Genomic DNA, 112908 nt, shown 5'->3' on the forward strand with positions numbered 1-112908 from the left:
CTCGACACCGGGATCACCGCCTGTGTGGTCGCCGTGGTGCTGCCGGTGCTCCTGGCCCGTGACCGGTGGCGGGCTCTCGCCGTCTCGGTGGCGTTGTCGTGGGCGGCGCTGGGGTGCTTGAAGCTGGTGACGCTCGCGACCGGGCTGTGATCAGCCAGCCGGCGGACAATGACCGGGTGTCCCCAGCCGACGGCCCACCTCGCTCCCCCGCCCGTCTCCGCCTGCTCGGGCAGGTCGCCGACGCCGTTCCCGTGCCCGTGCCGCCCGCGACGCTGCGGGTGGCCGTCGACGGTGTCGACGGGTCGGGCAAGACGGTGTTCGCCGACGAGCTCGCGCACGTGCTCCGCGAACGCGGCCACGAGGTCGTGCGGGCCTCGGTGGACGACTTCCACCAGGTCCGCGCGCTGCGATACGCGCGGGGCAGCACGTCGGCGGAGGGTTTCTGGCTGGACTCCTACGACTACGACCGGTTCCGGGCGGAGCTGCTGGAGCCGTTCGGCAAGGGGCCCGGTCACCGCTTCCGCCGCGCGATCCACGACGTGGAAACCGACGAGCTGGTCGACGCGCCGCCCGAGGACGTCCCGGCGGGCGCGATCCTGCTCGTGGACGGCATCTTCCTGCACCGCGACGAGGTCGTGCACCAGTGGGACTTCTCGGTCTTCCTCTCCGTCGGCTTCGACGTGTCGGTGCCGCGGATGGCGGTCAGGGACGGCGGGTCACCGGACCCCGGCCACGAACGCAACCGCCGGTACGTCGGCGGGCAGCGCCTCTACCTGCGGACGTGCGACCCGGCCGGGCGGGCGGACCTCGTCGTCGACAACAACGACCTGGACGCACCCGTGCTGAGCGCGGTCAGGACAGTGGATGTCCGCATTCGGTGACATCGTCCCGCGCATGATCGGACGCTGGCACGGACTCGTGATCGACTGCCCCGACCCGCGCGGCCTCGCGGGGTTCTACGAAGCACTGCTCGGCATGGTCCGGGTGCAGGACGACGACGGCAGGTTCGTCGTCATCGGGGACACCCCCGACCGGCCCGGACTGGCGTTCGCGCTGGTCGAGGACTGGACGCCGCCGCAGTGGCCGCGGGAGTCCGCGCATCAGCACCTCGACGTGCGGGTGGACGACCTGGCGGCGGCGGGCGCGGAGGTGCTCGCGCTGGGCGCTCGGCGGCTGGACGGGGGTGGCGAGCGGTTCGACGTCTACGCCGATCCCGCCGGCCACCCCTTCTGCCTCGTCAGCTGGTGACGGGGCACGAGAACCCGTCGCGCGGCAGGGCGAGCGACGTCAGGTAGGCGTCGGAAACCTCGATGGTGCAGTCACTGCGGTCGTAGGTGCCGTGTCCCGCGCCTTCGTAGGTGACCAGCACGGTCGCGTGAGGTTGCTGGCGCCGAACGGAAACGGCCCACTCGTGCGGCGTCGACGGGTCGTACCTGTTGTTGAGCAGGAGGACCGGCACGGAGGTGCGCATGACGCCCGGACGTTGCGGGGTGCGCGCCTCCGGACTGCCGAGGCACCCGGTGATCGCGTTGTTCCCGCGCGCGGAACCGGCCGTGCGCGGGGAGATCCGCCTTTCCAGCCGGGTCAGGGCGTCGTACTCGGCATACGTCCGGACGCGGAAGTCCCTGTCGGCACAGGTGATCGACCGCATCGGGGACGGGAACAACGACTCCGGCCCGTCCGCACTCTTGGTGGCGGCGGAAGAGGAGACGGTCTCGCGCAACGACAGCACCCACGTGCTGAGCTCGGCCCAGTCCGGCAGGTAGGCGATGGTGGTGAGGGTGTTGCCGAGGTCGTGCACGGTGAGCAGGGTCGCCGGGTCGTCCGGTGTGGCCAGTTCACCGCGCGCAGCCTTGGCCATCAGGTCGTCCCACAGCGCCACGACGTCCTGCCCGTGCAAGGGGGACGACGGCGTGAGTTCGTTCCAGCGCCGCCATTCCTCGAACGAGTCGGCGGCGGCACGGGCGGCGGAGGCGACGTACTCGCGGGCGTTCACGCCTCGGTCCACCACCGAGTCGAGGACCATCGCGCGCACGGTGCCGCCGTGCAGCTCCGCGAGGCGCTGGCCGATGACGGTGCCGTAGGACAGGCCGTAGTAGCTGATCCGGGACTCGCCGAGGGCGCGGCGCAACGCGTCGACGTCCGCCACGACGTCGTCGGTGGACAGGTGGTCGATGATCGGGCCGGTGTGCCGGGCGCAGTCCTGGTGCAGGCGCTCGCCGTGCTCGCGGAGCCGCTCGAACCCGGCCGCGTCGCCGGGGTGCGAACCGGGGCCGCCGAACACCAGGCCGGTCGAGCACCGCACCGGCTGGCTGCGCCCGATGCCGCGCGGGTCGAAACCGACGACGTCGAACCGCGCCAGCACCTCGGGGCTGAACGTCCACCGGGCACCGAACGTGAAGCTCACACCGGACTCGCCGGGCCCGCCGGGGTTGACCACCAGCACGCCGATGCGGCGGGCGGGGTCGGTCGCGCGGTGGCGGGCCACGGCCATCTCGAACGTGCCGAGCCGCGGATCGCCGCGGTCGATCGGCAAAGTCAGTGTGCCGCAGTCGAAACCGGGCCTGTCCTCACAGGACGTCCACTTCAGCGGCGAGGGCGACGCGGTCGCCGGTGAGCCGGCGGTCAGGGACACGGCGGCGATGGTCGCAGCGGCCCATCTGAGCGCCGTGGCACGCGGGGTTCTCATGTGCCCGAACGATTCCGGCGGGGTGTTAAAGAGCCGGGTGGATGATGTTCAGGTTTCTTCTCGGGTCCGGGAACCCGCGTGCCGGGCTGGCATCATGCGCCCATGTGCGCTCATGTCCTCGTCGTGGAAGACGAGCCGAGGCAGGCGGAGCTCATCGGGCGGTACCTCGCCCGGGAGGGGCATTCGTTCGTGCTGGCCGGTGACGGCCGCACCGCGCTCGACCAGGTGCGCACGCGGCTGCCCGACCTCGTGGTCCTCGACCTGATGCTGCCGGGGGTGGACGGCTGGGACGTGTGCCGGGCGGTGCGCGCCGACCACCAGGACCTGCCGGTGCTGATGATCAGCGCGCGGGCGGCGGCCGACGACAAGCTGCTCGGGTTCGACCTCGGCGCGGACGACTACCTGGCCAAGCCCTACGACCCGCGCGAGCTGATGGCACGGGTGCGGGTCCTGCTGCGCAGGGCGGGCGGCGGGCCGGTGAGCAGGGTGCTGCGGGTCGGTGAGCTGGAGCTGGACCCGATGCGGCACGAGGTGCGGGTGCGCGGCCGGTCGGTGCCGTGCACCCCGGCCGAGTTCCGCATCCTGGCCACGCTCGCCGCGCAGCCGGGCCGGGTGTTCAGCCGTGCGCAGGTGCTGGAGGGCGCCTACGGCCTCGACGGGTTCATCTCGGAGCGCACGGTCGACGTCCACGTGCGCAACCTGCGCCGCAAGCTGGAGGAGGACCCGGCGGCGCCCGCGTACCTGGTGACCGTCTACGGCGTCGGCTACAAGCTGTCGGACGGCGGCGGTGAGGCGTAGGCCGCGCGGCCTGCTGGTCCTGCTGCTCATCGGGACGGTCCTGGTGTCCGCGTGCGCCATCGCCGCGACCGCGTGGCTGTCCGTGCAGAGCACCACCCAGACGCTGCGCGACGAGCAGGGACGCGACCACGAGGGCCTGGCCCGCTTCTACGACGCCCTGCTCGGCTTCGGCGCCACCCACCCGAGCTGGTCCGGTGTCGTGCCGCTGCTGGAGGAGCTGAGCGAGCAGACCGGTCTGCGAATCCGGCTCACCACGCCGGACCGGGTGCTGATCGGCGGTGTGTTCGACTCCGGCGACCCCCGGTTCCCCGAGCAGCCCGCCGCCGTCATCGACCCGCTGAACGTCGACGTGTCGCTGCGGCCGGGAAGCCCGCAGGACCGGATCGACCCGCGCGCGGCCGGGCCGCTCCGACTGCAGGACGCCGAACGCGCGGTCACCCGTGCCAACGCGGAGGCGGACGTCGCGTGCGCCCGCGAGAAGGGCGAGGCCGCGGAGATCCGCACCACCGAGCCGGGCCGGTCGTACGCGTGGCCGGTCGTGGAGGGGTGCTGGGCCTCCGACCGCACCACGGCCGCGGAGGACCAGGCCACCGGCCTGCTCAACAGCTATCTGGAGCGATGCCAGGACGAGACCGGCGCACCCCGCCGTCCGGTGACCCTCAGCCGTGACGGCGAGTTCGACTTCCTCGTGGTCGAGAGCGGCGTCGAAGCCATGCGGAAGTGCGTAGCGGTGGCGCGGCGCGCGCTGCTCAGCCCGTACGTCGCGCCGGCCGCGCTGCTGTTCGTGGCGGAGGACCCGGCGCCGTCGCGGACCGTCGTGGGCCTGCCCGCGGCGGGGGCCGCGCGGATCGCCCTGGCCGCGGCGCTGGTCCTGGTGCTCGCGGGACTCGTCAGCTACCTGCTGGCGGGGCGGGTGCTGCGGCCGCTGGCGGTGCTCACCTCGGCGTCGCAGCGGATGCGCGCGGGCGACCTGTCCGCGCGGGCCGAGGTGCGGGCCCGGTGGGAGGTCGCCGAGCTGGCCGCCGCGTTCAACGACATGGCGGCGCACCTGGCGAGCGAGGAGGCGGTGCGCAAGAACCTCGTGAACGACGTCTCGCACGAGCTGCGCACCCCGCTCGCCACGATCCGCGGGTGGCTGGTCGCCGCCCAGGGCGGTGTCGCCGACCTCGACGACGAGCTGCTCCAGCTCCTGCTGGACGAGACGCTCGTGCTGCAACAGCTCGTGGACGACCTCCAGGAGCTCGCGGCGGCGGACGCGGGTGAGCTGCGGCTGCGGCCGGAGGTCGTGGACGTCGCGGAGCTGGTGAGCCAGGTGGCCGCGGCGCACCGGGCCGAGGCCGAGGTGCCCGGCGACGGCCTGCTGACGGTCGTGGACCCGTTGCGGCTGCGGCAGGTCATCCGCAACCTCGTGGTGAACGCCGTGCAGCACACCCCGGAGGACGGCCGCGTCGTGGTGCGGGCGAGACGATCGGGGGACGAGGTCGTGATCGAGGTGGCCGACACCGGGCACGGCATCTCCGCCGAGGACCTGCCGCACGTGTTCGACAGGTTCTGGCGCGCCGACCGCTCCCGCACCCGTGCCACCGGCGGACGAGGGCTGGGCCTCGCGATCGTGAAGCACTACGTGGTCGCGCACGGCGGCACGGTCGACGTGTCCAGCGAGGTCGGCGCCGGCACCACCTTCGTCGTGCGGCTGCCGGCCAAGGAACCTGAATGACGTCTACTCAGGTCCTTCACATCCTTCGGGAAGTCTTGCCGCCATGAGACTTCGGCACATCGCCCTGCTGCTGGCCGCGGTCGCGGTCGTCGCGGGATGCACCACCCGGCAGGAAGCACCGCCCAAGGTGGCGACGCTGGAGACCGGCCAGGCAGGCGCGCCCTCCGCGGCGGCCGAGTCGGCGAAGCAGACCTCCCGGCCGCGGTTCCGCCTCGACATGACCCCCGAGGAGCAGGACCGGCTGTCCCATGCCTACGACAGCTGCCTGAACGAGCACATCGGGTTCACCTCACCGCCGCCGGGCAGCTCCTCCGACATGGCGCCCGCGCCGATGAGCGCAGAGGAGCAGCGCAAGTACGACGAGGTCGAGTCCTCCGGCGTCTGCCTCGACAAGAAGCCGTTGCCCGCCTGGGAGTACGACGTCGCCAACCCCGAGGCCGTCGACTTCGCGCAGAAGGTCGTCCGCTGCCTGCGCGACAAGGGCGTGCGGTACGTGGAGGTCGCGCCGGCCGCTCCTGGCGAGGACCGGGTGTCGCTCTCGCTGGGCGGTGAGCAGAACGACTCCGCGTCGATCTCCGAGGGCATGCGCCTGATCCCCCAGTGCGAGAAGGAACTCGCCGCGGGCGGCAGCCGATGAGAGCACGCCGGCCGTGGCTCGTCACGGGCGCGGTGCTGGTCGTGGCGGGGGTGGTGGCGGTGGCCGGGCTGGTCCTCTCCCGCCAGCGCCCCGCCGACCCTCCCCCTGCCACCGTCGCCGCGCCGGAGCTGACCGAGCTGGTGCGCACCGACCTCACCAACAGCCTGACGTTGCAGGGGGTCGTCGGGCACGGGGCCAAGACCACGTTCACCGGCCGCAAGGAGGGCACCGTCACCGCGCTGCCCGCGGCCGGGGCGACCGTGAGCCCCGGCGAGGCGCTGTACTCGGTGAACGCGAAGCCCGTGCCGCTGATGAAGGGCAAGCTGCCGCTCTACCGCAAGCTCGACCCCTCGGTCCCGCCCGGCCCGGACGTCGCGCAGCTCAACGACGCCCTGCGGGCGCTGGGGTACGTGACCGGCCGTGGCGAGAAGTACGGCACCGAGACCGAGGCCGCGGTGAAGCGCTGGCAGAAGAAGCACGGCCTGGAGCAGACCGGTGCGCTCGACGTCGGTGACGTCGTGTTCCTCCCGGACGCCGTGCGCATCGCCGCCGTCACCGGGCAGGTCGGCGGCTCCGCGACGACGGCGCTGTTCTCCTACACCTCGACCGCCCGCGGCATCACCGCCGAGATCGACCCCGCGAAGGTCGACGTGGCGACGCTGAAGCCCGGTGCCGCCGCGACCGTGCGGCTCCCCGGTGGCCGTGAGGTGCCCGGCACGCTCGGCGAGCTGACCACCACCGGCGAGGAGGGCAAGGAGACGCAGGCGGTCAGCGTCGTCGTCGAGCAGCTCGACGGCGTCGACAGCGGCCCCGTCGTGGTCCGGGTGGTCACCGAGAGCCGCACCGGCGTGCTCGCGGTGCCGGTGACGGCGCTGCTCGCGCTGAGCGAAGGCGGCTACGCGCTGGAGGTGGCGGACCCGGCGGGCACGACGCGGCTGGTGCCGGTGCGCACCGGGCTGTTCGCGGGTGAGCTCGTCGAGATCACCGGTGACGGCCTGGAAGCGGGCATGAAGGTGGTGCGGGCGGCATGACCGAGGTCCTGGTGCTGACCGATGTCAGCAAGGTCCACCCCGGTGGCGTCACCGCGCTCGACTCGGTGTCCCTGCGGGTCCGGCGCGGCGAGATGCTCGCCGTCGTCGGCCCGTCGGGGTCGGGCAAGTCGACGATGCTGCACGTCATGGGGACGCTCGACCGCCCGTCGTCCGGCGACGTCGAGGTGGACGGACGGCGTATCGCCGACCTGCCGGACCGGGCGCTCTGCGCGTTGCGGGCACGGCGGATCGGGTTCGTGTTCCAGCAGTTCCACCTCACCGAAGGCGTGACGGCGCAGGAGAACGTGGCCACCGCGTTGCTCTACGCGGGGCTGCCACCGGCCCTCCGGCGCACCCGCGCGCTGGAGGCGCTCGACCGCGTGGGTCTCGGCCACCGCGCACACCACCACCCGCACCAGCTCTCCGGTGGTGAACGGCAACGGGTAGCCATCGCGCGGGCCATCGCCGGTGACCCCGCGATCGTCCTGGCCGACGAGCCGACCGGCGCGCTCGACACCGCGAACGGCCAGGGCGTGGTCGAGCTGCTGCGGGACCTCAACCGCGACGGCGCGACCATCGCCGTCATCACCCACGACCGCGACCTCGCCGCCTCGCTGCCCCGCCGCGTGGAGCTGCGGGACGGCCGGATCGTGGCGGACGTGCGCGCCGCGGAGCAGACCGTGCGGCTGGGGGTCGCGCGATGAGCGACGACCTGACCAGGCCCGTCCGGCTGCGCCCGCTCGACCTGCTCCGGCTCGGCGCGGGCGGGCTGCGCACCCGGCCGTTGCGGGCTTTCCTGTCCGCGCTCGGCATCGCGGTCGGCATCGCCACGATGGTGGTGGTCGTCGGCATCCCCGCGTCCGGGCGGCTCGCCCTGGACCGCGAGCTGTCCGCCCTGGGCGTGAACCTGCTGCTGGCCCAGGCGAAGTTCGACGAACGCACGCAGCGGCTCCCGCCAGTGCCGGAGGAGGCCGACGCGATGGTCGCCCGGATCGGCCCGGTGACCGCCGCGGCGGCGGTGGCGAACACCTCCGCCTCGATCCGGCGGACCGACGCCGTGCCGCCCGAACGCGGGTCCGGCATCACGGTGCTCGCCGCGCGTCCCGGCCTGATGCCGGTCATCGGCGCGGGCGTCGCCTCCGGGGAGTTCCTGACCGAGACGTCGTCCGCGCTGCCCGTCGTGGTGCTCGGCGACAAGGCCGCGACCCTGCTCGGCATCACCGACGTCTCCCGGCAACGGCCGGTGGTGTGGATCAACGACCGCTGGTTCACCGTGACCGGGGTCCTCGCCCCCGCGCCGCTCGCCCCGGAGGTCGAACGGGCCGCGCTCGTCGGCTGGCAGGCCGCCAAGACGTGGCTGGGCTTCACCGGGCACCCCACGACCGTCTACGTCCGTGCCGCGGAGAGCCAGGTCGAGCAGGTGCGGAAGGTCCTGGCGGCCACGGTGTTCGCCGAGAGGCCCAGCTCGGTCGTGGTGAGCAGGCCCTCGGACGCGCTGGCGGCCAAGCGGATCACCGACACCGCGTTCTCCGGCCTGTTCCTCGGCCTCGCCGGGGTCGCGCTGCTCGTCGGCGGGGTGGGCGTGGCGAACACGATGGTCGTGTCGGTGCTCGAACGCCGCCGGGAAATCGGCCTGCGCCGTGCCCTCGGCAGCACCAGGGGCCAGGTGCGCGGGCAGTTCCTGACCGAGTCGGCGCTGCTGTGCCTGGGCGGCGGGCTGGCGGGAGTGCTGCTCGGGACGCTCGGCACCGTCGGCTACGCGCTGTCGCGCGGCTGGCCCGCCGACATCCCGCCCGCCGCGCTCGGGCTGGGTGTCGGGGGCGCGTTGCTGATCGGCGTGCTCGCGGGGCTCTACCCGGCGGTGCGCGCGTCGCTCCTCACCCCGACGGAGGCGCTCGCGACGCCGTGAGCCGTCACCAGTCGCTGCCGGGTGGCCGCAGGTCCGAGAAGCGGACGGCACCGCGGATCACGGCTTCTCCCGTTTCCAGCGAGTAGTAGCCCTCGTGCTCCGCCTTCTTGACCAGCTTGCCGATCTCGCGGTCGGACAGCTCCAGCGCGTCCTCCTCGCGCAGCCGGTCGAGCTGGTCGTTGGTCGCCGCGACGATGGCGGTGCCCAGCAGACCGCCGATCATCGTGCCGGACCGCGTCGCGCGGCGTCCGCCGGAGACGACGAGGTCGCCGAAACCCAGCTGCCGCAACCGGTCCGCCTCGCGCTGACCGGCGCGGGCGCCCTTGTACGCCACCAGTGCGAGGGCGCCCGCGGCGGCGGTGCCCGCGACGACCGCCGCCTTCTTCAGACGCGCCTTGCGCACCGCCTGCCTGCCCGGCGCGTAGATGACGGCGGGGTTGCGCAGACCCGGCAGGTCGACGGTGAACAGCGGGACCACGTCCGCAGAGGACAGATCGAGCTCTCCGTCCGCGGGCACCGCCACCGTGTAGTAGGCGCCGATGTCGTCGTCACGCGACACCTGGTGGCCGGAGCCGGACTTCTCCAGTCTGAGCAGGAACTCTCTCATCCCATTGTCCACGATCGCCTCCCGCGGCTCTAGAAGTTCGAGTCGAAGCCGAGTCCTGAAGGGTCTTGCGCGTCTCCGCCCACCGGAGAACCGTCCACGTACGCGTCGTAGATCCGGGTGATGTCGGCCGGGAGGTGCCCGGCTCCGCCGACACCCTGCAGCCACTCCTCCAGCGGACGGCCGCTGCTCGCGTGGTCGGTCGCGATGTGCCGGTAGAACGCGTACGCGAGACTCCCGACGACCACACCGCCGACACCCGCGGCGGCTGTCTCCACCCGGCGCCACCGCCATTCCCGTTCGATGTCGCGCCACCAGTCGTGCGAGTACCACCCGCGTGGCACCAGCCGGCCGCGGACCTGCCCTCCCGGGAAGTGGTGCGGCGTCTCCTCGGACGCCGTCGGCGACGCGACCAGCCTCCGTCCGCCGTCGAGCGCCTCGATGCGGTGCTCGATGCGGCCTGCCAGGTTCCGGTAGGACATCCCCGGAGGTTCCTCGGCGGTGACGCCACCGAGCTCGTTGGCCGCGTGGATCTGGTTCCTCGCGAGGAACAGCTCTTCCCGCACGACCTCGTCGGCACGCTCACCCGCCGGGTTCTGGTCCACGACCTCCTCGGCGATGCGAAGGGCCTCGCGCACGTCGTCGAGAACCGTTTCCCTGATCCCGCGGTGGCCGCCTTCGGACAACGCGGCCTCGGCGGCGTCGAGCTGCTTCTGCAGCTGGGCGAGGCGGCGCAAGGTCTCCTCGTTCTTCGGTGAAGAGGAATCGATCATCGCGGAACCTCCTCGTGCGCCAACGGTTTCAGGCTACGCGGGTGGTACGGGGACAGCAGGTCATGATCGGGTCGTGGCATTCGGAATCCTGATGCGGTCCCTCTCACCTGAGAAGTTCGGGAAGAGGGCGCAACCTTCCGTCCGGGACAGGGCGTTACCTCCCCGTGAATGCCCGTGGGAAACGGACCCAGGACGAACGCGAGGACCGGTTCGCGGCGTACTTCGCCGCCAGATCCGGTGCGATGCGGGCCACCGCGTACCTGCTGTGCGGTGACTGGCACCGCGCGGAGGACCTCGTCCAGACGACGTTCGTGAAGCTGTACGTGGTGTGGCACCGCGTCGGTGAGGAGGAGCGGCTCGACGCCTACACGCGCCAGATCCTCGTGCGGACGTTCCTGGACGAGACGCGGCGCGGGTTCTTCCGGCGCGAGCGGCCCGTCGCCGACTTCGCGGACCGTCCGCTGCCGGCGCCGGGCGACCACGTCGAGGACAGGATGCTGCTGGTGCAGGCGCTCGCCGCGGTGGCGCCGCGGCAACGGGCGGCTCTGGTGCTGCGGGTCTGGGCGGACCTGTCCGTCGAGGAGACCGCGAAGGCGATGGGCTGCGGCACCGGCAACGTCAAGAGCCAGCTCGCGCGCGGTCTCGCCGCGATGCGCGCACTGGCGCCGTCCGTCAATGCGTGACCGGAGAGGGGTGCGGGGAGTGGACGAACGCGAGCTGCGGACGGCGATGGACCGCGTCGTGGCGGTGGAGCCGCCACCGATGGAGGAGGAACCCGTGCTGAGCGCGGGGCGGCGGGCTTTGCGACGGCGGCGCGCGGCGCGGGCGAGCGGCTGGAGCGCGGCGGCGGCCCTGGTGGTGACGGCCGGGGTGACGACGCTCGTCCCGTGGCAGGCCCAGGAAGACCTGGCGCAGCTCGCGGTGGCACCCGCGGACAAGGGCGTGGCGCTGGCGGAGGCACTGGACGCACTGGCACCGGCCGGGTACGGGACACCGGGCGACCTCACGGGAACCGGTGACTTCGCCGGCCGCACCCTGAAGAGCCACAAGACCATTCCCGTCGCGGAGACCGGCGGCAGGTACCACGCCGCGGGCACCCCGCTGACCAAGGACGGCGCCGTCGGGGAGCTCCTCGCCGCGGTCTACTCGCCGGGGTGGGCGACCGGCGACGGCTGCGCGATGACGGGCGTGGTGTGGGACTCCACGACCGCCCGGTGCACCGAGGTGGAGGTCGACGGGAAGAAGGTCGCGGTCGCGGACGTCACCCCGCCGCCGGAGGACCTCCTGCCGCCCTCGCAGTGGGCGGGCTACCGGCACCCGGACGGCACCGCGGTGTTCGTCATGCAGAGCCCCGGTGCCGCCCGGTCGGGACGTCCCGCCCTCGGTGGGATGCCGATGACCGCCGAGCAGCTGGCCGCCGCGGCGGTCGACCCTCGGCTCAAGGTCGAGTGAGGCGGGCGCGCAACACGTGCGCGTCCAACGGCAACGCGTGCGTCTCGACCAGCTCGAACCCCGCTTCCGCCAGCAAGGCGCGGTAGTGCGACTCGGAACGCTCGCGTCCACCGGTGTTGCACAGCATGTGGATGTCCCACGGGACCGCGAGGGAGTCGGTGCCACCGGTCTCCGGCAGCAGCCGTTCGACCACCAGCAGTTCGGCGTGCGCGGGCATGTCGCGCGCGCACGTCGACAAGATCCTGCGGCACTCGTCATCTTCCCAGTCGTGCAGCACGCGCGACAACAGGTAGATGTCGCCGTCACCGGGGACCGACCTGGTGAAGTCACCGGGGAGCAGCTGGACGCGGCCCGCGAAGGCGGCGAGCCGTGACCGTGCGGCGACGAGCGCGTTCGGCAGGTCCAGCAGGACGCCGCGCAGCGACGGGGTGGCCTCCAGGACGTGGGCCAGCAGCTCGCCGTTGCCACCGGCCACGTCGACGACCGTGCGCGCACGGGAGAAGTCGACGGCCTTCGTGACGCCGGTGAACATGGCGTTGCTCGCCGCCATCGCCCCGTGGAACAGCTCCGCAAGCGCGGAATTCGCTGCCAGGTGGGCGAAGTGGTGCAGGCCGAATGCCCTCGCGTACGACTCCTCGCCGGTGCGGACCGCCTCGGCCAGCCAGGCGAAGGAGCGGTAGAACGGGCCGCCGTACATCAACGCGAGCGGCCTCATCGAGCCCGTGACGTCCGAGCGCAGCAGCTCCCCCAGCTCGGTCAGCACGTGCCCGCCACCTGACTCCCGCACCAGGCCGAGCGAGGCGAGGTAGCGCAGCAACCGGGCCAGGCTCCGCGGGTCGGTGCTCGTCCTGGCCGCCAGCGACACCAGGTCGGACGCGACCGCGAGGTGGTCGAACAGGCACAGCTCGGCCGCGGTGGCGATGGCCTGCGTCGCCCACGCGCCGGTCATCAGGCGCAGCACCGAGGTGCCCGCGCACGACTCGCGCTGGTGGGTGGCCTGCAGCTGCGGGAACCGGCCCGTGGCGACGAGCTCCAGGCGGCGGAACGCGGGATCGGCGCCGTGCTCGTCGCGGAAGTACAGCACCGTGCTGTCCGCGTACTGGTTGTAGCCGCCGCCGTCTGGACGCATCGTGCCGGTGACCATCGTGCGCAACCCGCGCAGCACCACGGGATCCGGCCGGTGCACGGCCAGTGCGACGTGGTTCTCCCGCCCGTGCCGGCGTTCGTGCTCCGCGATGTGCGCCAGCGACGGCGGCGTCACCATCACGAAGATCTCCAGCTCGCACGTCCTGCCGTCGCGGGCGGTGACGGGCGCGCGCACGATGCCGACCCGCAGGTCGGCGACGGGCACGGAGTACCGGTCGCTCAGCCGTTCGCGGACGACGACGCTGGGCGTCATCGCGCCCGCCTCGACTCCGAGCGAGGAGAGCTCGTCCGCCAGGCCGGTCACGGTCTCCGGGAAGATCAGCAACGCGACGTGGTCGAGCGTGGCGTGCCGGGACACGGCCGCACGCTCCTCCGGGGTCAGCGACGGCATGGCGGCCGTCAGCGCCGAGTCGGTGTCGTGCGCGCCGATGAGCGCCATCGCCGCGGTGAGGCGAGCGGCGTCGGCGGCGGCGAGGACGGGGGTGCGGGTGGAGATCATGGTGAGTGTTCCCTGGTCTCAGATTCCGACGTAGTGCTCGGCGAAGAAGTTCTGGTGGGCGCGGCAGTCGCGCAGGCTGTGCAGCCGCGCACGGCGCAGGGCGCGCTGGAAGTCGTCCCCGTGCGGGTGCAGGAGGTCGATCATCCAGCGGGAGAACTCCTGGGCCCGCCACACGCGGGGCAGGCAGGTGCGCGAGTAGGCGGCCAGCGGTCTTTCGTCACCCCTCAGCGCGGCGGTGAACGCGGTGGCGAGCACCTCGGCCTCCAGGATCGCGAGGTTGGCGCCCTTGGCGGCGGACGGGCTGATCAGGCTCGCCGCGTCGCCCGCGAGGAAGAGCCGGTCGTGCTGGAAGGTCTCCCCCACCTCGGACCGCAGCCGCACGATCCGCCGTTCGAGCACCGGTCCCCGCTTGAGCTGCCCGAACGCGCCGGTGCGCAGGCGGTCGTCGAGCGCCGCCCAGATCCGGTCGTCCGGCCACCGCCCCGGCTCGTCGCCGGGAGGGACCTGGAGGTAGTAGCGGGTGACCTCGGGGCTGCGCGCCATGTGGCCCGCGAACCCGTCGTCGTGCACGGCGTAGGTCACGGCCGCCATGCTCTGCGGTGCTCCCACGAGCACGGCCAGCCAGCTCACGCCGTGGTCCTGCCGGAGCCGCCGGGCCGGAACCGCGTGGCGCGTCACGCCGTTGCTCCCGTCGCACCCGGCGAGGAACCGGCCGGTGGCGACGCCCTCGCCCCGTTCGTCGCGGTAGCGGACCGTGGCGGTGTGCGGGTCGACGCCGGTGATGGTGGCGCCGAACCGGATGTCGCCACCGCGGGCGAGGTACTCGGCGACCAGATCCGTGACGAGGTCCTGCTGCGGGTACACGGTGTGCACCTCGCCCGTGCCAAGCCGTGAGTAGTCGAGCTCGAACTCGCCGTCCTCGCCGCGGAACGCGCAGACGCCGTGCGACCATCCTTTGTGGAGCATCCCGGCGCCGAGGCCGTGCTCGGTCAGCACGCGTGCGCTGTTCGGTCCGAGGAACCCGGCCCTGGCCCTGGTCTGCACCTGCTCACGGGTCGCACGTTCGACGACGAGTGTGTCGATTCCCTGTGCGCGCAACAGGTTCGCCAAGACGAGTCCTGCCGGCCCCGCTCCGGCGATGAGCACGGTGGTGTGGTCGACCACGCCTTCCGGTCCTCTCTGCCGATCGTGTGACAGAACTGGACAACACCCGCCGGGGCCGAGGCGAGCGGCTCGCCGGGGGCCAAGATCACGATCACTCCATCGTGTCGCGAGGCATCCGTCCGAAACCCGCCGGACTCCCGCCCGTCCTCCGGCCAGAGTGGACGGCATGGGATCACTCGAGGGGAAGACGGCTCTGGTCACCGGCGGCAGCCGGGGCATCGGAGCCGCGGTGGCCGCGAAGCTCGCCGTGCTCGGCGCACGGGTCGCGGTCACGTACCAGAACACCAAACCCGAAGGCGTCACGGCGATCCGGGCCGACAGCGCCGACCCGGACGCCGTGGTCGCGGCCGTCGAGGAGGCCGCGGCCGGGTTCGGCCGGCTCGACGTGCTGGTGAACAACGCGGGCGCGTTCCGGGTCGGGCCGCTGGAGGAGCTCGGCCGGGAGGAGTTCGACCACACGATGGCGGTGAACGTCCGTGCTCCCTTCCTCGCCGCACGGGCCGCCGTGAAGCACATGCGGGAGGGAGGGCGGATCATCAGCATCGGCAGCAACGTCGCGGTGTACGCGCCGTTCCCCGGCTTCGCGCTCTACTCCGCCAGCAAGACGGCGCTGATCGGCATGACGAAGGGGCTGGCCCGCGAGCTGGGCCCGCTGGGGATCACCGCGAACGTCGTGAACCCCGGTCCCACCGACACCGACGCGAACCCGGCGGACGGGCCGATGGCGGACACGATCCGCGGCCTGACGGCACTGGGGCGGTTCGCGGCCCCGGAAGAGATCGCGGAGGTCGTGGCGGCGCTGGCGGGAAGCGCCGGTGCGTACGTCACCGGCGCGAGCATCAACGCCGACGGTGGTTTCACCGTCTGAGTCCCGCTACTCCCAGGTGACGGGAAGGGCGTGGACCCCGTAGATGTTCATGTCCGTGCGGAGCCTGACCTCCCGTGCCGGGACGGCCAGCCGCAGCGAGGGGAAGCGCCGCAGCAGCCCCTCGAACCCGGCCCGCATCTCGACGCGGGCCAACTGCTGGCCGAGGCACTGGTGCACGCCGTGCCCGAACGCGAGGTGCCCGCGGGCGTTGCGGTGGACGTCGAGCGAGTCGGCGTCCCCGTACCGCTCCGGGTCGTGGTTGCCGGCGAGCAGCGACAGCACGACGGTCGAGCCGGCGCGGATCGTCTCGCCGTGGAACTCGATGTCCTCCACCGCGTAGCGGAAGAAGATGTCGACGACGGTCAGGTAGCGCAGCAGCTCCTCGACGGCGTCGGGCACCAGTTCCGGCGCCGTCCGCAGCGCCTCCGCCTGACCGGGGTGCTCCAGCAGCGCGAACGTGCCGAGCGCCAGCATGTTCGCGGTCGTCTCGTGCCCGGCGAGCAGCAGCAGGAACGCCATGCCGGTCAGTTCCTCGACGCTGAGGTCCTCGTCGCGGGCGAGGTCGGACAGCAGGTCGTCGGCGGGTTCGGCGCGCTTGTCCGCGACGAGCTGGGCGAGGTACGTGCTCAGCGCCACGTACGCCGCCATCTTGTCCTCCAGGGCGATGTCCCGCTCCATGAACCGGGACGAGTTCGTCTGGAACGTGTCGCGGTCGGCGTAGGGGACGCCGAGCATCTCGCAGATCACCAGTGACGGCACCGGAAGCGCGAACTCGCGCACCAGGTCGACCGGCGGGGTGAGCCCCGCCAGGTGGTCGAGCCGCCGTTCGACGATCTCGGCGATGCCCTCCTCCAGCGCCTTCATCCGCCGCACGGTGAACGCGCCGGTGAGCTTGCGCCGCAACCGGGTGTGGTCCGGCGGGTCCATGCTGATGAACAGCCCCGGCTCCTGCGGGGACGGTTCGGTGGCGGGCGGCATCCCCGGCGTCGGGAACGGCATGTGCAGGGGGCCGATGTCCTGGCGCGAGCTGAACCGGGTGTCCGCCAGCGCCTGTCTGACCGCCTCGTAGCCGGTTATCAGCCAGCCCTCGTGACCGTCGGGGAAGAGCATCGGGCTGACCGGGTGGGTCGCGCGCAGCGCCGTGATCGCGCCGGGCGGGTCGAACGGTGTGACATCGCGGTCCGTGGGAAGTCCGTGCAGCACGACAAATCTCCTTCAACGGGTGGGATTCACGGTGGAAGAGCTTCTTGGACCACAGGTGGCCGTGACCGCGTTCACGGGGCCCGCCGGACGGTGATGTCGCCGAAGGACGTGTGGGCCATGACCTTGACCGTCTCGGCGGAGTCACCGGGACCGTCGCTGCTCTCCAGGGAGCTGGTGACGCGGCCGAAGCCGGTGTGGACCTCCAGCCAGGCCGCCGACCCGTCGGCGATCCCGACCTCGATGCCGCCCATCGCGGTGTTCAGCGTGGCGGTGTCGCGCACGACCTGACCGACGGTGATGGCGCCCATCGCGCTCTTGGCCTCCAGCGCTCCCTCCGCCCGTTCGACGGTGATGTCACCGCTGGCCGCGCGGACCCGCAGCTCGCCGCCGACCGTGCCGACCTCGGTGTTGCCGTTGGAGTTCTTCACGGTGAGGCAGCCGGTGACCGCGCCGACGCGCAGCGACCCGCTCCCGGTCTTGACCTTGGCGTCGCCGGTGACGGCCCCGACGTCGACCTGACCGGCCCCGGTGTGGACCCGCAGCGGGCCGGTGCGGTCGACGTGGACGTGCCCCGCCGACATGTCGATGTCGGTCTCCCCCAGCACACCGCTGGTGCGGGTGCTGCCCGCCGTCACGTCGGCGTCCACTTTGGACCCGGTGGGCAGCTCGACGACCACGTCGACCGAGCGGGTCTTCTTGGAGAAGTCGAACGTCCGCTTCGGGCCGCGGACGGTCAGCACGCCGTCGGCGTAGTCGACCCTGGTCTTCTGCGCGGCCTCGACGTCGGAGCTGTCGGCCGGGTCGGACGGCCGGACGTCGACGACGGTGTCGGTGCGGTTGCTCGCGACGATCTGCACGAAGCCCGCGTAGAGGTCCAGGAGCACGGAAATCGGTTGTGGCGTCTCGAATTTTGGCATGGCTGTCCCCTCAGAAGGTGTAAGAGCGACGTCTCCGCAGGTGGGAGAGGCGAGGTGGAGGAACGGGGTCAGCGGACCCAGCCGACGAACCGCTGTGTCGCGGGCAGGCCGCCCGTGCGCGGTTCGAAGCCGTCCTTCCGCGCGTTCAGCTGGGCGGAGGCGGCCCGCACGAGCCAGGCGTTGACCGACCGGCCCTCCTTGGCCGCGGCCTCGTCCACGGCGGCCTTGAGCGCCTCGGGCAGGCGGACGTTGATGCGCACGGTGGCGCCGTCCTCGAAGCCGGCGGCGTCCTCGGCGGGCGCGGGCTCCGGCGCGGCCTCCGCCCGCGTCTCGGGCGCCCGGCGCGTCACGACGAACTCGGGGTCACGGCCCCGCAGCAGCACCTGCACCGAGTCCGGCGCGAGGTCCGCGGTGATCTCGTCGGCGGCGGCCGACAGCGCTTCGAGCAGCGCCAGCCGGATCGCCGACTCCATCGTCACGGTCAGCCGCTCGACCAGCGCGCTCGCCTCGTCACCGCCGGTCTCCACGGCGGCCACCAGTTCGCGTCCGAGCGAAGCCACGTACGGGGTCAGATCCATGACGCCACTATGGCACGGCGTGGCATCACCGGCAAGCATTTCTGGCTCAGCTTGGCATCATTTTGGCTCAGTGCAGGTCAGAGGCTTGTCTCGAAGGCTCCGGTGAACGCGGCCAGCGTCGGCGTGCCCTTCTGGCGGTCGAGAACCGCGAAGACGACGTGCTCGAGGTAGCGGTTGTCGCGCAACGCGATCCGGAACGCCTCGGCGACCACGGCCGGGTCGTTCGCGAACACCCCGCAGCCCCACGCGCCGAGCACGAGCCGCCGATGACCATGCGACGCGGCGACGTGCAGCACGCGGATGGCCCGCCGCAACACCAGGACGGGGATGTCCGCGGCACGTTCGGGCTGGCTGCGCAGCACGGCGCCGCGGTTGGGCGCCGCCGCCGTCAGGAAAGACACCTCGTACGGCCGTTCCAGCAGGTTTCCCTTGTCGTCGCGGAACACCGGCACGCGCGGCGAGTAGATCACCCGGTCGCTGTAGGTGAGGTCTTCGTGCGCGCGGTGGTAGCCGTAGAAGTCGGCGGCGGCGCGCAGGCACGGGTAGAGCGCCGACGACCGGGCGAGGCTCTCCTCCTGGGCCTGTGCGCCGTTGAGGAACCCGCCACCGGCGTTGCGGGCGGAGGCGAAGTTCAGCGCGGCCACATCGCCACCGAGACGATGCGCGGCCACCAGGGTGGACTCGCCGGTGACCTCGATCCGCGTGCCCGGCACCTCCGCGGGCAACGTCAGCACCTCGTCGGGGAGGTGGAGCCGGGTCCCCGAGACCGCGGCGGCGACGTCGATGACGACCTCGCCGGCGTCACTGGAGTAAGAACCGCGTTCCGCGATCTCGACGGTCTCGCGGGCGATCGCACGCAACCTGCTGCTCATGATCCGACGAGTGTGGCGGGCGGCGACAAACGCGCCAAGCGGTTAAATCCGCGCGTAGACCTCGGCCACGGCGCCGAACGCGGCCTTGGGCTCCCAAGTGCCGTCCTCGAACACCTTCACGACACCGACGCTGGCCATGTCGAGGTCACGGCCGGGGTCGCCGGGCCGGTGCGGGTAGTTGGCGAGCGCGAACAGGTAGACGAACGCGCCGTCGACCCCCTCCGCCTCGAAGGTCTCCAGCACCTCACGCAGGTACGTGGCCTGCTCGGCCTCGTCGCGGACGTAGCCGTCCTTCACCCGCACCGGCCGCCCGGTCTCGTCGTGCTCGACGATCTCCATGCTGCGCGGCGCCATCGCCCCCGACCCGCGCCACGGCGCCGTGCCGAAGCCGGTGATGGCGACCGGTTTCCCTTGCGCCACCACGTTCCTGATGCTCGCGGCGTACACGTCGGCCACCTCGGCCGACCGGATCAGCTCGAACGACTTGATGTCGAACAGCGTCCAGTCGGGGTTCTCGAACGGGATGCACGCGTACGTCAGCTTGCCGCCGAAGTGTTGCCGCACAACGGTCACGGCCTCGGCGAGGAACGCGTTGAGCCGTTCCGCCGCTTCCCGCATCCGTTCGGGCCGCCCCAGCGTCCGGCCGAGGCGGTCGCCGACGTCGTCGCCGGGCAGGAAGCCGGAGTTCATGATGCTGAGCTCGACGCCGGTCACGAACACGACCTCGGCGCCGGTGCTCCTGACCCGTTCGGCCCGGCGAGCGCAGTCCGCGAAGAGGCCGAGGATCTCGTCCGGCGCCAGCTCCAGCGGGTAGGGCGAGAACCAGACCTCCAGGCCCAGCTCGGCGGCGGTCTCCGCGGCCCGTTCGAGCCGCTCCGGATCACCCCCGACGAGGTGGACGGCGGTGCAGTGCAGGTCGTCCCGGATGGCGGTGAGGTCGCGGCGGACCGCGCCGAGGTCGAAGTCGGGCAGGGAGATCTCTCCGTGGCGCACGAAACCGGTGTCGTACGCGATGCCTTTGGCTCGCATGGCCCAAAGCTACGCGAGAAAAGTGCGTGCACGCAAGTTTTCTTGTACGCAGTTATGTTGGCCAGACGAGCAGCACCGGGCAGGGTGCGTGGTCGACGACGAACCGCGTCGCCGGACCGAGGCTGCGCGGACCGACATGGCCGACGTCCCGGCACACAACCAGCAACGACGCGTTCGTGGCCGCTTCGACGACTTCGTGCTCGACCCTGCCGACACGGGCCTCTTTCGCGCAGGGCCGTCCCAGCCGCTCGGCGGCCGCGTCGAGCAGGCTCTCCGCGTGGTCGGCGGCGAGGCCGTCCAGGCGGGTGCCGGGGTCGCGTTCGGGATGACCGCGGCCGAGGAGCCCGGCGAACGCCCCGTGCGCCGCACCGGGCACGTCGTGGTCGCTGACGTGCAACAGCAGGACGTCCCCCGAGCAGCCGCGGGCCGCGTCGACGCAGTCCTGCCAGGTGTCGTCGGCGACCCACACGACCACCGTCATGCCGTCATCCTCCGATCAGGTGCAGGGACGCCCACAGTGCCACGACCGCGCCGACGAGCGTGGCAGGCACGGCGAGCAGGCCGAGCCTCGTGAACTCCCCGAGGTTCACCTCGGTGTCGTGGTCGTGCACGATCCGCCGCCACAGCAACGTCGCCAGCGACCCGGCGTAGGTGAGGTTCGGTCCCAGGTTCACGCCCAGCAGCACCGCGAGCACCACCCCCGGCCCGGACGGCGCGACCAGCGGCAGCAGCACGAGCACCGCGGGCAGGTTGTTGATCACGTTGGCCAGCACGGCGGCGACCGCCGCGACACCGAGCAGCGCGAGCAGCCCGTGACCGTCCGGGACCAGGTGCGCGAGCAGGTCGTCGAGGCCGTTGTCCACCACCGCCCGCACCACCAGCCCGAGTCCGAGCACGAACGCGAGGAACGGCAGCGAGGCCGCCCGCACGAGCTTGCGCGGGGTCGTGCGCCTCCTCGCCAGCGCCCGCACCGCCAGCGCCACCGCGCCCGCGCACGCCGCCCACGCCGGGTCGATCCCGGTGGCCGACGCGACGACGAACCCCACCAGCGTCAGCCCGACCGTCGCCAGCGCGAACACCGGCAGCTCCGGCGCGGGAACGGTCTCCGGCGGGTGCACCGGAGCGTCCAGGTCGCTGCGGAAGAACCTCCGGAACACCAAGTACTCGGCCGCGATGGCGACCAGCCACGGCAACGCCATCAGCGCCGCGAACCGGGTGAAGCTCAGCCCGCTGGACGCGAACGCCAGCAGGTTCGTCAGGTTCGACACGGGCAGCAGCAACGACGCGCTGTTGGACAGGTGCGTGCACGCGTAGACGTGCGGCTTCGGCCTGATTCCGAGCTGTGCGGCCGTCGCGAACACGACCGGCGTCAGCAGCACGACCGTCGCGTCGAGGCTGAGCACCGCCGTCGTCACCGACGCCGTGACGAACACGCCGCCCAGCAACGTCCGCGGTCTGCCACCGGAGGCCCGTGCCATCCAGGTGCCGCAGGCGTGGAAGAGCCCTTCGTCGTCGCAGAGCTGCGCCAGCACGAGGATCGCGGCCAGGAACCCGATCACCGGCCCCAGCCGCACCGCCTCGTCCACGGCGTGCTCGACGGGCAACGCCCCCACCAGCACGACCAGGACCGCCGCGGGCACGGCCACGGCCGCCTCCGGCCAGCCCCACGGTCTGACGACCGCGCACACGAGCACAGCGACGAGCAGCAGCACGGACAGCGCCAGCACGGTTCCTCCTGCGCCGGCACCGCCCCGGCTGGCTCCCACGTCTCTACCACCGCAGAGGTTAAGACCTGCGCAGGGCCGTCCGCCGATCGAGTGCGCGCCCGATCGGATGATCTCCGTAACACCTCTTCACCAGGGACGATTCGCCGTACATGAGACGATTAGCCGCACTGCTGCTCGCCCTCGCCCTGGCCTCCCCCGTCCCGGCCCTCGCCGCGGACGCCCCCGTGGCGACGATCCTCTCGCCGACCGCCGACGCCTCCGTCCCGCTGAACGAGCCGCTGCTCGTGGTCGGCGGCGCCGTCAACGGCGAGTCCGGCGGTATCACCGGCGTGTCCTTCTCCACCGACAGCGGCACCAACTGGAGCCCAGCCACCACTCAGGGCGAACGGTGGTCGGTCACGCTGTGGCCGTCCGTCCCGGGCCCGCTGACGATCCTCGCCCGCGCCCACACGGCGTCCACGACAGGCCCGGCCACCGCGTCGCGCACCCTGCACGTGGGCGGCACGACCGTGCCACCGCTGTCCGGCGAGACCCCGCTCTTCCTGCACGAGACGCCCAGCACGTCGATCGACGACGCCGACACCGAGGCCGTCGAGCTCGGCGTGCGCACCACCGTCGACCGTCCCGGCTCGCTCACCGGCGTGGTCATCCGGCGTGGCACCTACACCGGTCCCGTGACGGCACACGTCTGGTCGTCCAACGGCACGCTGCTGGCCGCACAGGAAGCTCCCGGCGCCGCGCACAGCCAACGGATCGACTTCACCACACCGGTTCCCGTCGCGCCGGGCGCCGAGTACGTCGTCTCCTACTACACGCCGTCAGGTGGTTACCGGGCAACGGAGAACTACTTCACCGGCAACGTCGTGCAGACCCCGTTCACCTTGCCCCCGAACGCGGGCGTGTACCGCTACGGCGGCGGCTTCCCGTCGGACACGTGGTTCGGCAGCAACTACTGGGTGCAGCCGGTCTTCACGCCATAGGCACGCGGCGCCGCCGCACGTTCTCCGCGCCGCCGGTCGCCTCGATCAACCGGACCAGCGCGCGTTTCACGGCGTCGTCACCGTGCATCGCCGCAGCCGGCGGCTGTCCTCGACCAGCCGTCGGCTCGCCGCTGTTCGGCAGGCCGTTCCCCTGGACGGCCCTGTTCCGAAAGGACTGAGCGGACACCCGTGTCCGGCAGGCGGAATCCGCCAGCCCCGCCACCTGCGAAAGTAGGGACATCCCCCTGCTCCAGTAGGTGATCGGGACCACACCGGCGCCAGTATCGTCACCCGCGTGACGCGGGCGGAGGACCTGGGGCCGGTGCTGCTCGTGGCAGCACTGGAGAGCTGGCGCGACCTGCCGCTCTGGCCCTTCGCGGTCGCGGCCCTCACCGCCCTCTACCTCCACACCCGCCACCGCCTGGCAAGAGCGAGAGCCGAGCAGGAAGAACGCGAACGAGACCTCCGCGCCGAACGCGCCCGCACCGAGGAACGCACCCGGCTCGCCTCCGAGCTGCACGACGTCGTCACCTATCGCCTCAACCTGATGGTGCTGCACGCCGGCGCGTTGCGAATGGCCGCGAAGGACACCCAGGTCCGCGACGCCTCCGAAGAGCTGCGCACAACGGGCCGCCAAGCGCTGGCCGAGATGCGCGACCTGATCAGCGTCCTGCGCTCCGGCCGCACCACCCGCATCCCGGACGTCCTGCCCGACCGCCTCTCCAGCCTGGTCGCCGACTCCGGCCTGGAGATCACCCTCGTCGAGCACGGCAACACCGACATCATCTCCCCCGCCGTGCGCCGCACGATGTACCGCGTGGTCCAGGAATCCCTGACCAATGTGCACAAACACGCACCAGGCGCCCAAACCGAGATCACGGTCCACTGTGGACCGAACGTCGTCCGCGCCGTCATCCGCAACACCGCCCCGCCATCAGCCCCGGACACCAGACCGGCCCCCGGCACGGGCCTGCTGGGCCTGCGCGGCCGCGTCGAGGTGGTCGGCGGCACCCTCACCGCGGGCCCGACCGACGACGGCGGCTTCGAGGTGAACGCGACCCTCCCCGCGTCCGTCCCGACCTAACCCACCGCGAGCGCGATCCGCCGCCGCGCCAGCAACCGCGTCTGGTGCACGTCCGCCCCCACCCCGAGCCCAGGCCGCCGCTCGAACCGGTCGTAACTGCGGCTGAGCAGCCAATGCGCGGCCTCCGGCGTGATCGGCTCCAGCCGCACCTGCTCCCGCAACCGCCCCAGCGCCCCCTCCACCTGCCGGGTGAGGAACGCGTTGCGCGTCAGACTGCCGCTGATCTCGTCGACCATGAACACCATCGCGTGCCGCGCGTCCCCGTACGCGTACCCGCACAACAACGTCAGGTACCCCGCGTCGATCGACCGGTCCCCGATCCAGCACTCCCCGAACCGCAACGCCCCCAGGTCCCACCGCGGCGCCCCCTGCAGACAAGCCGCCTCCCGGGCCCACCGCCCAGGCCGCCCCGGCAACAGGTGCCCGAGTGCCGTCAGCAACGCCGCACTGCGCCGGCTCGGCACTTCCCGCAGGTGCGCCACGACGCCCTCCCACAGCTCCTCGTCCCCGGCGAACGGCCCCGCGAACGCGCTGACCAGCAACTCCACCTCGAGCGGATCGGTGAGCTGCGGCAACGGACGCCCGGCGTCGACCACCGCCTGCTGCATGGGGGTCAGCCTCGTCCGCATGCCGCGACATTAGGCCGATCAGCCCAAAGAGACGCCGTCTTGGATCTTCCCCGAGTCGCGGTTCACCACATCAGGTCACCACCGCGCACCCCCGGCACCGATCACTCAGCTCCCCCACTTTCGCCCACGAAACTCGTTTGGGTATAACTTGATCGAGTGACCGTGGTCACGCTGAGCAACAGTGGGGGACTGGTGCCATTAGTACAGGACAAAGCCGCACATCTCTTGCAGGAGTCGCGGCAGAACACGCTGCACTCGCGGCTGGGCAAGGCTTACTCCGCCACCCACTTCAAGGCGTTCAGCGCGGCCGAGTACCGGTCGTGGCAGCACAGTCTCAAGGCACTGCTGGAAGTGTTGGACGAGGCGGGGCTGCACGAGAGCCACGTGCTCCTGGAACATTCGCTACCACGCTCGTCACTGCGGGTCGACGCCATAGTGTGCGGGCTCCGGCCGGACACCGGTCGCCCCTCCTACGTGTTCGTCGAACTGAAGCAGTGGAGTCGTGTGCACTCGGTCGAGGGATGTCTCGTCCGGCAGCACGAGAACGACGAACCCAGGCTCCACCCAGCGGACCAGGTACGGGACTACTGCCGCTATGTCGCCCATTCACTCCAGTTCGTCGCGGAAGAGAAGGAACTGGTCAACGGCCTCGCGTACCTGCACAACGCGAACCGGCGGGACATCAGGGCGCTGGAGCGCCACACCGCGGACCGGTGGGGCCGGATGTACACGAAGGACGACCGCTCCGAACTGGTGCGGGACTTGACCCTGCTGCTCGACGGCGAGCGTCGTCACGAGGAGAACCGCGCCGCCGCGGAGCGGTTCCTCAAGTACCCGGCACGCCCTTCCGCGCAGTTCGTCGAGATCGCCAAGAACGCCGTCGGACAGCGCGAGCTGCTGCCGCTCGTGGACCAGCAGATGACCGCCTACCAACTGGTGAAGACCGCACTGACCAACGCGAACGAGGGCTCCCGGAAGAAGGTCGTGATCGTCGTGGGTGGTCCCGGCTCCGGCAAGAGCGCGATCGCCGTGAGCCTGCTGGGCAGCCTCGAGGAACTGGACCTGCGCGGCTACCACGCCACCGGCTCCAAGTCGTTCACCGAGACCCTGCGCACCCACCTGGATCCGCGACGTCGCACCGGTGTGTGGCACCTCTTCAAGTACAACAACGACTTCCGCGAGAACCGCAACCACGGGGTCGACGTCATCGTCAGCGACGAGGCGCATCGGCTGCGCCGGTCGAGCACCTCTCCGGGGACGAGGAGGAGTGACGAGAACGCGGTGCCGCAGATCGCGGAGCTGATCACAGCGGCGCGCGTGCCCGTCTTCCTGCTCGACGACAACCAGCGGGTGCGGGCCGACGAGGTCGGCTCGGTCGCCGAGATCACCAGGATCGCCCACGAGCTCGGCTGCGAGGTCGAGAAGATCAACCTGCGCGGTCAGTTCCGCTGCGGGGGCAGCGCCACGTTCGACCACTGGGTCGACCGCCTGCTCGGGATCGTCGACGAGCCGCCCGTCGTCTGGTCCGATCTCGTTCAGGACGACCGGTTCGAGGTGCACGTCGGCGACAGCCCGCGCGACATGGAGAACTGGTTCCGGGCTCGCCGGACGCAGGAGCAGACGGCGCGGATGACGGCCGGCTTCTGCTGGGACTGGCCTTACGACCACCGGTCGAAGACCCCGGACATCGTCATCGGTGACTGGCGGCGGTGGTGGAACCTGCGCAAGGAGGCCGCCGACGGTCCCGCGTCCACGTTCTGGGCGACGGACCCCAGGGGCGCCCGGCAGGTCGGGTGCGTCTACACCGCACAGGGTTTCGAGTACGACTGGGCGGGGGTGATCTTCGGGCCTGACCTGGTGTGGCGCGAGGGCGGGTGGGTGGCCCGCCGGGACAGGTCCCGCGACGGCAAGGCCAAGGCCGATCCCGCCCTGTTCCCCGAGCTGGTGCGCAACGCGTATCGCGTGCTGCTGACCAGGGGCATGCGCGGCGTCACCATGTTCTCCGTCGACCCCCGGACACAGGAACACCTTCGGACGATGGTCGGCCCGCAGCGCACGTGATCGGCTAGCCTCGGGTCGCGGCCCGCCAGGCACCGGATCCCGTAGCTGCCTCCACCCGCATGTGGATCACGCATGCCCAGGTGGGGGAACCAAGAGTGGCTCTCGTTCGCAAAAGCGCCCAGTCGCTGCTCGAAGACGCACTGGCGGACCGGCTGCACACGCTGCTGGAGGACCAGGCACGGATCCAGTTCGAAGCGGGCGTGGGCAAGGGCGAGGTCCGGTCGTGGCGGAACAGCCTGCCGACGTTCCTCAACGACCTCGTCGACGCCGGTCTCGGCCACGTCGAGGTGCTGCTGGAACACAAGCTGCCGCACAGCCCGAAGCGCGTGGACGTGGTGCTGTGCGGGCGGAACCCCCGGACCGGCCGCCCCTCCTACGTGCTCGTCGAGCTGAAGCAGTGGTCCAAGGCCGAGCCGTACGCCGACGACCTCGTCAAGGTCGAGTTCTACCCGCAGCCCGTGCTGCACCCGCTGGAACAGGTGCGCCGGTACTGCGAGTACCTCGTGGACTCGACTCCCGCTCTCGCCGAGCGGCCGGACTCCGTGCACGGGGTGGCCTACCTGCACAACGCCCGCAAGGCCGGCGTCTGGAACATCACGCGCTACGGCGTGGACGACTTCGGCGAGCTGTACACGCTCGACAACAAGGGCGAGCTGGTCAACCGGCTGCGCACGTTGCTGGATCCCGACGCCGCGACTCGTGACCACGCCCGCGACGCCGCCGACGAGTTCCTCGGCATGCGGCACGCACCGTCGAAGCCGCTGCTCACCCTGGCGGCGAAGGAGATCCAGGAGCGTGAGCAGTTCGTGCTGCTGGACGAGCAGCGGGTCGCCTACAGCCTGGTCCGCAGGGCCGTGGAGAAGGCACGCGCCTCGCGCACGCAGACCGTCGTCATCGTGCTGGGCGGCCCCGGTTCCGGCAAGAGCGTCATCGCGTTGAGCCTGCTCGGCGAGCTGGCCCGTCAGGGCAGGGCGGTCCTGCACGCCACGGGTTCGTCGTCGTTCACCAGCACGATGCGCAAGCACGCGGGCAGCCGGAACAAGCGCGTGCAGGCGATGTTCAAGTACTTCAACAACTTCATCGACGCCGAGCCGCGTGACCTGGACGTGCTGATCTGCGACGAGGCCCACCGCGTCCGCGAGACCAGCCTCAACCGCTACACGAAGCGGGAGGTCCGGGAGAAGGCACGCCGGCAGATCGAGGAGCTGATCGACGCCGCCAGGGTGCCGGTCTTCCTGCTGGACGAGAACCAGACGGTGCGTCCCGGCGAGATGGGCTCGCGGGTGGAGATCGAGGCTGCGGCCGAGGCCGCGGGCTGTGACGTGCAGGTGGTGGAGCTGGGCGGGCAGTTCCGCTGCGGCGGCTCCGAGTTCTTCGACTCGTGGGTCGCCAGGCTGCTCGGCGTCAAGGGCACGCCCGTGCAGTGGTCGGACCTGGTCACGCGCACCGATGACGAGTTCGTCGTGCGCAGCGCGGAGTCGCCGCGCGAGATGGAGTCCTGGCTCCTGGACCAGCGCGAGAAGGAGGGCGGCACCGCGCGGATCGCGGCCGGCTACTGCTGGAGGTGGAGCGACCCGATCACCGAGGACGGGACGAAGGTGCTGGTGCCCGACGTGCGGATCGGCGACTGGCACCGGCCGTGGAACGCCAAGCCGGAACAGCGCGTCCCCGGTGTGCCGGCATCGCACTTCTGGGCCAGCGACGAACGCGGGTTCGGCCAGGTCGGCTGCATCTACACCGCCCAGGGTTTCGAGTACGACTGGGCCGGCGTCATCTTCGGCGAGGACTTCGTCTGGCGCGGCGACCACTGGGAGGCACGGCGCGAACACTCCCACGATCCCGCTGTGAAGAAGGCGGACGAGCTCCACTTCGCCCGGTTGATCCGCAACACGTACAAAGTGCTGCTCACCAGGGGTATGCGAGGTGTCTGCGTCTACTCCGAGGACGAGGAGACCCAGAACCACCTCCGGAGCTTGGCGAGGTAGTGCCGTGCCACTCTGACGGCGTAAAGGCACCAGCTACGGTGACACAGGTGACGACGTTCCCACCGGTGCCCGCGGACCTGTTCCGCTTCACCACGACCGATCACGCGGAGCTGCACACAGCGGTGCTGCGCGTGTTCGGGCTGGCGAACGAGCGCCTGGAGACCGCCCTCACCGTCGACGACGTGCAGCAACGTCTCAAAGAGGCCGGTTGGCGCGAGCAGCTGACCGACGGGGAGCTGACGACGTCGCTCACGGCCCTGCGGCAGTGGGGCCTGCTCGACGCGGCCCAGCAGCGCTACCACCTCACCCGGCTCGGTGAGGCCGCGTACGCGGGGGTCCGGCGGGCGCTGGAAGCGCTGAGCGGCAGCGGTTCGTTGCAGACCGCCGTGCTCGACGCCATCGTGGACCGGCTGGACGAGCTGCAGAACGTGCGGGACGACCGTCGTGTGTTCACGGCGTTGATGGAGCTGGAAGGTCACCTCGACGCGCTGCGGAGCAACACGACGCGGTTCAACGCGGACTTGCAGCGGCTCCTCAAGGACGAGGAGACCGACCTCGCCACGTTCCAAGAGGTCAAGCGCACCACGATCACCTATCTGCGTGACTTCATCGGTGACCTTGACGCGCGCAAGCAGCAGATCCGCGACAAGATCGACGCCATCGATCCCGTGACACTCCACGAACGCGCGCGCAACGGTGCTGACCTCTACCAGGACGACGAGTTGTGGTTGCGTCAGCGCGCGACGCAGTGGAAGAGCTTGAAGACGTGGTTTGCCACCGTTGACGAACTGCAGGACGTGGCACGCAAAGCGATCGTGCAGCTGCTGCGCGTGCTCGACCGTATTAGCGAGCAGCGTCGCCGTCCGACGAACACCGCGTCCGACTTCCGTGCGCTTGCGCGGTGGTTTGCGCGGACGGAGACCGAGGACGAGGCTCACGAGCTGTTCAACGCGGCGTTCGGGTTGTGGCCGGCACGGCACGCACACCTCGCACACGCCGACGGTGAGCTGTTGCCGAGTGGTGAGCCGTGGCGCAACACGCCCGCGGTGCCGGTGTCGCCGCAGCTGCGCGCGCTCGGTGGGCAGGAGGTCGGCGGTGGCGCGGGCAAGGTCCGCAACGTCGACGAGGTCCGCCGCAACCGCCGCGAGCAGGCCGAGAAGGAGCGCCGGGAGCTCGAACACGCCTGGGCGCAGATCCAGACCGACGGCGCGGTCCGGATCTCCACGCTCACCAACCTCGACCACGACACGTTCCACCGGCTGATCGACCTGGTCGGCCGGGCGCTCGGCAGCGACCCGGACAGCACCGGCACGCGCACGGCCGGCACCACGGACGGCAGGATGCAGATCAACCTGCGCAACGCCCGCGGGTGGGCGACGATCACCACCCAGAAGGGCACGCTGAGCGGACCCGACTACGTGATCGACGTGCAGAGCCGATGAGCAGGACCGGGAACCAGCTGGCTCGGCTGGAGAGCGAGGAGGTGGCGCGTGGCGTGCGGTTGCTGCTCGCGCGTCCGCTGCTCACGGCCGTGTTCGACCACGACGGCTTCGACCTCGTGCGACGGCGCCGCGAACCCATCGTGAAGTGGTTCGACTACTACTGCGGCTGGCGCGTGCACGTCGAGCCACGTGCCGGATACGCGCGTCTGTTCAAGACGACGCAACGGCCCGACCGCACGCGTAAGTTGTTCGACCGGCGGCGGTACATGTTGCTGTGTCTGGTGTGTGCGGAGTTGCTGGCCACTCCGACGACGACGGTGGACGCACTGACGATGAACGTGCGTCTGGCTGCCGCGGCCGAGGGGTTGCCGCCGTTCAACCTGGACCGGCGCAGCGACAGGTCCGCGCTGGCGAGCGTGCTGCGGTTCTTGGAGGAGCACGGCGCCATCGAGAGCGACGAGGTGCAGGTGCGCGCGGATCCGACGCTGATCACCCGCCTGCTCGCCGCGCCGAACCCGCCGTCCACGGTGGACGGCATCGGCGAGCTGACCCACGAGTCGCGTTACGAGAACGCGCACCGCAGCTTGTGGCAACGGCACTCCGTGATGCGCAGGCTGATCGACGACCCGGTCGTCTACAAGGACGAGCTGTCCGCGAGCCAGCTCGCGTTCCTGACGTCCCCGACCGGCCGCAAGGTGGTGCGGACGGGCATCGGGCTCGCCGGGTGCACGCTGGAGGAACGCGCCGAGGGGTACCTCGTCGTCGATCCCGAGAGCATCGCCACGGACACCCGGTTCCCGGACGACGACAGCAGTGCGAAAGTGGCCGCGTTGTTGTTGCTCGACCGCCTGGCACAGGGTCCCGCACGGTTCGACGAACTGGTCGAAGAAGCACGCGAGCTGCTCACCGAGTTCCGCAACTGGGCGAAGGAGTACCAGTCGGACGGTGGGGCTGGCAGGCTGACGGCGGACGCGCTCGCGCTGCTCGAGGCGTTCGGGCTCGCACGCACGGAGAACGGCACCGTTCGCAGGCTGCCCGCGGCAGCCAGGTACGCGGTCGAGGAGCTCAATGACTGACCGGTGGCAACCCAGCCGCGCCGGCATCACCAACGTCTGGCGCTACTACGACGAGATCTTCTCGTTCTACCAGGGCAGACTGCTGCTCAGGGGCCCCAACGGCACGGGCAAGTCGAAGGCGCTCGAACTGCTGCTGCCGTTCCTCTTCGACGCGAACCTGCGTCCGCACCGGCTGTCGACGTTCGGCAGCGCGGACCGGACCATGCACTGGAACCTCATGGGTGAGGGCGCCCAGGGCAGCAGCACGCGCGTGGGTTACGTGTGGCTGGAGTTCCAGCAGGGTGACGACGAGTGGTTCACCTGCGGTGCCCGGCTCGAAGCCACGACGAACACCACCAACGTGCAGGCGTCGTACTTCACGACGTCGCTGCGGATCGGCGACCTGTTGCTGGTCAACGAGTCCGGGCGGCCGTTGACCAAGGCGGAGCTCATCGCGGCGATGGGTGACCACGGGGTCATGCACGCGACACCGGCCGACTACCGGCACACGGTGCGCACGACGTTGTTCCCCGGTGTCACGGAGCAGCGGTACGACTCGCTGATCACGGCGCTGCTACAGCTGCGCACGCCGAAGCTGTCCGAGCGGCTCGACCCCGGCGTGCTGTCGTCGTTGCTGTCGAAGGCCCTTCCGCCGCTGGACCAGTCGGACCTGACGGAGATCGCCGAGGGGTTCGAGCGGCTCGACCGCCAGCGCGAGGAGCTGCGGCGGCTCGACGAGGAGATCGTCACCGCCGGAAAGCTCGCGGACGTGCAGCGCACCTATGCGCAGCGGGTGCTGGGCGCGGCGGCGTTCACGCTGTCGACCGCCACCGAGAACCTCGAGGACATGACGCGCGCCGCGCGGATGAGCGAACGGCGGTTCCAGCGCCAGGTCACCCTGACCGACGAGGCGTTCGAGCAGCTCGCCGCGCTGGGCCGGGAGGCGAGAGCGGTCGACGCCGAGATCGCCGGCATCTCCGACCTGCCCGCGTACCAGGAGGGCAAGCAGCTCGACCTGTTGCGGCAGCAGCACTCCGGCGCGGCCCTGCGTGCCTCGGAGGCCGCGGCGCACGCCGCGAAGCTGCGTGCACGGGCCGTTGCGGACGAGGAGCACGCGGCTCAGGCGAAGGCCGAAGCGGCCGCCCGTGCCGACGCACTGCGGCGCTCCGCCGCGGAGGCCCGTGCGGCGGCCGAACTGGCTGGCATGCCGTCGGTGTTCGAGGAGATCGACGCGGGCACGGACGCCCGTGCGGGCCGTGAGCTGCTCACGGCGACGGTGGACGCGCGTCTGGCCGAGATCAGCACGCTGCAGAACGCCGTCGTCGAGCACGAGAAGGCCGTAGACGCACGGGAGACCGCACGGCAGCGGCTGGAGGAGACGCGGGAGGAGCTGGAGCTCGCCACCGAGGCCGAGATCGCCGCGCAGTACACGTTCGAGCAAGCGTTTGCGAAGTTCGGCGCGGACTTCGAGACCTGGACTCGCGGGTGCTCTGAACTGCGCGTCTCCGACCAGAGCGAGATCGTCGAAGCCGCCGCGCTGGCCCGCGAGGAGTTCAGCGCGATCGAGGCACGGCTGCACGAGACGCGCAGCGCGTTGAACAACCAGCTCTCGCAGTACAGGTCCATCCGCGAGAAGCTGGCGAACCAGGCCGACGTACCGCCGCCCGCGCCGTACACGCGTGACGCCGAGTACCGCACGTACGCCGCGGGAGCCCCTCTGTGGCGACTGGTCGACTTCCGCGAGGGCACGCCACCGGAGGTGCGCGGAGCGGTCGAGGCGGCGCTGGAAGCGTCGGGCCTGCTGGACGCGTGGCTCACGCCGGAGAACTCGTTCGGCGTCTCCGACCAGGACCGCTTCACCGAACCGCTGCTCGTCGCCCCCGCCCCCGGCAGCTCCCTGCTGGAGGTGCTCGTCACCGAGGACGAGCGCTGCTACCAGTTCCTGGAGGGCGTCGCGTTCGGCGCGACCGCCACCGGGCACGTCACCGCGATCGGTGCGGACGGGACGTGGCGGGTGGGCAACCTCCACGGCCGCTGGGTCAAGGAGGCTCCCGCCTACATCGGCCAGAAGGCGCGCCACCGCGCCCGCGCGGGCCGGATCGCCGAGCTGACCGGCCTGATCGAGCAGCTGGCGACCGACCTGTCCGGTGTGGACGCGGCGCTGTCCCAGATCGCGGTGCGCCGGGCGACCCTGGCGGGCGAGCTGGCGCGGCAGCCCTCGACTGACCCGATCGAGGTAGCCGAGGAGCAGCGCACCAAGGCCCAGCTGCGGTGCGCGGCGCGCAAGGACGCCGTCGCGGCCGCCTCCCGCCGGGTGGCGGAGGCAGAGGCCGCGGTCTCCGCCCTCACCGTCACGGACGTGCCGGACAAGGACGCCGTGTCCGCGTTCCTCGCCGCGGGCCACCGCTGGCTGGACGACCGCCACGACGCGTTGGCGGCCGAAGCCCTGTCGGTCGAGGCGGGCAACCGTGCGTCCGTGAGCGGCTCTCTGGCCGACGAAGCCGAGGAGATCGCCGCCGCACGTCAGCAGGAAGCAGCGGACCTCGCCATCACGCTGGAGACAGTCGAACGCGCGGCAGGCGCCGAGTTCCACGCCTTGGACCAGCAGCTCATCACGTTGCGCGCCAAGGCACTCGCGCTGGCCGAAGAACGCGAACTGCTGCAAGACAAGCAAACGGGCCTGGCGCGCACCCTCGGTACGTTGGAGGAGAAGCGCAAGACCGACAACGCACGCGCCGCGGAAGCCACCGTCGCGTTCGAGCTGGCCGACACCCGCTACCGCCATCTGACGGCGGCCCACCTCCCCGAGGACGCCGGCGAGGTGCCGGACGGCCCCGTCGACCCGCGCCTCATCCGCGACGCCGAGTCCCGCCTGAGCCTGGCCGTGCACGCGGCGCAGCACGAACTCGCGGGCCGGATCGACCTGTCCCTGGACCCCGACGACGACGTCACCGTGCTCACCGCGACGGTGGACGGCACGCGCATGGGCGCACACGCCCTGCTGCACGTCCTGCAAGCCGAACGCGACCGCGTGCGCACCCACATCACCGACGCCGAACGCGACCTGTTCGACCAGACCCTCACCGGCCACACCCGGCGCCACCTGGCCCAACGCATCCAGGGCGCCGCCGAGCTGGTCGACGCCATGAACCAGCACCTGGCCCGCGTCAAGACCGCGTCGGGCATCCGCGTGCAGCTCGACTGGCAGGTGGACCCCCAACTGCCGCCGGGCACCCGAGAAGCCCGCGACCTGCTGCTCCGCACAGACCTGGACGCGTCAGAACGCGCGATGCTCCACCAGTTCTTCCGCGAGCGCGTAGAAGAAGCACGCGCCCACGACACAGCAACGGGCTGGGAACAACAACTGGCCCAGGTGCTCGACTACACGACATGGCACCAGTTCGTCGTGAAGGTCGACCGCGGCGAAGGCTGGGTGCCCGTCACCAAACGCGTCCACGGCGCCCTCTCCGGCGGAGAGAAGGCCATCGTGCTGCACCTCCCCCTCTTCGCCGCAGCAGCAGCTCACTACCACGCCACCCCCACGGCACCCCGCCTGATCCTGCTCGACGAGGTCTTCGTGGGTGTCGACGCCACCAACCGCGGCCAACTGCTGGAGCTGCTGGTCAACTTCGACCTGGACCTCGTCCTCACTTCGGACCACGAGTGGTGCGACTACCAGGAGCTGACCGGCATCGCGATCCACCAGCTCACCACGGGCACCGATGGCGACGACGCGGTGACGACGGTGCGCTTCACGTGGGACGGACACCGCCTTCAAGCCGACGACTAGCACCAAGCAACGCCAGCAGTTCCCGTTGCTCGCCGGTCAACGGAAACGCGTCACGAGGCCGCGGATAGATCTCCGCGGCCTAGCTCCACGCCGAAGACCTGCGCGGCGATCCACCGGCCGAGGTGTCCGGTCAGCGCGGGCCGTCCGATGATCGCGGACAGCTCGGCGTCGATGCGGTTGCGTTCGCGGAGGAGCTGAGCCACCCGCTTCACCTCGTTCACGCCACGTGCCCTTCCCGCCGCCAGCGCAGTCCCGGATGCCCGGCCATGGCCTCCGTCATGGCCCGAAGCCACTGCGGTGGAAGGACATCAGGCTCGCCCACGTCGTCCCTCAGGTACGCACGCCGTTCCAGCGCGACGGCGGTCTCCTGCCACCGCCGCAGCGTCCACCGCACCAACCGGCACGTCAGTAGCAAGCCCGCCGCCGCACCGGGATCGAACGGTGGTGGCGCGAGATGCGCGTACTGGTGCATCTCCTCCTCCGTACCCGGCAACGCATCGGGAAGGTCGACCCGCCACTCCAACGACACGATCGCAGCGTTGTCCGCACGCCGCTCCTCGACCCGCTTCTCACAGGCGGCCCGGATCTCCGCGATCTCCGCCACCGCGTCGGGAACCGACAGCGCGACCCATCGCCGTGGCGTGCTCCCGGCAACCGCTTCGAGCCTCCGCACGAGGTCGAACGACGGCTCCCAGCCGACGAGCAGCCGGTCAGCGCAGAGGCCGACCAGACGCCGGGCGGCCTCGGGATCGGTGAACGCCTCCGCCGACGGCACGATCCACGCGCCCGTGTTCGTCCCGTCGACGCTCACGTGCCACACCGCGACCACGTCTTCGTCGTCCGTGACGACGTGCCGCAGCACGACGTGCCCGATCACCGCACACCGGCCATGAGCTCGCTGAGCATTCCGGCGAACGACTCCTCCGACACGATCGGAATGCCGTACCTGCGCGCCTTGTCCGCTTTGCCCGACAACGAGTCCGGGTCCGCCGCGATCACCAGCGCGGTCCGTTTGGTGACGCCGCCCTTCACGGTGAGCCCCGCCGACGACGCCCGGCTCTCCCACACGTCCCGCGGCTCGCGCATCTCACCAGTGAAGACGACGAGGTCCCCCGGTGACAGCCGGACCGGTTCGCTTCTCAACGCCTCGGTCGCGTCCACGCCGAGCAGCGACGCGACCAGCCGGAGGTCGGCCTCCTCGTCCGCCGTCAGCCGTCCGTCCTCCCACGCGACGTCGGCCAGCGCCGAGAGGTAGCCGCGGTGCAGCTCCATCACCTCGGCCATGCCCAGGTCGAGAGCCCGGGCCACCGAGAGCAGCTCTTCCTGCTCGTCCTGCGAGAGGTGGCGGTCGAGCAGCGCGCGGTCGAGCACGTCGAGGTACTCGTCACCGGACAGCGTGGTCGCGCGCGGCAGCAGCTCGACGAGCTTCGCCAGGAAGTGCTGTTCGGCGCCGTGTGCGCGTGCGCGCTGCACCGCGTACGTGTTCCCGGTCCGCGGCACCGCGAGCCGTGCGGGCTCGACGTGCCCGATGCGGTGAAGGCACCGCACCAGCAAACCGGCGCACGCGCGTGCGTCGTGCAAAGCCGAATGTGCCGTACCCATCGGTACATCGGCGGCTTCACAAGACGCGGCGAGCGAACGTGACGACGCACCCAGGTACCGGCCCGCCAGCTCCATCGTGCACAACCCGGCACCCACGTGGAGCTCGTGTCCCAGCCGCGCGTACTCGGCTTGGAGGAACCGCAGGTCGAACGACAGGTTGTGCGCGACGAGCACCCTGCCGGACAGCCGTGCCGCGAGCTCCCCCGCGATGCCGGCGAAGTCGGGCGCCCGCCTGACCTCGGCCGCGCTGATGCCGTGGACGTGCTGAGGTCCGAGATCCCGGCGCGGGTTCACCAGCGTGCACCACTCGTCCGTGCGGCGACCGGACCCGTCCACGTGCACCACGGCGACCTCGATCACCCGGTGGTGATGACCAGGTGAGATCCCGGTGGTCTCGACGTCGACGACCGCGTACCCGTTGCCCATGCCGGGGCTGTCGTCCGGGCCCGTGGCTTCCGTTAACAGCCGCGGACGACGTCATCCGTAAGGACTAACCGTCCCATCAGGAGAGTCGGCCGGACCCCTCCCGCTCGTGCTCGCCGCTGAGCCCGAGTGGAGGGAGTCGCTCATCCGAGGCTCGGCGACATTTCTCGTGCGGCCGAAGCCTTGATGGCGGCGCGGGCCGCCGACAGGTCGTCGACGGCGTAGATCTCCGGGCAGGAAGCGATCACGAGGTCCTTGTCCGACGCGACGGTCAGCAGTGAGACTTTCTCCGGCAACGAGGTCGCTTGCCGGACAACTCCCTTCGCGTCGACGCGGATCAACGTGACCCACGTCTCCGACCAGGGAAAGTCCGCGACGGCGCTGGATTTGCGCAGCCCTTCCACATCGAACTCGGCGAATCTGGGCATGACACCAAGATAACGAGTCGAGGTGTCGGAAAGGCAAAGATCACCCTTTCACCGCAATGCAGCCAGCAGATGAGACAGGTTGACACCGACGGCGTCGGCCAACCGGCGCACGACTTCTGGAGCGGGTGCCAGCGGATGCGTCTCCCGGGTGAACGGCAGACCTTCACCGCCCGAGAACTTCGACTGCGGCGTCACCGGCGCGAGAATCGGGTAGACCCGCCAGCGCGGCACCTTCGAGTCCGCCATGGCGAGCGTGTTCTCGTGCCACAGCATCACAGCGGACGAACGGATGTTGCGCGCGAGGACGCATCCGTAGCCCGTCAGCGTGATGGCGCGCGCAGCCGCACGCACGGGGTTGCGGAAATCGCCGTCGACGACCCACACACCGTTCATGACCTCCGCGGAGAGCCCTTCGGCCTCCAGCGCCGCGAGGGTTTCGGCGTGCTGGTCGTCAGCGGCCGCGGTGGCCAGTTCGACGACCTCCTGGACCTCCGACGCCGTCACGACCCGCGCACCGGCCTCAGTGGACGCGTGCAAGAGCCGTTCGACGTAACGGTCTTCGGCATAAGCCGCCCATTCCTGGGCCTTCTCCCACGCCGAACGTGCGATGACGTCAGCCTCGGAACCGCCGCGCAGCCGTGCGTCCTGCAACAGCTGTGCGAGCACTACGGCGATGACGGAACTCAGCAGCGCGTCATCGTGTGACTCGTCATCCCCCGGTACGAGAGAGACGACCAGGTCACGCAGATCCGCACGCCAGCTCTCGTCACCTGCCCACACGCCGATGGCGAGCAAGTTCAGGTAGTGGTCCGCGAGGGCCATCCGCACGAGCAACGGCTGACCGGCCGCCTCTCTGGCATCACGCCGCGCGGTCGCCTTGATCTGCTGCCGTTCCGCGGGATCCACGACGCTGACGCGGATCTTGTCGAGTTCGTCGAGGAAGTCGTCCCACCGGTCATCCGAAAACCGGGCGAAGACGTCGTCCACCTGATACCTCCAGCTCACAGTCGAGCGACGGACTCGAGTACTCGTCTGGTGCGCGCCACCTCGTGCGCGCGGAAGACCGCGGCGCCCGCCAACGCCGCGATCGCAGTCGCGACGAGGGTTCCCTCGACGCGTTCGTGCAGTTCCACGCCGAGGGTCTCCCCGACGAAGTCCTTGTTGGACAACGCCATCAGCACCGGCCACCCGGTCGCCACCAGCTCGTCCGTGTGCCGCACCAGCGCGAGGCTGTGCCAGGTGTTCTTGCCGAAGTCGTGGGTGGGGTCGATCAGCACGCTCTTGCGCGGCACCCCGAGCGCGACGACCTTCTCGGCGCGCGCCGTCGTCTCGGCGACGACGTCCCGCACGAGAGTCGGGTAGCTGACCCTGTGGGGCCGCGTGCGGGGCGGCACGCCTCCTGTGTGCGAGCAGACGTACCCGGCTCCGTACTCGGCGGCCACCTCCGCCAGCTTCGGGTCCGCGCCCGCCCACGTGTCGTTCAGCAGGTCGGCACCGGCCTCGCAGGCGAGCCGGCCGACGTCCGCGCGCCACGTGTCGCTGCTGATGATCAGGTCCGGATACGCGTCGCGGACCCTCTCGATGAACGGCACGACCCTGCGCACTTCCTCGCCGGAGTCGACCAGGTCACCGGGTCCCGCCTTCACGCCGCCGATGTCCACGATGTCCGCCCCCTCGTCCACAACCCGGTGGACGGCCTCCATCGCGACGTCCTCGGCGTAGGTGGCGCCCCTGTCGTAGAACGAGTCGGGGGTGCGGTTGATGATCGCCATCACCAGCGCGTGGTCGCGGACGACGGTCCGGCCGCGGAACTGGAGCTCGATCACATCCCGTGTCTACCAGGTGGTCCCCGGCTCGTGCACATGGCGGACGTCTCATACTGCCTCGCGTGGAACTGGTGAAAGCGGTCGACGGGCTCTGGCAGCGCGGCTGGCTGCCGTACGACGTTCGCGAGATCGTGTCTCGCTCCCTCGGCGAGTCGGCCACCTCGCTGGCCGTGGACGTGATCGCTTTGTCCTGTTCATCCCATCCCGAGTCGACCGTGCACCCGCGCTGGCGCCGTCAGCTCGAGGAGATCGGCGCCTCCGTGTGGTGGGAGGGGCCGCTGCTGGAGGCGTGGGCGACCCGCCACATCGAGACCCCCGCGTACGCCGCCCGCACCGCCGATGACCTGCTGAAGTTCCTCGGACGGCTGCCGACGCTGCCGCGCATCCTGCCGCTGCCGGGCGACCGGCTGATGTCCGCCGTCCGCGCGGGCCTCGACCCGAAGGTGCTCAACCGGGTGCGGGGCCTGCTCGCGAAAGCGGAGTCGACGTCGTTCCCCGAGGAGGCCGAGGCGCTGTCGGCCAAGGCCCAGGAGCTCATGAACCGGCACGCGCTGGAACGGGCGGTGCTCGACGCGGACCAGCCGGCGACGGCGACCTCGCGGCGGGTGTGGCTCGACAAGAGCTACTTCAAGGAGAAGTCGCAGCTGGTGCACGTGGTCGCGTCCGCGTTCCGGTCACGTGCGGTCGCCTACGACGGCTTCGGGTTCGTCGCGCTCGTGGGCGACGAGGTGGACCTGGAAAGCATCGAACTGCTGTCGACGTCGCTGCTCGTCCAGGCGACCCGCGCGATGGTGGCCGTCGGCGGACGTGCGGGCAAGGGCAGCGAGGCGCGCTCACGGCCGTTCCGCAAGTCGTTCCTGGTGGCCTTCGCGTCACGGATCGGCGAGCGCCTGGAGCCCACGCCCGACACCGCTCCCGACATCCCGGACGAACGCCTCCTGCCCGTCCTGGCGGAGCGCAAGAAGGCCGTGGACACGCTGTTCGAGGAGATGTTCACGCACACCCGCACCTCACGCGTGACGGTCCGCTCGGCCGCAGGCTGGGGCGCCGGCCGGGCGGCAGCGGACGCCGCGGACATCGGAACCGGCCGGAACTCCGTGACCTCCGGCTGACCCGCCACCCCTCCGGGTGAACTCCCACCGCCAAAAAGCCCTCCGGGCCCCGCACCGCGAAAAAACGTCAGACCCCGTTCCTAACGTCGTCCCCATGACATCCACGTTTTACAACGAGATCAAGCTCGGCGAGGTCACCTACCGCCTGAGCGCGACGACCGACTCCGCGGAGTCCCTGGTGCTCGACCTGTCCGGCGCGCTCGACTCCGGCGAGGCCGTCGCCGAAGGCCGCCTGCGCATGCCCGTCGAGGGCAGCGCCACCGTGGGCAAGCTCCTGACCCGCGTCCTCACGGCCCACAGCCGCCTGCGCCCCCGCCCGTCCCGCCACGCCAACGCCAACCAGCCCTGGACCGAAGCCCTCGACACCCAGCTCCGCACCACCTGGCTCACCCCGACCACCGACACCGCCCCCACCCTCGTCAAGTCCCTGGCCGAGACCCTGCAACGCTCCGGCACCGCCATCAGGGCCCGCCTGGCGAAGGTGGGCTGCGACCCGGACGTCCCCGGCCGCGAGCTCTCGGCCACCGGCGCCGCCCTGCTGGGGAGGAGCCCGGGGACAGCGGAAGCCAAGACCTGACCCGACCCGCACGGGCCTCGGGCTGAGGGTTCGCAGACCGGACCGGACGCGTGTCGGGGTGGACGCGTACCGGGGTGGAGGCATGCCGGGGTGGACGCGCATCAGCAGCGGCCTCGGCTCTGTCCGTGACCTCCGCACCGAGCCGGAGCACGCCAGGACCAACGTGTCCGCAGTCCAAGAGCGCCACTCCGGCCTCCGCCACGCCGCCAGCCCTCAGCCCTCAGCCCTCAGCCCTCAGCCCTCAGCCCTCAGCCCTCAGCCCTCAGCCTTGAGCGCGCCACTCTCAAAGCCCAGCCACAAGCAGCATCCCCGCCCGTTCCGGCCGCTCCCCTCTCGATCACTCCACTTCAACCACTTCCAGCACGAGTGCCGCACCCGATGCGCGGTCTCCACCCCGTCCCTCTCCCCGAAGAAAGGAGGCATCCCAACAACTTCATAGCTCCCGCAGCCTGATGGCACCCGCCCCCACACCCGCACGCACACCGAGAGGAAGCCAGCTGGGCACCCCTGTTCACCGAACTCCAAACGCCGGGCAGCCCACCTACGCCGTCGGTTCGTCCTCAGGTCCGCGCAACGCCAGGTAGGCGGGGCGCAGCAGGTCGACGAGGGACTCCTGTCCCACGGTGATCGGCACGGCGTCGAGCTGGTCCAAGACGGCGTCCGCCCGCACCTGCGCGGTCGGGTCGCCGAGGGTGAGGCTGGTCGCGGTCTGCTTCTGCCAGAACGTGTCGAGGCACCGGGTCAGCGGCGGCGCCTCCTCCCTGGCCACCGCGGTCCGGGTGGTGCCGCGCAGCGTGCGGAGGCGTTCGAGCAGGTCCTCGCGGCTGCGGCCGCGCCAGGCGAGGATCTCGAACGGGTCGTTGTCGAACGACTCGGCGAGCAGGTAGCAGGCGGCGGCGAGGTGCTTGCACGGGACTTCCCAGTCCGGGCAAGAGCAGTCCATCGTCAGCTCGCGCTGCGTGGCGGGGAAGAGCTGCAGGCCCAGCGAGGCGAACAGGGTCTCGATGTCGCCCGGCATCTCGCCCGCCAGGAGCTTGGCCGCGTACAGGGCCTTGCCCGCCAAGGCGTGCTCGATGCGCTGCCACTCCGGGTTGGTGAACGCCTTGATCGCGATCCGCGCCTTGTACGGCGTGGGGCGTGAGCCTTGCACTAGGGCGATGACCATGCTCGTGGACAGCGTGAGCGACAGCACCTGGCCTTGGCGCGCGTAGTTGCGGCCGCGGGTCAGGCGGCCGCCCATGCCGAACGACTCGAGCACCTCGATGAAGCGGCGCGACCACCAGGTGGCGCCGATGTCGCCGCGCTTGCTCTTGGCCTTGATGCCGTTGTCGGTCTTGATGGTCTTGCCGTAGCGGGGGCGTTCGCCGGACCAGTGCTCACTCACCGACGGCCTCCCCGGACAGCGTCAGCAGGTCGCGCAGCTGCGCGGTGGACAGGTCGGTGAGCCAGTTCTCGCCGGCGCCGACGACGAGCTGGGCCAGGGCGCGCTTCTCCTCGATCATCGCGTCGATGCGCTCTTCGAGCGTGCCGATGCAGACGAACTTGCGCACCTGCACGTTGCGGCGCTGGCCGATGCGGAACGCGCGGTCGGTGGCCTGGTCCTCGACGGCCGGGTTCCACCAGCGATCGAGGTGGATGACGTGGTTGGCGGCGGTCAGGTTGAGGCCGGTGCCGCCGGCCTTCAGCGAGAGGAGGAACAGCGACGGGCCCTTGGCGTCCTGGAAGCGTTCGACCATGCGGTCGCGCGCGGCCTTGTTCGTGCCGCCGTGCAGGAACATGACCTCGGTGTCGAAGCGGGCGGCGAGGTAGGGCACGAGCATGCTGCCGAACTCGGTGAACTGCGTGAAGCACAACGCCTTGTCGCCCTCGGCGAGCACTTCCTCCAGCACCTCCTCCAGCCGCGCGAGCTTGCCGGAGCGGCCGGCGACGCGGGAGCCGTCGCCGAGGAAGTGCGCCGGGTGGTTGCAGACCTGCTTGAGCTTCGACATGGTCGCGAGCACCAGGCCCTTGCGGCCGATGCCCTCGGCTTCCTCGATCTTCTCCAGCATGTCGTTGACGACGGCCTGGTAGAGCGATGCCTGCTCGGTGGTGAGGTTGCAGAGCTGGCGCATCTCGACCTTGTCCGGCAGGTCGCTGATGATGCGCGGGTCGGTCTTCACGCGGCGCAGCACGAACGGGTTCGTGATCTTGCGCAGGCGGGCGGCGGCGTCCTGGTCGTTGTGGCGTTCGACGGGGACGGCGAAGCGGGCGCGGAAGGTGTTGATCGTGCCGAGCACGCCGGGGTTGGCGAAGTCCATGATCGACCACAGCTCGGCCAGCCGGTTCTCGACCGGTGTGCCCGTGAGGGCGACGCGGTGGCGTGCCTTGAGCTGCCGCACGGCCTGGGACTGGCGGGTGGCGCTGTTCTTGATGTTCTGCGCCTCGTCGAGCACGACGCGGTCCCAGGTGAGGTCGCTCAACGCGTCGGCGTCGCGGCCCGCCAGCGCGTAGGTGGTGAGCACGAGGTCGTGGCTCTCGACGGCCTCGCGCAGCGCGTCGCCGTCGAGGCGGCCGGTGCCGTGGTGGACGTGCACGGACAGTTCCGGGGTGAAGCGGGCGGCTTCGCGCTGCCAGTTGCCGACGACCGACATCGGGCAGATCAGCAACGTCGGCGGCCGCTTGCCGTGAGCGCGGTTCAGTGCTTCGAGCGCGAGCAGCTGGACGGTCTTGCCGAGGCCCATGTCGTCGGCGAGGCAGGCGCCCAGGCCGATCTTGTCGAGGAACGCGAGCCACGCCAGTCCGCGTCGCTGGTACGGGCGCAGCTGGGCGCCGAAGTTCGGTGGCGGCTCGACGGGTTCGAGCTGTTCGTCGGCCTTGCCGGACAACAGGTCGCCGAGCCAGCCATCGGCCTCCACAGCGGTCAGCGGGAGCGGGAGGCTTTCGTCCTCCTCGGTCAGTCCACTGTGGAGCATCACTTCGGCGGCGGTCATCTGGCCGCCGCCGCGTTTGAGGAACGCGAGACCGGCGGCGAGGCGTTTCTGGTCGACCTGCACCCACTGGCCGCGCACCTTCACCAGCGGGACCTTCGCCCTCGCCAGCTCGGCCAGCTCCGCGTCGGTGAGCGCGTCCTCACCGAGGGCGAGCTCCCACTTGTAGTCCACGATGGACTTGAGGCCGATCTCGCTCTCCTTGGCGACGGTGCCGGCCGTGCCGCGGCTCTTCGTCGTGAGCTTCAGCCCCAGCTTCGTGCGCTGCTGCCACCACGACGGCAGCAGCACGCCGAACCCGGCCTGCGCCAGCACGGGCGCCGCCGTCAGGAACCGGTACGCGCCCTCCGCGCCGACCTCCAGCTCGGACGGGTGCCGGCCGCGCAACGCCTCGTCGAGGTCCGGGTGCAGCTTGCCCGCCCGGCCCAGGTCGGCCAGCAGGTGCTCCTGAGGCGCGGGGATCCAGCGGCGCAGCACGCCGTCGTCGGCGAACCACACCTGGTGCGCGGGCACCAGGACGCTCGGCTCGTCGACGGCCTGCAGCAGGAACTCCACCGCCCACTCGTCCTCGTCGCGCTGCTCCGGCGACCGCAGCCGGAAGCAGGTGCGCACCGGGCTCTCGTTGCCCGCGCTGTCGCGCCACCGGTCGAGCTGCTCGCGCAGTTCGTAGAGCTCCACCGGGTCGGCGTCGAACGCGGGTTCACCGGTCAGGGCGGCGAGCCACGCCTCGGCCGTCGTGCCGCGGCCACGTCGTCTCGGTGCCAGGTCGGTGCCGGTCAACCGGCCGCGCACCTGCTCGTCGACCGCGGTCGTCAAGGCGGCGCGCACCAGCTCGGCCGGGTCACCGGCGATCTCCTCGCACCGGCACGCGGGCGGCATCGCGGCCTGCAGCGCCGCGAACCGCGCCGAGTCCGTGCCCGACAGCACCGGCACCCACCGCGCGACGGCCCGGTCCGGCGCGACCGACGGCAGCACGCGGCCGCGTCCGACGAGATCGGCGGCGAACCCCAGGACGTCGAACACGAACCGCGCGGAGTCGCTCAACCGCACCTCGGCGCCGCGCTCCACCGGGCCGTCGAGGCGCATCGTGGGAACACCCCACTGCCTCAGCTGCACCTTTCCGCGCTGAGCCCGTCCCGCTGTCAACGGGTCGCGCACCAGCTCAGGCGACGCCATCGGCCCCGACGAGTACGAGGGCAACAACAACATGCGTGTGGTCGTCTCGACACTGTCCCGCCCCAACGCTTCAGCCAGCGACTCGGTGGTCGCGGCGAACGGGTGCGGTGCGTCCCGACGCGTGCTCTCGCTCCGTGCGGGCAGTCTGGCGTCCTCGGCCCACAGCTCGAGAACGCCGTCGGTCGTGCACAGGCCATGCAGTACGAGCACCTCTGAACCCTATGTGCTCACATTGGCGTCATGGTCGATGACTCCCCCGTCGTGCTGGACGGCCGTTCGCTCGGCGCCGACGACGTGGTGCGCGTGGCCAGGTACCACGCCCCGGTGTCCCTGCACGCGGACGGACTCGCCCGCCTCGACGCGTCGTGGCACGCCAGCCAGCGCCTGGTGGTGCGACGACAGGTCTACGGGCGCACGACCGGCGTCGGCGCGAACCGCGACGAGATCGTCAGCACCGAGGGCTGGGCCGAGCACGGCCTGCGCCTGCTGCGCAGCCACGCGGGCGGCCTCGGCGGCATGCTCCCCGAAGAACAGGTGCGCGCCATGATGGTCGTGCGCCTCAACCAGCTGCTGGCGGGCGGCGCGGGAGTGCGCCCGGCCGTCGCCGACGCGCTGCTCGCCGCCCTGAACAGCAGCTGCTATCCCGGCGTGCACGAGTACGGCGCCATCGGCACCGGCGACCTGACCGCACTGGCCGAGACGGGCCTGACCCTGATCGGCGAACGCTACTGGCTCGGTTCGACCCAGACCCCCGACCCGATCGACCTCGACTCGGGCGACGCGCTGGCGTTGATCAGCAGCAACGCCCTCACGATCGGCATGGCGGGCCTGGCCTGGCAGGACGCCCACCAGCTGCTGAAGGCCACCCACGTCGTCGCCGCGCTGTCGTTCCTGGCGGTCGACGGCGCGGTGGAGGCGTACGACGAACGCGTGCACCTCGGCCGCCCACACCCCGGCCAGGTGGCGGTGGCCGCGGAGATGCGCCGCCTGCTGGCCGAGCCGGCACGCCCGCAGGCCCGCATCCAGGACCCGTTCGGCTACCGCTGCTTCCCGCAGATCCACGGCCCGGCGGTGGACGCCGCCACCGACCTGGGCCGGGTGCTGGACGTCGAGTTCAACGCCGCCGCCGAGAACCCGCTGATCGTCGCCGACCACTTCGGCCCGTCCGACGACGCCGCCTACCACCACGGCGCCTTCCACAGCGCGTACCTCGGCCAGGCCCTGGACCGGCTGCGCCTGTCGCTGCTGCACACCGGCCACCTGTCGACGGCCAGGCTGGCCACCCTGGTCGAGCCGAACTTCACGGGCCTGCGCCCGTTCCTGGCCGAGGGCGTGCGCGGCAGCTCGGGCGTGATGATCCTCGAGTACAGCGCCAACTCCGCCCTGGCCGAGGTCCGCACCCTGGCCGAACCCGCGAGCCTCGGCAACGCCGTGGTGTCACGCGGGCAGGAGGAGCACTCGAGCTTCGCGTTCCAGTCGGCGTCGCAGGCGCTGCGGTCGCTGAGCGCGTTCCGGCTGGTGCTGGCCTGCGAGGTGGTGGCGGCGGTGAGGGCGCTGCGCCTGCGCGGGGTGGCACCGGAGACGCCCGCGCTGCGAGCGGCCTTCGAGACGGCGGAGTCGAAGCTGAACCCGGACATGACGGACCGCCAGCTCAGCCCCGACGTGGAGGTGGCGTCGGGCCTGCTCGACGACTTCGCGTCTTGCTGATGTCGATGCTGATGCCGAGGAAGCGGACGCGACGGAAGAGAGAGCTGGGCGGGAGGGAGGTGATGGGAGAGGTAGGCGGAGACGGAGTTGGGGGAGGCAGGCGGAGGCAGAGGCGGAGTTGGGGGAGGCAGGACAGCGATCAGGACGGCGTTGACGGGTGCGATTGGTCAGCGGACCGCGAGACGGCGGAGGGCAGCAGGCGGCGGAGGGCAGCAGGCGGCGCCGGCCCCAGCCGCCAACCGCATCCCAGCCGCCGACCGCGTCCCAGCCGCCGCGCTCATCCCAGCCGCCGACCGCATCCGCGTTCAGTCACCGGCTCAAGCCGCCGGACCCCGCTCCGGTCCCGGCTCGCGGCACCGGCCTCGGCACCCACCGCCGACCCCACGCCATCACCACCAGGCAGCACAGCCCCAGCACCACCAGGCGGCACAGCCCACCAGCGCCGTCTGGCGGCGCCGGGGGTCAGCCTCCTGCCACCGAGGGCAGGATCTGGATCTCGGCGTCTGCCGGTAGTGGGGTGGCCGGGCCGGAGAGGCGGCGGCACTCCTCGCCGTTGACGTAGAAGTTCACGTAGCGGCGGAGCGCTGCTCGTTCGTCGCGGAGGCGGCGGTCCAGGGCCGGGTAGGTGTCGGCGAGGACATCCAGGGCTGTGGCCAGGGTGGCTGGTTCGGGGACGTCCACGTCCACGTGGGACTGGCCGGCTGTGGCGGTGCGGAGGACGCCTGGGATCAGGACGGTGACCTTCACGCGGGGATCACCGCCGCGCGCACCGTCATCACGTCGGGGAGGTGGGCTGCTATCCGGTGCCAGGTCTCGCCTTCGTCGGGGCTGGCGTAGACCTCGCCGGAGCGGGAGCCGAAGTAGACGCCGGGCACCGGGGCGTCGTCGGTGCACAGGGCGTCGCGCATCACGGCTGTCCAGAAGTTGTCGGGCAGGCCGGTGCCGAGGGCCTGCCAGGTGGCGCCCGCGTCCTGGGAGCGGTAGACGCGGCACTTGCCTTCTGGTGGGAAGCGGTTGCCGTCGGCTTCGATCGGGAACGTGAAGATCGTGTCCGGCTGGTGCGGGTGGACGGCGATCGCGAAGCCGAAGTCGGTGGGCAGGCCGTCCGCTATGGACTGCCAGGTGTCGCCGCCGTCGTCGCTGCGGTAGACGCCGTGGTGGTTCTGCGCGTAGAAGCGGGACGGGGACGCCGGGTGCTGGGCCACCTTGTGGACGCACTGGCCGAACTCCGGCCACGGGTCAGGCAGGAAGTACGCCTTGATGCCCTTGTTGCGGGCTTCCCAGGACTTGCCGCCGTCGGACGTGCGGTAGACGCCGCCGGTGGACATCGCCACGAGCAGGCGGTCGGGGTCTACCGGGTCGGGGACGATGGTGTGGACGGCTTGGCCGCCGAAGCCCGCCTCCCACTCCGGGCGGTGCGGGTGGTTCCAGAGGCCCTCGACGAACTCGAACGAGCGGCCGCCGTCGGTCGACTTGAACAGCGCCGAGGGCTGGGTGCCCGCCCAGACGACGCCCGGCTGGGTGGCGGGTGCGGGTTGCAGCTGCCAGACCCGTTCGAGGGCCGCGTCCTCGACGGGGAACGACATGGGTGGATCGGGTGGTTCGTCCCACGTCTTGCCCAGGTCGTCCGATGTGGACAGGCCGGGGCCGAAGTGCGGTGAGGACGATCCCGCGAGCAACCGCACGCCGGAGCGGGTGTCGAACGCGACCGCGTACACCTCCCGCATGGCGTGGTGGGGGCCGTCGAGCTCCCACGTGACCCGGTCCTCGCTGCGTGCGAGCCACAGGCCCTTGCGCGTCCCGATCGCCACGACCACCGTCATCTCGCTCAGACCTCCCGCACCCGCCGATGTGATGCGGAGCACGTTACGCCGGGGGTCCGACAATTTCCGCGCCAAGAAGAAACCCCACGTAGACCCACAAGTTACCGACTGGTAACGTGTCGGCGGCAGGAGACGCAGGGAGGCGCCAGTGCTGCTCGACCCGAACCACCACGACCCCGTCCACCTCGACGACGAGACACGACGCCTGCTCAGGGCGACGGTCGACTGGTTCGAGACGCGCGGCAAGCGGCAGCTCATCTCCGACGCGCAGGAGCGGGTCTGGTACACGGAGTTCCTCGACTTCGTGAAGCGGGAGAAGCTCTTCGCCACCTTCTGCACCCCGGCGAGCGTCGACCCGGCCAAGCGCTGGGACGCGGCCCGCAACGCCGCCTTCAGCGAGGTGCTCGGCTTCTACGGCCTGCAGTACTGGTACGCCTGGCAGGTCACGGTCCTCGGCCTCGGCCCGATCTGGATGAGCGCCAACGAGGAGGCGAAGCGCAAGGCCGCCGCACTGCTCGACAGCGGCGCGGTGTTCGCGTTCGGCCTCTCCGAGAAGGAACACGGCGCCGACGTCTACAGCACCGACATGGTCGTCACCGAGACCGCGGACGGCTACCTCGCGAACGGCGGCAAGTACTACATCGGCAACGGCAACGTCGCCGGCATGGTCAGCGTGTTCGGCCGGATCGGCGACGAGTACCTCTTCTTCGCCGTCGACAGCCGGCACGAGTGCTTCAAGCTGGTCAAGAACGTCGTCGACAGCCAGATGTTCGTCAGCGAGTTCCGCCTGGAGGACTACCCGCTGACCGACGCCGACATCCTGCACCGCGGTCCCGACGCGTTCTCGGCGGCGCTGAACACCGTCAACGTCGGCAAGTTCAACCTCTGCACCGCCAGCATCGGCATCTGCGAGCACTCGTACTACGAGGCGATCACCCACGCGCACAACCGGATCCTGTACGGCAACCCGGTCACGGACTTCCCGCACGTGCGGCAGAACTTCGTCGACGCGTACGCGCGCCTCGCCGCGATGAAGCTCTTCGCGGACCGCAGCGTGGACTACTTCCGCAGCGCGAACGAGGACGACCGCCGCTACCTGCTCTTCAACCCCATCACCAAGATGAAGGTGACGAGCGAGGGCGAGCGCGTCATCGACCTGCTCTGGGACGTCATCGCGGCCAAGGGCTTCGAGAAGGACACGTACTTCACCCTGGCCACCTCCGACATCCGCGCGCTGCCCAAGCTGGAGGGCACCGTGCACGTGAACCTCGCGCTGGTGCTGAAGTTCATGCCGAACTACTTCTTCAACCCGAAGGCGTACGACGAGGTCCCGACGCGTCACGACGCGAGCGACGACGACTTCTTCTGGCACCAGGGTCCCGCGCGCGGCCTCGGCAAGATCCAGTTCCACGACTGGGAGCCGATCTACGCCGAGCACGCCCACCTGCCGAACGTGGCGCTGTTCCACGAGCAGGCCAAGGCGGTCAAGACGCTGCTCGCCACCGCCGCGCCGGACGAGGAGCAGCAGAAGGACCTCGACTTCCTGCTGAACCTCGGCCACCTCTTCACACTGGTCGTCTACGGCCAGCTGGTGCTGGAGCAGGCGAAGATCACCGGGACCGACCAGAACGTCCTGGACCAGATCTTCGACGTCCTCGTCCGCGACTTCGCCGCCTACGCGACCGCGTTGCACGGCAAGGCGAGCAGCACCGAGGCCCAGCAGCAGTGGGCTCTCGCGCAGATCCGCAAGCCGCACGTCGACCAGGCCCGGTTCGACGCCGTCTGGCAGCAGGTCGCCCAGCTCTCCGGCCGGTACGAGATGCGCCCCTAGGTCTGGTAGCGCTCCAGGGCCGCGATCAGGAGCTCGAGCCCGAACTCGAACTCCTGGTCGTGGTCGAAGGTCCCCAGCTCGTCGAGCGCCCCCGCGGCCAGCGGGAACGCCTCCGCGTCCACGCCGGTGAACGCTGACAGCGCGATCCCGCCGTGCTCCGGCGACGTCGCGACCTCCCGCATCACCGTGCCCAGCAGGTACGACACCATCGCCCGCATCGCCCCGACGGCGACCCTGCCGCGGAACCCGGCCCGTGCGAGGTTCGCGAGCGCGGTCTCGATCGTGCGCAACCCGGCGTCACTGCTCAGCCGCCGCGTCGCGAGCAGCACGAACGCGCGGGGGTGGCGGCGCGCCAGCTCCCGCACGGCCCGTGCGTGCGCGCGGACGTGGTCACGCCAGTCGTCGCTGTCCACGTGGTACGGCCGCGCCTCGGCCATGAGGCGCTCGGCCGCGAGGTCCACCAGCACGGCCTTGTTCGGCACGTGGTTGTAGAGCGACATCGTGCCCGCGCCCAGCTCGGCGGCGAGGCGTCTCATCGAGACGGCCTCCACTCCCCCGCGTTCGATCATCCGCACCGCGGCCTCCACGATGCGGTCGCGGGTCAGCGGCTCGCGGTCACCGGACACTGGCGGAGACCCGGTGACGTGGAGTAGCTTCCCTGCGACGTACGGCGTACGTAGGAGGATCCGTCGGCATGACCGAGTCCAAGGCGCTCAGAGCGCTGCGTGAAGCGATCGTCCTGGAGCACATGGAGTCGCAGAACGACCACGACTTCGACATGTCGCTGAACACCTTCCCCCACCCCCGCTACGAGATCATCGCGTCCGGCCAGGTGCTCGACGGGGTCGACGCCGTCCGCGACTACTGGCAGCGCACCCGTGCGGCCTTCCCCGACCAGCGCAACAAGGTCGTCGACGTCCACCACACCGAGGACACCGTGATCGTCGAGTTCGAGCTGGAGGGAACCCACCTCGGCAGCCTCACCGGCGAGGAGGTGACCGGCCGGACGTTCAAGGTCAGGATGGCCGGTTTCTTCCTGTTCGACAAGGACGTCCTGGTCTGCCAGCGGGTCTACGGCGACACCGCGACCGTGATGGCCCAGCTCGGCCTGCTCGACCTCCCAGCCGAGTTCTAGAACACCACGCGCACCTCGCCGACGACCTGCCCGCCGCCGAGCACCGGCACGGACAGGTGCTCCTTCGCGGCCGACACGTCGAACCCCAGCGAGGCCAGCGCCGTCAGCCCGATCGCCGTGGTGGCACGGGGGTTGCCGTCGAGCACCTTCACCGCGACCGCGTGCCCGGCCGACGTCGCCAGCACGAGCACCCCCTCCGCGCCGCCCTTGGCCACGACTTCCGGCAGCAGCTGCATCACGACGGTGTTCACGTGACCGGTCCCGCCGACGTACTCGGGGAACCGACGCATGGCGTCCGCGACGGGCGTGCGCACCAGGCCCTGCATCGCCCGCGCCAGGCCGTGCAGCGACAACCCGTACACGGGCGCACCGCACCCGTCGACCGCCGTGTGCGTGACGGCCTCCCCCGCCAGGTCCTCGACGGTCCGCGACACCAGTCGCTGCAACGGATGCGCGATGTCCAGATAGGTCTCCACCGGCCACCCCGCCGCGACGCACGCCGCGAGCATCGCCGCGTGCTTGCCGGAGCAGTTCATCCGCACCCGTGACGGTTCGGTCAGCCGTCGCCGCGTGAGCTCGTCCTCCGGCCACGACGCCGGGCACCGCAGCAGCCCGATCGGCAGGTCGCCCATCAGCTCCGTCACCAGCTCGACGTGCCGGTCCTCCCCCGTGTGCGACCCGGCCGCGATGGCCAGCGAGGGACCTGCCAGCGGTGCTCCGGCGGCCAGGCAGGCGAGCGCCTGGAACGGTTTCATGCACGATCGCGGCAGCACCGGGTCCTCCACGGCGCCGACGGACACCCCGATCTCCCCGGACGGCAGCAGGCCGACGACGCTGCCGTGGTGCACGCTCTCCACGAAGCCGGACCGGGTGACCTCAGCGAGCAGTGCGGGCACGGGAAGCCTCCAGCCGGGACGGCGCCGGACGCACGAAAGCCGCCTGTCCGGTGTCGAACAGGCGGCTTCCGCGTCAGATCAGATGTGCTGACCGATCAGGCTCAGACGGCGCGAACGCCCTGCGCCTGCGGGCCCTTCTGGCCCTGACCGATCTCGAACTCGACCCGCTGGTTCTCCTCGAGAGCCTTGTAGCCGTTCATCTGGATCTCAGAGTAGTGGACGAACACGTCGGCGCCACCGTTGTCGGGGGAGATGAAGCCGAAGCCCTTCTCCGCGTTGAACCACTTGACGGTGCCCTGTACTGCCATCTTGCTACTTCTCCTCTAACAGGTGCCGGATCGCGCTCGCGACCACCGGGTCAAGTCACTGGCGGCGCCTTCTCCGGACCTTGGAGAAACCACGCGCTCGCAACCTCGTTCCGCGAGCGGGGCTTGTCCTCGAACACGAAACGTACGACCTTGGACAGTGAACCACGGCTCCCCGCTTCCAGTCGAGCCATCGATTTCGCTGCTACCGTGAGATCCCAAATGATCCGCAGGAGGTGTCCCGTGCCCGAGCAGACGACGCTGTCGATCAAGGCCGCGCTGGCTCCGCACATCGGGGCGGGACTGCACGCGACGGTCCTGGAGCACGTGCGCGGCGCACCCGCGGAGCGGTCCTCCCGCGGTGGCGACGTGATCCACAACAAGATCACCGGCACCGTGCACGGCACCGCCATCCAGGTGGGCAAGATCAACGGCGGCTTCCACGTCAACGGGTAACCTGAGGGGTCCTTGACCCCAGGGGGACGTGCTTGACCGGCAGCGAGAGACTGCTCTTCTTCTTCATCGGCTTGGTGACCACGTTCGTGTTCATCCGCATCAGCGTGCGCATGATCCGGGCGAAGGTGCGCTGGTGGCCCCGCAACATCGTCCACGGCGACACGCACGTGCACCACGTCGTGTTCGGCACGGTGCTGCTGCTCCTGTCGAGCGTCACCGGCCTGGTCATCCCCGACGACCTCTACGGCGCGAGATGTGCCGCCGCGGCCGGCCTCGGCGTGGGCGCGGCACTGGTGCTCGACGAGTTCGCGCTGATCCTGCACCTGAGGGACGTGTACTGGACGAAGGCGGGACGGCTGTCCGTCGACGCCGTGTTCCTCGCCGTCGGCCTGACCGGCACGTTCCTGCTCGGAGCCCGGCCGCTGGGCTACGACGAGGTGTTGCAGCTCAACCCGGACACGACGCCGAGCGACACGTTCACGTTGCGGGTGATCACGATCGGCGTGAACCTGTGCTTCGCGATCGTGGCGCTGCTGAAGGGCAAGATCTGGACGGGGCTGCTCGGCCTGCTCGTGCCGGTCGTGCCCGCCGTGGGCGCGGTGCGGCTCGCACGGCCCGGTTCGCCGTGGGCGCGCTGGCGCTACCCGGAGGGCTCGCGCAAGCTGACGCGCGCCTACCGGAGGGAGGCGCGGATCAGGCAGCCCATCATCCGCGCCAAGATCGCCGTGCAGGAGTTCATCTCGGGCAGGCACGACCTGCCGGAGTAGCGGCGCGGGACCGCTGCTCCGGGACGGTCAGCCGACCACGATGTCCTGGCTCACGCACACCGCCGCGAGGTCGCCGACGCAGAGCTCCTGCGCCTTCACGACGCCCTCGGTGACGAGCGTGCGGACGGTGTCCCGCTTGATCAGCGTCGCGCCCAGCAGCACCGACTTGATGTCGCGGCTGGAGACGGGGTCGCGCAGGTTGCCGGTGGCGAGGTCGTCGGCGCCGTCCAGGTCACCGCGTGCGACGGCGATGGCGAGCCGCGCGGCCGCCTCCGCCTCGTCGCGCACCGGCTTGTAGACCGTCATGCACTGGTCTCCACGCAGGACGGCCTGCAGGCCGTCCATCGTGGCGTCCTGGCCGGTGACGGGGACCTTGCCGGCGAGGTTCTGCTTCTTGAGCACCCCGATGACCGCGCCGGCCAGGCCGTCGTTGGCCGCGACGACACCGTCGACCTTGCCGCCGTTGCCGTTCAGGATCTCCTCGAACAGCTGCCCGCCGAGGTCGTTGTCCCAGTCGGCGACCGGCTGGGACTTGACGAGCCTGAGCGCCCCGGTGTCGTACTTCGCCGACAGCCGCGACTTCTGGCCCTGCGAGAAGAGGGTGGCGTTGTGGTCGGTCGGCGCGCCCTGGATCTCGATGATCTGGGCTCCCGGCCGCTCCCCGAGGCAGCTCAGCAGTCCCTCGGCCTGCAGCTGGCCGACGTTCACGCTGTCGAAGCCCACGTGGTACTCGGCCGACCCGCCGAGCGTCACCCGGTCGTAGTCGATGACCGGGATGCCCGCTTCCTTGGCCTTCTTCTGCACGGCTATGCCCCCCGCCGCCGACAGCGGCGTCGTCACGAGGACCTTCACCTTGCGGTTGATCATCTCCTCGGCGATGCGGAGGAACTTCCCCTCGTCGCCGTCGGCGTTCTCGATGAACGGCTCGATGTCCGCGTAGTTGAAAGCCTGCGTGAGCAGCGGGCGGTCCTGTTCTTCCCAACGCGTGGAAGTCGTTCGGTCGGGAAGGATCACCCCGACGATCGGTTTGGGTCCACGCGACGGCAGCGTCAGTGCGTCGCCGCCCGCATCACCGCAGGCGGAGAGCAGAAAAACGAGGCACGCCGACGATGCCATTACGCGTCTTCGCATAAGAGCGCAGTTGATATCTTGAAACTCGTTAAGTCAAGATTTCTTCTCATAACATCACCCTCCGCTGCCGGACCACTACGGGCCGATTTCCGCGAAAGGTGCCTGCGCGGCGGGGTTTCCGCCCCGGAAATCCTCGAGATCGTTTTCGTGGTGGCGCGGCGCCGGCCGCGCCACCACGGCCGGGTCAGCTCCCGACGATGTCCTGGCCGGCGCACACCGCCGCGAGGTCGCCGGCGCACAGCTCCTGCGCCTTGACCACGCCCTCGGTGACGAGCCTCCTGACGGAATCCTTCTTGATCAGCGTCGCGCCCAGCAGCACCGACTTGATGTCGCGCTGCGCGACCGGGTCCCGCAGGTTGCCGGTGGCGAGGTCGTCGGCGCCGTCCAGGTCACCGCGGGCGACCGCGATGGCGAGCCGTGCGACCGCCTCCGCCTCGTCGCGCACCGGCTTGTAGACGGTCATGCACTGCTCGCCGCGCAGGATGGCCTGCAACCCCTCGATGGTCGCGTCCTGACCGGTGACGGGGACCTTGCCGGCGAGGTTCTTCGTCCTGAGCACCTCGATGGCCGCACCCGCCAGGCCGTCGTTGGCGGCGACCACGGCGTCGACCTTGCCGCCGTTGCCGTTCAGGATCTCCTCGAACAGCGGCTTGCCGATGTCGGCCTTCCACCCGTCGACCGCCTGGGTCTTCACGAGCTTGAGCGCACCGCTCTCGTACTTGGGACCGAGGACCGACTTGTGCCCCTGGGCGAACAACGTGGCGTTGTGGTCGGTCGGCGCGCCCTCCATCTCGATGACCTGCGCGCCCGGTCTCTCACCGAGGCACGACAGCATCCCCTCGGCCTGAAGCTGGCCGACGTTCACGCCGTCGAAGCTGACGTAATACTCCGCGGAGCCGCCGAGGGTGAGCCGGTCGTAGTCGATGACCGGGATGCCCGCGTCCTTCGCCTTCTTCTGCACGGCGAGACCACCCGCGGACGACAACGGGGTCGTCACGAGCACCTTCACCTTGCGGCGGATCATCTCCTCGGCGATCTGGAGGAACCTCCCCTCATCGCCGTTGGCGTTTTCTATGAACGGCTCTATGTCCGCGTAGTTGAAAGCTTGTGTCAGGAGGGGCCTGTCCTGCTCCTCCCATCGCGAGGAACTCGTTTGGTCGGGAAGGATGACACCGACGATTGGTTTGGGGCCTCGCGAAGGCAGCGTCAAGGCGCTCTCATCCGCATCACCGCAGGCAGAGAGCAGAAGAACCAGGCACGCCGACGTTGCCATTACCCGTCTTCGCATGGGAGCGAAGTTCATCGTCAAATAGACAACAAGTCAAGCTTTCATCGAATAACATCACCCTCTGCTTCCGTTCGACTACGGTTCGATTCCGTACGAAAGGTGCTGATGCCCGGCGCGATTCCGTGCCAGGGTGTCGGGCCTGGGCGGCGATCGGGGGCCGTCCACGTGGATCCAGCCCTGACCGGGTGTGAGGAGACAGCCAGGTGAGAACGCGCAGAACCGTGATGGCGGTGGCGGCGACGGTGTCGCTGGTCGCCGCGGGCACGTCGGCGGCGGGGGCAGCGCCGGCCACGGCTTCGGGGCAGCAGAAGGACACGGAGTACACCGTGCTGCTGGAGAGCCCCGGCAACCGCGACTTCGCGATCGACGCCGTGCGGAAGGCCGGCGGTGAGGTCGTGCGCAGCAACGACGCCGTCGGCCTGCTGACCGTCAAGGCGCCCGCGAACGGTTTCGTGGAGAAGGTCTCGGCCTCCAGCGAGATCGTCGGCGCCGCCCGCTCCAAGCCGATCGGCCACGCCCCCGCGGCGAAGGCCGGCAAGGCCAAGCGGGACGACGTCGAGAAGGAGAACAAGACCGCGCCGCCGAAGAAGGCGCCCGCGCCGCAGGGGTCGACCGCGGGCATGGACCCGCTCGACGGCGACCTGTGGGGCCTGAACCTCGTGCGCTCCAACATCGCGCGGGCCAAGCAGGCCGGTGACAAACGCGTCTACGTCGGCATTCTCGACACCGGCGTGGACGGGACGCACCCGGACATCGCGCCGAACTTCAACAACGAGCTGTCGCGCAACTTCACGATCGACATCCCGAACGACGCCGACGGTGGCGTGTTCGACGGCCCGTGCGAGTTCCGCGGCTGCGTCGACCCGGCGAACTGGGACGACGGCGGCCACGGCACGCACGTCGCGGGCACCATCGGTGCCGCGGCCAACGGCTTCGGCATCTCCGGTGTCGCGCCGGGCGTGTCGCTCGTGAACATCCGCGGCGGCCAGGACGCGGGCTCGTTCTTCCTGCAGCCCGTGGTCGACGCGCTGACGTACGGCGCCGACGTCGGCCTGGACGTCATCAACATGTCGTTCTACGTCGACCCGTGGTACATGAACTGCGCCAACGACCCCACGGCCTCGGCCGAGGAGCAGCTGGAGCAGCGCACGATCATCGCGGCCGTGCAGCGCGCCCTGAACTACGCGCACCGCAAGGGCGTCACGCTGATCGGCGCCGGCGGCAACAACCACGAGGACCTGGGCAAGCCGCGCCAGGACGTGCAGAGCCCGAACTACCCCCCGGGTCACGCCCGTCCGCGGCCGATCGACAACGCGAGCTGCCTCAACCTGCCGACCGAGGGTGACCACGTGATCTCGGTGTCGGCGCTCGGCCCGTCGACCGCCAAGGCCGACTACTCGAACTACGGCCTGGAGCAGACCGCGATCTCGGCTCCCGGCGGCTACTTCCGCGACGGCCTCGGCACGCCGTGGTACCGCACCAACGAGAACATGATCCTGTCGACCTACCCGCGCAACGTCGCTCTCGCCGAGGGCGCGATCGACGAGGCGGGCAACATCACCCCGGACGGCGAGGCCGCGGGCGTGAAGAAGGCCGTGCAGGGCGACAAGGTCGGCTACTACCAGTACCTGCAGGGCACCTCGATGGCCGCCCCGCACGCCGCCGGTGTCGCCGCGCTGATCGTCAGCGAGTACGGCAAGAAGGACAAGGGCCGTCCCGGCCTGACGCTCGCCCCCGACAAGGTCGAGAAGGTGCTCTACAAGACGGCCACGCAGCGCGCGTGCCCGAACCCGCGCACCGTCTCGTACGTCGACGTCGGCCGTTCGGCCGAGTTCGACGCCACCTGCGAGGGTGACGCGAAGTTCAACGGCTTCTACGGTCACGGCATCGTGGACGCCTACGGCGCCGTCACCCGCGGCGGCCAGTTCCTGTAGGTCCCAGGACGACGAAGGGCTCCCGGCCGTCTCGGCCGGGAGCCCTTTTCGCGTACGACGAAAACCGGCCGCCTCCCGCACTCTTCGTCTCGACCTCCCGGCGCGCCTTGACCGTGCCGTAGCGGCATGGTTTCCACTGGACGGCGTCGGGACGAGAGCGGAGGGGAACCGTGCCGGGGTGGAGCACCAGTCAGCTGGCCGATCTCGCCGGGGACCACCCTGCGCACGATCCGGCACTACCACGACGTGGGCCTGCTGCCCCAGTGCTGGGCGGGCCACGTCCCGGCGACGTCAGGTGCGCCGCCGAGACCGGCTGACCGGGCGGGAGGGCGTCCTGGACGCCCTCCCGTTCCGTCCTACAGCTGCGTCCAGTCGAGGACCGGTGCGGCGTGGTCCCGGATGGAGGCGAGCAGCCCGAGCCGGGCGGCCTTGACCTCGTCGTCCTCGGCCATGACCAGCACCTCGTCGAAGAAGGTGTTGATCGGCCCGGTCAGGCCCTGCGTCGCGGTGACGAACGCGGCCAGCCCGGTCACGTCCTTCTCGACCGCCTCGAACGCCTTGTGCAGCGCGATCTCGGCGGGCTCGGTCAGCACGGTGGCGTCGTAGGAGCCCTCCACGCTGGCCGGGACGATCCGGCGGACGCGTTGCAGGGCGGCGGTCAGCGCCTGGAACGACTCGTCACCAGCCAGCGACTCCAGCTGGGTGAGGGTGTCGTCGGCGAGCACGGGCGAGTCGGCCAGTGGCAGCACCGCCTGGACGAACCGGTGTTCGTGACCGGCGTCGAGCAGCGCCTGCTCGTAGCGGCGCACCGCGAACTCCCGTGCGGTCTCCAGCGCCTCCGCCGGCACCTCCAGCCCTTCCGCCGCCAACGCCAGCGCGGTGGGCAGCGTGATGGCCCGCAGGTCCGGGAACGCCCGCAGCACCGTCACCGCACCGAGGGCGGCCCGGCGCAGCCCGAACGGGTCCGACGACCCGGTCGGCTGGGCGCCGATGCCGAACAGACCGGCCAGCAGGTCGAACCGGTCGGCCAGCGACAGCAGCGCCCCCGGCACCGACGACGGCAGCGCGTCTCCGGCCGAGCGCGGCAGTTCCATCTCCCACAACGCCTGCGCGACCTCGGGGGTCTCCCCTGCCCGCACCGCGTACTCGCGGGCCATCACCCCGGCCAGCGAGGACAGCTCGATGACCATCTGCGATCCCAGGTCGAACTTGGCCAGCGCCCCCGCCCGGTCCAGCGTCTCCCGGTCGGTCTCGACGAGGGACGCGAACCGCCCGGCGAGTGCGGCGATGCGGGTGGCGCGGTCGGCCATGGAGCCGAGCTTGTCGGCGAACGTGAGCTTCGCCAGCCCGGCCTTCATCTCCTCCAGCGGCGTCTTGAGGTCGGCGCGCCAGAAGAACGCGGCGTCCTCGTACCGGGCCCGCAGCACCGCCTCGTTGCCCGCTCGCACCAGGTCGGCGTCCACCGATCCGTTGGCGACGGCGACGAAGTGCGGCAGCAGCGACCCGTCCGACGAACGCACCGGCAGGTAGCGCTGGTGCTTGCGCATCACGGTGGTCAGGATCTGCGCGGGCAGCTCCAGGTAGCGCTCCTCGAACGAGCCGAGGATCGGGGTGGGCCACTCGACCAGGTTCGTCACCTCGTCCAGCAGGCCCTCCACCTCCACCACACCGCCAACGGACGCGGCGAGCTCCTGGGCGGCTTCGACGATCGAGGCCGACCGGACGGCGGCGTCGGCCTGGATGCCGTGCGAGACCAGCAACTCCAGGTAGCCGTCCGCCTCCGGCACCTCCACGACGGGGGTGTCGGCGGTGCGGTGCACGCGCGTGACCGTGCCCGACTGCAACGACGACACGGAGACGGGAACCGGGGTGGAGCCGAGCAGGGCGAGCAGCCAGCGGATCGGGCGGGTGAACGACAGCTTCGGGTCGTTCCACTTCATGTTCTTCTCGGCCCGCAGCTCCGAGACGACCTCCGCGAGCAGCCCGCTGAGCACCTCCACCGCACCACGGCCGGTCTCGGTCTTGGTGAGCGCCACGAACTCCACGCCGTTCTCCACGACGCGCCCGAGCGCGGACACGTCCACGCCCTGACCACGCGCGAAGCCCTGCACAGCCTTCGTCGGGTTGCCCTCGGCGTCGAACGCCGCCGAGACTCGCGGGCCACGCACCGTGCGCTCGGCGTCGGGCTCACGCGGCGCCACCGCGGGCACCTGCACCACGATCCGACGCGGCGTGCCGTGCACCGTCACCGTGCCGTGCGTCAACCGCGTCGCAGCCAGCTTCGTGGAGACCGCCTCGCGCACGGCGTCCACGGTCCGCAGGACCTCGTGCGGCGGCAGTTCCTCGGTGCCGATTTCGAAGAGCAGGGTCGCGGGTGCGACGACCTCGGCGAACGATTCCGGTTTCGCGGCCGGGGCGGGAAGTTCGGCCACGCCCAGCGGGTGGTCGAGCTCGGCGCGGCGCTCGGCCCACAATCCGGCGACTTCACGGGCCAGGCCACGCATCCGCCCGAACGCCCGTGCACGCTCCGTCGTGGAAATCGAGCCCCGCGCGTCCAAAACGTTGAAAATGTGCGAGCACTTCAACACGAAACTGTGCGCCGGAACAGGAAGCCTCGCGTCGAGCATCCGCCGCGCCTCGGCCGCGAACTCCTCGAACAGGCGCTTGTTCGCCTCCACGTCCGCGTCATCGAGGTAATAGCGCGACATCTCGTACTCGGCCTGCCCGAACGCCTCCCCGTACGAGATCCCCGGCGCGTAGGCGATGTCCTTGAAATGCGACACACCCTGCAACGCCATCATGATCCGCTCGATGCCGTAGGTGATCTCCACCGACACCGGGTCCAGCGTCATCCCACCGGCCTGCTGGAAATAGGTGAACTGGGTGATCTCCAACCCGTCCAGCCACACCTCCCAGCCCAGACCCCACGCACCGAGCGCGGGCGAGGCCCAGTTGTCCTCCACGAACCGCACGTCGTGACCGCGGACGTCGATGCCCAGCGCCTCCAGCGACCCCAGGTACAACTCCTGGGGGTCACCCGGATCGGGCTTGAGGATCACCTGGAACTGCGTGTGCGTCTGCAGCCGGTTCGGGTTCTCGCCGTACCGGGCGTCATCAGGACGCACCGACGGCTCCACGTACGCCACCCGCCACGGCTCCGGACCCAGCACCCGCAACACGGTCGCCGGGTTCAGCGTCCCCGCCCCGACCTCCGTGTTGAACGGCTGCACCACGATGCAACCCCGGTCGGTCCAGTACTTCGTCAGCGCGAGCAGCGCATCCTGCATCGTCAACACGCGACGAGTCTACGAAACAGGACAAAACCGCTGGTCAGTAGCCCTGAATCCGGCACCGCGGAGCACTGTGTCACGCTGTGCACAACCGGGGGACGTTCCCGTACGTCTACCTGGTGCAACCGCAATGTCGAGAGGAGTGGGTGTGGACAACCGGCCGCCGCGGCCAGGAGAGCCGGACGGGACTCCGAGGCGACCCTCCGCCACCCCGCGTCCCTCGGCGGGACAACCGCGCCGCCCGCAGGTGCCTCCGCGCGCGTCGGACCCGCCGCGCCGGCAGCCGGGCAAGGCCGATCCGCCCAGGCGGGAACCCCCGAAGCGCGACCCCCAGAAGAGGGAACCCCGGAAGGGGGAACCCCAGAAGAGGGAACCGCAGGGTCGTGACCCGCGTGGCCGGGAATCGCTCAAGCGTGACACCCAGAACCGGGCGGAACCGCCGCGCCGCGAGCCTCCCCGGCGCGTCCCGCCGAAGCGCGAGGCGGCGAGCCGGGCCGAACCGGCACGCGGCGGTGCGCGCGACACCCCGGCCCGGCCCCGTCCGCTGGCCGACCGCCCGACCGTCCGCACCACCCCCGCCGCCGAGGTGAAGCCGAAGCCGCCGGCGCCTCGTCCCCGCCCGAGGCCCGCCGCCGCACGCAGGCCGAGCGCCGCCCAGCGTGGCGCGTCGACCGGCGGCAAGATCTTCGTGAGCCTGCTGTCCGCGCTGGTCCTGGTGATCACCGGCGTCGCGTGGCAGAACCTCAACGCGCTGACCGACGGCCTCACCAAGCAGGACCTGTCCCTCGCCGACGAGGGCGAACGCCCTGCCGACGGCGCGATCGACATCATGCTGGTCGGCATGGACAGCCGCACCGACTCCAAGGGCAACCCGCTGCCGCAGGAGATCCTGAACGAGCTGCAGGCCGGTGGCACCGACGACGGCGGCTTCAACACCGACACGCTGATCCTCGTGCACATCCCGAACGACAGCGGCAAGGCGTACGCGGTGTCGTTCCCGCGCGACTCGTACGTGAAGATCGCGGGCGGCTTCGGCCGCCACAAGATCAACTCGGCCTACGGCTACGCCAAGGGCGAGGCGGCCGAGAAGCTCAAGAACAGCGGCAAGAGCGCGCAGGACGTCGAGATGGAGTCGCGCAAGGCGGGCGCGAACAACCTCATCCAGACCGTCCAGGACCTCACCGGCACGACCATCGACCACTACGCCGAGGTCAACCTCGTCGGGTTCTACGACATCACCAAGGCCATCGGCGGCATCGACGTCTGCCTGAACACCGCGGTCAAGGACAAGTTCTCCGGCGCGAACTTCGCGGCGGGCCCGCAGACCATCGAGGGCAAGGACGCGCTCGCGTTCGTCCGGCAGCGGCACGGCCTGCCGCTGGGCGACCTCGACCGCGTCGTGCGCCAGCAGGTCTTCATGGCGGGCCTGGCCAAGAAGATGCTGTCCGCGGGCGTGCTGGCCGACAACACCAAGCGCAACGACATGATCAAGGCCGTGAGCGGCGCGATCGTGCTCGACGACGGCTGGGACATCACCAAGTTCGCCCTGCAGATGAAGGACATGACGGGCGGCAACATGACGTTCCAGACCATCCCGACCGGCAACCCCGACCTGCAGACGCCCGAGGACGGCTCCGCGGTCGAGGTCGACGAGTCCGAGGTGCGCCGGTTCTTCAAGAACCTCGGCAAGACGCCGGCCACGTCCACCCCTCCCGACCCCACGTTCGACAACTCCACGGTGACCGTCGACGTCCGCAACGCCTCCGGCGCCCCCGGACTCGCGGCCGGGGTGCTGCAGTCGCTCGTCGGGAAGAAGTTCAAGGCGGGCCAGCCGGGCAACGCCGAGTCCATGCGGAAGTCGGTCGTCCGCTACGGCCTGGGCGGCGAGGCGGGCGCCAACGCGGTGCAGAACGCGCTCGGCGGGATGGAGATCGAGGAGGACCCCGACATCCCCAAGGGGACGGTCCGCGTGTTCCTCGGCGCCGACTACTCGGGACCGGGCGCGCAGGGCTTCACGGCCTCGAAACCGCTCAACCTGGACGGTGCCCGGCAGCAGCCCGCCGCCGACCCGGACGCCCCCAAACCGATCACCGCGGACGGCGTGCGCTGCGTGAACTAATACTCAGAGTAGAGAAGTATCGCCCATTCGGGGGAATCTCTCGGCAAGTTGCGTAAGCGACGAAGCACTGGCGCCTTCCATCTGCGTGAGACCCGCTCACGGGGTGGAGGGACCAGTGCACACGGCGACAGGCCAAATCGACACGGCGGCGTACCAGCGCGTGCTCGGTGATGAGATCCGCAGCCTTCGCAAGCAGCGCGGCTGGACCCGCAAGGAGCTCAACAAGCGGCTGCAGACCGAGATCTCGCTGCAGACGCTCGCGACCTACGAGCTGGGCACCCGGCAGTGCTCCGTCGTGCGCCTGGTGGAGATCTGCCACGCGCTCGACGTCCCGGCGCACGAGGTCCTCGCCCGCGTGCACGAACGCTTCTTCGGCGACGCCCCCGCCGGGCACCTGACGCTGAGCCTCGCCGCGGTCGCCGTCTCCGAGAACCCGCGGCTGCTGCCGCTCAAGCGCTGGGCCGCCGGACGGCTGCACGCGCTCGCGCCGGGCGCCTCGCCGGAGATCCACCTCGACCTGCCGGCGCTGGAGAACATGGCGCAGCTGTGCCAGCTGCCGACCGTGGAACTGATCAGGACCCTGCGCGCGCTGAGTCGCTAGTTGTACCGAACCCCGTTCACAGCAACGCAACGACCGCCGGGAAAGGACCGCACCCCGCCGCCGGTAGAGTCGCCGGGGTGAACGATTCCCCCGCCCGCCTCCCCCTGCGCACCGCGGCCGCCGTGAAGCTGGGCAACCTGAGCTCCACGCTGTCCCAGAAGATGGGTCTCGGCGCCGGCGGCATGATCGGCGGCCGGGTGGCGCTGAAGCTCGACCCCCAGGCGCTGAACAGGTTGACGCAGGGCCGCAGGGTCGCCGTCGTGACCGGGACGAACGGCAAGACCACCAGCACCATGATGCTGGCCAGGGCCGTCTCGGCGCTGGGCGAGGTCGCCACGAACCACAGCGGTGCGAACATGCCCGACGGCCACGTCACCGCGTTGTCGAAGCAGCCGGACGCGCCGTACGCGGTGCTGGAGTGCGACGAGGGCTACTTCCCCGCCGTCGCCGGTGCCAGCAACCCGGCGGTGGCCGTCGTGCTGAACCTGTCGCGCGACCAGCTCGACCGCGTCGGCGAGGTCCGCACCATCGAGCGGTCGCTGCGCGACACGATCGCGGGGCTGCGCGACTGCACGGTCATCGCCAACTGCGACGACGTGATGGTGACGAGCGCGGCCTGGAACGCGGCGAAGGTCGTCTGGGTCGCCACCGGCACCGGCTGGCACCACGACTCGGCGAGCTGTCCCCGCTGCGGCAACCCGATCGCCTGGCAGGGCGAGCACTGGCACTGCACCGGCTGCGACCTCGCGCGCCCGCACCCGAACTGGATCACCACCGACGAGGCGATGATCACGCCGGAGCACCAGAAGGTGGAGCTGCGGCTCACCCTGCCCGGCAAGTTCAACCAGGCCAACGCCGTCATGGCGGCGGCGGCGGCGCACGCCATGGGCGTCCCGACGGAGGAGGCGGTGCGCAGGCTGCGCGGCGTCTCGAACGTCAGCGGCCGCTACCGCACGATCCAGCGCAACGGCCGCAGCGCGCGCCTGCTGCTGAGCAAGAACCCGGCCGGCTGGAGCGAGACGCTCACGGTCGTCAAGGAGGCCGACCACCCGGCCGTCCTGGTGATCAACGCCCAGGAGGCCGACGGCCGCGACCTGAGCTGGTTGTGGGACGTCCCGTTCGAACGGATGCAGGGCCGCACGGTCATCGCGTCCGGCGAGCGCGCGACCGACCTCGCCGTCCGCCTGACCTACGCCGAGGTCCAGCACACGATCGTGCCGGACCCGCTGAAGGCCATCGACCAGATGCCGCAGGGCCCGGTCGAGGTCATCGCCAACTACACCGCGTTCCGCGACTTGAATGCCAGGGCTGCCGCTGATGAGTGAGTCGACTGTCCAGATCGCGCTCGTGCTGCCGGACCTCCTCGGCACGTACGGCGACTTCGGCAACGCCGTGGTGCTCGAGAAGCGCATGGCGTGGCGCGGGATCAAGGCCGAGATCGTGCCGATCAACTACGGCCAGCCGGTGCCGGACTCGTGCGACATCTACGTCGTGGGCGGCGGCGAGGACACCGCGCAGACGCTCGCGGTGAAGCACCTGCGCGAGCACCCCGGCCTGCAGCGGGCCGTCACGAAGAACGCCGTGGTGCTGGGTGTGTGCGCCGGCATCCAGATCTTCGGCGAGAGCTTCACCCGTGCCGACAACGTCACGCACCCCGGCATGGGCCTGATCGACTCGACGTCGCACGCGGGTGGCAGCCGGGCGATCGGCGAGGTCATCGCCGAGCCGGCCGGCGGGCTGTTCGCCGGGCCGCTGACGGGCTTCGAGAACCACCAGGGCCGCACGGTACTGGGGCCGTCCGCCCGGCCGCTCGCGCACGTCAAGGTCGGCACGGGCAACGACGGCAGCGTCGAGGGCGCGGTGCAGGGCCGGATCGTCTGCACCTACCTGCACGGCCCGGTGCTGCCGCGCAACCCGGCGCTCGCGGACCTGCTGATCGAGTGGGCCACGGGCACGAAACTCGCCCCGCTCGACCTCCCCGCCGTCACCGCGATGCGTGCGGAACGGGTTCGGGCCGCTTCATGACCCTGGCGGAGACGCCGGGCCAGATCACGGTCATCACGTAGTCGGTCGCGAGCGCGGGTCCCACCGAGGGCCTGCGCTCGCACCACACGGCGAGCCGTTCACACGCCCCGACGACGATCTCCGCGAACGCCTCGGCCTCCAGCGGGTCGATCTCCGGGGCGAACGACACCAGCACGGACCCGATCATGTCCGTCTGCTGCTGCCGGATCCCCTCGACCTCCTCCTGCGCCGACGGCACCGCGATCGCCGCCTCCTGCCGCAGCAGCGCCCAGGACCTCTGGTGGTCGACGATGAACTCGAAGAACGCCATGAGCCCGCGCCGCAGGAACTCCTCTGGCCCCGCCGCGCCCGCGATGGCCGCCGCCGTCTTCTCGCGCAGCTCGGTGCGCGCGCGGTGGATGCAGCCGATGAGCAGGCCCTCCTTGGAGCCGAAGTACTCGTAGAGCATCGGCTTCGAGACGCCGACGCGGTCGGCGATCTCGTCCATCGACGTGGCCAGATATCCCTGCTCGGCGAAGATCTCCTCCGCGACGGTGATCATCTGCGCCATGCGCTGGGCCTTGGGCATGCGGCGGCGCGGTGCGGTCACGAACGGAGTCTACCGCTCGTAACTTACTTCGAGTAACCTACTGCGAAGTAGGCATCGCGAGCGGAGGGACTCCCCATGCACCGTGAGACGAAAGTGCTCGTCATCGGCACCGGCTTCTCCGGCCTGGGGATGGCCGTCGAGCTGAGGCGGCGCGGCGAGCACGACTTCGTGGTGCTGGAGAAGGCCGACGACATCGGCGGCACGTGGCGCGACAACTCCTACCCCGGCTGCGCCTGCGACGTGCCGTCGCACATGTACTCGTTCTCGTTCGAGCTGAACCCGAAGTGGTCGCGGATGTTCGCGCGGCAGGGCGAGATCTTCGAGTACCTCCGGCACGTCGCCGACAAGTACCGGCTGCGCCCGCACATCCGGTTCGGCACGAAGGTCTCCGGCGCCCGGTGGGACGACGAGGCGAAGCGCTGGAACGTCACGACCGAACAGGGCGACACCTACACCGCACAGGCGCTCGTGGCAGGCGTGGGCGCATTGCACATCCCGAACATCCCCGAGCTGCCCGGCATCGAGAACTTCACCGGCAAGACGTTCCACAGTGCCCAGTGGGACCACGACCACGACCTGACCGGGAAACGCGTCGCCGTCGTCGGCACCGGCGCGTCCGCGATCCAGTTCGTGCCGCAGATCGCGGGGAAGGTGGGGTCGCTCAAGCTCTTCCAGCGCACGCCTCCGTGGGTCATGCCGAAGGCGGACCGGGCGATCACCGACTGGGAGCGGAGGCTGTTCCGCACCCTGCCGTTCACGCAGCGGCTCTACCGCGACTTCGTCTACTGGACGCGCGAGTCGTCGGTGCTGGGCTTCGCGGTGAACCCGAAGATCATGCGGTTCGCGCAGGGGGTCGCGGTGCGGCACCTGAAGAAGCAGGTGCCGGACCCCGAGCTGCGCCGCAAGCTCAAGCCCGACTACACGATGGGCTGCAAGCGGGTGCTGATCTCCAACGACTACTACCCCGCGCTCGGCCGCCCGAACGTCGACGTGGTGACGGACAAGATCTCCGAGGTGCGCGAGCGGTCCATCGTGGACAGTGCGGGCGTCGAGCACGAGGTCGACGTCATCATCTACGGCACCGGCTTCCACGTCGTCGACTCGTTCGACTACCTGGACATCCAGGGCAGGAACGGCGTCGACCTCGCGAAGCAGTGGCGTGAACAGGGGATCGAGACCTACTACGGCATCACGGTCTCGGGCTTCCCCAACCTGTTCTTCCTGCTGGGCCCCAACACCGGCCTCGGCCACAACTCGGTCGTGTTCATGATCGAGTCGCAGATCCGGTACGTGGCGCAGTGCCTGCGGCTGCTGGACCGCCACCGCGCGGCGGAGATCGACGTGCGGCCGGAGGCCCAGCGGGCGTTCAACGCCGAACTGCACCGCAAGCTCACCAAGGGCGTGTGGACCCAGGGCGGCTGCAAGAGCTGGTACCTCGACGCGCAGGGCGTGAACCGCACCGTGTGGCCGGGTTTCACCTGGCGGTACTGGATGCGGACCAAGCGCGTGCGCGCCGAGGACTACGTGCTCACCGCGGCCGTCAGGGCTTCACGACGACCTTGAGGGCGGTCCGCTCGTCCATCGCCTGGTAGCCCTGCGCGATGTCGTCGAGCGAGACCGTCCGGTCGAAGACGGGGCCGGGGTCGATGCGTCCGGCGAGCACGTCCGCGAGCAGCTCCGGCAGGTACGCCCGCGCGGGCGCGACGCCGCCGCCGATGTTGATGTTGCGGCCGAACAGCTTGCCCAGCGGCAGGCCCGGCATCTCGTGCGGCACGCCGACGTAGCCGATCCGGCCGCCGTCGCGGACGATGCCCATCGCGGTCTCCCACGACTGCTCGGTGCCGACGCACTCCAGCACGGCCGCCGCGCCGAGTCCCCCGGTCAGCTCCCTGACGCGCTCGACGGCGGCCTCACCGCGTTCGGCGACCTGGTCCGTGGCCCCGAAGAGCTGCGCGACCTTCGCCCTGTCCTCGTGCCGTCCCAGCGCGATGATCCGCTCGGCGCCCAGCCGCTTGGCGGCCAGCACGCCGCACAGGCCCACCGCGCCGTCACCGACGACCGCGACCGTGCTGCCCGGCTGCACCCCGGCGCCGACCGCCGCGTGGTGGCCGGTGCCCATGACGTCGGACAGGCTCAGGAACGCGGGCAGCAGCTCGGCCGGCGCGTCCGCGGGCACCCTGACGAGCGTGCCGTCGGCCTGCGGCACGCGCACCGCCTCGCCCTGGCCACCGTCGCTGCCCTTGGTGCCCCAGAAGCCGCCGTTGAGGCAAGACGTCTGCAACCCGGCCTGGCAGTACGCGCAGCTGCCGTCGCTCCACACGAACGGCGCGATCACCCGGTCGCCCACCCGCACGGACCGCACCTCGCCGCCGACCTCCTCGACGATGCCGAGGAACTCGTGCCCGATCCGCTGTCCCGCCGCGCGCTTGGCCACGCCCCGGTACGCCCACAGGTCGCTGCCGCAGATGCACGCCAGCTCGACCCTCACCACGACGTCCGTGGGCTCCACGACGGCCGCGTCCGGCACCTCCTCCACGCGGACGTCACGGGTGCCGTGAATCGTCGTAGCCCGCACCGGCTACCTCCTCATGCCTCGATGACCGAACCTGTGCATCGTGCTCCTGCGACGCCGGTCGCGCCGAACCGGAACGCTGTGGAGTTGGTTACCCCGCCCGCCTACGATCGCGAACGTGCTGATCAACACCGATGGTCTCGTCCGTGCGCGCGGCATCCGCTACGCGAGCGCCTCCCGCTTCGAGAAGCCGGAGCCGGTCGCGTGGGACGGCGTGCGCGACGCGTCCCGGCGCGGCCCCGCCTGCCCGCAGCCGCCGTCGACGCTCGCGGCGCTCGTCGGCGGCACCGTCGACGGCATGACGTTCGACGAGCACTGCCAGGTGCTGTCGGTGACCGCGCCCGCCGGGGCGTCCGGGCTGCCGGTGATGGTCTGGTTCCACGGCGGCGCCTACGTGACGGGCAGCGGCGAGGCGGTGAAGTACGACGCGTCGCTGCTGGCCGCGGAGGGCGTCGTGGTGGTGAGCGTCAGCTACCGGCTCGGCGTCTTCGGGTACCTGCGCGACAACCTCGGGCTGCTCGACCAGCTCACCGCGCTGCGGTGGGTGCGGGACAACATCGCCGAGTTCGGCGGCGACCCGTCGAACGTGACGGCGTTCGGGCAGTCCGCCGGTGCCGACGCCGTGTACGCGTTGCTGCTCACCGACACCGAGGGCCTGTTCCACCGGGCGATCCTGCAAAGCGCGCCGCTGGGCACCCGAGGCGCCGACCGGCCCGCGCTGGCGGAGGCGTTGCGCGAGGCCATCCCGGTGGACGCCGAGACTCCCGTGGCGGACGTGCTGGCCCTGCAGCAGGCCGCCGTCGCCGAGGTGGGGCCGCGGTTCGCGCCGTCCGGCGGCATGCCGTTCGCCCCGGAGCTGGACGCGACCGGCCTCGCCTCGGTGGCGCCGCGGGTGGAGCTGCTGGTCGGGCACACCGCCGACGACGGCAGCCCGTACTCGCCGGACCCCGAGTACTGGCAGGCCGTGACGGAGCTGGTCTTCGCGGGCCCGTCACGTCAGCTGGCGCAGGACTGGACGGCGGCGGGCGGACAGGCCGCCACCTACGTCTTCCGCTGGGCGGCCGCCGGAGCCCCCAAAGGGTCGTGCCACTGCATGGAGCTGCCGTTCCTGTTCGACCCGGACGGCTGGGTGGGCGCGGGCATGCTGGCGGGCGAGGAACCCGACCAGGACCTGGCGAAGACCATGCGCAGCACGTGGGCGGGTTTCGCGCGAAACGGGATGGACGCGCTGCCGTCGCGTTCGCTTGAGTTCGGCGGATGACCGACCGCGAGCGCCTGCGCACGACCTTCGGCGAGGACGCGGCCCGCTACCACCGGGCCCGTCCCACCTACCCGCCCGAGCTGTTCACCCGGCTGACCGGCCCGCGCATCCTGGAGATCGGCCCCGGCACCGGCCAAGCCACGCTGCCGCTCACGGCTCTCGGCGACGTGACGGCGGTCGAGCTGAGCCCCGCGATGGCCGCACTGGCCCGCACGCACGCCCCGGCCGCGCACGTGGTCGTGGCGGACTTCGACGTCTGGCCGCTGCCACCGGACCCGTTCGACCTCGTCGTGTCCGCGACGGCGTTCCACTGGCTCGACCCGGCCACCCGCATGGCCAGGTGCGCCGCGGCGCTGCGGCCGGGCGGCTCGCTGGCGGTGATCTCCACGCACCACGTCGCCGGTGGGACCGGGCGGTTCTTCGCCGAGGTGCAGGAGGTCTACGAGCGCTGGGACCCGGACACCCCGCCCGGCCTGCGGCTCTCCCCGGCCGAGGAGATCCCCCGCGAGCTCGACGAGAGCGACCTCTTCGAGGAGCCGGAGTTCCACCGCTACGAGTGGGAGCTGGCCTACGACACGGCGGCGTACGTCGACCTGATCAACACGTACTCCAACCACATCGCGCTGCCCGACCGCGACCGGCTGGTCGCCGGCGTCGCCGAGCTGATCGACACCCGGTTCGGTGGCAGGATCGTCAAGCGCTACCTGACCCAGCTCGCCCTGGCCCGCCGGTGTGAGCTGCGCGACACCCCCAACTGAGACGCTCTCCGCCCGCGAAAAGCGTTTCACCGCCGGTCTTCCGTCACGTCGTCGCAGGTCGCGCACCGCCGTGCCGGGCCAGACCTCACCAACCGCAACACGAAGCGACAACCGGGTGCTCCTCGCCCTACGGGGCGGGTATCACGCCTAGGATGTTCCGCCAAAGGGGCGGGGAGACACGCGAAGCCGTGCCCTGGCACGAGGAGGTGGCATGGCCGTGTCGACGACGGCGTACAACGAGGGCAGGACCCCCCAGCGGGGCCGCCCTCGCGACGCCAGCAGGGACGACGCATTACGTCAGGCAGCGCTCGAGGTGATGGCCGAGGTCGGGTACCGCGCGCTCACCATGGACGCCGTGGCGGCCCGCGCGAGGGCGGGCAAGGCGACGATCTACCGGCGGTGGGAGTCGAAGCTCGACCTGGTGATCGACACCTGCACCCAGCTCGCGACGCAGAACCTGGCGGCGCCGGACACCGGCTCGCTGGCGGGCGACCTGCGCGAGTTCCTGTCGTCGTTCGCCGCGTTCCTCTCCGGACCGATCGGCAAGGCGGCCCAGGCGCTGGTGGGCGAGCTGCCCCACGAGCCCGAGCTGGCGGCGGCGTTCCGGGAGACGTTCCTGATCTCGCAGCGCGACGTGCTGCGCGGCATCCTCGACCGGGCCGCCGAACGGGGAGAGCTGAGGGCCGACGCCCCGCGCGGCATGGCCGTCGAGATCGCGGGCGCCGCCCTCATCTACCGGCTGATGCTGACCGGGGACCCGCTCGACGAGCCGTTCGTGGAGAAGGTCGTCGAGCAGGTGCTCCTGCCGTTGGTGCACGCGTAGGGACCGGCGCGGAACCCGCGCCGGTCTAGCGGAACAGCTTGCGGACCAACGCGAAGCCGACCACGGCACCGACCGCGATCAGCGTGTACTTGACCTTGGGCTGGCTCAGCACGTCGAGCACGGACGCCTTGCCCTGCTCGACGAGCTTCTGCGGGTTGGCGCGCTCGCTGAGCTCGTCCAGGGTGGCGGCCAGCGCGGCGCGAGCCTGTTCGATCTCGCGCTGGATGGTGTCGGGGTCGCGAGCCACATGTCCTCCTAGCAGCGGTTCTGCCGCCAACCGTAGTGGACGGCACGCGCCGGGGCTTCGCGCGACCCGGGAGAGCGTGCACACGGGGGGCCGATAGGCTTTCCGTGAGGGGTCGTAGCCCAATTGGCAGAGGCACTGGGTTTAGGTCCCAGCCAGTGGGGGTTCGAGTCCCCCCGACCTCACGACAGGGCTCTGGTCCGCGTCAGAGCGAAGACCGTCGACCGGCGTCCCGACGGGCGTGGGGCGAGTTCGGGGCACCGCTCCGGAACTGCCCCACGTCTGCCCCCGCTTCCGCGTCGCGCCCCCGCAGCCGGCGCCACGCTCCCGGCCCAGGTCCCTTGTGGCCGATCAGCACGCCCGTTCCACCGATCCGGCCGCGTCCTCCGAGGACTGCGCCAGGACCACCCCTTTTACGGTTTCCCGCATCCAAGAGGTGGGGAACACCCCACCCGAACATCAGGGAAAACCCCACTGTGCCCGCCCATCCCCGTCCGTAGCGTCGACCCCATGAACTTGGCCGACTGGGTCACCGACCTGATGGAGACGGCCGGAGCCCCGGGAGCGGCCCTGGCCATCGCACTCGAGAACCTGTTCCCGCCCCTGCCCAGCGAGGTCTTCCTGCCCCTGGCCGGCTTCACCGCGGGCCAGGGCAAGATGTCGCTGCTCGACGCCATCCTCTGGACCACAGCCGGTTCGGTGGCGGGCGCCCTGCTCCTCTACTGGGCGGGCGCGCTCCTGGGCCGGGACCGCGTCCGCCGCCTGGCCGGACGCGTACCGCTGGTCCGAGTGTCCGATGTGGACAAGACGGAGGCGTGGTTCCTGCGCAACGGCTACCGCGCGGTCTTCTTCGGCCGCATGGTCCCGGTGTTCCGCAGCCTCGTCTCGATCCCGGCCGGCGTGGAACGCATGCGATTAGCCCCGTTCATCGCCTACACGGCAGCGGGCAGCCTGCTGTGGAACACAGCGCTGATCCTCGCGGGCTACCTGCTGGGCGACAACTGGCACCTGGTCGAGCAGTACGTCGGCCTGGCGTCGACCACCGTCCTGGTGCTGGCCGCGGTGACAGCGGTCATCTTCGTGGCGGTCCGCCTCTCGAAGAGACGCACCACCTCACGCCTGTGAGCCCTCGCCTCACCCGGCCGCGGCCAAGCTCCCGATCTCCAAGTACCCCACCAACTCCCGCACAGCGCTCCGCCCGGCCCGGTTGGCACCGATCGTGCTGGCCGACGGCCCGTACCCCACCAGGTGGATCCGCGGATCGGCCACGACCCGCGTGCCGTCCACCTGGATCCCGCCGCCAGGTCCGCGCAACCGCAGCGGTGCCAGGTGGTCGAGGTCGTGCCGGAACCCGGTGGCCCACAGGATGACGTCGGCGTCGAACCGCTCGGGCTCACCCGTGCCGCTCGCGCCGGAGTCCCACTCCACGCCGGAGGGCGTGATGCGGGAGAAGATCGGCCGGCGCCGGAGCACGCCGGACTCGATCGCCGCGCGGGTCTCCTCGGTCAGGGCCAGGCCGGTCACGCTGACAACGCTGCGCGGGATCAGGCCCGCACGAACCCGTTCCTCGACCAAACCGACGACCCAGCGGCCGTAGTCCTCGGTGAACGGGCCTTCCCGCCACACCGGTTCGTGACGCGTGACCCAGCGCGTCTCCGCAGCGAAAGGAGCCAGTTCCATGAGCAACTGTGTAGCCGACGCGCCACCGCCCACGACCACGACGCGCTTACCGGCGAACGCTTCGGGGCCCTGGTAGTCGGCGGTGTGCAGCTGGCGGCCCTGGAACGTCTCCTGGCCGGGGTAGTGCGGCCAGAACGGGCGGCGCCAGGTGCCGGTGGCGTTGATCAGGCCGCGGGCGGTCCAGACACCGGCGGAGATCTCGACCTTCAGCAGGGGACCGTCGTCGCGAACCCGGGTGACGTTCACCGGGCGCACGACCGGCAGGTCGTGCAGCGCCTCGTAGCGCGCGAAGTAGGACGGGATCGCCTCGTTGGCGCGTTCGTCGGGGGCGGGCTGCTCGAACGGCATGCCGGGCAGCTCGTGGATGCCGTGCACGGTGCGCATGCGCAGGCTCGGCCAGCGGTGCAGCCACGCGCCGCCGGGCGCGTCGTTCGCGTCCAGCACGACGTGGTCCACGCCGCGACGCCGCAAGAAGTAGGAGGCGGACAGGCCCGCCTGTCCCGCGCCGATCACCACCACGTCCGTCACACCCACGTCCGTCACGTCCAGTTCAACGGAAAGGAGGTAGTGGTCCTTCTCGTGATGTGAGCCACGGCTCATCACCGTTAAGTTCCGGAACGTGCACCTTCCGCTCACGACGGCACTGCTGGTCACAACGGCACTGCTGGCGGCACCGGCCCCGGCGGCAGCCGCCCCGGCCGAGCCCCGGTCCGTGTCCGAGGCCCAGTCCGTGCCCGTGTCCGAAACCCAGTCCGTGTCCAGGACGACGGCGTCCTATGCCATCTACGACCGGTTCGCGCGCAAGGTGACCGGGCGGGACGTCCACAAGCGGATCCGGTCGGCCTCGCTCGTGAAGATCCTGATCGCGATCGAGCAGCTGGAGACGCGGGGTGACGATCCGCGCATCGAGCCGATGCTGCGGGTCAGCGACGACTACTCCGCGAGCGAGCTGTGGGTCGAGAACGGGTGGGAGCAGGTCGTGGTGCGCACGGCCCGGCGGCTCGGGCTGCGGGACACGCGGCCGCCGGAGAACCGCGGCATGTGGGGCTACACGGCGGTGAGCGCCCACGACGTCGTGCAGACCTACCGGTACCTGCTGGAGCGGGCGGCGCCGAAGGTCCGGCACACGGTCATGGGGCACCTGCACCGGGCGGAGCGGTGCGCGTCGGACGGGTTCGACCAGTCGTTCGGGCTGCCGTCCGTCACGTGGCGGCCCGCGTTCAAGCAGGGCTGGTCCGGGTTCGGCGACCCGGTCAGGCCGTGCGTGGACCGGCCTCGGCCGCGTGTGCGGTGGGAGCTCGACACGACGTCGCCTGCCCTGCACACGTCCGGGACGTGCGGGTTCAGCGTCGTCGCGGTGTTGACGCTGCACCCGGAGGGCACCAGCTACGAGACGGCGGCGAAACGAGTTACGCGGCTCACGGAAGAAGTCACGAAGTATCGGTGTTGATCGATGCATGAGTCGCCTGAGTGATATCCCGCTGTCCGTTCTCGACCTCGCCCCGATCACGTCGGGGTCGGATGCGACGACCGCGTTGCGGAACTCGCGGGAGCTCGCTCAGCAGGCCGAACGCCTCGGTTACCACCGGTACTGGTTCGCCGAGCACCACAACATGCCGGGCATCGCGTCCTCCGCGCCCGCCGTGCTGATCGGGCACATCGCGGACGCCACGTCGACGATCCGCGTCGGGTCCGGCGGTGTGATGCTGCCCAACCACGCGCCGCTGGTGGTCGCGGAGCAGTTCGGCATGCTCGAAGCGCTGCACCCCGGACGCATCGACCTCGGCATCGGCCGCGCGCCGGGCACGGACCAGAAGACCGCGCGGGCGTTGCGGCGCACGGAGGCCGGGCTGTCCGCGGAGAACTTCCCGCAGGAGCTCACCGACCTGATCAAGTACTTCGAGGGCACCGCCGACCTCAACGCCGTCCCGGCCGCGGGCAACAAGCCGCCGATCTGGCTGCTGGGCTCGTCCGGCTACAGCGCGCAGGCCGCGGGTCTGCTGGGGCTGCCGTTCGCGTTCGCCCACCACTTCAGCGCGCAGAACACGCTGCCCGCGCTGGAGCTGTACCGGCGGAACTTCCGCCCGTCCGAGGTGCTCTCCGAGCCCTACGCGATGGTCTGCGCCTCGGTGATCGTGGCGGACACCGACGAGCACGCGCGCTGGATCGCTGGTCCGGGAGCGCTCTCATTCGTGCGGTTGCGCCAGGGCCGCCCCGGGCCGCTGGAGACGCCGCAGGAGGCGGCGGACTACCCGTACACCGAGATCGACGAGCTCGTGATCGAGGACCGGATGAGCAGCCAGATCATCGGGTCGCCCTCGACGGTCCGCGCCGGGCTCGGCGAGCTGCTGGAGTCGACGGCGGCCGACGAGCTCATGGTGACGACGATCGTGCACGGCCATGATGACCGTCTGCGATCGTTCGAGCTGCTGAGCGAGATCGCCGAACGGACGCCCTCCCTGGGCCGTTCAGCCGCACATACATGAGTCGCCCAGGCGTGAGCTTCACGTTTTGTACGATACCCACTGCTCTGAACGGGTGATTATCGGCTCCGCTTGTAGCGCCAGACACACAGTGGGCGATGATCGGTATGAGCGCGCACGCCCCCCGACGCGCTCCCTAGCTTCACCAGGCGGCTGATGCCGCCGGATGGCGTGGGGCAGGCGTCCATGTGGCGCCGCCCACGCCGCCCATCACGAGTCGGCCACGGCCCGGCACCAGGTCCGCTTCAAGGGCCACTTTCGTTCGCAACTACCCCTGCGGCACCGTCACAGTTGACGTGAGTCGCACACACCCACCGCCGGGGTGGGAAAGGGGAGTTCGTGAAGTTCGCCAAAACGGCCGCGGGCCTGTGCCTGCTGTTGGCCGTGGCGGGATGTGCGGGCCCCAGTGTCGCCGACGCCCCGAAGGACGACCTCACCGTCGAACAACGCGCCGAGACGCCCAGCGCGTCCAACGTCGCCCCGTTCGGCACGCAGCGCGTGTGGGCCTCGGGGTTGTCGGTGGTCGTGTCCGCCCCTCGTTCGCTGACACCGTCCGAGACGGCGATCCCTCCGGCCGGGCGCACAGCGGTCTTCACGATCACCATCTACAACGGCTCGAAGACCCCTTACCGCACGTCCCAGCTGTCCGTGCGCGCGACGGCCGACGACTCCCCCGCCGCCGAACTGGTGGACTCCGTGCAGGGCCTCGACGGCCTCGACGCGGCCGTGGCGGAGGTCCCGGCGGGCCGCGACACGCAGATCCAGCTGGCCTTCGCGGTGCCGCAGCAGCCCGTGCGGATACGGCTCACGATCCAGCCGGGCGGCCAGGGGCAGGACGCGCCCACCGTCTACGAGGGCAAGGCGTAGCTAGGCGGCAGCCGGGCTCGCCGTCCGGCGAGCCGACTCGCGGCACCTGCGGCGACTCACGACACCAGCCGCGCGGTTCACGCACCAGCGGCGGGCGCCTGCCGAGCGTCGCCGGCGGCGCGTGACGCACCACTAGTCTTCCGGGCATGACCCGTCGTCTCGAACCCGGAGACACCGCGCCCGCGTTCACGCTGCCCGACAGCGAGGGCAAGCCGGTGTCCCTGTCCGACTACCTCGGCAAGTCCGTCGTCGTGTACTTCTACCCGGCCGCGAGCACGCCGGGCTGCACGAAGCAGGCTTGCGACTTCCGCGACAACCTCGGCGTTCTCGCCGACTCGGGCTACGAGGTCGTCGGCATCTCGCCCGACAAGCAGGAGAAGCTGGCGAAGTTCCGCGACGCCGAGGGCCTCACCTTCCCGCTGCTCGGCGACCAGGAGAAGAAGGTCCTCACGGAGTGGGGCGCGTTCGGCGAGAAGCAGAACTACGGCCGCACGGTCCAGGGCGTCATCCGCTCGACGTTCCTCGTCGGCCCGGACGGCAAGATCGTCAAGGCGATGTACAACGTCCGCGCCACCGGTCACGTGGCGAAGCTCCTGCGCGAACTGCCCGCCTGAGTCGCCCGTTCGCGGAAACTTTCGCGTGAAAACAGGGGTCGTCGCCGCAGAAGTTGCGGCGGCGACCCCTTCTTCGGGTATGGTCGGGACAGGGCGTGCACAAAGCCGCCCCTTGTTCCGGTGAGGGTGATACACCGTGTGTCGCGTGACGACACCTCGCGGTCCCGACATCCCGTCTGATTTCGTCTTGCGCGTCCACTTCCCCACGCGAGGCGGCTGACCAGGGCTTTCTGCCCTGTCGTCCGTTCGTCGTCGAACACGCATGCGTACCGCTGCGTGCATTTCGTGCTGGGAAAAAATCAATGTTGAAGTGGATTTTGCTGACCGTCGCCGTGGGCGCGGAGGTTTTCGCGACCCTTTGTCTGAAGTACTCCGAGGGCTTCACGAAACCGTGGCCCGTGGTGGGGCTGGCGGCCGGTTTCCTCACGGCTCTCTACCTCGAGTCGCAGGTGATCCGGATGGGCCTGCCGGTCGCGATCACCTATGCGATCTGGGCGGGCGCGGGCATCGCGCTGGTCGCCATCACGAGCCGCGTGCTGTTCGCCGACCCGCTGAACCTCGCGATGCTGGCCGGCATGGCCCTCATCGCGGCCGGCGTGTGCGTGGTGTCGGTCGCGTCCCACGCCCACGCGGCGGCGTGACCGCACGCCGAGGTGTGGTTTCCCCGGTTGGCGCGGGTCACCCGGCGCCCTGCCAGCTCGCTTCCTCGCCCGGTTCGGGCAGCACGTGTCCGGCCTCGACGGCCGAGCGGGCCGGGCTGTCCTGGATCACCACGAGGACCCGGTCCCGCGGCACCCCGGAGATCCGGGATGCCGCGGCGGACACCGCCAGCGCCAGACGTGTCGTCTCCCGCTGGGGGTGGCCGCGCCGGGCCCAGCCCGTGATGAGCAGCGGTGCGCCGGGCTCTCCTCCCACGTAGACGTCCTCGCGCGGCAGCTCGGAGAAGACGACGTTCACATAGCCGGGCGGCACGTGGTTGATCTCGGAGTGGACGCGGGTGATCTCCCCGGCCAGGCTCCGCTTGACCGCCGGGGTGAGGGTGCCGGCCGCGGTCGTGCAGGTGTAGACGGGCACGGCTCAGCTCGCCAGGGTCTTGAGGTCGGTGACGGTGTAGGCGAGGTCGAAGTGCAGGCCCGCGCCGACGCGCCGCACCGGCAGGTCGGCCAGCTCCTCGCTGCGGGCGGGCAGAAACGCGAGCTCGGCGGTGCCCGCCCAGGCGTCGGCGACGGCGGGGTCGTCCATGACCGACATGACGAGCTCGTGGACGGCGGGCTTGTCGTGCGTCCCTGCGGCGAGGCTCGGGAAGTGGCGGAGGTTGACCACGGGCCTGCTCATCAGGGCGGCCGGGTCCTCGACGCGCTGGGCGAGGGTGATCGACGCCTCGGCGATGCGCTGGCCCGACGACGACGCGGTGGCGGCGAACCTGCCGCCCGCGCCGAGCACGGGTGTGCCGGGGCCGCCGGCCGCGTAGGCGCGGGTCTGGTGGACGGCGCCGAGCTTCTTCGGGAAGCCCTGCACCCAGCCGCGGGCCATCGCCGAGTCGTTGTCGACGTAGATGTACGGGCACCAGGCGACCGGCGTCTCGCCGTGCAGGGCGTCGAGCGTCACGAAGAACTCGCGGTACTGCGAGCGCGCGGGGTCGAGGTACTCCAAGCCGGTCGACGAGTACTGCCAGTCGATGAAGGTCGCCACGCCGCGTCCGGCCGAGGCCGGGTCGAGGGTCAGGCCCTCCGGCAGGGTCGCGGCGGCGGCCTCCGGGTCGGTGAAGAACTCGACGGCGATCGCGGTGCCCGCGTAGTGCCACGGCGGGACGGGCGCGAGGTTCGCGATGCCGCGGGGTGACAGGGGAACGGTGTAGCCCTTCATGACGGAGGTCCTTCCCTCGATCGAAACGATACGTTTCGTTTCGTTGTTGGGACCGACGCTAGCACCGCCTTGCCGCAGAACGCAACGAGACGTATCGTTTCGCTTTGTGACCTCCGCCTACTTCTCCGGCTCGTCCGAGGCCGGCCCGCGCTCCGCGGGCAAGATCCTCGGCGCTGCCAGGACCGTGCTGTCCCAGCAGGGCTATCCGGGCCTGACCATCGAGGCCGTCGCGGCCGAGGCGGGCGTCGGCAAGTCGACGATCTACCGCTGGTGGCCGAACAAGGAGGCGCTGATCGCCGACGCGCTCGCGCAGGTGTTCCGCGCCGACGAGATCCCCGACCTCGGCGACACGCACGCCGAGCTGCGCCAGGCCGTCGACATGACGATCAGCAACTACGACAACGACGAGATGGCGGCGTCACTGCCCGCCCTCGCCGTGGGGCTGCTGCCCAACCCGGACCTGATGGCCCGCTTCCGCGAGGTGTTCCTGCTGCGCAAGCGCGAGAACATCGCGGTCGCGCTGCGGCGTGCCGCCGACCGCGGCGACCTGCCGCACGACGTGGACACCGACCTCGTCCAGGACGTGTGGGCGGGCACGATCCTCTACCGCAGGCTCATGACCGGCGAGGTGCTCGACGAGCACCTCGCCGAGCACCTCGTGAAGATCGTGACCGCGAGCCCGGAGCAGTTCTCGCACAAGAGCTGCCCGTGACCGGGCTCAGACGAGCTTGCGCAGATGCGGGACCAGCTGCTTGAGCGCGCGGCCTCGGTGCGACTCCGCGTCCTTCTGCTCGGCGGTCATCTCCGCCGAGGTGATCTCGTAGCCGTCCGGCAAGAAGATCGGGTCGTAGCCGAAACCGTTGGTGCCACGGCGTGCGCGCAGCAGCTTGCCGCGCCACTCGCCGCGCACGACGACCTCGTCGCCGCCGGGCACCACAAGCGCCACCACCGACACGAACGCGGCACCGCGGCGTTCGTCCGGGACGTCGCCGAGCTGTCCCAGGAGCAGGTCCAGGTTCGCGTCGTCGTCGCCGTGCCGGCCCGACCACCGCGCGGACAGCACGCCGGGCATGCCGTTCAGCTCGTCGACGGCCAGGCCCGAGTCGTCCGCGACGGACACGAGGCCCGTGGCGGCCGCGGCGTCACGGGCCTTGGCGAGCGCGTTGCCCTCGAAGTCCGGCGCGGTCTCGGGCGCCTCGGGGAACTCCGGCACGTCGGCGAGGGAGAGCACCTCGATGCCGGTCAGCTCCTCCGCGACGACGATGCGCCGCAGCTCCTTGAGCTTCTTCGCGTTGCGGGACGCCAGGAGGAGCTTCACCGCTTGCCGCCGGTCTTCGGCTCGGGCAGCACGCCGGGGTACGGCTGGGCGAGCGCCTCCGCCTGGATGCGGTTCAGCTCTGCGCAGCCCTGCAGGGCCACGTCCAGCATCCTGTCCAAAGTGGAGCGGGCGAACGTCGCGCCCTCACCGGTGCCCTGGACCTCGATCAACGTGCCCGCGTCGGTCGCGACGACGTTCATGTCGACCTCGGCCCGCGAGTCCTCCTCGTAGGGCAGGTCGAGGCGGACCCGTCCGTCCACGACGCCCACCGACACCGCGGAGACGGCGCACGACAGCGGGTTGGGGTCGGCCAGGCGACCGGCGGCGCCCAGGTACGTCACGGCGTCCGCCAGTGCGACGTAGGCGCCCGTGATGGCCGCGGTGCGGGTGCCGCCGTCGGCCTGGATCACGTCGCAGTCGATGACGATCGTGTTCTCGCCCAGCGCCGCCAGGTCGATGCAGGCACGCAGGGACCGGCCGATCAGGCGCGAGATCTCGTGCGTGCGGCCGCCGATGCGGCCCTTCACCGACTCGCGGTCGCTGCGCGAGTGGGTCGCGGACGGCAGCATCGCGTACTCGGCGGTCACCCAGCCCAGGCCGGAGCCGGAACGCCAGCGGGGCACGCCTTCGGTGACACTCGCGGCGCACAGCACGCGGGTGTTCCCGAACTCGATCAGGACCGAGCCCGCGGGCCAGGTCTGATATCCACGCGTGATCCGGATGTCACGCAACACGTCGTCGTATCGGCCATCGCTTCGCACCACGGGGCCTACCCTAATGACCCTCGGCCTGCTGAACCTTCCGGGGCGCCGTGGCGTAGGGAGAGACATGCTGACGATCGACGGTCTACCGCTCCACCCGTTGCTGGTGCACGCGGTGGTCGTGCTGCTGCCCCTCGCGGCGCTCAGCGCGGTCGCGATCGCGCTCGTGCCGAACTGGCGGCGGAAGTACGCGTGGCCCGTCCTCGGCATCACGCTGGCCGGTGTCGCCGCGGTTCCCGCCGCCGTCCAGGCGGGCGAGGACCTCCAGGCCGCGCTGGAGCGCAACGGCGTGCAGAACCCCGCCATCCAGACGCACGCCGACCTCGGCGACGTGCTGCTGCCCGTCGCGCTCGGGTTCGGCGTCGCGGTGATCGCGCTGCTGGTCGCGGGCAGGCTCGCCGACCGCGAGCGCCAGGCGGAGGCGCCGACCACGAAGACGTGGCGCGTCGTCTCAGTGGTGGTGTCGGTCCTGGTGATGCTGCTCGCGGCCGGGACCGTCGTGCAGACCGTGCGCGCCGGTCACAGCGGGTCGACGGCGGTCTGGAGCGGTGTCGGGAGCTGAAGCGGCGCCGTCGCCGACTGCTTCAACGTCCGCGTGACCGTGCAGAACTGCTCGACCGCGCGCCGGACGACCGTCTCGAGCGCCTCCGGGTCGTCCACGGCGGACAGGTCGTAGGACAGCGTCACGGGGATGGAGATCACCTCGTTGCCGCTCTCGGACTGGACGGCGTCGGCGACCGCGGACAGCTCGCCGCCGCCGGTGCGGCGCAGCACGAGCGTCTCCGACGTCACCAGCGCGCATCCCGCGGCGGCCGCCACCAGCAGCTCGACCGGGCTGAACGAGCCCTCCTGGCCCTTGCGGCCGATGCGCACCGACGCGCCTCTGTCGTTCGTCGCGACGAACTCGTGCTCGCCGACCCGCTCCACGTTGATCATGTCCGCTCCCCCACCTCGTACCGGCCGCCCTCTACGACCAGCTCGCACCGCCCGCCGAAGGCCGACTCGGCCTCCTTCAGCACGTCCTCGCGCGACGTCCACGGCGGCACGTGCGTGACCAGCAGCCGCCCGGCGCCCGCGCGTTCGGCCAGCTCGCCCGCCTGCCTGCCGGACAGGTGCAGCCCCGCCGGGCGGCGCGGCGAGTGCGTCCAGCTCGCCTCGCTGAGCAGCACGTCCACTCCCGACGCCAGGGCGTCCAGCGCCGCGCACGGCCCGCTGTCGCCGGTGTAGGCCAGCGACACGCCGCCGCACGAGATGCGGAACCCGTAAGCCTCGCAAGGATGGTCGACCAGAGCGGACTCCACCGTGAACGGTCCGATGTGGACGGTGCCGCCCAGCCGGTGGAACGAGAAGACGTCGCAGAGGTCGAGCGACGCCCGTTCCGCCTCGTCCGGCGCGTACGCCGCGGCGAACCGGGAGGGCGCCTCGGCGGGCGCGTACACCGGCAGCACGGTCGCAGGCGGCGTCGGGTGGTACTTCCGCGCCACGTACAGGGACGACACGTCGATGCAGTGGTCGGGGTGCAGGTGCGAGAGCACCAGGGCGTCCATCGAGAACAGCGGGCGTTCCTCCTGGAACCGCGACAGCACCCCGTTGCCGAACTCCAGCACCAGCGTGAACCCGTCGGCCTCCAGGAGGTACCCCGACGCCGCCGCGCGGGGCCCGGGGATGCTGCCGGAGCAGCCCAGCACCGTCAGCAGCACGTCAGCCCCACTGTTCGAAGGTCGGCAGGAACCGGGCGGCGAGCTTCGCGAACCGTTCCGGCGGTCCGGTGCACGTCACCCGGTGCACGGGCGGTCCGTCGGCGAACTCGTCGCGTTCGGTCAGCAGCCGCACGACGTCCTTCACCGTCTCCTCCGCGCTCGACACCAGCGTCACGTGCTCGCCCATGACGATCTGGATCACGCCGGTCAGCAGCGGGTAGTGCGTGCAGCCGAGCACGACCGTGTCGACGTCGGCGCGCTGCAACGGCTCCAGGTACGCCTGGGCGAGGCCGAGCACCTGCCGTCCCGAAGTGATGCCGCGCTCGACGAAGTCGACGAACCGCGGGCACGCCGCCGCCGTGACGGTGACGTCGCGCGCCGCTTGGAACGCGTCTTGATAGGCGTGCGACTTGATCGTGCCGACCGTGGCGATCACGCCGACGCGGCCGCTGCGCGTCGTCATCACCGCGCGCCGCACCGCCGGGAGGATCACCTCGACCACCGGCACGTCGTAACGCTCGCGGGCATCGCGGAAGCAGGCGGCCGACGCCGTGTTGCACGCGATGACGAGCATCTTCGCGCCTTCGTCGACGAGCCTGTCGCAGATCTCCAGCGCGTGCTTGCGGGCCTGCGCGATCGGCAGCGGCCCGTACGGGCCGTTCGCCGTGTCGCCGATGTAGTGGATCGACTCGCCCGGCAGCTGGTCCATGATCGCGCGGGCGACCGTGAGGCCGCCGACGCCCGAGTCCATGATCCCGATCGTCACGGCGTGAATGTAGCCGGTGCGCTGCTCTTCCGGTTGTCGCGCGAGACACCCCACGCCGCCAGCACCCCGCCGACCGCGCCGAACAGGTGGCCTTCCCACGACACGCCCGGCTGGCCCGGCAGCACACCCCACAAAGCGGCCCCGTACAACGCGAACACGCCGACCGCGATGACGAGCTGCAGCCACGACCGCGCGAAGACCCCGCGCACCAGCAGGAACGCGAGGAACCCGAACACCAGCCCGGACGCGCCGATGTGGCTGCCGGGGCTGCCGAACACCCACACGCCGAGCGCGGAGGTCAGCCAGATGACCGCGGTGACCTGGAAGAACTGCTTCAGCCCGCCGGAGCTCGCGAGGAAACCGAGCAGCAGCAACGGAACGGCGTTGCCGGTGAGGTGGCTCCAGTCGCCGTGGATCAGCGGCATCCACAGCAGGTTGTCCCACTCGCCGAAGTCGCGCGGCCGCACTCCGTCGTCCTCCAGCGACCCACCGGTCGCGACGTCGAAGACCTCGACCGCGTACAGGAAGCCGACGAACCCGGCCACGACGAGCAGCGACAGCACGGGGTGCGGCGGAATGACTCGTTTCGCGAGGGCGGCGGTGCGATCCACGCTCTCCAGCGTACGTGCACCTAAGCTGATCAGGTGGCGATTGAGGTGGCTGTACGCGCATCGGCTCAGCTGGGCGAGGGCCCCACGTGGGACCACGGCAGCTCCACGTTGCTGTGGGTGGACATCCTCGCCTCGGAGGTGCACCGCTACGCCCCCGCCCGCGACCACGACGCGGTGCTCGACGTCCCCCAGCACGTCGGCGCCGCCAAACCCCGTGCGCAGGGCGGCATCGTCTGCAACCTGCGCGACGGCATAGCGCTGATCGACCGCGACGGCACCAAGACCTGGCTCGTCTACTGGGCCCGCGAGGGCGTGCGCGGCAACGACGCGGGCGTCGACCCGGCGGGCAGGCTCTGGGCCGGCACCATGCGCTACGACCAGGCCGCCGACGAGGGCTGGCTCGCCAGGGTCACCGGCGACGGCGCCGCGAAGGTCGTGCTGGACCGGGTGAACACCAGCAACGGCGTCGGCTGGAGCCCGGACGCGAAGCTCATGTACTACATCGACACCCCGACCCGCCGCGTCGACGTCCTCGACTTCGACAACTCCGACGGCACGGTGTCCCGCCGCCGCCCGCTCACCCACGTCGGCAACACCGACGGCTGGCCGGACGGCCTGTGCGTCGACGCCGACGGCTGCGTGTGGGTCGCTTTGTGGGGCGGGCACGCCGTGCGCCGCTACACGCCCGCCGGAGAGCTCGACCGGGAGATCGCGTTACCCGTGGACAACCCGACCGCGTGCTGCTTCGGCGGCCCGGACTTCACCGACCTGTACGTCACGTCCGCCCGCGTCGGGCTGTCCGACGAGGCGCTGGCCGCCCGGGAGCTGAACGGGTCGGTGCTCGTGCTGCCCGGTCTGGGCGCGGGGCTGCCGGGGACCGCGTTCGCGGGCTGACCGCCGGGTGCTCACCGCGAGGTCGCCCGCACGCTGACGCAGGGGTCCCCCCGAACCGGGAACCCCTGCGTCACAACGTACTCGGCACCACCGACAAGATCGTCCGGTTGGGCGCTCAGGCCCAGAGGTGCCCGTCCAGCCGGGCGGCGGCCTCGTCGAGCGTCCCCGCGTACGCGCCGGTCGACAGGTACTTCCATCCGCCGTCGGCGACGATGAACACGATGTCCGCTGGCTTGCCCGCGACCTCGGCCTTCTGGGCCACGGCCAGTGCGGCGTGCAGGATCGCGCCCGTCGAGATGCCGGCGAAGATGCCTTCGGTCTCCAGCAGCTGGCGGGTGCGGCGCAGGGCGTCGTAGGAGCCGACGGAGTAGCGGCCGGTGAGGACCGACTCGTCGTACAGCTCCGGGACGAAGCCCTCGTCGAGGTTGCGCAGGCCGTAGACCAGCTCGCCGTAGCGCGGTTCGGCGGCGATGACCTGCACGTCCGGCTTGGCCTCCCGCAGGAACCTGCCGACGCCCACCAGCGTTCCCGTCGTGCCCAGGCCAGCGACGAAGTGCGTGATGGTGGGCAGGTCGGCGAGGATCTCCGGGCCGGTGCCGCGGAAGTGCGCCTCCGCGTTCGCCGGGTTGCCGTACTGGTAGAGCATGACCCAGTCCGGGTTCTGCTTGGCGAGCTCCTTGGCCGTGGCGACGGCCTGGTTGGAGCCGCCCGCGGCCGGGGAGAACACGATGCGCGCGCCGTACGCCTGCAGCAGCTGGCGGCGTTCGGTGGAGGTGTTCTCCGGCATCACGCAGACCAGGCCGTAGCCCTTGAGCTTGGCGGCCATGGCGAGCGAGATGCCGGTGTTGCCGGACGTCGGCTCCAGGATCGTCGCGCCGGGGCGCAGCACGCCGTCCCGCTCCGCCGCCTCGATCATGGCCAGCGCGGGCCGGTCCTTGATCGAGCCGGTCGGGTTGCGGTCCTCGAGCTTCGCCCAGATGCGGACGTTCTCCGACGGCGACAGGCGGGGCAGGCCGACCAGCGGCGTGCCGCCGAGCGCGTCGAGGAGCGAGTCGTAGCGGGCCACGGCGGGATCAGCCGCCCGCGACGGCCGGGAGGATGGTGACGTTGTCGCCGTCCTTCACCGCGGCGTCGAGGCCGCCGGCGAAGCGCACGTCCTCGTCGTTGACGTAGACGTTGACGAAGCGGTGCAGCGCGCCTTCCTTGACCAGGCGGGCCTTGAGGCCGCCGTGGTTGTTCTCCAGGTCGTCGATGACCTCGGCGAGCGTCGTGCCGGTGGCGGACACCGACTTCTCGCCCCCGGTGTGGGTGCGCAGGATGGTCGGGATCGACACGGTGACGGCCATGGTGGTTCTACCTCCGGGAAACGGGTGCTACTCAGGATTCGACGATCTTGACCGGTTCCTCGGTCACGACACCGTCGACGATGCGGTACGACCGCAGCTCGTGCTCGTCCGGGTCACGCGTCGAGACCAGCACGTAGTGGGCCTCCGGCTCGCCCGCGAACGCGATGTCGGTGCGGGACGGGTACGCCTCGGTCGCGGTGTGCGAGTGGTAGATGACCACCGGCACCTCGTCGTTCGCGTCCATCTCGCGCCAGACCTTGAGCTGCTCGCCGGCGTCGAACCGGTAGAACGTGGGCGACCGCTCGGCGTTCTCCATCTCGATGAAGCGCTCCGGGCGGTCGGACCCGTAGGGGCCCGCGATCACCCCGCACGCCTCGTCGGGATGGTCACGGCGCGCGTGGGCCACCATCGCGTCCACCAGGTCACGGCGAATCACCAGCACGCTTTCAATCCTACGGGCTGACGGGACTTGTCTCGGTATGCGAGATACCAACGTCACGCTCGCTATTTCAGTTCTGGCTTATATTAGTGACGGCTACTACAGTGGCCGCCGTGCACGCGTTCGACGTACTCGGCGACCCGGTGCGCAGGCGGATCCTGGAGCTCCTCGCCGGTGACGAACGCGCGGCGGGGGACGTCGGCGCGGCGGTCCAGGCCGAGTTCGGGATCACCCAGTCCGCCGTGTCGCAGCACCTCAAGGTGCTGCGCTCGAACGGGTTCGTCCGGGTCAGGCCGGAGGGGACGCGCCGGGTCTACGCCGTCGCGCCGGACCCGCTGCGGGAGATCGACGCGTGGCTCGGCCACTTCCGGCGGTTCTGGGAACCGCACCTCGACGCGCTCGCGACCGAGCTGGCCCGCGGCAAGCGGGAACGCGGACCGGAGGAGAACGGTGACTGACCGGGGCCACGAGGGCGAGAAGCTCGTCATCCGCCCCGCCGAGATCGTGCCCACCCGGGAGATCGGCGAGATGAGCACCGACGTGCCGGCGCTGGAGAGGTACCTCGCGGTGCTGTCGCGGCAGCCCTCAGCGGCGGCGGCTGAGCACGACCACGAGGTAGAGGGCCAGCAACGCCACGCCGCGCCGCCGTTGCCCCTGGTCGAGGCCGCGCCAGGCGGCCAGCTCCGCCCACGCCGCGAGCGGGGTGGTGGCGACGCCGAGCTTCATCAGCACCTTGCCGACTGCCGGTGGCACGAGGAACGAGGCGGCGAACAGCCCCGCGGGTGCGACGACCGCCAGCTCCCTGCCGGGGATCTGGCGAGCCGCGCCGGGCGGGGCGAGCTCGGTGACGACACCTGCGGCTTGATCGAGTACGTCGGCCATGCCGGAGGGTTACCCACTCAGAGGTCGCGGAAAGCCACCACGCCGTTCAGCGACGTCGCCTCGCGGGTTCCGGACACCACGGCCTCGGCGAACATCTCGGCGGCGGCGGTGCACAGCGCGTCGAGCGCGAACGCACGCGGCTCCGCCAGCGGCACGGCACCGGTGGCCAGCGCGAACACCGTGTCGCCGTCGAACATCGAGTGCGCGGGACGGACGGCGCGGGCCAGGCCGTCCTGCGCGGCCATCGCGAGCCGCCGGCACTCCGCCTTGGACAGGTCCGCGTCGACCGCGACGACGCCGATGGTCGTGTTCAGGCCGTCGGGCTTGCGCTCGGGCAACGCGACGGCGGTCGTACCGAGCGAGGGCAGCCACGGCAGGCCGGACGCGCGGTCGGCAACCTCGCCGGCCGCGTTCACCACGGCCAGCGCACCGACCCGGTGTGCTCCGGCGGTCGTCGACGCGACGCCGACACCACCTTTGAGCGACCCGACCCGTGCCCCGGCGCCCGCGCCGACGCACCCCAGCTCGAACTCGGAGGAGGCCGCCTCGCAGGCCGCGTAGCCGAACGACGCGTCCGGCCGGTTGCCCCACTCGGACATCGGCAGGTCGAAGATCACCGCGCCCGGCACGATCGGCACCACGTGGTGCGGCTGCGCGCCGACCCGGAACCCGATCGAGCGTTCCGACAGCCACCGCATCACGCCGTCGGCGGCCGCGAGCCCGTAGGCGGAGCCGCCGCTCAGGCACACCGCGTGCACCTGCTGGACCAGGTTCGACGGGTCCAGCAGGTCGGTCTCGCGGGTGCCGGGCGCGCCGCCGCGTCCGTCGACCGCCCCGACCGCGCCGTCCGGCACGAGCACCACGGTGGTGCCCGTGGCCCAGCCGGGCTCGACGCGGTGGTGGTGGCCGACGAGGACGCCGGGGATCACGGCATCATCGCCTCGACCAGGGTGTCCTGCACCCAGGTCAGCCAGTGGTAGACGCCGAGGTGCGGCGAGCGCGGGTCCTCCGGCGGCAGCTCGTCCGGCATGTCCTCGGTGACGTCCAGCGCCGTCCCGAGGGCCAGCCGCACGTCGTTCAGCGACGAGAGCCACGCCTCGGCCTGCCCGATCGACAGCCGGATCTCGCCACCGTCGGGTGAGCAGGTCCGCAGCACGACCTCGGCGGCGCCGGTCTTGTGGTCGAGCAGCTCCGGTTCGTGCAGGGAGCGCAGCGCAGCGGCGGAGTTCACCTCGTCCGGGTCGGGCGCGTCGTCGTCGAGGCGGTGGAAGTCCGGGAGCAGCCTGCCCAGGATCGGGTCGTCGGGGGCCTCCGACGATCCCGTCCTGATGCCGGTCAGCTCGGCGAGCTCGTCCTGCGGCGCCTCCTCGGCGCGGGCCAGGAGCATGTCCTGGATCTGGCTCACCAGACCGCGCACGACCGCGGCCTCCTGCTGGTCCAGCCGCCCGATGACGAGGTCACCGTCGCGGATCCACCGCTTCACGAGGCCCGCTGCATGGTCGCCCAGAGCCCCGCCGCGTGCAGCTTCGCCACGTCGGCCTCCACCTTGTCCTTGGTGCCCGATGTCACGATCGCCTTGCCCTTGTGGTGCACGTCCAGCATCAGCTTGGTCGCCTTGTCCCTGCTGAAGCCGAACAGCTTCTGGAAGACGTACGTCACGTACGACATGAGGTTGACCGGGTCGTTCCAGACCACGGTCTGCCAGGGCCGGTCCTCCGCGGCGATCTCCTCACCGACGGCCTCTGGTTGCGTCCGTTCCTGTTCGACGGGCGTGGTCATACCGCCAATGGTGTCATGTTCGCCGCAGTGGCGGAGACCGCATGGGACTAAACCGCGCGCGACCTTAGGGTTGGTGACCATGAACTCGACGGCGTTGCTCACCGACCACTACGAGCTGACCATGCTCGCGGCCGCGCTGCGTGACGGGACCGGTGACCGTCCGTGCGTGTTCGAGGTCTTCGCCCGCAGGCTGCCCGACGGACGGCGCTACGGCGTCGTGGCGGGCGTGTCGCGGCTGCTCGAGGCGATCGAGGAGTTCCGCTTCGGCGAGGAGGAGATCGACCAGCTGCGCCGCAACTCCGTCGTCGACGACTCCACTTTGGAGTGGCTCGCGAACTACCGGTTCACCGGTGAGATCGACGGGTATCCCGACGGCGAGCTGTACTTCCCGGGTTCGCCGGTGCTGACGGTCAGGTCGTCGTTCGCGGAGGGGGTCGTGCTGGAGACCATCGCGCTCTCCATCCTCAACCACGACAGCGCCATCGCGTCCGCCGCCGCCCGCATGGTGACCGCCGCGAACGGCCGTCACATGATCGAGATGGGCTCCCGCCGCACGCACGAGGAGGCCGCCGTGGCGAGCGCCCGCGCGGCGTACCTGGCGGGCTTCCACGCCACCTCGAACCTGGAGGCGGGCCGCAGGCACGGCATCCCGACGGCCGGCACGTGCGCGCACGCGTTCACGTTGCTGCACGACACCGAGGAAGAGGCGTTCCGCAGCCAGGTCGAGGCGCTGGGCGTCGGCACGACGCTGCTGGTCGACACCTACGACATCACCGAGGGCATCAAGAAGGCCGTCGCCGTCGCGGGCCCCGAGCTGGGCGCGATCCGGATCGACTCGGGCGACCTGGGCGTCATGGCCAGGCAGGCGCGCGACCAGCTCGACGCGCTGGGCGCGAAGAACACCAGGATCGTGGTGTCGAGCGACCTCGACGAGTACGCGATCGCGGCCCTGCGCGCGGAGCCCGTGGACGCCTACGGCGTGGGCACGTCCGTCGTGACCGGGTCCGGCGCGCCGACCGCGGGCCTGGTCTACAAGCTGGTCGAGGTCGACGGCAGGCACGTCGAGAAGCGCAGCACGTCCAAGCAGTCGCGCGGCGGCTGGAAGAAGGCGTTGCGGCGGCACAAGGACACCGGCACGGCCCTGGAAGAGGTCGTGTTCCAGGCGTCCGCCGAACCGGGGCTGGGCGAGCACGACCGGCTCGTGCAGATCCCGCTCGTGCGGTCCGGCCGGACCACCGAGGACGTTCCCACGCTGGAGCAGAGCCGCGAGCTGCTGCGCGCGGCCCTGGTGAGCGTGCCGTGGGAAGGACTCAAGCTCTCGCGCGGCGAGCCCGCGATCCCGACGACCTACCTGGAGGGCTGACATGACCAAGGCGCTGATCGTCGTGGACGTGCAGAACGACTTCTGCGAGGGCGGCTCGCTGGCCGTCGCCGGTGGCGCGGCCGTCGCCGCCGCCATCTCGCAGCACATCGCCGCGTCGTCCTACGACCACGTCGTGGCGACCCGCGACTACCACGTCGACCCCGGCTCGCACTTCTCGCTGACGCCGGACTTCATCGACTCGTGGCCGGTGCACTGCGTGGCGGGCTCGCCCGGCGCGTCGTTCCACCCCGAGCTGGACGTGGCCGCGATCGAGCAGGTGTTCTCGAAGGGCCGGTTCGCCGCCGCCTACTCGGGGTTCGAGGCCGAGAACGACCTCGCGGGCTGGCTGACGGACAAGGGCGTGACCGAGGTGGACGTCGTGGGCATCGCGACGGACCACTGCGTGCGCGCCACGGCTCTGGACGCGCACCGCAGCGGGTTCCGCACGCGGGTGCTCGTCGACCTCACGGCGGCGGTGGCCCCGACGACCCGCGACGCGGCCGTCGAGGAGCTCCTCGCCGCGGGTGTCGTCGTCGCCTGACTCGGGTCAGGGCGTCGGTGAGCAGGCCACGGAACCGACGGTGACGCTGCCCGTGTAGCCGGACGGCGGCTCGAACGTGATCCGCAGCAGGGTCATGCTGATGCTGCCGTCGTTCGGCTCGGGCAGCACCGAGTCGGTGAACTTGGCCTTGGCGAGCACGGTGCCGTCGCTCGCCTTGACCTCGTGCACGTGGCCGGGCTGGATCTGCGTCGGCAGACCCGTCCAGCCGGTCATCCCCTTGAGCTGCCAGCCCGCCTGCGTGCCCTTGTCGTCGGCGTCGCAGGTGACCGTCCACTCGCTGATCCTGAGCCGGGGGCCCTTCGCCGCGGTGAGCGCGGACAGCTCGAACCCGGTGCCCTTGGCGACCGACCTGGTCCTGGTGAGGAACTCGTCCGGGTTCACGACCTCGGTCGTGCACGAGGAGCTCGTCGCGCCGAACTTGAGGCCGGGCCTGGTCACGGCGGGGCTCGACCCGGCGACGGTGCCCTCCGCGTCCGGGTTCACGTCGCACACCGCGAGTGGCGCGACCTCGACGGTCTGGCCCGGCTGCGAGAAGCTCGCCGACCCCGAGGACGCGGTGCCGGGCGGGTTGGACGCGAGCGCGGGTGCCGCGCTCGCGAACGACAACGCGGCCACCGCTCCCGCGATCAGGCTCTTGCGCACTGGTGCCATCTCCCCTGCGGCTCGTTTTCCCACGGGCCGATAATGGTTGGGGGACGTGGCGGCGCTGAGAGCTCGGCGTCTTTGCCACCCGTTCGAGAAATCGCGATTACTCGAACGGGTGACATTCAGCGCGCTCCCACGAGCGTGGCGAACGGTTCCCTGCGCGGCAGCGCTGTCGGCAGGCCCGCCAGCCGTTCCAGCGCGGCGCAGACGCGGACGGCGGCACGCCCGTCGCCGAACGGGTTGCGCCCGAGCGGCAGCCGCAGCCGCGACCCGAGCACCCAGCCCGCCTCGGCGAGGATGCGGGTGGTGTCGGTGCCGACGAGCCACGCGCACCCGGCGTCGACGGCGAGCATGCGTTCGGTGGTCTCCCGCAGCACCAGCACCGGCACGCCGAACGTGGGCGCCTCCTCCTGGATGCCGCCGGAGTCGGTGAGCACCAGGGCGGCGCGGCGCAGCACCCGCACGAGGTCCGGGTAGCCGAGCGGTTCGGTGATGACGATGCGCTCGTGGCCGCCCAGCATCGACACGACCTGGTCGCGCACACCGGGGTTCGGGTGCGCCGGGACCAGCACGTGCAGGTCGGGGTGCCGGTCGGCGATGGCGCGCACGGCGTTGAGCACGCGCATGAGCGGGCGTTCCCACGACTCGCGGCGGTGCACGGTGACGAGCATGAGCCGGTCGCCGCTGTCGTCGAGGGTGCGTTCCAGCGCCACGAGGTCCGCGTTCGCCGGGGGCTGCGAGACGGAGGCGACGCGCTGCACGGCGTCCACGACGGTGTTGCCGGTGACGACGATGTGGCTGTCCGGCAGGCGTTCGCCGGTGAGGGCGTTGGCGGCGTCGTCGGTCGGCGCGAGGTGCAGCGCGGTGATGCGGGAGATCATCTGCCGGTTCCCCTCCTCGGGGAACGGGCCGTGCAGGTCGCCGGTGCGCAGCCCGGCTTCGAGGTGCGCGACGGGGATGCCGCGCCAGAACGAGGCGAGCGCCGCCGCCAGGGTGGTCGTGGTGTCGCCCTGCACGAGGGTGACCGCGGGGGCGCGCTCGGTCAGCACGGCGTCGAACTCGGGCAGCAGCCGGGAGACGAGCTCCGCCTGCGTGCCGGTGTCGCGGGGCACGTCCAGCCGCAGGTCGGGCTCCAGGTCGAAGGCGGCCAGCGCCTGCTCGACCATGCCGGAGTGCTGTCCGCTGTGGACGATCGTCGGGCGGAGACCGGGGTGCCCGCGCAGCGCGATGGCCACCGGGGCGATCTTCACGGCTTCCGGCCTCGTGCCGGCCACCAGCAGAACCTCTTTGCTCACCGTTGTCCTCTCCTTGCTCGAACCGGGGAGGGCCCGCCTGGGAACGGGAGGGGGCGCGGTTCCCAGGCGGGCCTGTGTCAGCCGGTGCGATCCGGCCTGGTCTGCGCGGGAACCGCCGGACGGCGCCGCCTCGCCGCGTGCAGCGCCAGCGCGCCCGCGACGAGCAGCACGACCGCCGCGACGACCCACCACGTCACGTCGGCGCCGGTGACCGCGAGGGCACCCACGCCCGTGCCGACACCGATGCCGGTACCGGGGACCTTGTACATCCGCCGTTCTCCTCGGTCAGGCTTGCCCGGCGGACGGCAGGGCGGGCAGCGACGAGCGCCGGCGCAGTGCCGAGAACGCCACCGGGACGGCGATCAGGCCCAGCAGGCCGAGACCCGCCCACAGGCCCACGCCCGACGCCATCGGGATCGGCAGCGCGGCGGGGCCGCAGGTGGCGGACGAGATGACCACGTCGCCGGAGCCGATGGAGCCGAGCACGCCGTTGAGCAGCCTGATGTGGACGGCGTTGACGGTGAGGCTGCCGTCGCCGTTTCGCACCTGCTCGTTGAAGACGACCTCGGCGATCTTGATGCCGAGCAGCTGCACGTCGAGCTTGGTGTTCGCCGCCGGCTCGGCGTCGACCTGGCCCAGCCTGCCGAGGTCGATCCCGGCGAGCGTGGCCTTGCCGGTGATCCCCTCCTGGGTGGCCGCGCACTCCGCCACCACGGCGTCCGCGGAGATCCTGCCGGTGACGGCGGTGAGCAGGTCGACGCCCACGCCCGCGGTGCTCGCGCTGGAGGACACGGCTCCGGAGTTGTCGTCGCGCGAGGCGGCGGTGTTGATGACACCGGTGCTGATGATCCCGGTGAGGTTCAGGCCGACCGCCGTGTTCGCCGTCGGGCCGTTCGCGTTGGCCTCGGCGACCGGTCCCGCGCTCACCGCGGGGCTGCCGAGCAGGGTCACGTCGATCTTCGCGCCATGAGCCGAGGCGTCCCCCGGGGCGGCCGAAGCGGGTGCGGCGCCGGCCAGGAGAGCGGCGATCGCCACGACTCCGGTCAGTGCCGTCATTCGGACACGCATGAAACTCCTTCCCTTACTTCCTCCGGCCCCCAGGGCGTGGCGATACCAAGGTGGTTTCACGCTTCCGGGGGCAATTACCGCCATCGGCCATCCATCGGGGGAACTGATGGTTACTCCCCGTATCGGGGGACGTGATCACTCGACTCGCCCAATCGGAGCCACTCATGGTTGGTTTCCGGATCAAAATTCGGTCACGGCGTCACTCGATCCGGGGATGAGGGCTGACGTTCCGTCTTCCGATGGAACCTGGACTAGCCCGTTTGGGCGCTCCCCCATAGAGGGAAAGGATCGCAAGGGTGACGCTTGCAGCACGCCGCATCACGTTCCCGAGCCGGGTGACCGTGGTCCTCCTGCTCGCCCTGGCCGCGGGCCTCGTGCTCGCGCACGGGCTCTACCGCGCCGCGGAGATCTCGGTGTCCGGCGCGATCTTGGACGTCGTCAGCTCCTACGGCGTGCACGTGGTCCCCGGCCGCCAGACGGTCTACTTCGGACTCGGCTCGGACACTCCGCTCGGGCTGCGGATGACGCCGGAGTGCACCTCGGCGTTCCTGGTGCTGCCGCTGGTGGTCGTCGGCGCGGTGATGATCGCGCTGCGGCCGCGCGTCCAGTCGCGGGTGCTGGCCGCGCTGGGCGTCGCCGCGCTCGCGGTCGTCGTGGTGAACCAGCTCCGCGTGCTCACGCTCGCCGGCCTGGTGCGCTGGCTGGGCGTCGACACCGGCTACCACTGGGGCCACACGCTGCTCGGCTCGATGGTGAGCGTGCTCGGCGGCGCGGCGGCGCTGGTGACGTTCGTCTGGCTGGCGACGCGCAAGTGAGCCTCGACCTCGTCCTCGGGTTCACGCAGGCCCTCGCTCTGACGATGAGCGTCGCCTTCGTGACGTACGTGTTCGTCATCGTGGTGCCGTACCTGCGGCGCAAACCCGCCCCCACCGGTGCCCCGGAGTCGTTGGAGTGGCACTTCTTCGTGCCATGCCGCGACGAGGAAGCCGTCATCGGCGGCACGATCCGGTATCTGCGCGAGACGTTCCCCATCGCGCACGTGTGGGTCATCGACGACGACTCCGACGACAGCACCGCCGGTGTCGTGCGGACGCTGAAACGCGGCGATGGAGTCCGCGACCCGCAGATCCACCTCGTCCAACGCCAGCGTCCGTATGCCCGCACCGGCAAGGGGAACGCGTTGAACGACGCGTACCGCACGCTCAAGCTGTGGATGGGAAAACGGGCCGACACCGACCGCGCGATCGTCGTCGTGGTGGACGCCGACGGCCGTCCCGCCCCGAACTGCCTGGAGGTCTGCGCGGCGGCCCACCTGTTCGGCAACCCGAAGATCGGCGCCGTGCAGGTGGACGTCCGGATGATCAACGCGGGCACGCCGCAGCCGGGCGTCTCCCGCTGGCGGCGCGCTTTCGGCGCGGGTCTCGTCCGGATGCAGGACCTGGAGTTCCGCACGGCCATCGCGGCGATCCAGATGTCGCGCGGCGCCACCGGCACGATCTCGATGGGCGGCAACGGCCAGTTCACCCGGCTGTCCGCTTTGGACTCCATCGCCGGACCGGCCGGGAGCCCGTGGCGCGGCTCGCTGCTGGAGGACTTCGAGCTGGGCGTGCACCTGCTGACCGAGGGCTGGCACACCGGGTTCACGCTCGACACGCACGTCAACCAGGAGGCCCTGTACTCGCTGCGCCGGTTCCTCGCGCAACGCACGAGGTGGGGGCAGGGAACCATGCAGTGCATGCGCTACCTGCGCCGCATCTGGGACTCCGAACACCTGACCACGCTCGGCGCCGCCGAGATGATGTACTACCTCGCGCAACCGTGGATGCAGTTGCTCGGCACGCTGATCTACCCGATCCCGATGGTGATGATGGCGTACCGGTTCGTGCTGTCGCCGTCCGAAGTGGTGACGTGGTTCGTCGACGGCGCGTGGGTCCTGTTCACCGTCTACGGCGCCTTCGGTTTGCTGCCGTTCGTCCTGTGGGGACCGGTGTACCGCGCTCGGTGCGTTTCCGTCGGGTTCTGGAAATCCATTGCGTACGGGCTCGGTTACGCGTTGTACATCTACACCTTCTACATCACGTCGTGGCGTGCGCTGATCCGGTTGGTGCGCGGCCACAACGGCTGGACGAAGACGCGGCGCAACGAGGAACGCCTCACCGGCAAGGTGGCGCTGGACGTGTGAAGCATGTGTGAACGGTCACTTTGTGGTCTCCGGGCAAAGACGTTCTCGAGTCCTCCTGGTTAACCTCGGTTCACCCGATTCCGCCTGGGAGGGACCGTGACTCTCGCACTCGCGCCTCGTCGCACCGTGCTCGCCGACTTCGTGCCGGGGGCGCTCGTCCGCGACCTGGGCCTCATCGCCGCCGGAGCCGTCTTCACCGGCCTGGCCGCGCAGGTGGTGCTGCCGATCCCCGGCAGCCCGGTCCCGCTGACCGGCCAGACGTTCGCGGCGCTGCTGGTGGGCGCCTCCCTCGGCTGGCAGCGCGGCGCCACGTCGATGCTGCTGTACCTGATCGCGGGCGTCGCGGGCGTGCCGTGGTTCCAGGGCGGCTCGTCCGGCGTGCCGGTGTCGCTCGGCTACGTCGTCGGCTTCGTCTTCGCCGGTGCCCTGGTGGGCTACCTGGCCGGGCGCGGAGGTGACCGCACCCCGGTGCGGGTGATCGGCACGATGGTGCTGGGCAACCTGGTGATCTACTCGGTCGGCGTGCCGTGGCTGATGGCCATGACCGGCATGTCGTTCGCGAAGGCCGCGGCCGTCGGCGTGCTGCCGTTCCTGCTCGGCGACGCGCTGAAGATCGCGCTGGCCGCGGGCGTGCTGCCGGGAGCCTGGGCGCTGCTGCGCCGCCGGTAGTTTGGACCAGGTGATCACACCTGGGGAGTACTTGGAGTTCTTGGACGCGCGCCTGCCCGGTTCCGTGGTGGGCGCGCATCTTTATGGCTCGCACGTGCTGGACGACGTCGTGGCGGGCTCGGACCTCGACATCGTGGTCGAGGTGTCCTCGGCCGTTGACGTGCCCGCGTACGACGGAGCGGACGTCGCGGTCGTGCTCGCGGGTTCGCTGGAGAAGCCCGTCTTCGACGTGACGCCGCTGGCCGGTGAGGTCACTCCCGTGTTGTGGGCGCAGCTGCGGACCGTCGGTCGGACCGTGCGCGGCGCACGGCCTTCGTGTCCCGGCACGGATGCCGACGTCGAGGCGTACTGCCGCGACAACCTCGTCAGCTACTGGAAGCTGGACTTCGACAGGTTCCGCGGCGTTCTCCCCTCCCTGGCCCCGCAGACGCCGGTCCCGCGCGACACCCTGCTGTGGGTCGGCCTCGGCCCTGCCCGGCTGTGGCACACGATCAGGACCGGGGAGATCGTCGGCAAGTCCCGCGCCGGTGAGCTGGCCGCCGCCCGGTGGCCGGACCTGCCGATCCTGGACTTGGTCGCGTCGCGACGAGGCGCCGACGTGCCGCTGACGGTGGCGCACGCCGCCGCGTCGCTGGAGCTGTTCGACCGCATCCTCGCCGACGTGACGGACTGACTCCGTCCCCGAGTCCGGGCGGGGACTGTCGGACCTGACGGGTACGGTCTTCCCCGTGCCTGAAGTTCCCCCCACCGTGAGCCTCCTCGAAACCGCCGTCCGCGCCGTCGGCGGTGCCGAACGTCCTGGTCAGGTGGAGATGGCCGAGGCCGTCGACCACTCGATCCGCACGGGTGAGCACCTCGCGGTCCAGGCCGGGACGGGCACCGGCAAGTCGCTGGCCTACCTGGTGCCCTCGATCCGGCACGCGGTGGCCGAGGACGAGACCGTGGTGGTCTCGACGGCCACGATCGCGTTGCAGCGGCAGCTGGTCGACCGCGACCTGCCCCGGCTGTCCAAGGCGTTGAAGAAGGAGCTGGGGCGGGAGCCGACGTTCGCGATCCTCAAGGGGCGGCGCAACTACCTGTGCATGCACCGGGTCCACAACGGGGCGCCGGAGGAGCCGGAGGACGACGCGTTGTTCGACCCGTTCGCCGTCTCGAAGCTGGGGCGCGAGGTGAAGCGGCTGCACGAGTGGTCGTCGGACACCGAGACCGGCGACCGCGACGAGCTGGTGCCCGGTGTCAGCGAGCAGGCGTGGCGGCAGGTCTCCGTCACGGCCAGGGAGTGCCTCGGCGTCAGCAAGTGCCCGATCGGGTCCGACTGCTTCGCGGAGCGGGCGCGGGCGGAGGCGGGCAAGGCCGACGTGGTCGTCACGAACCACGCGATGCTCGCGATCGACGCGCTGGAGGGCTACCAGGTCCTGCCCGACCACGACGTGGTGGTGATCGACGAGGCGCACGACCTGGTCGACCGCGTCACGTCGGTGGCGACGGAGGAGCTGAGCGGCTCCAGCGTCGCGACGGCCGCGCGGCGGTGCGGCAGGCTGATCGACCAGGACGTCGCGGACCGGCTCGCCGAGGCGGGCGACGGCCTCGCGATGATCCTGGAGGACATGCCGGCGGGGCGTCTGGACGCTCTGCCGCGCGCGCTGGCCGGTGCGCTCGCCGCGACGCGGGACGCCGCGCACAACTGCGTGTCGGCGATGGGACCGGAGCGCAAGGAGGACCCGGACGGGGCGACGGCGCGCAAGCTCGCGCTGGCGCTGCTGGAGGAGGTCCACGACTGCGCGGTGCGCATCCTGGAGGCGTTCGACGAGGAGCGCGACGTCGTGTGGGTGTCGGGCGACTTCCAGCAGAAGGCGCCGACGCTGCGGGTCGCGCCGCTCGGGGTGGGCGGGCTGCTGCGCGAGCGGCTCTTCGCCAAGCGCACCACCGTGCTGACGTCCGCGACGCTCACGCTCGGCGGCGCGTTCGACGCGATGGCGCGCCAGTGGGGCCTGCCGCCGTCGGAGAAGGTCCGCAAGATCGAGGGCGCGGCGACGGACAAGGACCTCGACGGTCCGAAGTGGACAGGGCTCGACGTCGGGTCGCCGTTCCAGCACGCGTCGAGCGGAATCCTCTACGTGGCAAGGCATCTGCCGCAGCCGGGCCGCGACGGGCTGCCGCAGGAGTACCTCGACGAGATCGAGGGGCTCGTCAACGCGGCCGGTGGGCGCGCGCTCGGGTTGTTCTCGTCGATGCGCGCGGCCAAGCAGGCCACGGAGGCGTTGCGGGACAAGCTGGAGCACCCGATCCTGTGCCAGGGCGACGACGCGACCGGCCTGCTGGTCAAGAAGTTCGCGGAGGACGAGCGCTCGTGCCTGTTCGGGACGCTGTCGCTGTGGCAGGGCGTGGACGTGCCGGGACCGAGCCTACAGCTCGTGATCATGGACCGCATCCCGTTCCCGCGCCCGGACGACCCGCTGGCCTCCGCCCGGCAGAAGGCGGTGAGCTCGCGGGGCGGCAACGGCTTCCTGACCGTCGCCGCCACGCACGCCGCCCTGCTGATGGCCCAGGGCGCCGGCCGGTTGCTGCGCTCGATGTCGGACAAGGGCGTGGTCGCCGTTCTCGACCCGCGCATCGCCACGGCCCGCTACGGCGGCTTCATCAGGGCCTCCCTCCCCCCGTTCTGGACGACCTACGACCCCGAGGTGGTCAGGGCCGCCCTCAAGCGCCTGGACGCCGCCCAGCAGAAGTAGACCCAGCAGAAGTAGTGCCGCCGAGCCGTTCGAGCAGCTCGTCCCGGAACGCCTCGGCCTCGTCGCGTTCCGGGGACGGCTCGGCCCGGCGCAGCGCGCCTTCGAGGATCTTCAACGCCTGCCGCTCGTCGCCGCGCGCGTCTGCCTGCCGTGCCGCGTTCTCCATGGCACGGGCCAGCGGGGTGCGCGCCTCGGGTTCCTGAGTGGCCTTGTTGACCCGGATCCAGTTGCCGCCGGGGTCGATGACGCTGAACCCGGTGTAGCGGTCGTTGCGCAGCCGGGGCCGCGTCATCCGCGGGATGCCGGACACGAGCACTTTCCCGTGCACGGCGCGCATTCCCGCCGCGAACGCCTCGAACAACGGCCCGGTGTCCTCGACTATCACGACGCACGTGCTGTGCGACTGCTCCGGGACGTGTCCGTCCAGCTCGTAGAAGTGCAGGTTGATGTCTTCGCGTTGCAACGCGACGTACGGGTTCGGCCGCGTCTGCCGATAGGTGACCGAGAAGCCGAGCATCTCGTAGAACGACGCGGTCTCGTCGATGGAAACACAGGGCAGGAGCGGGATTGTCAGTTCGTTCGCCATCGCCCGAAGCTAAGCCCGGCACCGTCGAAACGACACCGAGCTATTTGCTCATGCGAACAGCAGAGCGAGTCCGCCCAGCAAGAACAACGCCGACACGACGGCGATCGCGAGCACCTTCCCCCGCGACGTCTGCGCGTGTTTCAGCGCGATACCCAACGGGCCGATTCCAGCCACGACAACTCCTTTCGACGGCATGACAACAACTGCGCGCAACGCCCCGAACGCCACCGGCAACGGCGACATGCCAAGCTCTTGCGCACCAAGGACATCCGCTTCCCACTGCTCGCGATACCGGTCGTCACCGATGACGGCCGCGGCGAACCGCACCAGCAGCAACGCCGCCCTCATTGCGCCGCCCTCGGCACGAACCGCGGCTCCGGCGACGTCCTGGCGGCGACGACCCGGCGCGCTTCCGCCGCCCCGTCCGCCGTCAGCCGGTACATCCGCCGGCGAGGCCCGCGCCGCTCGGCGTCGTCGTCCCACGACGACGTCACCCAGCCCGCCCGTTCCAGCCGGTCCAGCAACGGGTAGACGCTGCCGGACGGGCGCCCGGTCAGCTTGATGATCTCCAGGCCCCAGCGGGGTTCCTCGGCGCCGAGCAGCACCTGAAGGACGTCCACCGTGGCCTTGCCGATGCGTTGCAGTGGCTCCACGCCACTAAGGCTACCTATGTAGATTAAGCCGGGCAAGCAGTTCCTCGCGGAACTCCAGCGCCGACTCCCGCTCCTCCTCCGAGGCGTGCACCTCGCGTGCCAGCGCCCCTTCGAGGATCTTCAACGCCTGCCGCTCGGCCCCGTGCGACCCCGCCAGCGTCACGGCGTTGCGCAACGCGCGGGTCAGCCCGTTGCGCACCGGCTCGTTCTCCCGCACGGACGGCACGACCCTGATCCAGTTGCCGCCGGGGTCGACCACCAGGAACCCGTCACGTCGCGGCCGGGTCATCCGCGGGATGCCGGTGAGCAGCACCCGTCCGTAGACCGTGCGCATCCCGGCGGCGAACGCGTCGTACAGCGACCGCGGGTCCTCGACCTGGATCAGGCACGAGCTGTACGACTCCGCGGGCTCGTGGCCGGGCCGGGCGAAGAAGTGGAGGTCGACGTCCTCCCGCCGCACCGAGAGGTACTCGGTCGGCCGGTACTGCCGGTACGTGACCGTGAACCCCAGCATCACGTAGAACTCGGCTACCTCGTCGATGGAGGCGCACGGTAACAGCGGGATCGTCACCTCGTTGGCCACGCCGCCACGCTAGACCCACTGATCAGCCGTCGACCAGCAATCCGCGTAACGGACCCTGCAACCTTCCGGCCCGCCGGGACACCCCTGGCAGCGACGTCACGCGCGCCGGCACCTCCAGGGCAGGGCGCCACATGGTGTCCACGACCTCGTGCACGGGGGCCGACACGTCACCGTCGAGGCCCTCCAGGTGCTCCGCCCACAGCCGCAGCCGAGTCGCGCGGACCACCGCCTCGTCGTCGGTCACGACGTTGACCTCGGTGTCGTTGAACAGCGAGTGCTCGTTGAGGTTGGCCGAGCCGACCGACATCCACTTGTCGTCCACAATGGACAGCTTCGCGTGCACGTAGACGGGTGCGTCACCGTGCGAGATCAGGGTCGCGGCGAGGACGTGGCCGCCCTGGTCCGCGTCGAGCAGGCGGCCGAGCTGACCGCGGGTGGTGTCGGCGCCGTTGCTGGGCTTCTGCGGCAACAGCAGCACGACCCGGAAGTCCGGCGACGGCGGGTCGCTCAGCTTCTCCAGCAGCACCTCGGTGATCTCCGGCGACCACAGGAACTGGTTCTCCACGTAGACGAACGACTCCGCCGCCCGGAACGCCCGCAGGTACGAGTCGAGCAGGCTGAAGTCGCCGTGCGGCGCGAAGCCGTAGGTGCGTTCGGGGATCGTGCGCACCAGCTGCACCGACGACGGCCCTGCCTCCGGCGGCACCTCGGGCGGCGGCAGGGTCTCCCCCGCGATCTCCAGCCAGCGCGCGGCGAAGTGCGCGGCCACCTCCGAGACGACAGGGCCCTCCAGCCGCGCGATGTGGTCGTGCCAGCCGAGGTCGCGCGGCGGGTGGTCCGGCGAGTCGTGGCGGTCGCCCTCCACGGCCGTCATGTCGAGCCCGCCGACGAACGCCACGTCGTCGACGATCACGATCTTCTCGTGGTGGCAGTGCAGGGTCCGTTCCCGCGCGTCGAGCTCGCAGCGGACGGCACCGCACTCCAGGAACTCCTTCTGCGCCGCCATCGCCCGCTTGCGCGTCGGCTCGAAGAACGGCACGGGCGGGCCCGCCCACAGCAGGACCCGCACCGGCACCCGTTCGGCCGCGGCGGACAGCAGCTCGCGCAGCTGCGGCGCGCCCGGCTCGCGGGTCAGCCGGAAGTCGGGGGACGCGTGCCAGTTCGCGATGTGCACGTACTTCTGGGCGCCCTCGATCGCCTTGGCGATCTCCGGGAACGCGTTGGCGCCGTCGACGAGCACCTCGATGCGGTTGCCGTGCTGCACCGGCCGGCGCGGGGTGAACCACCCCGCGCCGTCGCCTTCGAGCACGTCGCCCCAGCCCAGCCGCCGCAGTCTGCGCGTGTGGTGGGAGCACAACAGGTTCTCCAGCCCGTCACCGAGCCGGGCGTCGAGAACGTCCAGTAAGCCCACGAGACGCGGGTTTACCCGTTCCGGGCGGTTCTAAACGGCGAGCACCGTCGTGGTTCCCGGCTCGACCTCGGTGAACCCGGCATCCCGCACCGCCACGACGTCACCGCCGCCGACCAGTGAGTCCCACTCCTCCACGGACGGCGTCCGCACGGCACACCGGTAGTCGAGCGCGGCCCACGCCTTCAGCTCCGTCTCCGGCAGCGTCGGGGCGAGCAGCATCGACGCGTGCCCGACCTGGGCCGCGAGCTTCCCGGCGGACATCTCGACCCGCGGATTCACGTACAGCAGCCGCGCGCCCTCGGGAACGGGCCCCGGCTCGTCCACCGGGAGGTCCGACCCGGAGATCTGCAGCTTCGCGACCTCCCGCGGCGTCTCCGTCACCAGGACGGGCAGCAGCGACCGCACCGACGCCCCGTCCACGGTGGTCGTCACGCCCGGCAGGCCCTGCACGGCCTCCCACTGCGCCCCCCGTGCCCGCCGCGCCACCTTGCGGATCCGCCCGGCCACCCAGGCGCGCACCGCCTCGTGCCACTCCCCGCCCACGTCGGCACGCGGGTCGAGGCACACCGCGACCGCCGACGCGGCGGCGGCCTCCAGCAGCGCCGTCCGCGACGGCGGGTCGACGCGTTCGATGCGCAGCACCATCGGCATCGCGCGGACTTCGGCCTCCTCGGAGTAGTTCCGGGAGGCGATCAGGTCGAGGATCATCACAGCCGCGTCAGCTCCAGGCCGTCGGCGGCGTCCGCGGCCTCCACCTCGGCACGCGTGATGCCGAGGATGAACAGCACCGCGTCCAGGTACGGGTGGGACAGGGCGGCGTCGGCGACCTCACGCAACGCGGGCTTCGCGTTGAACGCGATGCCGAGGCCCGCCGCGCTCAGCATGTCGATGTCGTTCGCGCCGTCACCGACCGCGACGCACTGCGCGAGCGACACGCCGACCTCCTCGGCGAACCGGCGCAGCGCCACGGCCTTGCCGGGCCGGTCGACGATCTCGCCGACGACCTTGCCGGTCAGCTTGCCGTCCACGACCTCCAGCGTGTTCGCGGCGCAGAAGTCGAGCTGCAGCTCGTCCGCCAGGCCCGTGATCACCGACGTGAAGCCGCCGGACACGACGCCGCAGAAGAACCCGAGCCGCTTCAGCGTGCGGATCGTCGTGCGGGCACCGGGCGTGAGCTCCAGCGTCGCGGCGACCTCGTCCAGCACCTTCGCGTCGAGGCCCTCCAGCAACGCCACCCGCCGCCGCAGCGACTCGGCGAAGTCGAGCTCACCGCGCATCGCGGCGTCGGTGATCTCGCGCACCTGCTCCTCGCACCCGACGTGCGCGGCCAGCATCTCGATCACCTCGCCCTGGATGAGCGTGGAGTCGACGTCGAACACGACGAGCCGCTTCGCGCGGCGGGTGAGGCCCGCCCGTTCCACCGCGATGTCGAGACCCACCCGGCCGGACACCTCGGCGAGTGCCAGACGCAGCTCCGCGTCGTTCTCCATCGTGTCGTCGGCGACGGAGACCCGCAGCTCCAGACCCGTGACCGGGTAGTCGGCGACACCGCGGATCGCGTCGATGTTCACGCCCAGCGACGCGAGCCTGCGCGCCACCTCCGTGAACGCCTTCGCCGTCACCGGGCGGCCGAGCACGATCAGCACGTGCGACGACTCCAGCCGCGCCGAGCGCTTCGAGTCCGCCCCGATCTCGATCTCCACCTGCATCGAGACGGTCGCCATCGCCTGCTCGACGGCCTCCTGCAGGCCCTCGGGGTCCTTCTCGGTGGAGACCAGCGCTCCGAGCACCAGCCGTCCCCTGATCACCACCTGCTCCACGTCGAGCACCTCGACGCCGTGCCGGGTCAGCACGGCGAAGAGCACCGAGGAGACACCGGGCTTGTCGGGGCCGGTCACGGTGATGAGCACGGGCGTTTTCACGTGGTCGTCTCCTCGTCAGACGCGATGAGCCCCGACCGCGCGCGGCAGCCGGGGCTCATCGTTGAACCTGTTACTCGCAGGTTACTTGTCGTGCTCCGAGTCGTCCTTCTCGGACGCCGTACCCGACTTGATCGCGGACGCGGCCATCTCGGAGAGAGCCGGCGGCGCGTCCTTGTGCGGGACCGCCTTGCCGGTGAAGGTCACGTGGCCCTCGGTCCGGATGCGCTCGATCATGTGCGGGTAGTGCAGCTCGAACGCCGGGCGCTCCGAACGGATCCGGGGCAGCTCGGTGAAGTTGTGCCGCGGCGGCGGGGACGACGTCGCCCACTCGAGCGAGTTGCCGTAGCCCCACGGGTCGTCGGCCGTGACGACCTCGCCGAACCGGTACGACCGGAAGATGTTCCAGATGAACGGCAGCGTCGACGCGCCCAGGATGTAGGCACCGATCGTCGAGACCATGTTGAGCGTCGTGAAGCCGTCCGTCGGCAGGTAGTCCGCGTACCGGCGCGGCATGCCCTCGTTGCCCAGCCAGTGCTGGACGAGGAACGTCGCGTGGAAGCCGAGGAACGTGGTCCAGAAGTGCAGCTTGCCGAGCGGCTCGTCGAGGAACCGGCCGGTGATCTTCGGGAACCAGAAGTAGATGCCGGCGAAGGTCGCGAACACGATCGTGCCGTAGAGCACGTAGTGGAAGTGCGCGACGACGAAGTACGTGTCGGACACGTGGAAGTCGATCGCGGGCGCGGCCAGCAGGACGCCGGAGAGACCACCGAAGAGGAACGTGACGATGAAGCCGATCGAGAAGAGCATCGGCGTCTCGAACGTCAGCTGGCCCTTCCACATCGTGCCGATCCAGTTGAAGAACTTCACACCGGTCGGGACCGCGATGAGGAACGTCATGAAGGCGAAGAACGGCAGCAGCACGGCGCCGGTCGCGTACATGTGGTGCGCCCACACCGCGACGGACAGGGCCGCGATGCCGAGCGTCGCGTAGACGAGGCCGTTGTAGCCGAAGATCGGCTTGCGGCTGAACACCGGGAAGATCTCCGACACGATGCCGAAGAACGGCAAGGCGACGATGTAGACCTCGGGGTGCCCGAAGAACCAGAACAGGTGCTGCCACAGGATCACACCGCCGTTGGCGGGGTCGAACACGTGCGCCCCGAGGTGGCGGTCGGCGAGCAGGCCGAGCAGCGCCGCGGTCAGGATCGGGAACGCGAGCAGCACGAGCACCGACGTCACCAGGATGTTCCAGGTGAAGATCGGCATGCGGAACATCGTCATGCCGGGCGCGCGCAGGCAGACCACCGTGGTGATCATGTTGACCGCGCCGAGGATGGTGCCGAGACCACCGACCACGAGGCCGGAGATCCACAGGTCGGCGCCGACGCCGGGCGAGTGGATCGCGCTGCTCAGCGGCGTGTACGCGAACCAGCCGAAGTCGGCGGCGCCACCGGGGGTGACGAAGCCCGCCATCACGATCAGGCCGCCGAAGAGGTACAGCCAGTACGAGAAGGCGTTGAGCCGCGGGAACGCCACGTCGGGCGAGCCGATCTGCAGCGGGAGCACGAAGTTCGCGAAGCCGAAGACGATCGGCGTCGCGTACAGCAGCAGCATCACGGTGCCGTGCATCGTGAAGAGCTGGTTGAACTGCTCCTGGCTCAGGAACTGCATCCCAGGCCGGGCGAGCTCGGTCCGCATCAGCATGGCCATCGCGCCGCCCACCATGAAGAAGGCGAACGAGGTGACCAGGTACATGATGCCGATTTGCTTGTGGTCCGTGGTGCGGAACATCCGCAGCAGGAAGGACCCCTTGACCGCAGTGCGCGTCGGATAAGGACGCGTTGCGATCGGCTGCGGGGCTACGGCCGTCACGGTGCCTCCAGGCCTTGGTGGGACCAGTCGTTCGGAAACTCACCGGGATAGTAGACGGAGCCGATCAGCTCCATTCGGGTGGGCTGGGGCCGCTGGCCAGCGGCGTAGCGCAGGTCACACGTATCCTGCCGCCGTGCTCCGGTTGATCGTCGTCGCGTCCGTCCTGTTGCTGACTGCCTGTGGCAGCCCGGCTACGCACAACTCGGCGGACGTGGCGTTCGCGCGGGGCATGGTGCCCCACCACGAGCAGGCGCTGGAGATGAGCGACCTCGTCGCGGCGCGCACGGACAACCCACACGTGATCGACCTCGCGAAGCGGATCACGGCGGCGCAGAAGCCCGAGATCGACCGCATGAACGGCTGGCTGGCGGCGTGGAACGCGCCCGTCGAGGCGTCGGCGGGCGGGCACTCCGGCGGCCACGGCCTGGTCGACCTGGGCGACCTCGCCGACCTGGACGACACCGAGTTCGACCGCCAGTGGCTGTCGCTGATGATCCAGCACCACCGCGGGGCCGTGAAGATGGCGCGCGAGCACCTGTCCGCCGGTACCGACCCGGAGGCCCGCAAGCTCGCGCAGGACGTCGTCGCGCAGCAGGAGAAGGAGCTCGCGGAAATGGAGTCGCTGCTCCCGCAGGGCTGATGCCAGCCTGATCGGCATGACCTCCGCCGCTGTGTGTGCCGCCGTGTCGTTCGCCTCTTCGCACGGTGTGGTGTGCACGGACCCGGTCGTGCTGAAGAACGGCAGCAACGTCATCGTGCACCTGCGCCCGGTCCCGGTGGTCGCGCGGATCGCCGCACGCACGGCTCTGGTGCGCCCCGCGGTGGCCGGGCACTTCGCCCGCGACCTGGCGGTGTCGGCGTTCCTCGCCGGTCGCGGCGTGCCGGTCGTGACGCCGTCCGAGGAGCTGCCCGCGGGCCCGCACACGACGGACGGGTTCGTGATCTCGTTCAGCACGCACGTCCCGCACTTCCCGGACGTCGAGCTGTCCCGCGCGGACGTGCTGAAGCTGTTGCCCGGCCTGCACGCCGAGCTGCGGCACTACCCCGGCGAGCTGCCGTCACGGGGACCGCTGGACGACATCGACAACACCCTCAGGTACCTCGAAGACGCGGGCGTTCCGGACTTGGAGCCCTTCCAAGCACGGCGGGACGAGCTGCTGCGGGCGTGGGACGCCCACTACGACGGTGTCCAGGCGCTGCACGGCGACTCCCACGACGGCAACCTGCTGATGACCTCGTCCGGCCCGGTCTGGAACGACTTCGAGGACACCTGGCGCGGCCCCGTCGCGTGGGACGTGGCCTGCCTGGCGGGTGCGCGCGGCGAAGAAGCCGCCCGGCGCGCCGCGGATCTGTACGGCGGCGAGGCGGCTTCTTCGAACGTCGAGTACTGGCTCGAGGTGCGCGTGCTGTTCGGCACGCTCTGGGGCGTGCTGATGGACCGCGGTTAGGCGCGGCGCCTGCGCATCACGAGGAGCACGGCGGCACCGGCGGCCACGAGCGCGGCACCGAGCCCGAGCATCCACGCGGACCCGAACCCGGTCGCGGCGAGCTCGTCCTGGTCGGCGACCGGCACCGGCGCGGCGGTGGTCGTCGTCGTGGTCACGGGCTGCTCGGAGGACGACGTGGTGGTCGTCGCAGGCGTCGACTCGGTGGTGGTCTCGGTGGCCGGCGTCGACGTGGTGGTCGTCGTCGTAGTGGTGGTGGTCGTGGTCGTCGTGGTGGTGTCCTTGACGCCACAGCCGAACCAGTGGCTGATGTCCGGGAGCTTCCCGCCGTTGTTGAACGGCGCCCGCAGCTCGTTCCACGGCAGCTCTTCGAGCTTGTCCGCCAGGTAGACGTTGAACGCGGGGCCGCCCTTGACCACGAGACCCGTGATCGTGATGCCCTCGGGCCCGGCCGTGATGTTCAGGTGCTTCTGGTTGTCGCCACCCGTGTAGGTGAAGAGGTTCGGGTGCACGGTCTCGCCGGTCAGCCCACCGACGGTGCACGCCTCGGGGTGGTTGATATCGACGTTCTTCAGGAACGCCGTCGCGCGCTCGTCGTCGGTGGTCGGCGTGCCCGGCTGGGCGCCGGCCGTGGTGGCGAGGGTCAGCGTCGCGAGAGCGGCGACGGCGGCCGAGGCGAACAGGCCGGCTCTTCGCAGTGGCGTGAGGCGCATCGGGTTACTCCGTGAGGGTTGGCGGATGCGGCGATCTAAGACGATCGACGTCGCCCGAATGGGTTAGATGACGATCAACTTGAGGCTTGTGGCCGATTCGTTATTGATCCGTTAAGCGGAGTGCGGGCGCCCGGACGCCAAAAGGGCCGGCCACACGGGCCGGCCCTTCGGGGATCACACGCGGTTCCTCAGTCGTCTGCGCCGCTCTCGGCGACACCGAGGAAAACTGTCCCGCCATTGGGCATGCGCCGGAACCAGTCGACAGAGGTGACCGGCTGACCGATCACCGGCCCGACGCCCGCGGGCAGGTGGGGAACAGGAACGCCGGCGCCGGCGGGGAGGTCCGGTCGGCGATTGATCTGGCTCGGGGTGGTCATCGTTCCTTCTTGTTCGGATGTTCGCGAACGCACGGCGAGCGGGAGACCTCGGCAACGCGAGACCGGTAAACGGCATCGCACTTGCCACTTCCCGCATGTCCGGAGGTGCGTTCTCGAACCGATGGCGACTGACTGTCAACATCGCGCGCCCGCCCAGTGCCAAGCCTGAGGGTGCGTCGCATCCCGGCTGATCGGGATGCGAAAGCCTACATCGGCCCGCAACCCCCTTCACCTGCGGCGGCGTCCGCCCGGCGACTCTCGGTCACCACAGCGGAGCCGAAGATTCCACTTCAGGGTCAACAACGGAAACAGATTTTGCATCAGATTCCATTGAGGAGCGTCGGAACTTCTTCCTACTCGCAAAGGCGCGTACCAGGGCACCGCCGTTCAGTGACGCCGGGGACACCCCAGTCACACCATTGGTGACGCGTGATCCACCCGGTCGTGCGCCGCGACTCGATCCGAAGAGCGGGCATCACGCCGCCGGCTCGACGAGCGACGCCGCCATGAGGAAGTGGAGTGCGACGGTGAGGCGTCCCGGGACACCGGAATCCGCGCCCCACACCGGCACCGCGGCCGACAGAAGCCGGCCGAACGACAGGGGCGACTCGTCGTCGAGGCGCGCCAGCAGCCAGCTCGCGTCGGAGTCGAGCCAGAAGATCTCCGGCGGCCGTCCCGGCCTCGCAGCCACCGCGCGGCCCGTGCCCGCGACGTCGAACCGCACGTCGTCCAGCACGCGAAAGCTCACGTGGTGCTCCATCGGCCTGCCCCGGTCGGCCTTCACCGGCTCGGCGGCCGGCACCCCGGTGAGCGCACCGAGCAGCCAGCGAGCGTCCGGCTGCAGGTCGCCGGTGTGGGCGAGCAGCCAGCGGCCGATCTCGTCCGCCCGTTCCCGCGCCTTCGGCAGCAGGGAGAGCGGGCCGGCCGGCTCGTCCCCGGCGACCAGCGCGAACTGGGCGAGGCAACTGTAGGCGTGCCAGGCGGCGAACGTCTGTTCCAGCGGCCAGCGTGCGTGCGACCACGAGTTCTCGAAGAACTCGGCGTCCTCGGCGTGCGCGTCGAGAAACTGCCGAGTGATGGCGAGGTCGAAGAACTTCTCGTGCGCGCCCTCGTGCACCAACGCCTCGGCGACCTCCATCGGCGTGGACGGCTCGTTGATCAGCACGATGCCGGGCACATACCTCGACGACGCCGAGATGACGCCACCGGAGGTTTCTTTCGCGAGCACGGTCACCATCGACACATGCGCGAGCAAGTCCTCCGCTGTCTCCGGTGCCAGCTTGCGCAGCAGACCGACGCCGTCGGCCACCAGCTGTGCCGCCGCCTCGAACCGGTCGCCGTCGTCCTCGGTCAGCGGCCTCGGTGACGCACCGGGTGGCGCGACGATCCGCAGCGGCGCCTCGATCAGCTCTGCGGTGCGCGGGTCCGCCACGAGCGGCAGTCCCGCGTCTCGCACGCGCACGGTCGCGACGCGGCGCAGCAGGTCCAGGTCGAGCTCGCCCTTCCCGGCGAGCGCTCTGCCGATCTCGTAGCGGACGATCGGGTGGTCGAGGAGGTTGTCCGACAACCCCGAGCCCTGGGTGAACAGGCGGACCGCGAGGCGGTACAGAGTGCGCCGCTCGTCCACCAACGCTTCCGCGGGGGCGATGGCGGCATGCAGGACATGCGCGCTCGCCGTGGGTGAACCCATCACCGAACCGATCTCGTGTGTCGACGTCCCCCGACGCTGATGATCGAGAACTGTACTGACCCGGCCTCGCTCGCCGAGCCCGACAGGCCGAACGGACCGGTGCCCGTGTCGTGACGCGACGACCCGAGCACCGGTTTCTCAGCCGAACAAGATGCTCGTCACGTTCACGAAGCCGACGACGGCGAGCGCGATGACCGACACGGCGACCATCGTGAGCACGGTGCGCCAGCCGATCGCGGTGACGGCGACGGCGACCGCTGCGGCTATTCCGAGTGCACTCCCTGCGGACATGTCGTACCCCTCCCGACTGAGCGAGCCCGCGCTCCCAGGTGTGGGCGGTCCTGGGCGTCTCGCCTGAACCCAGGATCCCGCGCTGTAGGTTGTCTGTCAACGGTTGTAAGGTTGCCAGACAAGTTGCAAGCAGACCGCGAGACACCTACGCTGGACCGATGCCCGCCGACGAGGCCCCTTCCGGGGAGAGCTGGTCGCTCTCGCCGGACTCACGACGCCCGCTGCCCGAACTCATCGAGCAGAAGCTCCGGGAGCAGATCATCGGCGGCACCCTCAAGGCGGGAGACCGCCTGCCCACTGAGCCGGAGCTGGCCCGCAAGCTCGACGTGGCGCGGTCGTCACTGCGCACCGCCCTGCAGCGGCTGCAGCTGCAGGGCATCGTCGAGGTCCGTCGCGGACTCGGCTGGTACGTCCGCCGCACCGACCTGACCGCCGTCGAGGAGAACCTGGAGGGCAGGCTCGCCGCCCGCCGCTTCTCCCCCACCGACCTGCTGGAGGTGCGGATCGCACTGGAGACCACGGCCGCGAGCCTGGCCGCG

General features: G+C 70.8%; 119 protein-coding genes and 1 tRNA gene (2 of these 120 cut by a window edge). 56 read left to right on the forward strand and 64 right to left on the reverse strand.

Going from position 1 to position 112908, the window contains the following annotated elements; all coding sequences use genetic code 11:
- The 3 genes in view from BLT23_RS15615 to BLT23_RS15625 are tightly spaced (at most 26 nt apart) and all read left to right on the forward strand, a layout consistent with a single transcriptional unit that may run on beyond the window.
- A protein-coding gene (locus tag BLT23_RS15615; protein ID WP_218133762.1) for a DUF6518 family protein crosses the window boundary here: on the forward strand, window positions 1-150 show its 3' end. It extends 405 nt beyond the left edge of the window; the window shows 150 of its 555 coding nt (coding positions 406-555); the start codon falls outside the window, past its left edge; it ends in the stop codon at window positions 148-150.
- 26 nt (window positions 151-176) lie between these two features.
- Window positions 177-881, forward strand: coding sequence for a nucleoside/nucleotide kinase family protein (locus BLT23_RS15620; RefSeq protein ID WP_218133763.1), 705 nt, complete (start codon window positions 177-179; stop codon window positions 879-881).
- Between the two features lie 13 nt (window positions 882-894).
- Complete coding sequence (locus BLT23_RS15625) at window positions 895-1248, forward strand: VOC family protein (RefSeq protein WP_090050377.1); 354 nt, start codon at window positions 895-897, stop codon at window positions 1246-1248.
- On the opposite strand, the gene BLT23_RS15630 is transcribed toward BLT23_RS15625, so the two are convergent.
- The gene (locus BLT23_RS15630; protein WP_090049816.1) at window positions 1238-2689 is read right to left on the reverse strand and encodes an alpha/beta fold hydrolase; all 1452 of its coding nucleotides are present in this window, start codon (window positions 2687-2689) and stop codon (window positions 1238-1240) included. The two genes, BLT23_RS15625 and BLT23_RS15630, sit on opposite strands and share 11 nt — an antisense overlap.
- A gap of 102 nt (window positions 2690-2791) precedes the next feature.
- Here BLT23_RS15630 and BLT23_RS15635 point away from each other — a divergent pair, with 102 nt between their 5' ends.
- The 6 genes from BLT23_RS15635 to BLT23_RS15660 are packed head-to-tail and all read left to right on the forward strand — an operon-like array spanning window position 2792 to window position 8781.
- Window positions 2792-3487 (forward strand): response regulator transcription factor, encoded by a 696-nt coding sequence (locus BLT23_RS15635; protein WP_090049818.1) that lies wholly within the window; start codon window positions 2792-2794, stop codon window positions 3485-3487.
- Window positions 3477-5204 carry a sensor histidine kinase gene (locus BLT23_RS15640; protein ID WP_090049820.1) on the forward strand — a complete coding sequence of 576 codons (1728 nt, stop codon included), beginning with the start codon at window positions 3477-3479 and terminating at the stop codon, window positions 5202-5204. The genes BLT23_RS15635 and BLT23_RS15640 overlap by 11 nt, the downstream gene beginning before the upstream one ends.
- Before the next feature lie 43 nt (window positions 5205-5247).
- Window positions 5248-5841 (forward strand): hypothetical protein, encoded by a 594-nt coding sequence (locus BLT23_RS15645; protein WP_090049822.1) that lies wholly within the window; start codon window positions 5248-5250, stop codon window positions 5839-5841.
- A complete protein-coding gene (locus BLT23_RS15650) occupies window positions 5838-6872 on the forward strand; it encodes a peptidoglycan-binding protein (RefSeq protein WP_090049824.1) in 1035 nt (344 codons plus the stop codon). The genes BLT23_RS15645 and BLT23_RS15650 overlap by 4 nt, the downstream gene beginning before the upstream one ends.
- Window positions 6869-7576 carry an ABC transporter ATP-binding protein gene (locus BLT23_RS15655; RefSeq protein ID WP_090049826.1) on the forward strand — a complete coding sequence of 236 codons (708 nt, stop codon included), beginning with the start codon at window positions 6869-6871 and terminating at the stop codon, window positions 7574-7576. The genes BLT23_RS15650 and BLT23_RS15655 overlap by 4 nt, the downstream gene beginning before the upstream one ends.
- Window positions 7573-8781: an ABC transporter permease gene (locus tag BLT23_RS15660; protein ID WP_090049827.1), complete on the forward strand. Its 1209-nt coding sequence runs from the start codon at window positions 7573-7575 to the stop codon at window positions 8779-8781. Before BLT23_RS15655 ends, BLT23_RS15660 begins: the two co-directional genes overlap by 4 nt.
- Before the next feature lie 4 nt (window positions 8782-8785).
- Here BLT23_RS15660 and BLT23_RS15665 read toward each other — a convergent pair whose 3' ends face one another.
- Window positions 8786-9388 carry a hypothetical protein gene (locus BLT23_RS15665; protein WP_090049829.1) on the reverse strand — a complete coding sequence of 201 codons (603 nt, stop codon included), beginning with the start codon at window positions 9386-9388 and terminating at the stop codon, window positions 8786-8788.
- A 29-nt stretch (window positions 9389-9417) separates the two neighbouring features.
- Complete coding sequence (locus tag BLT23_RS15670) at window positions 9418-10158, reverse strand: hypothetical protein (protein WP_090049831.1); 741 nt, start codon at window positions 10156-10158, stop codon at window positions 9418-9420.
- A 164-nt stretch (window positions 10159-10322) separates the two neighbouring features.
- On the opposite strand from BLT23_RS15670, the gene BLT23_RS15675 reads away from it, so the two are divergent.
- Both BLT23_RS15675 and BLT23_RS15680 read left to right on the forward strand, forming a co-directional pair.
- Window positions 10323-10841 carry a SigE family RNA polymerase sigma factor gene (locus BLT23_RS15675; RefSeq protein ID WP_090049833.1) on the forward strand — a complete coding sequence of 173 codons (519 nt, stop codon included), beginning with the start codon at window positions 10323-10325 and terminating at the stop codon, window positions 10839-10841.
- A 19-nt stretch (window positions 10842-10860) separates the two neighbouring features.
- Complete coding sequence (locus tag BLT23_RS15680) at window positions 10861-11610, forward strand: hypothetical protein (RefSeq protein ID WP_090049835.1); 750 nt, start codon at window positions 10861-10863, stop codon at window positions 11608-11610.
- Here BLT23_RS15680 and BLT23_RS15685 read toward each other — a convergent pair.
- Together BLT23_RS15685 and BLT23_RS15690 are read right to left on the reverse strand one after the other, a co-directional pair.
- Window positions 11597-13255, reverse strand: coding sequence for a methyltransferase (locus tag BLT23_RS15685; RefSeq protein ID WP_090049837.1), 1659 nt, complete (start codon window positions 13253-13255; stop codon window positions 11597-11599). The two genes, BLT23_RS15680 and BLT23_RS15685, sit on opposite strands and share 14 nt — an antisense overlap.
- Before the next feature lie 18 nt (window positions 13256-13273).
- Window positions 13274-14419, reverse strand: a complete 1146-nt coding sequence (locus tag BLT23_RS15690; protein WP_245743977.1) for a 4-hydroxybenzoate 3-monooxygenase — start codon at window positions 14417-14419, stop codon at window positions 13274-13276.
- A 166-nt stretch (window positions 14420-14585) separates the two neighbouring features.
- Between BLT23_RS15690 and BLT23_RS15695 the strand changes: the two genes are divergently transcribed.
- Window positions 14586-15287: an SDR family NAD(P)-dependent oxidoreductase gene (locus tag BLT23_RS15695; protein WP_090049841.1), complete on the forward strand. Its 702-nt coding sequence runs from the start codon at window positions 14586-14588 to the stop codon at window positions 15285-15287.
- A 6-nt stretch (window positions 15288-15293) separates the two neighbouring features.
- Here BLT23_RS15695 and BLT23_RS15700 read toward each other — a convergent pair whose 3' ends face one another.
- From BLT23_RS15700 to BLT23_RS15730, 7 genes are all read right to left on the reverse strand, one after another.
- Window positions 15294-16490: a cytochrome P450 gene (locus BLT23_RS15700; RefSeq protein WP_090049843.1), complete on the reverse strand. Its 1197-nt coding sequence runs from the start codon at window positions 16488-16490 to the stop codon at window positions 15294-15296.
- Between the two features lie 71 nt (window positions 16491-16561).
- Window positions 16562-17407 carry a DUF4097 family beta strand repeat-containing protein gene (locus BLT23_RS15705; protein WP_090049846.1) on the reverse strand — a complete coding sequence of 282 codons (846 nt, stop codon included), beginning with the start codon at window positions 17405-17407 and terminating at the stop codon, window positions 16562-16564.
- A 68-nt stretch (window positions 17408-17475) separates the two neighbouring features.
- Window positions 17476-17985 carry a ribbon-helix-helix protein, CopG family gene (locus BLT23_RS15710; RefSeq protein WP_090049849.1) on the reverse strand — a complete coding sequence of 170 codons (510 nt, stop codon included), beginning with the start codon at window positions 17983-17985 and terminating at the stop codon, window positions 17476-17478.
- 77 nt (window positions 17986-18062) lie between these two features.
- On the reverse strand, window positions 18063-18857 hold the full coding sequence (locus BLT23_RS15715) for a TIGR02452 family protein (protein WP_090049851.1): 795 nt from the start codon (window positions 18855-18857) through the stop codon (window positions 18063-18065).
- A gap of 42 nt (window positions 18858-18899) precedes the next feature.
- Window positions 18900-19886, reverse strand: a complete 987-nt coding sequence (locus tag BLT23_RS15720) for a glycoside hydrolase family 113 protein (RefSeq protein WP_090049853.1) — start codon at window positions 19884-19886, stop codon at window positions 18900-18902.
- Window positions 19887-19938: 52 nt separating this feature from the next.
- A complete protein-coding gene (locus BLT23_RS15725) occupies window positions 19939-20367 on the reverse strand; it encodes a universal stress protein (RefSeq protein WP_090049855.1) in 429 nt (142 codons plus the stop codon).
- A gap of 4 nt (window positions 20368-20371) precedes the next feature.
- Window positions 20372-21604, reverse strand: coding sequence for an SLC13 family permease (locus BLT23_RS15730; protein ID WP_218133777.1), 1233 nt, complete (start codon window positions 21602-21604; stop codon window positions 20372-20374).
- Between the two features lie 158 nt (window positions 21605-21762).
- On the opposite strand from BLT23_RS15730, the gene BLT23_RS15735 reads away from it, so the two are divergent.
- Both BLT23_RS15735 and BLT23_RS15740 read left to right on the forward strand, forming a co-directional pair.
- Complete coding sequence (locus BLT23_RS15735) at window positions 21763-22593, forward strand: DUF4082 domain-containing protein (protein ID WP_090049859.1); 831 nt, start codon at window positions 21763-21765, stop codon at window positions 22591-22593.
- 295 nt (window positions 22594-22888) lie between these two features.
- Window positions 22889-23677, forward strand: a complete 789-nt coding sequence (locus BLT23_RS15740) for a sensor histidine kinase (RefSeq protein ID WP_176946769.1) — start codon at window positions 22889-22891, stop codon at window positions 23675-23677.
- Here the strand turns inward: BLT23_RS15740 and BLT23_RS15745 are convergent.
- Window positions 23674-24306 carry a hypothetical protein gene (locus BLT23_RS15745; protein ID WP_090049864.1) on the reverse strand — a complete coding sequence of 211 codons (633 nt, stop codon included), beginning with the start codon at window positions 24304-24306 and terminating at the stop codon, window positions 23674-23676. The two genes, BLT23_RS15740 and BLT23_RS15745, sit on opposite strands and share 4 nt — an antisense overlap.
- 156 nt (window positions 24307-24462) lie before the next feature.
- Here BLT23_RS15745 and BLT23_RS15750 point away from each other — a divergent pair, with 156 nt between their 5' ends.
- From BLT23_RS15750 to BLT23_RS15770, 5 genes are all read left to right on the forward strand, one after another.
- Window positions 24463-26367 carry a DUF2075 domain-containing protein gene (locus BLT23_RS15750; RefSeq protein ID WP_143035949.1) on the forward strand — a complete coding sequence of 635 codons (1905 nt, stop codon included), beginning with the start codon at window positions 24463-24465 and terminating at the stop codon, window positions 26365-26367.
- Window positions 26368-26462: 95 nt separating this feature from the next.
- On the forward strand, window positions 26463-28352 hold the full coding sequence (locus tag BLT23_RS15755; protein WP_245743978.1) for a DUF2075 domain-containing protein: 1890 nt from the start codon (window positions 26463-26465) through the stop codon (window positions 28350-28352).
- Between the two features lie 47 nt (window positions 28353-28399).
- Complete coding sequence (locus tag BLT23_RS15760; RefSeq protein ID WP_245743979.1) at window positions 28400-29794, forward strand: TIGR02677 family protein; 1395 nt, start codon at window positions 28400-28402, stop codon at window positions 29792-29794.
- Window positions 29791-30870 carry a TIGR02678 family protein gene (locus BLT23_RS15765; protein ID WP_090049870.1) on the forward strand — a complete coding sequence of 360 codons (1080 nt, stop codon included), beginning with the start codon at window positions 29791-29793 and terminating at the stop codon, window positions 30868-30870. The genes BLT23_RS15760 and BLT23_RS15765 overlap by 4 nt, the downstream gene beginning before the upstream one ends.
- Window positions 30863-34639 carry a TIGR02680 family protein gene (locus tag BLT23_RS15770; protein WP_090049872.1) on the forward strand — a complete coding sequence of 1259 codons (3777 nt, stop codon included), beginning with the start codon at window positions 30863-30865 and terminating at the stop codon, window positions 34637-34639. The genes BLT23_RS15765 and BLT23_RS15770 overlap by 8 nt, the downstream gene beginning before the upstream one ends.
- Window positions 34640-34689: 50 nt before the next feature.
- On the opposite strand, the gene BLT23_RS40745 is transcribed toward BLT23_RS15770, so the two are convergent.
- The 6 genes from BLT23_RS40745 to folP all read right to left on the reverse strand — a co-directional run bounded on the left by BLT23_RS40745 (window position 34690) and on the right by folP (window position 38918).
- A complete protein-coding gene (locus BLT23_RS40745) occupies window positions 34690-34842 on the reverse strand; it encodes a hypothetical protein (protein WP_176946770.1) in 153 nt (50 codons plus the stop codon).
- 14 nt (window positions 34843-34856) lie between these two features.
- Window positions 34857-35516: a DUF6218 family protein gene (locus tag BLT23_RS15775; RefSeq protein ID WP_090049874.1), complete on the reverse strand. Its 660-nt coding sequence runs from the start codon at window positions 35514-35516 to the stop codon at window positions 34857-34859.
- Entirely contained in the window at window positions 35513-36667 is a 1155-nt protein-coding gene (locus BLT23_RS15780) for an exonuclease domain-containing protein (RefSeq protein ID WP_090049876.1), read from the reverse strand. Before BLT23_RS15780 ends, BLT23_RS15775 begins: the two co-directional genes overlap by 4 nt.
- A gap of 140 nt (window positions 36668-36807) precedes the next feature.
- Complete coding sequence (locus tag BLT23_RS15785) at window positions 36808-37092, reverse strand: hypothetical protein (RefSeq protein ID WP_090049878.1); 285 nt, start codon at window positions 37090-37092, stop codon at window positions 36808-36810.
- A gap of 48 nt (window positions 37093-37140) precedes the next feature.
- Entirely contained in the window at window positions 37141-38079 is a 939-nt protein-coding gene (locus BLT23_RS15790; RefSeq protein WP_090049880.1) for a hypothetical protein, read from the reverse strand.
- A 14-nt stretch (window positions 38080-38093) separates the two neighbouring features.
- Window positions 38094-38918, reverse strand: a complete 825-nt coding sequence (gene folP / locus BLT23_RS15795; protein ID WP_218133764.1) for a dihydropteroate synthase — start codon at window positions 38916-38918, stop codon at window positions 38094-38096.
- A gap of 62 nt (window positions 38919-38980) precedes the next feature.
- Here folP and BLT23_RS15800 point away from each other — a divergent pair, with 62 nt between their 5' ends.
- Both BLT23_RS15800 and BLT23_RS15805 read left to right on the forward strand, forming a co-directional pair.
- Window positions 38981-40030, forward strand: coding sequence for a DUF2786 domain-containing protein (locus tag BLT23_RS15800; protein WP_090049882.1), 1050 nt, complete (start codon window positions 38981-38983; stop codon window positions 40028-40030).
- Between the two features lie 94 nt (window positions 40031-40124).
- Entirely contained in the window at window positions 40125-40607 is a 483-nt protein-coding gene (locus tag BLT23_RS15805) for a hypothetical protein (protein WP_090049884.1), read from the forward strand.
- Between the two features lie 541 nt (window positions 40608-41148).
- Here BLT23_RS15805 and BLT23_RS15810 read toward each other — a convergent pair.
- Both BLT23_RS15810 and BLT23_RS15815 read right to left on the reverse strand, forming a co-directional pair.
- A complete protein-coding gene (locus BLT23_RS15810) occupies window positions 41149-41991 on the reverse strand; it encodes an SWIM zinc finger family protein (RefSeq protein ID WP_090049886.1) in 843 nt (280 codons plus the stop codon).
- Window positions 41984-44959, reverse strand: a complete 2976-nt coding sequence (locus tag BLT23_RS15815) for a DEAD/DEAH box helicase (RefSeq protein ID WP_090049888.1) — start codon at window positions 44957-44959, stop codon at window positions 41984-41986. Before BLT23_RS15815 ends, BLT23_RS15810 begins: the two co-directional genes overlap by 8 nt.
- 30 nt (window positions 44960-44989) lie before the next feature.
- Here BLT23_RS15815 and BLT23_RS15820 point away from each other — a divergent pair, with 30 nt between their 5' ends.
- Window positions 44990-46456, forward strand: a complete 1467-nt coding sequence (locus tag BLT23_RS15820) for an aromatic amino acid ammonia-lyase (RefSeq protein ID WP_090049890.1) — start codon at window positions 44990-44992, stop codon at window positions 46454-46456.
- A 462-nt stretch (window positions 46457-46918) separates the two neighbouring features.
- Here BLT23_RS15820 and BLT23_RS15825 read toward each other — a convergent pair whose 3' ends face one another.
- Together BLT23_RS15825 and BLT23_RS15830 are read right to left on the reverse strand one after the other, a co-directional pair.
- The gene (locus BLT23_RS15825) at window positions 46919-47203 is read right to left on the reverse strand and encodes a ubiquitin-like small modifier protein 1 (RefSeq protein ID WP_090049892.1); all 285 of its coding nucleotides are present in this window, start codon (window positions 47201-47203) and stop codon (window positions 46919-46921) included.
- On the reverse strand, window positions 47200-48279 hold the full coding sequence (locus BLT23_RS15830) for a WD40/YVTN/BNR-like repeat-containing protein (protein WP_090049894.1): 1080 nt from the start codon (window positions 48277-48279) through the stop codon (window positions 47200-47202). The genes BLT23_RS15825 and BLT23_RS15830 overlap by 4 nt, the downstream gene beginning before the upstream one ends.
- A 148-nt stretch (window positions 48280-48427) precedes the next feature.
- Between BLT23_RS15830 and BLT23_RS15835 the strand changes: the two genes are divergently transcribed.
- Window positions 48428-50110, forward strand: a complete 1683-nt coding sequence (locus BLT23_RS15835) for an acyl-CoA dehydrogenase family protein (protein ID WP_090049896.1) — start codon at window positions 48428-48430, stop codon at window positions 50108-50110.
- Here BLT23_RS15835 and BLT23_RS15840 read toward each other — a convergent pair.
- Window positions 50107-50736 carry a TetR/AcrR family transcriptional regulator C-terminal domain-containing protein gene (locus tag BLT23_RS15840; protein WP_090049898.1) on the reverse strand — a complete coding sequence of 210 codons (630 nt, stop codon included), beginning with the start codon at window positions 50734-50736 and terminating at the stop codon, window positions 50107-50109. The two genes, BLT23_RS15835 and BLT23_RS15840, sit on opposite strands and share 4 nt — an antisense overlap.
- 68 nt (window positions 50737-50804) lie before the next feature.
- Here BLT23_RS15840 and BLT23_RS15845 point away from each other — a divergent pair, with 68 nt between their 5' ends.
- Window positions 50805-51245, forward strand: coding sequence for an ester cyclase (locus tag BLT23_RS15845; RefSeq protein ID WP_090049900.1), 441 nt, complete (start codon window positions 50805-50807; stop codon window positions 51243-51245).
- Here the strand turns inward: BLT23_RS15845 and BLT23_RS15850 are convergent.
- Window positions 51242-52141 carry an asparaginase gene (locus tag BLT23_RS15850; RefSeq protein ID WP_090049902.1) on the reverse strand — a complete coding sequence of 300 codons (900 nt, stop codon included), beginning with the start codon at window positions 52139-52141 and terminating at the stop codon, window positions 51242-51244. The two genes, BLT23_RS15845 and BLT23_RS15850, sit on opposite strands and share 4 nt — an antisense overlap.
- Window positions 52142-52242: 101 nt before the next feature.
- Complete coding sequence (locus BLT23_RS15855) at window positions 52243-52449, reverse strand: cold-shock protein (protein ID WP_030468404.1); 207 nt, start codon at window positions 52447-52449, stop codon at window positions 52243-52245.
- A gap of 240 nt (window positions 52450-52689) precedes the next feature.
- Here BLT23_RS15855 and BLT23_RS15860 point away from each other — a divergent pair, with 240 nt between their 5' ends.
- Both BLT23_RS15860 and BLT23_RS15865 read left to right on the forward strand, forming a co-directional pair.
- Window positions 52690-52902: a hypothetical protein gene (locus BLT23_RS15860; RefSeq protein ID WP_090049903.1), complete on the forward strand. Its 213-nt coding sequence runs from the start codon at window positions 52690-52692 to the stop codon at window positions 52900-52902.
- Window positions 52903-52934: 32 nt separating this feature from the next.
- The gene (locus BLT23_RS15865; protein ID WP_090049904.1) at window positions 52935-53669 is read left to right on the forward strand and encodes a hypothetical protein; all 735 of its coding nucleotides are present in this window, start codon (window positions 52935-52937) and stop codon (window positions 53667-53669) included.
- 27 nt (window positions 53670-53696) lie between these two features.
- On the opposite strand, the gene BLT23_RS15870 is transcribed toward BLT23_RS15865, so the two are convergent.
- Both BLT23_RS15870 and BLT23_RS15875 read right to left on the reverse strand, forming a co-directional pair.
- On the reverse strand, window positions 53697-54800 hold the full coding sequence (locus BLT23_RS15870) for a sugar ABC transporter substrate-binding protein (protein WP_218133765.1): 1104 nt from the start codon (window positions 54798-54800) through the stop codon (window positions 53697-53699).
- A gap of 184 nt (window positions 54801-54984) precedes the next feature.
- On the reverse strand, window positions 54985-56103 hold the full coding sequence (locus BLT23_RS15875) for a sugar ABC transporter substrate-binding protein (RefSeq protein WP_342713664.1): 1119 nt from the start codon (window positions 56101-56103) through the stop codon (window positions 54985-54987).
- 209 nt (window positions 56104-56312) lie between these two features.
- On the opposite strand from BLT23_RS15875, the gene BLT23_RS15880 reads away from it, so the two are divergent.
- Entirely contained in the window at window positions 56313-58022 is a 1710-nt protein-coding gene (locus tag BLT23_RS15880; RefSeq protein ID WP_090049906.1) for a S8 family serine peptidase, read from the forward strand.
- Between the two features lie 356 nt (window positions 58023-58378).
- Here BLT23_RS15880 and BLT23_RS15885 read toward each other — a convergent pair whose 3' ends face one another.
- On the reverse strand, window positions 58379-61309 hold the full coding sequence (locus BLT23_RS15885; protein WP_090050387.1) for a glycine--tRNA ligase: 2931 nt from the start codon (window positions 61307-61309) through the stop codon (window positions 58379-58381).
- Between the two features lie 151 nt (window positions 61310-61460).
- On the opposite strand from BLT23_RS15885, the gene BLT23_RS15890 reads away from it, so the two are divergent.
- From BLT23_RS15890 to BLT23_RS15905, 4 genes are all read left to right on the forward strand, one after another.
- Window positions 61461-63431: an LCP family protein gene (locus BLT23_RS15890; RefSeq protein ID WP_245743982.1), complete on the forward strand. Its 1971-nt coding sequence runs from the start codon at window positions 61461-61463 to the stop codon at window positions 63429-63431.
- Window positions 63432-63546: 115 nt separating this feature from the next.
- Window positions 63547-64032, forward strand: a complete 486-nt coding sequence (locus tag BLT23_RS15895) for a helix-turn-helix domain-containing protein (RefSeq protein ID WP_245743983.1) — start codon at window positions 63547-63549, stop codon at window positions 64030-64032.
- A gap of 77 nt (window positions 64033-64109) precedes the next feature.
- The gene (locus BLT23_RS15900) at window positions 64110-65357 is read left to right on the forward strand and encodes a MurT ligase domain-containing protein (protein ID WP_245743984.1); all 1248 of its coding nucleotides are present in this window, start codon (window positions 64110-64112) and stop codon (window positions 65355-65357) included.
- Window positions 65350-66057 carry a type 1 glutamine amidotransferase gene (locus tag BLT23_RS15905; RefSeq protein WP_090049908.1) on the forward strand — a complete coding sequence of 236 codons (708 nt, stop codon included), beginning with the start codon at window positions 65350-65352 and terminating at the stop codon, window positions 66055-66057. Before BLT23_RS15900 ends, BLT23_RS15905 begins: the two co-directional genes overlap by 8 nt.
- On the opposite strand, the gene BLT23_RS15910 is transcribed toward BLT23_RS15905, so the two are convergent.
- Entirely contained in the window at window positions 66017-66607 is a 591-nt protein-coding gene (locus tag BLT23_RS15910) for a TetR/AcrR family transcriptional regulator (RefSeq protein ID WP_090050397.1), read from the reverse strand. The two genes, BLT23_RS15905 and BLT23_RS15910, sit on opposite strands and share 41 nt — an antisense overlap.
- Window positions 66608-66721: 114 nt before the next feature.
- Here BLT23_RS15910 and BLT23_RS15915 point away from each other — a divergent pair, with 114 nt between their 5' ends.
- Window positions 66722-68209 carry a flavin-containing monooxygenase gene (locus tag BLT23_RS15915; protein WP_090049910.1) on the forward strand — a complete coding sequence of 496 codons (1488 nt, stop codon included), beginning with the start codon at window positions 66722-66724 and terminating at the stop codon, window positions 68207-68209.
- Here BLT23_RS15915 and BLT23_RS15920 read toward each other — a convergent pair.
- The gene (locus BLT23_RS15920; protein ID WP_090049912.1) at window positions 68187-69221 is read right to left on the reverse strand and encodes a zinc-dependent alcohol dehydrogenase family protein; all 1035 of its coding nucleotides are present in this window, start codon (window positions 69219-69221) and stop codon (window positions 68187-68189) included. The genes BLT23_RS15915 and BLT23_RS15920 overlap by 23 nt on opposite strands.
- A gap of 115 nt (window positions 69222-69336) precedes the next feature.
- Here BLT23_RS15920 and BLT23_RS15925 point away from each other — a divergent pair, with 115 nt between their 5' ends.
- The 3 genes from BLT23_RS15925 to BLT23_RS15935 all read left to right on the forward strand — a co-directional run bounded on the left by BLT23_RS15925 (window position 69337) and on the right by BLT23_RS15935 (window position 72060).
- Entirely contained in the window at window positions 69337-70479 is a 1143-nt protein-coding gene (locus BLT23_RS15925; RefSeq protein ID WP_090049914.1) for a carboxylesterase family protein, read from the forward strand.
- A complete protein-coding gene (locus tag BLT23_RS15930; RefSeq protein ID WP_090049916.1) occupies window positions 70476-71237 on the forward strand; it encodes a class I SAM-dependent methyltransferase in 762 nt (253 codons plus the stop codon). The genes BLT23_RS15925 and BLT23_RS15930 overlap by 4 nt, the downstream gene beginning before the upstream one ends.
- Before the next feature lie 211 nt (window positions 71238-71448).
- Window positions 71449-72060 (forward strand): TetR/AcrR family transcriptional regulator, encoded by a 612-nt coding sequence (locus tag BLT23_RS15935; RefSeq protein ID WP_245743985.1) that lies wholly within the window; start codon window positions 71449-71451, stop codon window positions 72058-72060.
- A gap of 25 nt (window positions 72061-72085) precedes the next feature.
- On the opposite strand, the gene BLT23_RS15940 is transcribed toward BLT23_RS15935, so the two are convergent.
- Window positions 72086-72307 carry a DUF3618 domain-containing protein gene (locus tag BLT23_RS15940; protein WP_090049918.1) on the reverse strand — a complete coding sequence of 74 codons (222 nt, stop codon included), beginning with the start codon at window positions 72305-72307 and terminating at the stop codon, window positions 72086-72088.
- A 108-nt stretch (window positions 72308-72415) separates the two neighbouring features.
- Here BLT23_RS15940 and BLT23_RS15945 point away from each other — a divergent pair.
- Both BLT23_RS15945 and BLT23_RS15950 read left to right on the forward strand, forming a co-directional pair.
- Window positions 72416-72489 (forward strand) — tRNA-Leu (locus tag BLT23_RS15945).
- A gap of 325 nt (window positions 72490-72814) precedes the next feature.
- On the forward strand, window positions 72815-73429 hold the full coding sequence (locus tag BLT23_RS15950) for a DedA family protein (protein WP_090049921.1): 615 nt from the start codon (window positions 72815-72817) through the stop codon (window positions 73427-73429).
- Window positions 73430-73438: 9 nt separating this feature from the next.
- On the opposite strand, the gene BLT23_RS15955 is transcribed toward BLT23_RS15950, so the two are convergent.
- On the reverse strand, window positions 73439-74584 hold the full coding sequence (locus BLT23_RS15955; RefSeq protein ID WP_090049923.1) for an FAD-dependent oxidoreductase: 1146 nt from the start codon (window positions 74582-74584) through the stop codon (window positions 73439-73441).
- 19 nt (window positions 74585-74603) lie between these two features.
- On the opposite strand from BLT23_RS15955, the gene BLT23_RS15960 reads away from it, so the two are divergent.
- From BLT23_RS15960 to BLT23_RS15980, 5 genes are all read left to right on the forward strand, one after another.
- Window positions 74604-75434, forward strand: coding sequence for a hypothetical protein (locus tag BLT23_RS15960; protein ID WP_245743986.1), 831 nt, complete (start codon window positions 74604-74606; stop codon window positions 75432-75434).
- 7 nt (window positions 75435-75441) lie between these two features.
- Window positions 75442-76470 (forward strand): LLM class flavin-dependent oxidoreductase, encoded by a 1029-nt coding sequence (locus tag BLT23_RS15965; RefSeq protein ID WP_090049925.1) that lies wholly within the window; start codon window positions 75442-75444, stop codon window positions 76468-76470.
- 336 nt (window positions 76471-76806) lie between these two features.
- Entirely contained in the window at window positions 76807-77334 is a 528-nt protein-coding gene (locus tag BLT23_RS15970) for a hypothetical protein (protein ID WP_090049927.1), read from the forward strand.
- A gap of 146 nt (window positions 77335-77480) precedes the next feature.
- A complete protein-coding gene (gene bcp, locus BLT23_RS15975) occupies window positions 77481-77948 on the forward strand; it encodes a thioredoxin-dependent thiol peroxidase (RefSeq protein WP_090049931.1) in 468 nt (155 codons plus the stop codon).
- 302 nt (window positions 77949-78250) lie between these two features.
- The gene (locus tag BLT23_RS15980) at window positions 78251-78589 is read left to right on the forward strand and encodes a DMT family transporter (protein WP_090049933.1); all 339 of its coding nucleotides are present in this window, start codon (window positions 78251-78253) and stop codon (window positions 78587-78589) included.
- Between the two features lie 37 nt (window positions 78590-78626).
- Here BLT23_RS15980 and BLT23_RS15985 read toward each other — a convergent pair whose 3' ends face one another.
- Window positions 78627-79022 (reverse strand): tautomerase family protein, encoded by a 396-nt coding sequence (locus BLT23_RS15985; RefSeq protein WP_090049935.1) that lies wholly within the window; start codon window positions 79020-79022, stop codon window positions 78627-78629.
- Between the two features lie 3 nt (window positions 79023-79025).
- The gene (locus BLT23_RS15990) at window positions 79026-79814 is read right to left on the reverse strand and encodes an acetoacetate decarboxylase family protein (RefSeq protein WP_090049937.1); all 789 of its coding nucleotides are present in this window, start codon (window positions 79812-79814) and stop codon (window positions 79026-79028) included.
- A gap of 106 nt (window positions 79815-79920) precedes the next feature.
- Between BLT23_RS15990 and BLT23_RS15995 the strand changes: the two genes are divergently transcribed.
- Window positions 79921-80526: a TetR/AcrR family transcriptional regulator gene (locus BLT23_RS15995; protein WP_218133767.1), complete on the forward strand. Its 606-nt coding sequence runs from the start codon at window positions 79921-79923 to the stop codon at window positions 80524-80526.
- A gap of 6 nt (window positions 80527-80532) precedes the next feature.
- Here BLT23_RS15995 and rdgB read toward each other — a convergent pair whose 3' ends face one another.
- Both rdgB and rph read right to left on the reverse strand, forming a co-directional pair.
- Window positions 80533-81132, reverse strand: coding sequence for an RdgB/HAM1 family non-canonical purine NTP pyrophosphatase (gene rdgB, locus BLT23_RS16000; protein ID WP_090049941.1), 600 nt, complete (start codon window positions 81130-81132; stop codon window positions 80533-80535).
- Window positions 81129-81896, reverse strand: a complete 768-nt coding sequence (gene rph / locus BLT23_RS16005; RefSeq protein ID WP_090049942.1) for a ribonuclease PH — start codon at window positions 81894-81896, stop codon at window positions 81129-81131. Before rph ends, rdgB begins: the two co-directional genes overlap by 4 nt.
- A gap of 64 nt (window positions 81897-81960) precedes the next feature.
- Between rph and BLT23_RS16010 the strand changes: the two genes are divergently transcribed.
- Window positions 81961-82455 carry a DUF2231 domain-containing protein gene (locus BLT23_RS16010; RefSeq protein WP_090049944.1) on the forward strand — a complete coding sequence of 165 codons (495 nt, stop codon included), beginning with the start codon at window positions 81961-81963 and terminating at the stop codon, window positions 82453-82455.
- On the opposite strand, the gene BLT23_RS16015 is transcribed toward BLT23_RS16010, so the two are convergent.
- From BLT23_RS16015 to BLT23_RS16030, 4 genes are read right to left on the reverse strand one after another with little or no spacing between them, the layout of a single operon-like run.
- Window positions 82413-82829 carry an OsmC family protein gene (locus BLT23_RS16015; protein WP_090049946.1) on the reverse strand — a complete coding sequence of 139 codons (417 nt, stop codon included), beginning with the start codon at window positions 82827-82829 and terminating at the stop codon, window positions 82413-82415. The two genes, BLT23_RS16010 and BLT23_RS16015, sit on opposite strands and share 43 nt — an antisense overlap.
- Complete coding sequence (locus tag BLT23_RS16020; protein ID WP_090049948.1) at window positions 82826-83593, reverse strand: MBL fold metallo-hydrolase; 768 nt, start codon at window positions 83591-83593, stop codon at window positions 82826-82828. The genes BLT23_RS16015 and BLT23_RS16020 overlap by 4 nt, the downstream gene beginning before the upstream one ends.
- Before the next feature lies 1 nt (window position 83594).
- Window positions 83595-84344: a glutamate racemase gene (murI, locus tag BLT23_RS16025; RefSeq protein ID WP_090050406.1), complete on the reverse strand. Its 750-nt coding sequence runs from the start codon at window positions 84342-84344 to the stop codon at window positions 83595-83597.
- 11 nt (window positions 84345-84355) lie between these two features.
- The gene (locus tag BLT23_RS16030) at window positions 84356-84970 is read right to left on the reverse strand and encodes a rhomboid family intramembrane serine protease (RefSeq protein ID WP_245743987.1); all 615 of its coding nucleotides are present in this window, start codon (window positions 84968-84970) and stop codon (window positions 84356-84358) included.
- A 45-nt stretch (window positions 84971-85015) separates the two neighbouring features.
- Between BLT23_RS16030 and BLT23_RS16035 the strand changes: the two genes are divergently transcribed.
- The gene (locus BLT23_RS16035; RefSeq protein ID WP_090049951.1) at window positions 85016-85864 is read left to right on the forward strand and encodes an SMP-30/gluconolactonase/LRE family protein; all 849 of its coding nucleotides are present in this window, start codon (window positions 85016-85018) and stop codon (window positions 85862-85864) included.
- A 115-nt stretch (window positions 85865-85979) separates the two neighbouring features.
- Here the strand turns inward: BLT23_RS16035 and BLT23_RS16040 are convergent, their stop codons facing one another.
- Genes BLT23_RS16040 through BLT23_RS16050 form a run of 3 tightly spaced genes read right to left on the reverse strand, consistent with a single transcriptional unit; the run spans window position 85980 to window position 87652 of the window.
- Window positions 85980-86930, reverse strand: a complete 951-nt coding sequence (locus BLT23_RS16040; RefSeq protein ID WP_090049952.1) for a PLP-dependent cysteine synthase family protein — start codon at window positions 86928-86930, stop codon at window positions 85980-85982.
- Window positions 86931-86937: 7 nt separating this feature from the next.
- A complete protein-coding gene (locus tag BLT23_RS16045; protein WP_090049954.1) occupies window positions 86938-87210 on the reverse strand; it encodes a MoaD/ThiS family protein in 273 nt (90 codons plus the stop codon).
- Between the two features lie 31 nt (window positions 87211-87241).
- Window positions 87242-87652, reverse strand: a complete 411-nt coding sequence (locus BLT23_RS16050; RefSeq protein WP_090049956.1) for a M67 family metallopeptidase — start codon at window positions 87650-87652, stop codon at window positions 87242-87244.
- A 110-nt stretch (window positions 87653-87762) separates the two neighbouring features.
- Here BLT23_RS16050 and BLT23_RS16055 point away from each other — a divergent pair, with 110 nt between their 5' ends.
- Complete coding sequence (locus BLT23_RS16055; protein ID WP_090050412.1) at window positions 87763-88107, forward strand: ArsR/SmtB family transcription factor; 345 nt, start codon at window positions 87763-87765, stop codon at window positions 88105-88107.
- 127 nt (window positions 88108-88234) lie between these two features.
- Here BLT23_RS16055 and BLT23_RS16060 read toward each other — a convergent pair whose 3' ends face one another.
- The 4 genes from BLT23_RS16060 to clpS are packed head-to-tail and all read right to left on the reverse strand — an operon-like array spanning window position 88235 to window position 90310.
- Window positions 88235-88531, reverse strand: coding sequence for a hypothetical protein (locus BLT23_RS16060; RefSeq protein WP_090049958.1), 297 nt, complete (start codon window positions 88529-88531; stop codon window positions 88235-88237).
- 17 nt (window positions 88532-88548) lie between these two features.
- Window positions 88549-89460, reverse strand: a complete 912-nt coding sequence (locus BLT23_RS16065) for a P1 family peptidase (protein ID WP_090049960.1) — start codon at window positions 89458-89460, stop codon at window positions 88549-88551.
- Window positions 89457-90014, reverse strand: coding sequence for a DUF2017 domain-containing protein (locus tag BLT23_RS16070; RefSeq protein ID WP_176946771.1), 558 nt, complete (start codon window positions 90012-90014; stop codon window positions 89457-89459). The genes BLT23_RS16065 and BLT23_RS16070 overlap by 4 nt, the downstream gene beginning before the upstream one ends.
- Entirely contained in the window at window positions 90011-90310 is a 300-nt protein-coding gene (clpS, locus tag BLT23_RS16075) for an ATP-dependent Clp protease adapter ClpS (RefSeq protein WP_045310228.1), read from the reverse strand. The genes BLT23_RS16070 and clpS overlap by 4 nt, the downstream gene beginning before the upstream one ends.
- A gap of 79 nt (window positions 90311-90389) precedes the next feature.
- Between clpS and BLT23_RS16080 the strand changes: the two genes are divergently transcribed.
- Both BLT23_RS16080 and BLT23_RS16085 read left to right on the forward strand, forming a co-directional pair.
- On the forward strand, window positions 90390-91673 hold the full coding sequence (locus BLT23_RS16080) for a nicotinate phosphoribosyltransferase (protein ID WP_090050415.1): 1284 nt from the start codon (window positions 90390-90392) through the stop codon (window positions 91671-91673).
- A 1-nt stretch (window position 91674) separates the two neighbouring features.
- Entirely contained in the window at window positions 91675-92214 is a 540-nt protein-coding gene (locus BLT23_RS16085) for an isochorismatase family protein (protein ID WP_090049965.1), read from the forward strand.
- Between the two features lie 6 nt (window positions 92215-92220).
- Here the strand turns inward: BLT23_RS16085 and BLT23_RS16090 are convergent, their stop codons facing one another.
- From BLT23_RS16090 to BLT23_RS16105, 4 genes are all read right to left on the reverse strand, one after another.
- Window positions 92221-92877 carry a hypothetical protein gene (locus tag BLT23_RS16090; protein WP_090049967.1) on the reverse strand — a complete coding sequence of 219 codons (657 nt, stop codon included), beginning with the start codon at window positions 92875-92877 and terminating at the stop codon, window positions 92221-92223.
- 125 nt (window positions 92878-93002) lie between these two features.
- Complete coding sequence (gene wecB, locus BLT23_RS16095) at window positions 93003-94175, reverse strand: non-hydrolyzing UDP-N-acetylglucosamine 2-epimerase (protein WP_090049969.1); 1173 nt, start codon at window positions 94173-94175, stop codon at window positions 93003-93005.
- A gap of 77 nt (window positions 94176-94252) precedes the next feature.
- Window positions 94253-94444 carry an LPXTG cell wall anchor domain-containing protein gene (locus tag BLT23_RS16100; RefSeq protein ID WP_090049971.1) on the reverse strand — a complete coding sequence of 64 codons (192 nt, stop codon included), beginning with the start codon at window positions 94442-94444 and terminating at the stop codon, window positions 94253-94255.
- Between the two features lie 16 nt (window positions 94445-94460).
- Entirely contained in the window at window positions 94461-95243 is a 783-nt protein-coding gene (locus BLT23_RS16105) for a choice-of-anchor protein CoaP (protein ID WP_090049973.1), read from the reverse strand.
- 296 nt (window positions 95244-95539) lie between these two features.
- Between BLT23_RS16105 and xrtP the strand changes: the two genes are divergently transcribed.
- The 5 genes from xrtP (at window position 95540) to BLT23_RS16130 (ending at window position 100826) form a co-directional block, all read left to right on the forward strand.
- A complete protein-coding gene (gene xrtP / locus BLT23_RS16110) occupies window positions 95540-96058 on the forward strand; it encodes an exosortase P (protein ID WP_245743988.1) in 519 nt (172 codons plus the stop codon).
- Window positions 96055-97425, forward strand: coding sequence for a glycosyltransferase family protein (locus BLT23_RS16115; RefSeq protein ID WP_483868417.1), 1371 nt, complete (start codon window positions 96055-96057; stop codon window positions 97423-97425). The genes xrtP and BLT23_RS16115 overlap by 4 nt, the downstream gene beginning before the upstream one ends.
- A 96-nt stretch (window positions 97426-97521) precedes the next feature.
- A complete protein-coding gene (locus tag BLT23_RS16120; RefSeq protein ID WP_245743989.1) occupies window positions 97522-98094 on the forward strand; it encodes a biotin transporter BioY in 573 nt (190 codons plus the stop codon).
- Window positions 98095-98104: 10 nt separating this feature from the next.
- Entirely contained in the window at window positions 98105-98767 is a 663-nt protein-coding gene (locus BLT23_RS16125) for a nucleotidyltransferase family protein (protein ID WP_143035950.1), read from the forward strand.
- Window positions 98768-98822: 55 nt separating this feature from the next.
- Window positions 98823-100826: an ATP-dependent DNA helicase gene (locus BLT23_RS16130; RefSeq protein WP_483868418.1), complete on the forward strand. Its 2004-nt coding sequence runs from the start codon at window positions 98823-98825 to the stop codon at window positions 100824-100826.
- On the opposite strand, the gene BLT23_RS16135 is transcribed toward BLT23_RS16130, so the two are convergent.
- The 8 genes from BLT23_RS16135 to ctaD all read right to left on the reverse strand — a co-directional run bounded on the left by BLT23_RS16135 (window position 100795) and on the right by ctaD (window position 107853).
- Window positions 100795-101412, reverse strand: coding sequence for a VOC family protein (locus tag BLT23_RS16135; RefSeq protein WP_090049978.1), 618 nt, complete (start codon window positions 101410-101412; stop codon window positions 100795-100797). The genes BLT23_RS16130 and BLT23_RS16135 overlap by 32 nt on opposite strands.
- Before the next feature lie 48 nt (window positions 101413-101460).
- Window positions 101461-101748, reverse strand: coding sequence for a hypothetical protein (locus BLT23_RS16140; RefSeq protein ID WP_143035951.1), 288 nt, complete (start codon window positions 101746-101748; stop codon window positions 101461-101463).
- An 8-nt stretch (window positions 101749-101756) separates the two neighbouring features.
- Window positions 101757-102065: a PadR family transcriptional regulator gene (locus BLT23_RS16145; RefSeq protein WP_090049981.1), complete on the reverse strand. Its 309-nt coding sequence runs from the start codon at window positions 102063-102065 to the stop codon at window positions 101757-101759.
- Between the two features lie 10 nt (window positions 102066-102075).
- Window positions 102076-102648 (reverse strand): bleomycin resistance protein, encoded by a 573-nt coding sequence (locus tag BLT23_RS16150; protein ID WP_090049983.1) that lies wholly within the window; start codon window positions 102646-102648, stop codon window positions 102076-102078.
- A gap of 22 nt (window positions 102649-102670) precedes the next feature.
- Entirely contained in the window at window positions 102671-104059 is a 1389-nt protein-coding gene (locus tag BLT23_RS16155; RefSeq protein WP_090049985.1) for a phospholipase D-like domain-containing protein, read from the reverse strand.
- A 30-nt stretch (window positions 104060-104089) separates the two neighbouring features.
- Window positions 104090-104767 carry an aminoacyl-tRNA hydrolase gene (locus BLT23_RS16160; protein ID WP_090050426.1) on the reverse strand — a complete coding sequence of 226 codons (678 nt, stop codon included), beginning with the start codon at window positions 104765-104767 and terminating at the stop codon, window positions 104090-104092.
- Complete coding sequence (serB, locus tag BLT23_RS16165) at window positions 104767-105981, reverse strand: phosphoserine phosphatase SerB (RefSeq protein WP_090049987.1); 1215 nt, start codon at window positions 105979-105981, stop codon at window positions 104767-104769. Before serB ends, BLT23_RS16160 begins: the two co-directional genes overlap by 1 nt.
- An 81-nt stretch (window positions 105982-106062) precedes the next feature.
- On the reverse strand, window positions 106063-107853 hold the full coding sequence (gene ctaD / locus BLT23_RS16170; protein WP_090049989.1) for an aa3-type cytochrome oxidase subunit I: 1791 nt from the start codon (window positions 107851-107853) through the stop codon (window positions 106063-106065).
- A 133-nt stretch (window positions 107854-107986) separates the two neighbouring features.
- Between ctaD and BLT23_RS16175 the strand changes: the two genes are divergently transcribed.
- Together BLT23_RS16175 and BLT23_RS16180 are read left to right on the forward strand one after the other, a co-directional pair.
- Complete coding sequence (locus BLT23_RS16175) at window positions 107987-108493, forward strand: DUF305 domain-containing protein (RefSeq protein ID WP_245743990.1); 507 nt, start codon at window positions 107987-107989, stop codon at window positions 108491-108493.
- A gap of 16 nt (window positions 108494-108509) precedes the next feature.
- Window positions 108510-109301 carry a phosphotransferase gene (locus BLT23_RS16180; RefSeq protein ID WP_090049991.1) on the forward strand — a complete coding sequence of 264 codons (792 nt, stop codon included), beginning with the start codon at window positions 108510-108512 and terminating at the stop codon, window positions 109299-109301.
- On the opposite strand, the gene BLT23_RS16185 is transcribed toward BLT23_RS16180, so the two are convergent.
- From BLT23_RS16185 to BLT23_RS40750, 4 genes are all read right to left on the reverse strand, one after another.
- Window positions 109298-110011 carry an LPXTG cell wall anchor domain-containing protein gene (locus BLT23_RS16185; protein WP_090049993.1) on the reverse strand — a complete coding sequence of 238 codons (714 nt, stop codon included), beginning with the start codon at window positions 110009-110011 and terminating at the stop codon, window positions 109298-109300. The two genes, BLT23_RS16180 and BLT23_RS16185, sit on opposite strands and share 4 nt — an antisense overlap.
- Window positions 110012-110199: 188 nt before the next feature.
- Complete coding sequence (locus BLT23_RS40040) at window positions 110200-110388, reverse strand: hypothetical protein (protein WP_143035952.1); 189 nt, start codon at window positions 110386-110388, stop codon at window positions 110200-110202.
- Between the two features lie 475 nt (window positions 110389-110863).
- Entirely contained in the window at window positions 110864-112078 is a 1215-nt protein-coding gene (locus tag BLT23_RS16190) for an aKG-HExxH-type peptide beta-hydroxylase (RefSeq protein WP_090049995.1), read from the reverse strand.
- 138 nt (window positions 112079-112216) lie between these two features.
- Window positions 112217-112369 (reverse strand): hypothetical protein, encoded by a 153-nt coding sequence (locus tag BLT23_RS40750; protein WP_176946772.1) that lies wholly within the window; start codon window positions 112367-112369, stop codon window positions 112217-112219.
- A gap of 158 nt (window positions 112370-112527) precedes the next feature.
- Between BLT23_RS40750 and BLT23_RS16195 the strand changes: the two genes are divergently transcribed.
- Window positions 112528-112908: the beginning of a FadR/GntR family transcriptional regulator gene (locus BLT23_RS16195; protein ID WP_090049997.1), read on the forward strand. 417 nt of this gene lie beyond the right edge of the window; only the first 381 of its 798 coding nucleotides appear in the window; the start codon lies at window positions 112528-112530; its stop codon lies beyond the right edge, outside the window.

Source organism: Lentzea fradiae (assembly GCF_900100955.1).
In the GTDB taxonomy this organism is placed as follows: Bacteria; Actinomycetota; Actinomycetes; order Mycobacteriales; family Pseudonocardiaceae; genus Lentzea; species Lentzea fradiae.

Coding starts and splice junctions, on each gene's coding strand:
- BLT23_RS15625 (WP_090050377.1), top strand. CDS start 895: ATGATCGGACGCTGGCACGGACTCGTGATCGACTGCCCCGACCCGCGC.
- BLT23_RS15630 (WP_090049816.1), bottom strand. CDS start 2,689: ATGAGAACCCCGCGTGCCACGGCGCTCAGATGGGCCGCTGCGACCATC.
- BLT23_RS15635 (WP_090049818.1), top strand. CDS start 2,792: ATGTGCGCTCATGTCCTCGTCGTGGAAGACGAGCCGAGGCAGGCGGAG.
- BLT23_RS15645 (WP_090049822.1), top strand. CDS start 5,248: ATGAGACTTCGGCACATCGCCCTGCTGCTGGCCGCGGTCGCGGTCGTC.
- BLT23_RS15650 (WP_090049824.1), top strand. CDS start 5,838: ATGAGAGCACGCCGGCCGTGGCTCGTCACGGGCGCGGTGCTGGTCGTG.
- BLT23_RS15655 (WP_090049826.1), top strand. CDS start 6,869: ATGACCGAGGTCCTGGTGCTGACCGATGTCAGCAAGGTCCACCCCGGT.
- BLT23_RS15660 (WP_090049827.1), top strand. CDS start 7,573: ATGAGCGACGACCTGACCAGGCCCGTCCGGCTGCGCCCGCTCGACCTG.
- BLT23_RS15665 (WP_090049829.1), bottom strand. CDS start 9,388: ATGAGAGAGTTCCTGCTCAGACTGGAGAAGTCCGGCTCCGGCCACCAG.
- BLT23_RS15670 (WP_090049831.1), bottom strand. CDS start 10,158: ATGATCGATTCCTCTTCACCGAAGAACGAGGAGACCTTGCGCCGCCTC.
- BLT23_RS15685 (WP_090049837.1), bottom strand. CDS start 13,255: ATGATCTCCACCCGCACCCCCGTCCTCGCCGCCGCCGACGCCGCTCGC.
- BLT23_RS15695 (WP_090049841.1), top strand. CDS start 14,586: ATGGGATCACTCGAGGGGAAGACGGCTCTGGTCACCGGCGGCAGCCGG.
- BLT23_RS15705 (WP_090049846.1), bottom strand. CDS start 17,407: ATGCCAAAATTCGAGACGCCACAACCGATTTCCGTGCTCCTGGACCTC.
- BLT23_RS15710 (WP_090049849.1), bottom strand. CDS start 17,985: ATGGATCTGACCCCGTACGTGGCTTCGCTCGGACGCGAACTGGTGGCC.
- BLT23_RS15715 (WP_090049851.1), bottom strand. CDS start 18,857: ATGAGCAGCAGGTTGCGTGCGATCGCCCGCGAGACCGTCGAGATCGCG.
- BLT23_RS15720 (WP_090049853.1), bottom strand. CDS start 19,886: ATGCGAGCCAAAGGCATCGCGTACGACACCGGTTTCGTGCGCCACGGA.
- BLT23_RS15725 (WP_090049855.1), bottom strand. CDS start 20,367: ATGACGGTGGTCGTGTGGGTCGCCGACGACACCTGGCAGGACTGCGTC.
- BLT23_RS15735 (WP_090049859.1), top strand. CDS start 21,763: ATGAGACGATTAGCCGCACTGCTGCTCGCCCTCGCCCTGGCCTCCCCC.
- BLT23_RS15745 (WP_090049864.1), bottom strand. CDS start 24,306: ATGCGGACGAGGCTGACCCCCATGCAGCAGGCGGTGGTCGACGCCGGG.
- BLT23_RS15765 (WP_090049870.1), top strand. CDS start 29,791: ATGAGCAGGACCGGGAACCAGCTGGCTCGGCTGGAGAGCGAGGAGGTG.
- BLT23_RS15770 (WP_090049872.1), top strand. CDS start 30,863: ATGACTGACCGGTGGCAACCCAGCCGCGCCGGCATCACCAACGTCTGG.
- BLT23_RS15780 (WP_090049876.1), bottom strand. CDS start 36,667: ATGGGCAACGGGTACGCGGTCGTCGACGTCGAGACCACCGGGATCTCA.
- BLT23_RS15785 (WP_090049878.1), bottom strand. CDS start 37,092: ATGCCCAGATTCGCCGAGTTCGATGTGGAAGGGCTGCGCAAATCCAGC.
- BLT23_RS15805 (WP_090049884.1), top strand. CDS start 40,125: ATGACATCCACGTTTTACAACGAGATCAAGCTCGGCGAGGTCACCTAC.
- BLT23_RS15820 (WP_090049890.1), top strand. CDS start 44,990: ATGGTCGATGACTCCCCCGTCGTGCTGGACGGCCGTTCGCTCGGCGCC.
- BLT23_RS15830 (WP_090049894.1), bottom strand. CDS start 48,279: ATGACGGTGGTCGTGGCGATCGGGACGCGCAAGGGCCTGTGGCTCGCA.
- BLT23_RS15845 (WP_090049900.1), top strand. CDS start 50,805: ATGACCGAGTCCAAGGCGCTCAGAGCGCTGCGTGAAGCGATCGTCCTG.
- BLT23_RS15855 (WP_030468404.1), bottom strand. CDS start 52,449: ATGGCAGTACAGGGCACCGTCAAGTGGTTCAACGCGGAGAAGGGCTTC.
- BLT23_RS15870 (WP_218133765.1), bottom strand. CDS start 54,800: ATGCGAAGACGCGTAATGGCATCGTCGGCGTGCCTCGTTTTTCTGCTC.
- BLT23_RS15875 (WP_342713664.1), bottom strand. CDS start 56,103: ATGAACTTCGCTCCCATGCGAAGACGGGTAATGGCAACGTCGGCGTGC.
- BLT23_RS15880 (WP_090049906.1), top strand. CDS start 56,313: ATGGCGGTGGCGGCGACGGTGTCGCTGGTCGCCGCGGGCACGTCGGCG.
- BLT23_RS15885 (WP_090050387.1), bottom strand. CDS start 61,309: ATGCAGGATGCGCTGCTCGCGCTGACGAAGTACTGGACCGACCGGGGT.
- BLT23_RS15905 (WP_090049908.1), top strand. CDS start 65,350: ATGAGTGAGTCGACTGTCCAGATCGCGCTCGTGCTGCCGGACCTCCTC.
- BLT23_RS15910 (WP_090050397.1), bottom strand. CDS start 66,607: ATGGCGCAGATGATCACCGTCGCGGAGGAGATCTTCGCCGAGCAGGGA.
- BLT23_RS15915 (WP_090049910.1), top strand. CDS start 66,722: ATGCACCGTGAGACGAAAGTGCTCGTCATCGGCACCGGCTTCTCCGGC.
- BLT23_RS15930 (WP_090049916.1), top strand. CDS start 70,476: ATGACCGACCGCGAGCGCCTGCGCACGACCTTCGGCGAGGACGCGGCC.
- BLT23_RS15935 (WP_245743985.1), top strand. CDS start 71,449: ATGGCCGTGTCGACGACGGCGTACAACGAGGGCAGGACCCCCCAGCGG.
- BLT23_RS15950 (WP_090049921.1), top strand. CDS start 72,815: ATGAACTTGGCCGACTGGGTCACCGACCTGATGGAGACGGCCGGAGCC.
- BLT23_RS15955 (WP_090049923.1), bottom strand. CDS start 74,584: ATGAGCCGTGGCTCACATCACGAGAAGGACCACTACCTCCTTTCCGTT.
- BLT23_RS15965 (WP_090049925.1), top strand. CDS start 75,442: ATGAGTCGCCTGAGTGATATCCCGCTGTCCGTTCTCGACCTCGCCCCG.
- bcp (WP_090049931.1), top strand. CDS start 77,481: ATGACCCGTCGTCTCGAACCCGGAGACACCGCGCCCGCGTTCACGCTG.
- BLT23_RS15980 (WP_090049933.1), top strand. CDS start 78,251: ATGTTGAAGTGGATTTTGCTGACCGTCGCCGTGGGCGCGGAGGTTTTC.
- BLT23_RS15990 (WP_090049937.1), bottom strand. CDS start 79,814: ATGAAGGGCTACACCGTTCCCCTGTCACCCCGCGGCATCGCGAACCTC.
- BLT23_RS16010 (WP_090049944.1), top strand. CDS start 81,961: ATGCTGACGATCGACGGTCTACCGCTCCACCCGTTGCTGGTGCACGCG.
- BLT23_RS16015 (WP_090049946.1), bottom strand. CDS start 82,829: ATGATCAACGTGGAGCGGGTCGGCGAGCACGAGTTCGTCGCGACGAAC.
- murI (WP_090050406.1), bottom strand. CDS start 84,344: ATGGACTCGGGCGTCGGCGGCCTCACGGTCGCCCGCGCGATCATGGAC.
- BLT23_RS16045 (WP_090049954.1), bottom strand. CDS start 87,210: ATGGCCGTCACCGTGTCGATCCCGACCATCCTGCGCACCCACACCGGG.
- BLT23_RS16060 (WP_090049958.1), bottom strand. CDS start 88,531: ATGGCCGACGTACTCGATCAAGCCGCAGGTGTCGTCACCGAGCTCGCC.
- clpS (WP_045310228.1), bottom strand. CDS start 90,310: ATGACCACGCCCGTCGAACAGGAACGGACGCAACCAGAGGCCGTCGGT.
- BLT23_RS16080 (WP_090050415.1), top strand. CDS start 90,390: ATGAACTCGACGGCGTTGCTCACCGACCACTACGAGCTGACCATGCTC.
- BLT23_RS16085 (WP_090049965.1), top strand. CDS start 91,675: ATGACCAAGGCGCTGATCGTCGTGGACGTGCAGAACGACTTCTGCGAG.
- BLT23_RS16100 (WP_090049971.1), bottom strand. CDS start 94,444: ATGTACAAGGTCCCCGGTACCGGCATCGGTGTCGGCACGGGCGTGGGT.
- BLT23_RS16105 (WP_090049973.1), bottom strand. CDS start 95,243: ATGCGTGTCCGAATGACGGCACTGACCGGAGTCGTGGCGATCGCCGCT.
- BLT23_RS16135 (WP_090049978.1), bottom strand. CDS start 101,412: ATGGCGAACGAACTGACAATCCCGCTCCTGCCCTGTGTTTCCATCGAC.
- BLT23_RS16160 (WP_090050426.1), bottom strand. CDS start 104,767: ATGATCCTCGACCTGATCGCCTCCCGGAACTACTCCGAGGAGGCCGAA.
- BLT23_RS16180 (WP_090049991.1), top strand. CDS start 108,510: ATGACCTCCGCCGCTGTGTGTGCCGCCGTGTCGTTCGCCTCTTCGCAC.
- BLT23_RS16185 (WP_090049993.1), bottom strand. CDS start 110,011: ATGCGCCTCACGCCACTGCGAAGAGCCGGCCTGTTCGCCTCGGCCGCC.
- BLT23_RS40040 (WP_143035952.1), bottom strand. CDS start 110,388: ATGACCACCCCGAGCCAGATCAATCGCCGACCGGACCTCCCCGCCGGC.
- BLT23_RS16190 (WP_090049995.1), bottom strand. CDS start 112,078: ATGGGTTCACCCACGGCGAGCGCGCATGTCCTGCATGCCGCCATCGCC.
- BLT23_RS40750 (WP_176946772.1), bottom strand. CDS start 112,369: ATGTCCGCAGGGAGTGCACTCGGAATAGCCGCAGCGGTCGCCGTCGCC.